The following is a 115,343-nucleotide window of genomic DNA, read 5'->3' on the forward strand; positions in this document are numbered from 1 at the left end:
GTTTCAATTCTTTCCCACCAGTAAGGATTTCCGCACCTTCATCGATTGCAGATTGAACATACATTTTCACTGTGTCCAACTGGCTTTGATCGATAATTGCGCCCATATGTGTTGCTTTATCAAATGGATTTCCAATTGAGAGATTTTCAGTCTTAGCTATAAATTTCTTAACAAAATCATCGTACACATTTTCATGAATATAGATACGTGTGCGCGCATCACAAGATTGGCCTGTGTTATTGAACGCACCGTAAAGTGAACCGTCAACGGCTGCCTCAATATCTGCATCTTCAAAAACAAGGCTTGGAGATTTTCCACCAAGTTCTAGTGTTACCCGTTTTACAGTTCCTGCTGCTCTTGCCATAATGTCTTTCCCAATTGGCGTAGAACCTGTGAAAGCAACTTTATTCACTTGATCGTGTTCTACCAAGTAGTTACCAATATCAGATCCAGAGCCTGGTAAAATGTTAACAACACCCGCTGGAACTCCTGCTTCGAAACAAATTTCTCCAAGAATAATAGCTGTAAGTGGCGTTAGCGACGCTGGTTTAATAACGACCGAGCAACCTGCTGCAATCGCCGGAGCAATTTTCCAAGCGGCCATCATAAGTGGGTAGTTCCACGGAATAATCTGCGCACATACACCTAATGGCTCTTTTTCTGTGTAGTTATGGAATTGACCAGGTACGTTGTTTACAGATCCACCGTGGCCAACAATTGCACCCGCGTAAAATTCAAAGTCTTCAATTGCTTGTGAAATCTGCCCTTTAGCAGCTGCAAGTGATTTACCTGTATTCAAAATTTCAAGTTCCACAAGCTCATTAAAGCGTGAGCCCATAATTGCTGCAATTTTGTTGAGTACACGTGCACGACGTCCTGAAGGAGTTATTTTCCACTTTCCATTATCAAATGAATCTCTGGCAGCTTGAACAGCTCTTTCAGCATCTTCTTGCGTTGCTTTTGCTACTTCTGCAAGAAGTTCACCCGTCGCAGGATTGTAAATTTTTGTGCGTTCGCCATTGCTACTTTCGACTTGTTCACCGTTAATGAAAAGTTTGTAAAAGTCACGTTTCATTGATTCTGGGTCTAATGTTCCTTCTTGAATTGTCGTCAATGGTTTTTCCTCCTATTGTCCTGTGAAAACAGGTTTACGTTTTTCCATAAATGCCGTGACACCTTCATGGTGATCGTTCGTTAATCCAGCTAATCGCTACCCTTGCGCTTCATGCTCAAGAAAATCCTCAAAAGATAATTCACGCGCTGCTTTCAATAAACGTTTAATCAAGCTTTTGTAGGCATAGTTGAAAGTAGAACTGCAAACTTAGTAACATCTTTGTTCAATGTGCTCTCCGGTATATGTTTGCTTGCATGACCCATTTCAACTACCTTAGGTGCTGCTATCTTTATTCCTAGAATCGCAAGTTCAGTTGCTTTAGCAAGTCCAACGAGCTGGGTTAGGTAATATAGATTACCAGAATCCGGAACGAGGCATGACGTCATGGCCAACTTCGGGAAATGTAAATTCTGTGCACTGGCTGAGATTAATAGGTCACAACAAAGGGCAAGCTCGAACCCTACACCAAAAACAAACCCTTTAACTACACCGACAATCGGCTTTTTAATAAGAGCTAAGCGGTCCCAATCAGCAAATTGATTCATCAGGTAAAGACTGATTGAATTGTCATTCGCCATTTTATCAATGTCAGCTCCAGCTGAAAATGCGCGTCCTTTTCCAATTAACACGATGACGCGGACTTTATCATTTCGGTCAAACTCTTCCCAAGCAATCACTAGCTCATTAACCATTTTTCGATTCAATGAATTTAACTGGCGCGGGCGATTTAATTCAACCACCACAATACTTCCCGTTAATGTGGATTCATTGAATTCAAAACTGTTCATTACGCACCTTCACCAATCATTAATGTGACTAGATCTCCCGCGAATCCCATAAAGTCTTTGCCAGATGCTTTCCCTTCTGGAGAGCGTAATCCTTGTTGTAATGCTTCAAAATCGTCATACATCATTTCACAAGTGAGGTAGTATTTATATTCTCCTCCCATTGGTAATCCCATTATTTTTGTAACTTTCATTTCACGTAGTCCAGAAATTTTTGCCGTTAGCGGTGAGTGCATTGAAATAATGTTCATCAAAAGCCTCTTTGTTTTCAGGGTGATTGTATAATGCGATTAGCTTAGCCATTTTTCTTCTCCTCATTTTACATTAATGTAGATACCGGTTTCATTGCCTCAAATACGTTTTTACAGCTTTTGCAGTACAATATACTTCTGCAGGCTGTCGGTCCAAAGATGTTTTCCATCGTTACGTATTCAGAACCACAATATGCGCAATTCACATGCCATGAACCATCTTCCTCGAAATAGAGGGGCGGAGGGGCAATTCCAAACTTCCGCAAATTCACATGTCCTTGTTCCGTTATGCGGTCTGAAGTCCACGGTGGATGAAAAACGAATTCAACTTCAACACTCTCCGCTCCCGGCAGTTCCTTTACAGCATTTACCGTATTTGTCTTAATGAATTCTAACGCTGGACATCCTAAAAAAGTCGGTAATAGAGTGATTCTAACATTTTCCCCTTCGATAGTGACTTCACTTACCATACCAAGATCAATAATACTCACTGAATCAATTTCCGGGTCTTTAACATTCATTAGTACTTCAAAAACTTGTTGGGTTGAAAGATTAATAGAAGCAGTCATACTATTCACCTCTTTCTATTTGGATCCAGTAAACTAAATTGGTGCTGAAATGCTGAGTTCGGTGTTCGCATGCTAAAAACTTCATATTCTTGATAAAACGTTTTTTTCTTCATTCATTTTACTGACTCCTTCCATTATTCAACGACTGCACTTAATGCATCACGCACCCATGCATTATTTTCATAAGAAGTACGGCGTAAATTCAGACGTTCCTTTGACCGAGGGCCTTCATTTCGAATGATTTTCTTGAATTCATTCCAGTCCGGTTGTTTATACGTCCATATTTTACTTTTTGCATCGTAGTGTATTGACTCATCCGGAATTATCAAACCGAGGGATAAAATTCGAGGGATATATTTATCGAAAAATTTTTGCCTAAACTCCTCATTAGTTTTCGTCCGAATTTTATATTTTATAGTCAAGTCTTGTTTAGATGAACCCGTTGTTTCTTTGCTCGCGGGTCCAAAGAACATTAACAGCGATTCCCACCAATAATTGAGTGAATCCTGAATTATAGCTTTCTGATAATCTGTACCTTCCGCAAGTGCCATAATAATCGATTCACCATGCTGTGCGTGAAACACTTCCTCTGCGCAAATACGCTGTAATGCTCTACCATAAGGTCCATAAGAAGCGCCAAGCATATTTGTTTGAGTAATGATTGCTGCTCCGTCAACAAGCCAACCGATAATTCCGGCATCTGCCCATGTAGTTGTTTTCATGTGAAATACATTATGGAATTTCAAATCTCCATTGAATAAATCCTGCATTAAATCTCCACGATTCTTGTCATATGGCTTGAGTAAGTCTTCTGTAACTCGGAGAAGCAACTGACCATGTCCCATTTCGTCCTGCACCTTTGCCATAATGCCTAATTTTCGTGATAGGGACGGAGCTTTTGGTACCCATTCTTTCTCAGGGAGAGCCCCCATAATTTCGCTCATTCCATGCATCGATATCAATTTAATCAATGTTTCACGATATTCTTCGGGCATCCAATCGTCCGCTTCGATTTTATCTCCTGCTTCAATTCTTCGCATGAAATGGGCATGTTTTTCTTCCAAACTATACATTTCCATCATCTCTAACCCCCTCCTGTAAGGTATGTGTTTTAGTCACTTTATATAACAAAACAGTAACGTATATATTCGTGCCCGTTATGTCTAATCACGTAAAGACCTGTTATGTCTAATCACATAAAGGCCCTTTATATCCGCATACATTTCCTACATTGAAATTCCACAAAATCACTGTCAACCGCTTCAATTTTTATCAATTCTATAATAAAGCTGAGTTCAAACGACACTCTGCCTTAGTGTAATACATATAGATTAATAGCCTTCAGTGCATAAGTCAACATTAATTCCTGAATGTTGTAAACATTCAGATACCACTTTAGTCAGAGTGGCTATGTATAAAATTAGTCAGGACACTAAAAAGAGCTGTCTTTAAGTCTTCTTTCGACTAAAGACAACTCTTTTTAGTGTGAATTTAAAATTTCGTGCATATAAGCCAAAAATGTAATCTAGTTGTTTTCTGCGTAGTGCAGATTGCCAAAGGATGAAATTACAGCTACCATTAACTAGACTTGAGGTGCTCCTGTTCATATAGACAATTTAACAGGTCACTCACAGCTACTTCGCCTGCATGAATCCATCTGTTTTTATTGATGATTTTCCCGTCTTTATCAATCGGTTCCTGAAATTGACTAAACCCAGTAGCATCTAGTAATGAACTTCCATCACTATCTAGACCGACATGGACGACATGTTTGATTACGTAAGGTGTTTCGAACTTGATAGAAGCATCGAATTGATCAAGTTCGCCTTGCGTAACAACAAATGGAATTCGGATATAGATGGTTTCACCGCCTTCGCTACATAAAATGTAGTCAAAACTGCCTTTATGGTAATCCCAGTTCCCGCCCAAATGGTAACCAAGCTCCCGTACACATTCGTTTACAAGCCCAAAAGAGGCACTTTGCCCTTCAAGCTCAGTTTGTAATTTCAACATATTTTTTCCTCCTTCTACTTCGTTCTTGTAACAGCATTCACATGATATGAAGGAAAAATACGTTAATGGCTACAATGTAAACATTTGGATGCCTTTCATTTCTTTCTTCTGTTTATTTCGATCTATGACCAAACAAGTACATAATACCCCAGTAAATAAATAGTGATTATAATCAGTGATTTCATTTAAAAAGCAATGTCTCTTCCCTTTTCTGAATGGGGAAAGACATTGCTCGCGTAGGAAAAATGAATACAATTTCTATGTTAAATGTTCTACATGCACTCTACTCTAATTATTTCTTATCGGTCCTGTGATACTCAGCTAGCTGAGTAACTCTAACACCTTTCGTATTTAGCTCATGATATATTCCTCTGCTATCCCGGAATGTAATATATTGATCCCGTTCACTTTGAATTAACTTTTCTGCTTCTTCTAGGGATTCCATATGGATAAACCTTCTAATGTAATGCTCTTCACAAAAAAAGTAAGTCACTTTGAATTCTTTCATGTAATCATCTCCTGTAACACCATCTGCTTAAACATATACTGGAACCCTTTCAATCATATTTGATATTCATTCTCCCACTTTCTATATCCACATATACCTATTCGAAAGGAAATAATAATCTTATACTTTCAAGATATCTTTTCGAAAGTCGTCCGTTAAAATATATGCCATTCGTTCAAACGAGCCCGTTTTTTCATTATTAGGCACTATTCTTCGAATTCCCGTACCAGTATGCAGCTCCTATGAACAAAGCTCCACCGATTATATTCCCTATTGACACGGGTACTAAGTTTGCTGCCAACCCTGCCACTGAAACGGTTTCAGGATGAGGTATCATCAACGAAATAGATAGCAAGGTCATGTTTGCTATACTATGTTCGAAACCTGAAGTGATAAAGGCGAATAAGCACCAAAAAATGACTATCAATTTTGCCGTTTCATCTTTTAATTTATACGCGCACCACACAGCTAAACAGACAAGTATATTACAAAGAATGCCGCGAACGAGTAACTCCATAAAAGGTAGACTCATTTTGTCACTCGCTGCCATATTAATAAAGTTAGCCGTACTATCTGTGGCCAAGCCTGAATAGAAGTATAATGCTGCAATGAGAATTGAGCCCGCGAAGTTGCCTACATAGCTAAATGTCCAAACTTGTATTGTTTCAGTCCAAGTCGTTTTTTTGGTCAAAGTGCCAATGGTCATTATCATGTTATTACTTGTAAACAGGTCGGCTCCCGCCATTAAAACCAAACTTAATGCGATTCCAAATGAAACTCCCATAATAATTTTCGTTCCTGGAAAATCTGCCGGCCCTAGTAACCCCCCGATTGTAAAAATCAAAATGATTCCAAATCCAACAAATACTCCAGCCAACATTGTCATAGTTAAATATCTACTTTTACTCGTATGTAATTGACTTACTTTTGAAACGGCTGTATCACCTAAAACAGCGATTGTTGATTTCATTTCTATTCCCTCCCGTATATCCTAACCCCAAACGATGGATATCTAACAATCTCTTAGGACTTAATTTTGTAACTCACATTGCCTGTCGTGAATAAACTGCTATCTAACTAGCCCCTTAATCGACTACGATTGTATTCACATCCCGCGATTTCCCACCTCTTGAATACTTAATATCTCCGCTACATCTGTGACAAGCTGTTGGAATTATTACTAGTAGGATTCCTTTATTAATAACAAAACGAATACAGTTCCCACTCTTATTGTATACCAGTGTCCTTCATTCGTATAATAAGGAAGAATGGATTAGGTCCATCTATTAAGGAGTATTTGCTACCCTGTGTTAGGATAACGTCAAATACATCTCTTTTGCAATCCCATTAAATTGTTGGCTGAAAAATTACGATTAGATTCGTGATAAATACCGATAAATATCACCTGCATGGGGTAGACTTTTATTGTATTTAAGAAATAATTATATAGACTGACTGAGGCAGGAGGAATGACCATGAATATTTTAATCGAATGGACTTACAGAACACCTAAAGGCGCGGAAACAATCTTTCGTTCTGAAGAAATGCCGGCAGCACAAGCGATGCAAATCGCAGAAGACCTTGAGCGAATTGGGCGAGCCAAAAGCGTAGCATTCATTGACCGGTTTGACAGCATGTGGACGGTTAAAGAGATGAAGGGCTATTTGAAGGGAATCGAAAATGAACCACATAACGTCAAGGTCTATTTCGACGGCGGCTTCGATCGGACAACGAGCAGTTCAGGTTTGGGCTGTGTCATTTATTATGAACAAAGCGGGAAATCATACAGGCTCCGCCGTAATGCTCCTTCGGCCGAACTCATGTCGAATAACGAAGCAGAATATGCTGCGCTCCACTTATGCCTGCAAGAGCTTGAACTGTTAAATGTCCATCATCTACCGGTTCGCTTCATTGGTGATTCACAAGTAGTCATCAACCAGCTGACTGGAGAATGGCCTGCACTGGAAAAGGTCCTGTCAAGCTGGGCTGACCGTATTGAGCAGAAGATGAAAGACCTCGGTATCCAGCCAGAGTATGAACTGGTGCAACGAAAATTGAATTCAGAAGCCGATCGACTTGCAACACAGGCGCTGAATGGAGTCTCTATTACAGCGACGAGTGAAGTTGCAACGTAGGTAGATCAGTTCTATTTCCGCAAATAGGCTTAATGAAAGGGTAAGATTAGCAAACGGTATGTATTAAATTTAATACGCTATTTACACGGATATAATAATTTGAAGTCAAAAAAAGTCTCTATTTCCATACTTTCTGGAAATAGAGAGTCTAGTTAATGTTCATGCTTGCCAATACAACGCTCGCATTCATAGAGTACTGATTCATGCTTCTCAACAATTTCATTTCCACATTCTGTACAATGCTTTTCAGTATTTTTTTTGATTCTCTCCATAATAGATCTCCTCCAATTTTTTATTGTTGTATTATTGTGTTGTGAAACAGTTATACTTCTTATAAACTACTATATAACAGAAGTTTATTTTTGTCTTGGTTTTCTGATAAAGCGCCATATTAGAGGATGAAGAGTGATATAGGACGACGAACAGAGATTATTTTCTGAATTGGAAGTTCACTTACCTTCTACATATGATTAACAAAAAATGAATAATACAAACAAAAGTTGAATAGTATCCCGAATACATTTACAACTAAATTTGACATGTCAAAATCCGCAAATAATTTTTGTCGATATGGGAACGCTATCACATGAAGGTTTCTAAAAAAAAGGAGGAAGTCGATTGTCCAAAGTCAATCCAAAACCAAACGATTCAGCCGACAATGAAGACAGGTTAAAGAAAACAATCAGTAACCTAGAAGCTGCAGAAGCCGCTATGGAATTCGCCGAAGGGAAAGAACTCGCTACAATCCAGGAAAAAAATGCACGACGCAAGGAAAGCATTGAAGATTTACAAAACGAAATAATCGAAGAAGATAAATCAAGAATTAACGGTTATCTATAACAGCACAGATGATTTGAGGGAATGATAATTAGTAAAAAACAAGTCCATTCAATTATTTCACTATTGAATGGACTTGTTTTTTAATAGTAAACCGACATCATTTCTGTAACCACTCAACCATCAATAACTTATTTGTAAAAATGCCTATGTCTCCAAACAAATCATAAAAGTAGAAACCATATTAATGAATAATACCTACTCCACCCACAAATATAATCCTTTCAGACTCAGTTATTTTTCAATTTCTTTCTTCAAACTTTTCCTTCGTATTCCGTAAACGATAGCCAACAAAAGAGGAAATATAATTCCAACGACCAACGATAGAGATTTCCCCGTCGTGTTATCCCACTCTTGTTTATAGACAATATCAGGATAAACCACGAGAGAAAGAACGGTGGCAATTAAACCGAGTGGCATTACTAAAGGTCGATAATCTTTTAAATTTAAGATTTGTGCAATTGCTAAAACAGTAGCGTAAAAATAAAGGATTGCCTTAAAATAGAGTGAGGTTATCCATAGTAAAGCCATTAACACTTCAAGTCGCTCTATGAAATTTCCGATATTTATTCTTTTGGCCAATTCATAGCTTGGATAAATTTCATCCGCCACTTTTTCTGCTCCTAATACCGAAATACTCAAAAATGTAATGACAATGATGATAAGTCCGCCAATTAAATTTCCAATGAGAAAGGATTTTTTTGCTTGTTTCACCTTACTTACAAATGCAGGGAAAATCATTAATAAAACAATCGCATTTCCTGAGGATAACAAGACAATCAGAAAGGAGGATTCAATCATCGTTTTAGCTTCTGTCTCAAATACAGGCTTTATATTGTCAAGCTGGATGTCGGGTACAATTAAAACCGTAAAGATGATAAAGGCGATAAAGAAAATGGCACCAAAGATTTCCGCAGAACGGGCGATGGTCTCTATCCCAAGATATACGCCCATTATCAAAATGCCAACCATCAGAATATTAAGGGCAGACATCGGCGTTTTCGGCATAATATGGATGTTCAAAAAATTCCCTGATTGAGATAAAAGAGTTGAAGTATAAATAAGTGACATGATTACAATTAAAACTGAAACGGCTTTACCGATCCATTTCCCATATACCTTTTCATTGATTTGAACATAAGTGAGGTGAGGAAACCAAAGTGCTATAGTGGTGAAAAACCATATAACCAATAACCCGATACCCGTACCAATTATAGCCGTAATCCAAGCATCTTGGTTCGTTTTGCCAGCTAAAACAGACGGAACTTCTACCATGCTCGTACCGATTGAAAAAAAGATGACTAGCACTAAAAACTGTTTAGAATTAATTTTTTCATTTTGCATCATATCATATCTTCACCTCACAGACCTCTCTAATTCGCCTGACGAAAGAGTGTATCATTTAACGGTTTAAGAATGAAAGTTACTAAGTCCAGTGGATTTGGAATGGGTTTTCCTAATGCTTGGAAAACCCCTAAACTTGCACCAATAAAAAGGAAGAGTAAAAAGACAACTAATTCTTTTTTATATTTCTTTTGTATAAGAGAAGGAACTTCAATACGTAAGATAACAGCAACTATCAACAGGATTCCAACAATTTTCATCATACTTCGTTAATCCTTTACATGATTTAAGAATGAATTTCTTGTCGTACCCGTACGGCGTAACTTCAAATCAACGTCGACGTTCACGACCATGTCCGTAAATTTTTCATCCCACTGATTTTTAATCTTTTTCCATGTTTTTGGATTTGATCGATGAATGGCTGTCCCAAATCCAAAAATATCTACTTTATATTGTTTTTGAGCCGTTTCAATTGTCTGATTAATGATTTCCTTCAATTGTCCTTCATAACTTTTTTCTAACGCAGCGATTGCTTTTGTTTCTGTCAGATTGATTTGACACTCTACAGCACCTACATTTCCCTCTACCTGAATCGTAATTTTCACTTGAGGCTCTCCTTTTTTCACAGTACCTTTCATTTCAGATTTAAACCGCATAACCTCTATAGAAGCTTTCCCTCCTTGAGGGCAAGAAACAGATGTTACTGTTGATTTAACCGAGTTGGTAATATCGTTGTACCCCTTACTCTCGCGTTCAGTTAACCATCCCACTAGTTTATCATTTTTAAAGACCGCTAAATGATCATATTGAATTCGGGCAGCAGGCGTAATCGATTCTACGTTCTGTTTAGTTGAACCTATTTCTTGGTCTCCAAACACCTGGATTCCCGTTATAACTGCATGCTTTCCATCACTGATTAGATCGCCTAAAAATTCATCTAATGTAACCCCTTTCGTCGCAGCCCAGTTTTCCTCAGACGTTTTAAGCGCATTATACATTCTATTTGCAGGTATGTTTTCCATGGTTGTAGTGACATTTAGTATTTCTGCAGCAGTCATATCCTTCGCAACAACAATATAGAAGTCTGACCGCAATTCCCAATCCCTTGATAGTATGTCCAAGGATTCACCTACACCTTCTTTCGCTAATTCTTCACCAACCACAAGCATCCGAAGGTGTCCGGGATATATTTTTCGGGGCAAGTCAATTGTCATTTTCCGCAAAGCTTCGTATACTGTTTCACCGTCTGCTTGGAACAAGGTTACCGTTGAACGACCAGAACTTTGTTTCATGGCTACTTCCGACGGTACAACGACTTGAGCCGTAACTCGGAATTCATCATCCACTTTATCTATTCCGAGAGCTAATGTAATCGCAATCTCATTTAATTCACTCCTGTCCCAACACCCCGTAAGGAAAAGACTGAGAATCAGGAGAACGAATATATGTATTTTCATCGTTTTGATCCCCTTTACGCCTCATTTTTTGGCGGCTTTGGTTTTGCAGAGTTTGAATCTTGTTGTCTAACTATATTTTTTTGATTGATTAGACGAGGTCGGGTAATCATTTTCCAACTAGGAAATCGAACAAAAGTGTCCTTTTGATCGGAAGTATTAAATGGAGCCAATGGAGACATATAGGGGATACCAAAAGAACGTAAACTACATAAATGCAGTACGAGGGCAATTAAACCCACCATTATCCCAAATAAACCGAACGAAGCAGCTAATCCCATAAAAGCAAAACGCAGTAATCGTACAGCAATCGCTATATCATAAGTGGGAGAAACAAAGCTGGCGATAGCAGTTATTGAAACAATGATTACCATTGCAGCAGAAATTACGCCAGCTTCTACAGCTGCCGTTCCTATGACAAATGCACCTACAATAGACATGGCAGATCCAATTGATCGAGGCATCCTTACGCCCGCTTCACGTAAAATTTCAAAGGTCAATTCCATCAGCAATGCTTCAAAAAATGCGGGAAATGGAACTCCTTCTCGTTGGGCCGCTAAACTAATTAGCAGTGCAGGCGGTAGCATGGCCTGATGAAAAGTTGTGATTGCTATAAACAACGCCGGTGCCAGCATAGAAATGCCAAAAGCAACAAAACGAAGGAGTCGAATAAAACTCGCAATATCCGCACGTTGATAATAATCCTCAGTAGCCTGGAAAAATTGTATGAACAATGCTGGAACAATCAGTACAAAAGGCGTTCCATCTACCAAGATGGCTATTCTTCCTTCTAATAATGCAGCTGCTACTGCATCTGGACGTTCCGTATTGTAAATAGTGGGAAAAGGTGAAAACGGCGCATCCTCAATTAATTCTTCGATATTACCACTGTCAAGAATTCCGTCAATATCTATTTTATCCAAACGCGAATGGACTTCCTTCACTATTTTTTCATCTGCAACACCGTTTATGTACATTATTGCTATATTCGTTTTCGTCCGTGTTCCAATCACCTTGGACTCCATCCAAAGGTTCGGATCTTTAAGTTTCCGACGAACCAAGGCCGTGTTTACACGCAAATTTTCGGAAAATCCTTCGCGAGGTCCTCTTACTACAGTTTGTGCCACTGGTTCTGTTACTCCACGCTCAATCCAGAACTTATTCGAAATGACCAACCCTTGTGCATGGCCATCGATTAGTATGATTGTGTCCCCCGACAAAAGACCGCCATAAAGCACTTCAAAAGTTGTAAAATCTTTAATTTCTCCTACTGTCACTAAAAAATCTTTTAGAATGCTAATCATACTTTGTCCGGTTGCCAACTTTTCCTTTAATTCAATCTCTTTACTATCCAACATAAGCTTTTCTAAAATAAATTCTTGTAACGAAGTTGTATTAGTTAACCCATCTGTGTATATAATGCCCGCGTTTATGCTTCCTTCTTTCCCAATTCGAATTTCCCGAAAGACAATATCCGTACTCTTACCAAGCATATCTTTTATGATTTGTAAATTTTCTTGAAGACTAGCTTTCAAACCATCTGTTTGAGTTGAATCCACCGTTTTATTTGGTGAGGGCTCCGCAGTATTTGATTTATTTGTTTTTTTCTTTTTAAAAAACCGCATACGCTCTCTCCCTCGTTTACTAGTCATGAATACAACTAAATCTATTTACTGTAAGTCACAATATTCGCCGAGACATGCCCCTTTTATAGTATTCAGCATGGGCTATTTCACTATTTTCCATACGTTTGTTATGCCTTGATGCCAATAGCCGGTCCTGTTTCCAAAAAAATACACCACTTTCAGAATGGAGATCTGAAAGTGGTGTATTTTTATTTCTGATTAATTAACTACAAAATATCTAGCATCTGGATGAGCGAATACCATTGCTGAAACCGAAGCTTCCGGTTCCATCATGAATTCTTCTGTTAGTTCTACGCCAATATCCTCGGGTTTTATCAAACCAAATAGCTTAGCTTGATCATCTAGATTTGGACAAGCCGGATAACCGAAGGAGAAACGTTGCCCTTGGTATTTGGCAGCGAAACGATCTCGCATTGTAAAGTCCGTTGCATCTGAAAAACCCCACTGATCTCGAATTTCTTGGTGAATCCGTTCAGCATACCCTTCTGCTAGTTCAAGGGCAGTCGCCTGGAATGCATGGCTTTCTAAGAACTTTCCTTGTTCTTTTAGTCTAGTCGCTTCCGCACGCACGCCATGACCTGCCGTAACTTGCATGAACGCAACATAGTCCATCTCCCCACTATCCACTGTTCTTAAGTAATCTGCTAGACATAGGAAAGGTTCTGCAGATTGGCGTGGGAATGTGAAGCGTTCGATCTCTGTTTTAGCGTCTGCAGGATCATAAATAATTACATCATCTCCATCTGATTGCGCAGGGAAAAATTGATACATGCCCCGAGGTTTTAATAGATCCGATCGTAAGTAGCCAGTTACTAGTTCATGGAGCCCACTTGCACGCTCATCTCCTCGTTCGATTAATTTATCATTATATCCTTTTAGACCCAAATGATGGCCAATCAATGTGCGCATATTTACATAAGGATGAAGGTGAGCAACTGAATAATCTTTCATCACATGACGACGAAGATCTTTCGGTATGTAAACTTGTACATCTTCTCGAACCGTTTTCACAGGCCTCTCCAAAACAGCAACCGCCTGTTTAGATGCACGAGTTGCCTCGGATATAATACGCTTCTCTGCTGAAATAACAAGTTCCTCTAACAAAAGCTCTTTATCTTCCTCATTTTGTAATCGATTCGCTAGGTCAAGTCCTTGCATCGCATCTTTTGCATATAACACGGGCCCATCATATTCAGCTGAAATCTTCGTTTCCGTGAAACGACGAGACAGCGCTGCTCCACCTACTAGTATCGGTACATCGATACCCGCTTCTTTGAAATCTTGCGCTGTAATAACCATTTGATGTGCGGATTTAACGAGTAAGCCAGACAAACCTATCATATCTGGCTTTTCTTTACGAATGACATCAATCAGTGTAGCGGGTGTCACCTTAATACCGACATCGATCACTTTGTAGCCGTTGTTACTCAGTATGATCTCAACCAAGTTTTTCCCAATATCATGAACGTCGCCTTTGACAGTGGCAAGTACGATTTTCCCCTTACCAGAATCATCTTCTTTTTTCTCCATGAAACCTTCTAAGTAGCCTACTGAAGCTTTCATAACGCCTGCACTTTGAAGTACTTCAGCAACAATGAGCTTATTTTCATTGAACAACCGACCTACCTCGGCCATCCCTTTCATCAGTGGTCCGTTGATAATATCAAGCGGGGTATCATACATTTGAAGGGCTGCTTCCAAGTCAGGGATAAGCCCTTCTTTTGTTCCTTCAATAATATAATAAGCCAGACGATCAGGAACCGTTTTAGGAATATCATCTTCTGTTTTTTCTTTTTTCTTACCACGGTAAAAATCTGTGAAATCAGCGAGTGTTTGATCCGTTGTTGTGAATAAAAGCTCGTTCGCCATAGCAATTTCCTGATCAGGAATAGAAGCAAATCGTTCTAGTTTCTCAGTATTCACAATCGCATAATCAAGACCTGCTTGTGTACAGTGGTATAAATAAACGGCATTCAATACTTCACGTCCAACCGGCGGAAGTCCAAACGATACATTACTTACACCTAGTGTCGTTAAACATCTGGGCATTTTTTCTTTTATCAAACGAATACCTTCTATTGACTCTACTGCAGCACCAATATATTGTTGATCCCCTGTTCCTACTGGGAATACGAGCGGATCGAAAATAATATCTTCCGGCGCTAACCCCCACTTATTCACAAGTAAATCATATGAACGCTCTGCGATTGCAAGCTTTCGTTCGCGTGTAACGCCCATTCCAATTTCATCGATCGTCCCTACTACTACAGCTGCACCATACTTTTTCACAAGAGGCATCACGGCATCAAATCGTTCTTCTCCGTCTTCTAGGTTGATGGAATTAATAATTGTTTTACCTTGTGAATACTTTAACGCTTCTTCAATAACCTTTTCGTCAGTTGAGTCAATAACGAGAGGGACCTTCACTTTTTTCACAACTTCCTTCATGAATTGTGCCATGTCCTCCAACTCATCGCGATCCGGGTTCGCAAGACAAATGTCAATGACATGTGCCCCACTTTTTACTTGAGCGCGTGCAATTTCAGATGCTTCTTCAAACTTTCCTTCTATAATAAGTCGTTTAAATTTCCGGGAACCAATGACATTTGTACGTTCTCCGATTAATAAAGGACGCATCGATTCATCATATTGTAGCGGCTCAATTCCAGATATAACATGACCATGACTTTCATCCGCCGGTTTACGTGGAGCCAAATCTTTTACCGCTTCTCGCAAAGCTTTAATATGAGCAGGAGTCGTTCCACAACATCCGCCTACCAAGTTTAACCAACCTTTTTCTGCAAAGCCTCTTAGCTTTTGAGAAAGTGATTCTGGTGACTCATGGTAATGTCCTTCTTCATCGGGTAATCCTGCATTGGGATAACAACTGACATAGCCGTCAGATATTTCTGATAGTGAACGGATATGATCTCGCATGAATTCAGGACCCGTTGCACAGTTTAAACCTACAGAAAGTGGTTTCACATGCTCAATGGAAATATAGAAAGCCTCTATACTTTGTCCAGCTAGCGTCGTACCCATTGGTTCAATTGTTCCTGAAATCATTATGGGAAGTTCTTTTCCAGTTACTTCAAATGCATCTTTAATACCAAGTGTAGCAGCCTTTACATTCAGCATATCTTGACTTGTTTCTAATAGTATTAAGTCACTTCCACCGTCAATCAATGCCTTCGCTTGGACAAAAAAGTCATGTTTCAGCTCATCAAATGTAATACCACCTGTTACAGAAAGTGTTTTTGTCGTCGGCCCAATTGCTCCTGCTACAAATCGAGGCCATTCACTTGTCGAGAATTCAGCAGTACATTTTTTTGCAAATTGAGCTGCACGAAAGTTAATCTCATGCGCTTGGTCTCCCAGATTATAATCATTCAATACAACTGGCGTTCCACCAAACGTATTCGTAGAAATAATATCAGCACCTGCCTCTAAATATCCACGATGTATGTTTTCAATAACTTCTGGGTTTACGATATTTAAATATTCATTACATCCATCATATTCTTCTCCGCCGAATTCTTCCGGAGAAAGGTCCGCATTTTGAATCATCGTTCCCATTGCACCATCAATAATTAATATCCTTTTTTGAAGTTCTTTCTCAAGTAAACTCTTAGACATAACTGTGATCTCTCTCTTTCTGTGCATCTATTTCTTTAATATAATGAATCAATTCAAGTGACGTATCATATCTGAGGAAAGGCGTGATAATGTAAATTCCATTAAATAATTCTGCCGCTGTAGCTATGAGTTCCTTCGCTATTTGAATACCTTCTGCAGTCGCTCTGTTTTTGTCATCTCCACACGCACGCATTCTTTCAAGTGCATCTTCTGAGAGCTTAATTCCAGGTACCTCGTTATGCAGAAATTCCGAACTTCTGATGCTTGTGAGTGGCATAATACCGATGAAAATGGGTGTAGGTAAATGCTTTGTCTGCTCGTGAATTTCTATGATTTTTTCTTTTGTAAATACAGGTTGTGAGATAAAATAATCTGCACCTGATTCAATCTTCTTCTCTAAGCGTTTTACTGCACGATCCAGTACACGGACATTCGGATTAAACGCTGCAGCAACAGAGAAATTCGCTTTCTTGCGGAGAGGTTTACCTGAGAATGAAATGCCCTCATTCAACTGTTTAATTAGTTGAATGAATTCCATACTAGACACATCATATACACTTGAAGCTCCTGGGAAATCGCCTATTTTCGTAGGATCACCGGTTATCGCCAATACTTCATGCAATCCAAGTGCATCCAGTCCCATTAAGTGAGATTGGAGCCCGATTAGATTGCGGTCCCGACATGTAATATGAACAAGCGGGCTAATCTGGTGCTCCAGTTTCAACATCGATCCCATCGCCAAATTGCTAATGCGTGGGGAGGCTAATGAATTATCTGCCATTGTGAGAGAGTCTATGCCTGCTGCATTTAACGCCTTAGCACCTTCAATGAATCCAGTAATGTCTAAATGACGTGGTGTATCCAACTCTACAATTATTGTTCTTTCTGTCTTTACTTTCACATGAAGCGGCTTTGTTTTTTGCGGTTCTGCCTCTCGAATTACAATCGGCTTTCTAGGAGTCACTATTTTTTCCGAGATTGGCGCTAGATTTCCAATGTATTTTTTCGCAGCCTCAATGTGCTTTGTCGTCGTTCCACAGCATCCACCAATTAAGCGCACGCCCTCTTCCCGGAGACGCAATGCAGCTCTCCCAAAATAATCAGCTTCTGATTCGTAGACAATCCGTCCATCCTCAACATCCATTAAACTAGCGTTTGGAGAAGCGGAAAGAAATGCTTTTTCAGGAAGTGTTACTTGTTCGAAAGCTTGAATCGTATGATGTGGTCCCAGTCGGCAATTGACTCCTACTATGTCCGCACCCAGTGCTTCAAGCTGATGAAACGCTTCGTTAAGTAGCATTCCATTTTGCAAAATGCCTGGATCATGCATTGATACTTGGGCAATAATTGGCGTATTTGTTAGTTTGCGTAAATGCTTTACAGTAGCAACAAGTTCTTCAAAATCATAATAGGTTTCTAGGAGTAACCCGTCCGGATCCCCTGCCAATAAGTAATTGGCTTGCTGATCAATCATTTTTATTATTTCTTCAACCGTCGCATCACTTTTACGAATCCCACGGATACCGCCTATCGTACCAAGTACAAACTGTCCACCTGGTGCAGCAGCTCTTTTTGCAATTTGAATTGCTGCTTCATTAATTTCTTTTACTTGATTTTCTAAACCATAACGCTCCAGCTTAAGCAGATTGGCTCCGTATGTGTTGGTCTGAATAATATCTGACCCAGCCGTAATATAATCTAAGTGAATTTTCTCCACAATCTCCGGTTTCTGTAGATTAAGCTCTTCGTTACAGTACTCAATCCCATATGAATAGAGCAGCGTCCCCATAGCCCCATCCGCAATCAATATCTTTGTCTGCAGTTCTTCCAGTAAGCCCATTCCACCCAATCCCCCTTTAATACAAAAAAAGCCTTCCATGAAAAGAAGACTTAACGATTTAAAATTCGTTCTTCTTCATCTCTCAGGACATTTCTCTCCTGCTGGAATTAGCACCTGACCATATTATGGCTGGTTGCTGAAGCGTCATTGGGCCAGTCCCTCGACTTCTCTCGATAAGAATTCAATATTCAGTTTCACTAACTATGATTATCCTATCGTTATAACTCGTATCAGTCAAGGACTTTTTCGTAAAATGCGAATATTCTTTTCCTTATCATTTTTATTTTTCTGACTTCAAAAAAATAAAAGCTGCTAACACAATAATATAATCATGTTAGCAGCTTTCACTCGTATTATATTATTATGAAGAGTGTTTTGTTAACCATTCTTCAATCAACGGAAATGTATTGTTAATGGCTCTTCGACCAGCAACAACTGAAACGTGACCTGTATCGGTCAGATGGAAAGTCTTATCTCTACTTGAGATTTTAGCGTTTAGTGGTTCTACTTGGTTAGGAGAAGCGATGACATCATGCTTTCCGGCAATATTTAATACATTTGCCGTAATCTTGCTTAACTCCACTTTCTGTCCTCTAATATAGAGTTCATCATTAATTAATTTATTCTCTTGATAAAACTCACCAATCCATTGCCTATAGGCTTCACCTGGAAATGGAATTCCGTCATTCAACCATTTCTGCATCAACTTCCAATTGTTAACGAATTCCTCATTATCCGCGCGATCCGCCAGACTGATATAAGGACCATAAAAATTGGCTATCGGATTTAACAGCTTGTTACCAAAATCAATCATATCATGAGGAATCAAACCAAGTGTGTCAACTAGTTTATTCAAGTTAAAATGACGTTTGTCTAACCAACTCGTATATAAACCTGCATCCGAAAAATCAAAAGGGCTCGTCATGAAGATTAAATTACGAATTGGCAGTGTAGGATGGAGTGCCGTAAAAATAGAAGTCATCGTCCCACCCATACAATAACCGAGCAAACTGATTTCCTTGGCATCCGACGTTTTCAATACTTTCTTAACAGCGCGCGGAATATAATCTAAGATATAATCATCTAATTTCATATATCGATCTTCATAACCCGCAGTACCCCAATCCAGTAAATAAACGTCGTGGCCTTTGTTTGTAAGATGTTCGATTAGACTATTGCCAGGTGTTAAATCCAATATATAAGGTTTATTGATCAATGCATAAACCATTAAAATAGGGACGCTATTTGTTTTCTTGACTGTTGATTGATAGCGATATAGTTTCGCTTTATTCTTTGTCCAGATAACTTCTTTAGGTGTTTGACCGACTTTTGGTTCCGGCTCATTTGTCAGTACCGACGTCATCCGTTGAATTCGTTCAAAACCTACCTTCATATCATCAGGCATTGTATCCATCCATTTGTCAGCATCTTTCATACTAGAATAACCCATTTTTTTCCTCCTATCAAAATTCAATCATTTATAAGGGCTTCCTTGCAGAAGACCCTTTCCATAAGTAAAAAATGGTAGGTTATTACATGTATAATCCGCCATTCACATTGATTGTTTGCCCCGTAATATACTTAGCTTGTGTAAGGAACAATACAGCTTCTGCAATTTCTTCTGTTTGGCCCAAACGTTGCATTGGAATTTTTGCAATAATACCCTCTTTTACATTTTCAGGCATTTCTCCAACCATTTCCGTTTCGATAAATCCAGGACAAACAGCATTGACAGTAATTCCACTTCTAGCTGTTTCCAATGCCAGTGATTTCGTTAAACCAATCAATCCCGCTTTTGATGCCGCATAGTTTGATTGACCGAATCCGCCAGCCTGTCCGATGATTGAGCTTATGTTAATGATTCGTCCAGACTTTTGCTCCAGCATATGATTAATAACTTCCGATGTTGTATAGAAAACACTGTTTAGATTGACATCGATTACTTCATTCCATTCCTCATTAGAAAGCTTACGGAATGTACGGTCTCTTGTAATACCTGCATTATTCACGAGAATATCAATCTTCCCAAAACGATTGATAACTTCAGCCATGAAATTCTTTACATCGTCCGCTTTAGAAACGTCAGACTGAATTGCACAAGAAATTCCACCTTGTTCTTCAATTTCCTTCACAACTGCTTCTGCACTATCAATTCTAGATTGGTAATTAATCGCAACAGATGCGCCATTTTCAGCTAATACTTTAGCGATTGTAGCACCAATTCCGCGTGAACCCCCAGTTACAACTACCACTTTCCCCGCAAGTGGTTTGCCAATCGTACTTTTTTCAGTTACTTCTTTTATTTGTATAGTCATATCCCCACACACTTCCCATCACTCTATTTTTTACCCCTTAAATTGAACAAATCTACTATTACTTTTTCAACTCTTTCGGTGCGACCACCGTTTTTTCTTTCTCTATACCTTCAAGCACCTCAAGAACTTTATCCAGTTTTCTCTCCAAGTTTAGGACAGACCTTCTTAACTGACTAATTTCTTTTGTCGCATCTAGTTTACCTAATTCTTCTTCGAATTTATCTTCAAGATTGTCAACTTTGCCTTCTAAATTAATGACGAGAGATGCAACATCCGCAAGTTCTGCTCGCGTAGGCATATTCATTTGTTTCAAATAAGACTCAGTCGCCTCATTTGAATACTCCTGAAATTGCAGGTAGTAGTTTAGGGTCTCTCCCATTCCTTCGGAGAAAGATTCCTTCTTCAACGATTCTTGGATTGCTTCGTTCCAGTTCGCCTCGGTTTGTTCGTAAATGTTTTTCCACATTTTAAACGGATCTAGTGGCAATGTTTGTGACAATAAACTTCATCTCCTTTTAAGTAATAAGCTCAGCAAGTACCAACTGACCCCCTGTACATAATTATACGGATAGATAAATTTTAAATGAATAATCAGAAAGGGCTATTTATTCTCACTTCTACTTGTTTATTCAACACCATTCGACATATAACGCAATACTGTAGGGGTTTTTTCACGTTTTTGTAAATTGCTAGTTAAGAGTCGTTTCACTTCTTGACGACTTTACCAATGTATGAATGCTGGTTCATACATATGCTTAAGACAATAATTTAGTTGAGTTTTTTTACTTCTATACAATAAACCAGAAATAACCAGTGAATATCTTAATCACACACTGGGCACTACGTGTATAGGCTTTTTTGGATCACTTTGGATTTAACGACTTCTAAATCATTTTCGAGCACTTCCGCTCTATATAGAAGCTAATCTATTTATTTCTTTCAGAGCAACTATATTTTCACTAGAATATTGTAGGAATGCGACAGACGATTAATTACAACAGATTTACCCCTCGGTTAAAGTGTCGTGATTAATTCGCCGAAAGCGGGCCGGAAATAGTACAGTGGAAATTGCATTCTTCAATCCCTACTCACCAACGTTTTATATTAGTAAATGGTTAATTCAACTTACGTAATAACATTCTTTACGTACTCTATTTTATACTTTCTCAATATTCATGTTTGACAAAATAAACATATAGGTGTAAATTACATCTATAGACATTTATTGTGTTTGGAGGTGATAAACGGTGGATTCAAATCAGGGGACATCCAAGAATGACAAAACTACCAATTTAGGAACTCCAAAAAACTTCCTAATTCCAATCATGCTATTACATCTACGTGATTGGAATTCTCATGGCTATGAATTGATGCAAAAGATTACGCAATTCGGGTTCGATTCAGTTGATCAAGGGAACCTTTATCGGATTCTACGACAACTTGAAAAAGATGAAATGGTCACATCAGTTTGGGATACAACATCCGGTGGACCAGCAAAACGTATTTATTCGATTACAGCAGCCGGTGAGCAATATTTAGAGGTTTGGGCAGGTTCGCTTGGGCATTACCAAAAAATGCTAAATCAGTTTTTCACTTTATACAATCCATTTTTCACTCCTTTCATGTCGCCTTCGAAAGACACAGATAAGGAGAATTAAAAGAGGGTCCAATGCACATTCGTTGCATGCAACCATATAGGGTTCTATGTTTCACGTTTATACTAAAAAGGGGGAATTATTTATGACGAAGAAATTAACAGAAGCTCAAAATTCACTTGTTGCGGTAGATTCACTTAACGAGGTACAATCACCAAATGCTATCGATTCTATCTGGAATGGCTGGTTGAATAGTTTTAAAACACTTCAAGGATTCCAAACTGAAATTGATGAAAAGTCATTACAGGCAATCGATAGTCAAAAAGAAGTGTTAAATTCTACACGCGGAACACTGAGCAAGCTAGAAGAAGAGGCTAATAAAATAACTGCAGAAGTAAAAGAAAGTTTGCAAAATACTTTAAAAACGATTGAGATAAATCAAGTCGGGTCACCTGTTTCCACTTGGATAAACCAAATTGAGGAGATGAACAATTCGGTTCAAGCTCTTTCTTGGAACCCTAGCAAGATCATGTTGGAGTTTGTTTCGAAATCTCAAGACCAGTTGGAATCTAATGTGAAAGAAGCATTGAAGCAGCAACAACAAGTGCGTTCTGAAGCATTGAAAACAGTTGAGAAATTAACTGAGCAAATAAAAGAATCGCAAAAAGGACTTCTACCATCAATTTAATATCCAAACAATTGAACTACTTGCAACTGAAATTCAGGTTTACTAGGAGGAGTTAGGTAATGCCAACCTATGATGAATTAAAAATCGGTGATAAGGCAAACTTTTCCAAAACCATTTCTGAATCTGATATTTACCAATTTGCCGGAATTACAGGAGACTTCAATCCATTGCATATTGACGATGAATATGCGAAAAAGACAGTCTTCAAAGAACGCATCGCACACGGCATTTTAACGGCTGGATTTATTTCATCTGTGCTAGCGATGAAATTACCGGGTCCAGACACCATTTACTTATCACAAAATCTTCAATTCAAAGCTCTCGTTAAAATTGGTGATACTGTCAATGCGGAAGTTGAAGTGTTAGAAAAGAGAGATGCAAAAAATATTATCAGACTTCGTACACTCGTAAAAAACCAACATGATGAAATTGTCATTGATGGTGAAGCTATCGTTATGAAGTGATATATTATTTTGTCGAACAAAAGGACGCCATTCAAGGAACATGGCGTCCTGGCAGTTCAATCTCCCTCACTTTTTCGACTTGAAGCTATTGGTTCGAAGCAATACTAAGAGATAGTAGAACGTAAAACATACTGGCCTAAGTATGTTTTACGTTCTATTTTTATTAGGTAAGCGCGTTTTGCTACATGTGTTTGGAAGATTGTTTAGTGTCCACTAGTTAACTATATTTTGATTACCCTGAAAGTTTTCAGGTTTTTCCCCATGACCTTCAAGTATTATTCGCCTTACTCACTTTAAGCTTCTTCCCTTTGATAGTTAACTCTTCCATTGCCAACAAGACAATTGAGCCTTTTCCATTATGAATATCGACATACGTCAAACTATCCTGAATGCTGATAATACCAATATCATCCGCTGTTACTCCAGGTATTTTCGCAATCGTTCCTACGAAATCCACAGCTCGAAGTTTCTTCTTTTTTCCACCGCTAAAATGAAGTTTCGTGATGCTTTTGTTTTTTGGTACCGTTTTTTGATTTGCGTGATTCGACGATAAAGCATTTTTTCTTGGTGCTACTTCACGTTGTTTCGGAACTATCATTCGTGGTATCTCAAAGCCAATGTATTGTTCAATTACTGTTAGGAGTTTACCTTCATTAGGAGTTGCAAAGGTAATCGCTTTACCTTTCTTACCCGCACGACCGGTTCTGCCTGTTCGGTGAACATAGCTCTCTTTTTCCAAAGGGACATCGTAGTTGATCACAAGTGTTATATTATCTACATCGATTCCCCTTGCAGCTACGTCGGTCGCCACAAGATAACGGAAATTCCCCATTTTGAAGCCTTCCATCACCGAAAACCGATTTTCTTGTACGACTCCACCATGTATTTTTTCACAAGAATAGTTGGATTTCTCTAGTTCTGCAAACACCGCATCGACATGTTTTTTAGTTTTGCAAAAGATTATACAGCTAGCAGGATTTTCAACAAGTGTAACGTTTTTTAGCAATGTTATTTTCCCCGCTTCTTTCACTTCTATAACATGATGTTCAATCGTGCTAGTTGTAGTTCCTGCAGAAGCAATTTGAATGGTTTTAGGATTTTCCATATATTTATGGCAAAGATTTTCAACACCCTTAGGCAATGTAGCGGAAAACACCATCGTTACTCTATTTGAAGGGAGCCTATTCAATATTGTTTCTACCAATTTGATAAAACCCATGGAAAGCATCTCATCGGCTTCGTCTATAATGAGATAGTTTATATCATTTAAGATTAATGTTTCTCTATTAATATGATCCAACACACGCCCAGGTGTACCGACGACGATATGTGTTTTTTGTTCTAGCTCTTCAGCCTGTATTGTAAATGATTCTTTGCCGTAAACTGCCAAAGATTTAATTCTTTTAAATCGTCCGATATCTGCTAAATCCTCGCGAACTTGAACAGCAAGTTCGCGAGTAGGTGTCAGAACTAATGCCTGCGGGTTTTCTCCTTCCCATTCAATCATTTCACAAAGTGGAATTCCAAAAGAAGCTGTCTTGCCACTACCCGTTTGAGACTTCACAACGAGATCCTGACTTTTCAATGCTTTTGGTATCACTTCGCTTTGAACCTCTGTCGGGGTTTGATATTTCAACAAAGTCAGTGCTCTTTTTATTTCATCACTTAAGTTATAATCTTCAAAACTAAATTCACTCATGTTATTTACCTCTTTTTTTATGATTTGACTTTACCTAAGCTTTAGTTTGTCCTACTAGTAAAGCATGATTGCCCTCAACCCAATTTTGAAAAAGACGGATTCCCTCTGAACAGTTCACAAAATGATGTAGCTAAAATTAAGTTTTCTATATAAAGGATTCGAATTCCCCTTCAATGGGTATTTTAAAAGGTGGGGTTTGTTTGACAGGAGGGAAATATAAATATGTTTGGATTCGCAGATTTACTGTCCTTAGTCATATCAGGATTTATCATCATGCCAGTTGTCATATTTGTAAGGGAAACCGGTTACTTTATCGTCAGCGTCATTTTTGGGGTTAAAAATCCAAGACTAACGATTGGATCTGGCCCTCGGCTTTTCATAATAGGAAGTTTCGACGTGCGAAAGTATTATCATGTGTACAGTTGGTTTTCCTACGACACGTTGAAAAGAAAAAGCAACTTAGCATATATATGTATATACGCAGGTCCGATTCTCGTCAACCTTGTACTTGCCCTCACTATCAATGCCCTTCTAGCCAACGGAATGCTTCTGGAATACAAAACTTTTTGGGATCGGTTTGTTTTCTATGCCTTCTATTATTTACTTTTTGACATTATTCCTATGATAACCGTTAACGGTAAGCCAAACAACGGGATGATTATTTATGAGATGCTACGGCATGGTAAACGTACCGACTACAATAATGAGCCTTTTATTCCGGCGACAAGTGATGTAGAAGAGCAATATCAGAAAGAAATGGAAGAAATACAGGAATTAGAAGATAAGAAGAAAAAGGCTGAACTAAGTAATATAGAGGAAATCCAAGACATAAAGAAAAAAGAATCGGATGAATGAATACGACTGCTATCTTATCAAGTCTATGAAATGTTTTGCAAAAGAGGAAGTGAACCAAAACTGGTTGGTGAACTTCCTATTTCTTGATTGTATTCGTCTCAAAAAATTCAGCTAAAAGCATGTTTTTTCAATCACATGTGATTAATCTAGGTTACTGTATAATTGTCCAAACTAAAATTAGAGTCTGTTATATAAAGAGTATATCATTATTTTTTTATTTTTTCAGTTCTTAATATGGAGAAATTAATTGTTCTTAAGATTTCACAAGTACCATTCATTATACTTAATCAACTTCACCAAATCAAAATCCGACACTTAAATTTTCCAATCATTCTAGCAAAATCAATACTTTTAAATAGGCCAACCCATTGCTATTGAAGATAAAAGCACAACATTAAAACTCTATTCTAGTATGTAATAGAATAGAGTTTTCACCACATCATATTAAATTGACACACCTTCTTACAACAGCGTTTGTTCTTGGAGCTTCGCCGCAAGATATTTACGCGCTTCTGCGGTAAGAATCTGCAAACAGACTTCTTCTTCCTGCAGTTCAAACTCGACAAACATCCCGCTTAAATTTTCATATACATAATGGACTTTAAAGCCCCTGTCTAAATAGTCATCTACTTGTTTCATTTCATCCATGCTTCGTAAATGATCCGACATACATACACCTCGCTTTTCTTATTCAGCACCTTTTTCTTCGATTTCTTGCACGACGATATCGTCCCAATCGTGCCCAACTGTAATGCCTAAATACTTGGCGTCACTAGGATCGTCTAGTTCGGCTTGCGGGTACTTTTTGAACCACCAATATTTCGCCAAGACATAGTACACAAGTGCCCCCACAAAAAAGCCCACCAATGATGAATACGTTGGGAACATATTCGCTAAAACACCGCCAATTACCCAAGCGATTAACCCCGCTAAGTTAAAGCCATTCATATACTTATATTGGCCGTCTAACTCGTACAGATCCTTTACGTTCACACGACGTTTTCGAATTAAATAATAATCTGCGAATAATATCCCCACAATTGCTGTTAATATACCGCCTATGATTAATAGGGCATTGACTAAAACGTCAAATAGACTCCAAGGCTGTGCTAAAGTCCCAATAACCCCCGTGACAATAACCCCAACCCAGAACGGCACTTTTGGTCCGCCAATGTTCGAGAAAATCGTAGCAGCAGGAATAACGTTCGCAGATGTATTTGTCGACCATTGCGCTAACACAATCATCAGCAATAAAATCCCTAATACAAATCCACTTGCACTTTGCTGCAAGGCATTTACCGGATCCGCAGATGCCACGGCCATATAACACACTGCACCAATGGCTACGATAAATGTATTGGTAACCGGCATCACGATTAAAGAGCCAACTAACTGCGTTTTATTGCGCTTAAACCAATTGCGTTCATTTTTTGGTGCTTTAAAGAAACGTGATAGTGATGGCATATCCGCTGCTAACGTTGCCCAGAATCCCATGTTCGCCATAATTACCACCATGAATGCTGTAAAAGCTGCCATCCCTGTCGTCGGTGATTCCACCCAAGTCCACACATCTTTCCCTTGAGCCGTTGTTTTATCGGCAAGCGTAATATACATCCAGCATGATATTAATATAATAATTGGCGCCGCTAAATCAGCAAAGCGCTCAATGGATTTAATGCCGAGCGATGTGTTAAATAGCTGTAGCGCTGCAAAAACAAGGAAACATAAAAACCAATTATTAAAGCCGAATAATAAATTCAAAATCCCATTGATGGCCATAGCGCCAAAATAGGTGTTAATCCCGAACCAACAAGCAGCTGTCACCCCGCGAACGAGCGATGGTAAATGCGTGCCAATTGTACCAAATGGCGCACGCATGTAAACCGGGAAGGACAAGCCATGTTCAATACCAATATCACCGATTAACGTCATAAATACGCCGATTAAAACGGAACCTATCATTGTCGCTAAAATCACCATCGGCAACGGCAAACTTATAATAGCCGAGCCGCCAATTGCAAAGGCGGCTAAAACGATGGCCATTCCTACCCAAATCACTGCAAAACCAAATGTCCCGATATTTCTTTTTTGATGTATCACTGGAAGTAAATCTGGTGATTTTAAATAACCCCCACCATTCCCCATTCATGCCTCTCCCTTATATTAGATTTCCAGTTAACAAAAGCGGTAGGCGCCGTTTAAGACGCGACAGGCATAAGTCGTACAAAGGGAAGACAGTCTAAGTTCGCGACATCGTGTCGCAACGACTGCATACCTGCATCCTTACAGGCATGACGTGGCGGTCTTTGCCACATAGCTAGATTGCTTATGACCCGAGCGGCTGGCGCCTGGAGTCTAGACACTGCTCCAAGTCTAAAAATGTATACTTTCTTATCTTTAATCAAACTATTGACCTCTTTTATACTCCTGGGATTAGTATCCTAGATGAGACCCTCGGTAATCCACCCTACTTTTTTCATCTAGCAAAATTGCTGATTAGTGATTGACGGTCGTTCCAAGTCATTGGCGGAATAGTGGACTTTCTTTCGACCATCGAAATCGCACCGTCTACTGGGCAGACAATCGAGCATAAATTACAGCCTACACAATCTTGTTCACGCACCTTGAGCATCGGACGACCACTCTCTGTGTACAGGTCAATACATTGATGTGACGTATCTTCACATGCAATATGGCATTTATTGCAATTAATACAAACATCATTATTAATTTCTGCAACAACTTTGTAGTTTAAATCTAAGTCACCCCAGTCAGAATAACGTTGTACCGACTGACCGACTATACCCATGACCGAGGCAATTCCTTTGTCATCCAGATAATTATTAAGTCCATCAATCATATCTTCGACAATGCTAAATCCGTGGTGCATTGCTGCTGTACAAACTTGTACGCCTGTTGCACCCATCAGCATAAATTCCGCAGCATCCTGCCAATTTGAAATCCCACCAATGCCTGAAATGGGTACATTGACGAAAGAATTTCGCGCACATTCCGCTACCATATTTAGTGCAATTGGCTTGACAGCTGGCCCACAATATCCGCCATGTGACCCCTTTCCACCAACATGTGGCACCGTATTCCATGAATCTAAATCGACACCCGCTAAGCTGTTAATCGTATTTATCATACTAACGGCATCTGCACCGCCACGCACTGCCGCTTCTGCCGTCATCGTAATATCCGTAATGTTTGGTGTTAGCTTGACGATAACAGGTGTACGTGCAACTTCCTTCACCCAGTGCGTTTGCTTTTCAACCAATTCAGGGACTTGACCAGAGGCAGCCCCCATTCCTCGTTCTGCCATCCCATGTGGACAACCAAAATTAAGCTCAAGACCATCAACCCCCACGGCTTCTACTTTTTTGACAATCTCATGCCACTTTTCCTGCTGTGGTTCTACCATTAATGAAGCAATAATGGCATGATTAGGAAACCTCTTTTTCGTTTCAAGAATTTCCTGTAGATTAACCTCTAACGGACGATCCGTAATGAGCTCAATATTATTAAAACCTGCTACTCTCTGTCCATTAAAACTGACAGCCGCAAAGCGCGATGAAACATTCAATATGGGTTCGCCCAATGTTTTCCAAACTGCGCCACCCCAGCCCGCTTCAAATGCACGTTGCACTTGATAGCCCGAATTAGTTGGTGGTGCCGATGCTAACCAAAATGGATTCGGTGATTTAATCCCCGCTAAGTCAATTCGTAAGTCTGCCATGCTACATCCCCCCTATGCAATCTCGCTCGGTTTTCTTAAACGCTCATGAATGATGTAAGCAGCATCTTTACCTTGCTGTGCAGCTGTTACCACCATTGCTTCCCCTTGACCATTGCCGAACACGACATCTCCACAGGCAAACACTTTGTCATTCGATGTTTGCATAGTTGTTTCGTCAATGTCTACTACGCCGTTCGTATGCTGTAATTCAAAAGTTTCAATGAGAGAGACAAAGCGCGTTTGTCCAATCGCTTTAATGACCGCGTCCACCTCTATAACAAACTCAGATCCTTTAATGACTTCAGGTCGTTGCCTGCCGTCTGCATCCGCCTCTCCGAGCTTCATCTTTACACACTCAAGTCCCACTACTTTCCCTGCCTCATCACCGATAATTTGTTTCGGCGCTGTCAGCCATTTAAATCCAATGCCATCTTGCTTGGCAAATTCATATTCAAATTGGTAGGCAGTCATCTCTTTTTCTGTTCTTCTATAAAGAATGTCCACTTGCTCCGCACCTAGTCGCACAGCACAGGTTGCACCATCGATGGCTGTATTACCAGCACCAATAACCGCAACACGTTTACCGACTAAGTCTTCTGTCAGTGCGCCCATTTTAGTGCGCTTTACAAAGTCAATGGCATCATGAACGCCAGCTAGTTCCTCACCTTTAATGCCGAGATTAGGCACGGCCCCCATACCAACCGCTAAAATAACGCTGTCAAATTGCGCTAAAATTTCCTCAGCAGCAATATCTATTCCTACTGTTGTGTTTGTTTTAATGTCCACACCAAGCTTTACAACTTGTGCCACTTCCCAATCCACGACATCATTCGGCAACCGGAATGACACGATGCCGTAGCTGCCCAAACCGCCCGCCTTTGCTTCTGCTTCAAATATTGTGACACTGTAACCGAAGCGACTAAGCTCACGCGCTGCCGATAAGCCAGCTGGACCAGCGCCAACAATTGCTACATTTTGTCCATTTTTTTGACCTTTCTTAAATAGCTCGACGTCTGATTCCATCGCCCAATCTGTTGCATAACGTTGCAAGTGCCCGATTTTAATAGGCTTTGTTGAGGAGTTTAACACACATGCCCCTTCACATAATTCCTCGGTCGGACATACTCGCGCACAACTTGCACCAACCGGATTGGCCTCCATAATCGTCATAGCTGAACCTTTCATATTATTTGAAGCAATTTTTTTAATGAAATTCGGAATTTGAATACTTGTCGGACAAGCTGTAATGCAAGGTGCGTCATAGCAGTACAGACAGCGATTAGCTTCTTCTAGTGCTTCATTTTTTGTCATTCTGCTATTCATTTCCACAAAATTTCGTTCGAGTTGCGAAGTCATTGAAACATTCCCCCTCATGGATTGATGTTTACTGGTTAATTGTTTGTACTGTCGTCGGCTGTAGTGCACGCTTAATATATTGGCCACTGCCTAATTTCCCTACAAATCGTTTGTTTTTAATGACGTATTCGCCACGTACAAGTACACTGATTGGCTCTCCTGTCACTTCCCAGCCCTCATACGGGTTGTAGTCTACATTCATATGGTGGGTGTTCGCTGAAATTTCACGTTTTACTGTCGGATCAAAAATGACGATATCCGCGTCAGAACCAATAGCAATCGTTCCTTTTTGTGGATATAAGCCGAAAATTTTTGCGGCACTTGTCGAAATCATATCGACGAAGTCATTGATGGAAATTCTCCCTTTCGCCACACCTTCAGAAAACAAAATGCTGAAACGATCTTCGATAAACGGTCCACCATTTGGAATTTTAGAAAAGTCATTTAACCCTAATTGCTTTTTCCCGTTAAAGCTAAATGAACATTGGTCCGAGCCAATTGTTTGCAGTTGTTTGGCTTTTAACGCATTCCACAAATGCTCTTGATGATATTTCGGGCGAAGTGGTGGTGACCAAACATATTTCGCCCCCTCAAAACCTGGCTGTGCTAACGCTGACTGATCGAGCGTTAAATAAGGTGGGCATGTTTCCCCGTAGACGTCATAGCCCTTTTCGCGCGCTGCGATAATTTCATCTAGTGCCTCTTTACACGTCACATGTACAACATAAAGCTTGGCTCCCGCGATATGCGCTAGTTCAATTGCCCGTTTCGTCGCCTCACCCTCTAATTCTGCGGGACGCGTCAGTGCGTGATAAATTGGCGCAGTCTGACCAGCTTTCTTCGCCTCCTCTACTAATTCGTCGATGACCGAGCCATTTTCACAGTGCACCATGACAACTGCGCCCATGTCTTTTGCGATTTTAAAGGCTTTGAACAGCGTACGGTCTGAAGCCTGGAATTCTTTCGCGTATGCCATGAACACCTTGACAGACGTTATCCCTTCCTGCTCTAGTATCAAAGGTAATTCGGCCTCTGTTTCAGGCGTTAAATCACCAATCATTAAATGGAAACCGTAGTCGATAGCTGATTTTCCCTTTGCTTTTACATGCCACTTCTCCACAGCCGTCGCAAGTTTTTCTTCACCCGCAGATAAGCAAAAGTCCAAAATAGTCGTCGTCCCACCGAATGCAGCCGCGATTGTACCTGACTTCCAATCATCGTCTGTCACCGTATTGTTGAACGGCATGTCCAAATGCGTATGCGGATCAATTCCCCCAGGCATCACGTATTTTCCCGTTGCATCCACAACTTCCGCTCCATCAGATGATAAATTTTTTCCGATTTGCACAATTTCCCCATTCTCTATTAATATATCTGCCTCATACATATCTGTTGCTGTCACAATGAGTCCACCTGTAATCACTTTTTTCACACTACCCTCACCTCTCAATAATGAATGTACAATTTATCACCATCTGTTAATATTCTGGGCCATCACCATGCCGGATAGGTTGATTTCTCCCCATGCTAAACTTCTTTTGTAGTGTCAACACAGTTTCCAGTAACACGTCTGCCCCTTTTGCACAGTCTTCGATTGTCGTTTCTTCCTCCTCACAATGACTTTTCCCCTTGATACTTGGAACAAAGATCATTGCCGAAGGGATAAAGCTCGCGATATATTGCGCATCGTGTCCCGCACCGCTGAACATTCGATAGGAGGAATAACCAAAGTCATGAGATGATTTTTCCACTTCATTGCAAATAGCTGCATCAAAAAATACCGTCTCTCGCCCCCATAGCTTGACCGAGCGAATATGGCAACCGTTTTCCTCTGAAACTAATCCAGTCAATAGCTTCTCCACTTGGCGCATCACTGCTGGATTTTGATGACGTGAATCTAGGGTAAATACTACTTCGTTCGGAATAACTGTATGGATATTAGGTGCTACTTGCATACGCCCAAATGTGAACACAAGCGCTTCGTCGATTTTCCCCAACTGCTCATGCAAAGACAAAATTATACGAGACGCCACAATCAACGGATCTTTACGCATAGACATCGGCGTTGTTCCAGCGTGATTTGATTCACCTGTCACGGTAATTTCATAGCACACCATGCCTAAAACGCCTTCGACCACACCAATTTCACATTGCTTTGCTGCCAATACCGGTCCTTGTTCAATATGCAGTTCAATATAAGCAAGGGCTTCTGTTAAGCGATTTCCCTGCTCTCCTGCGTAACCACTCTCCTGTAATGCTTGTTGAAAAGTAATGCCATTTTTATCGAAAGATTGTAGCATTTTTTCTTTACTGAATTTTGAAGCAATGACACCGGAACTCATCATCGCCGGATCGAAGCGCGCACCTTCTTCATTCGTAAAATTCACAAGCATTAATGGGATCTCGAGCTCAATGTCGTTTTCCTTTAACGTTCGTATTGCCTCTATTGCTGTTAAAATACCTAAGACACCATCAAACTTGCCACCTTTTTCAACCGAATCTAAATGTGATCCCATTACGATTGGCGGGCAATCTTTTTTCCCTGGTAGAATTGCATAGATATTTGCCATATCATCTACATGAATATCCATGCCTAACTCTGTGCATATTTCACAAAAGTAGTTTCTCGCTAATACATCCTCTTTTGAAAGGGACAAACGGGTTACGCCCCCATTGGCAGTTGCGCCAAATTGACTGAACTGTTCTATTAACCCCTGCAATCGATTACTATTACATTTATACATATGCAAGTCCTCTCTTTCATAGTTATTAAAAAGTGGTTGTTTATGAAAATTATAAAATAGAAGGCATTTGGTAGATTAAAGAAATTGCTATTAGATATGGACGCCACCAACCAGGCAATATGTATATGGCCTTTTTAATAGCAAATGTGTTAACACATCAATAAATATGCGTAATAGAAGGAAGTTATGAATGGGTTTCCACTCACTTTTGTAGATGTATGAGGTTTCTTACCAACAGGTGTGCCTATGGGTAAAGAAGTTTGTAGTAGTCCATTATGTTAGTAATACTATGATAAATAATCGTGGACTTTCAGAAACGAAAAAACGGCTTAAGCCCTTAAGAATACAGGGCTCAAGCCGTTTAATTCACTTTTATTATTTACCCTATCTACTTGACAGGGAACGTTCACTCCGTGAGAAGTAAGCGAATCATTAAAACATTTTGGTCGTCCAATTTTCACCGTTCCAAACGTCCGTCACAACGCCCTCATAAAATTCAGGTTCGTGGGAAATAAGAAGGATGCTTCCTTTGTATTCCTTCAGGGCGCGTCTCAATTCCTCTTTCGCTTCATGGTCAAGGTGATTCGTCGGTTCATCGAGGACTAGCAAATTCGTCTCCCGATTAATTAATTTACAAAGTCGTACTTTCGCACGCTCTCCGCCGCTTAACACCTTCACCTTGCTTTCAATGTGTTTCGTTGTCAATCCGCATCGAGCCAACGCCGACCGAACTTCATATTGTGTGAAATGTGGGAATTCCGCCCATACCTCTTCCAAGCATGTATTGTTGTTTTCTGCTTTTGCTTCCTGTTCAAAATACCCAATTTCCAAATGCTCTCCACGTTCAACAAAACCTGAAAGTGCAGGGATTTCTCCAAGAATACTTTTTAATAACGTTGTTTTCCCAATCCCATTTGCACCGGACAAAGCAATTTTCTGCCCACGTTCCATCGTTAGATTCAGTTCCTGCGACAACGGTTCCTCATATCCAATGACGAGTCCCTTTGTTTCAAACAGAAACCTTCCAGGTGTCCGTGCTAGTTTGAAGCTAAATTGCGGTTTCGGCTTTTCGGCGTCCAATTCGATGACATCCATTTTGTCCAATTTCTTCTGGCGCGACATGGCCATTCTACTTGTTGCCGCATTCGCCTTGTTACGAGCCACAAAGTCCTTGAGATGTGCAATTTCCTTCTGTTGTTTCTTAAAGGCGGATTCCACTTGCTGTTTCTTCATCTCATGCACACGTAAAAACTCATCATAATCGCCTGAATATCGGGTAATCTGTTGGTTTTCCATATGGTAGATCAGTTGAATAACACTATTCAAAAACGGAAGATCATGGGATATTAATATGAATGCATTCGCGTAGTTCTGTAAATAATTGCGAAGCCAATCGATATGCTCTATGTCTAAATAGTTTGTCGGCTCATCTAAAAGAAGGATGTCTGGTTTTTCCAGCAACAACTTGCCGAGAAGAACCTTTGTCCGCTGCCCCCCGCTCAAATCATGAACGTCCGTATCCAGACCGAATTCATCCAATCCGAGTCCATTCGCCACTTCTTCCACTTTAGAATCTATTATATAGAAATCATTGTGTGACAGCTCTTCTTGTATTTCACCTGTCGTCTCCAAAAGCGCTTCCAATTCATCCGCATCCACCTCGCCCATTTTGGCAAAGAGCGCGTTCATTTCCGTTTCTTGATCATAAAGATATTGAAAGGCGGTTCGCAGTACATCACGGATGCTCAACCCTTGTTTCAATGCGACGTGCTGATCCAGATAACCGACACGCACCCGTTTCGCCCAACTCACCATTCCCGCATCCGGCTCCAGCTTGCGCGTGATGATATTCATGAATGTGGACTTACCTTCACCATTTGCACCGATCAATCCAATATGTTCTCCTTGCAATAAACGGAAAGAGACGTCATCAAAAATCGCACGATCCCCGAAGCCATGGCTTAAATTTGTTACAGTCAATAAACTCATATGTATTACACCTTTTCTTTCACTAAGTATGGTTCTACCTTTCCAACACTTTCTTCAACTAAGAAATGCCGAATTCTCTCCATTATATAGGGATTTCACCGATGAGGAAAGGGTTTATAGGAATAACGGCACAATAAATAACCATGAAAGAGAAACACTTTCACGATCGATTTTTACACTGTACTTGGAAATTCGAAACATATATTCTTCCAGATATTACTTTTATAAATATAAAACAGATTGGACAAATCATTCTCTTGAAGCATCCATGTCAATATCATCTACTCTATAGGGAGTCTAGCTTCATTTCCTTACAATTGCGCTGGTGTTCCACATTATCCTGAGATACGGTTCAATACTTCCAACGACGTCAAAACATGTTTCAAAAAATCTGTAATATCGCTCATATGGTCCTCATTCATTTTAGACTTGAATTTCACTTCAATACTGTCCAGGTAACTTGCCGTTTCTTGTTCAAACACGAAACTCAATGTTTGAGTTACCTGGATTTCAGTTTCCCAAATAGTCTTTAGCGCATGCTCAATCTGTTTACACTCTAACGCTAAATGTTGTACGCGCTTGTTAAATCGTAGGGACAAGGAACAACCGAGTTTTTTCCCGGGGAGTTCTAATATCTCACCTGCTAAATCTTTTACTGATGCTTTTAATACAATCTCCACTGTTACGGACGGTTGATTGACTAGCGTGAATTGAATAGCAAAATCTCTTGCAAGCACGGAAAAATCCATTCGATCTACCCGGTTTGTGATTGTTATTTTCCGATCTATATTATCTAAATCATACACATGATTTTCAAATGCCACTTTCAAGTTCTCAAAAATTGTTGGATCATACACATGAAGTCCTCCAAAAAACATTATCTATCAGGTCAGGAACCACCTTTATTTCCTTCATCATTTTACTACAAATTCATTTCAAATAAAATAATCCACCATTGATAATTTCAACTTTTATTCTCGCTTCGTATTGTTGATCCATAGCTTCTTTCTCTGTCTCGTAACAATCCGGTTTGTTTTCTATCCCTTCATAGAAGTATTCCAAGACTTCTCTATCCTTTTGCCATCTCATTTTTGCTTCTTCAGCCCATGTGTGATCATCTGTTTGGATGGCATTTTCAATTACCGCATCCAACCGTTCCAGGGCACGAATCGGCTTTATAATGTACGGTAAATTAAATGTATTTCCTGACATGCTTGAATCCAATTCCACTTCACTTAACGATTCCTGAAAACCTTCTTTAAGGATACCTGTCATTAAGTTAATGCCTAACGAATAAAGAATTTCTTTCGTTTGATCACTGTAATACGATACTTTATAATTAACCCCTAACCATGGTGTTAATATTGTTTGCGCTTCATCATTCTCTGATACCTTTTCATACATCTGCACAAACGAGCCCAGCTCTTTCGTTGCTTGGAACAATTGATTGAGTCGAGGGGAGCCGAAGTGGATGACTTCCCCATTTACATCTTCAACAACTTTATTTCTATCAGTAATAAATGTTAGTCGTGCTGGATCTGGTACGCCATCCGTACTTTCTAGGTATTTCCAGTAAAATGGACGGTTCATAATTTTTTTATCCATTTCAATTGTTAATTGTACGCTGATGTAGTGATCATGGTCGCTTACTATTTGACAATTATTTTCTCTAAAAAATTGTCGCAAATACCCGTGAATTTGTTGTGGATACATGTCCGTCCTCCCTCTCTGCCTTCATTTTAAATGGTCTTTTTGAAAGGAGTTAAAATATCATCTAACTCACCCACCACTTTTTCAAAGACCCCAATTTTAACGTAAAGCAGGTCCAATATATGGTCTTCAATTGTATTTTGAATGGCTAAATTGTAAATATGCACGTCATGCTCTTGTCCCAACCGATGGACACGTCCAATTCGTTGCTCCAACTTCATGGGGTTCCAAGGTAAATCATAATTTATGACATGGTGGCAAAACTGCAGATTTATCCCTTCACTACCCGATTCCGTCGCAATCAGTACTTGCGCTTTTTCCTTAAAGAGTTGTTTCATCCATTCTCGTTTACTCTTGCTGAACTTTCCGTTAAATGGGACGCTAGTGATTCCTTTTGATTGTAAATACCACTGCAAATAGGTTTGACTACCGCGATATTCGGTAAAGAGTATAACCTTACCATCTGCCTCTGAAATAATTTCATAAGCCTTTTCCGCTTTTGAGTTCATTTCCAGTGCCATTAATTTTTGAATTATGCTTTCCAGATAAGAAATATCTTCCGGTCGAGTGCATTTTTCAAGCATTTTAGTTAAGGTTAAAGCTGTAGCTTCCTTACTGCTGCACATTTCTCTTTGTAGAGTAAGCATGGAGAAAGCATCCGAGAAATCAGGGGAAACATTTTTAAGTTCTGAAATCAGGTTGTAGACTTCTTTTTCTTCTGTCGTAAAATCGATGGGTATGATTTGAACATGACGATTTGTCCATTCGATTCCCGTATCCTGTCTCCTATTTCTCACCATCACTTGATTGACCAGTTTTTTTAAATATTCATCGTGTTCTACATTGTGTTTGCTTGCGGAAAACGCTGATTGAAACGTCTCATAATTACCTAGATGCCCTGGTTTTAATAATGATATGAGGTAAAACAGTTCAAAAACATCATTTTGAATTGGTGTGGCAGTTAATAACAAACAAAACTTTTTCTTTAAATTCTGCGCGAACTCGTAGTTTTTCGTTTTATGGTTTTTTAATTTATGCGCTTCATCAATTATGATCAAATCAAAATCTTGATCATAGATGGTTTCTTTGTGCGGACTTCTTTTTGCCATATCCATACTCATGACGACAATTGTCAGATGGTTCATATCGTAATTTTTTTTATACTGCATGGCAGGAATATGAAATTTTTGATTCAATTCTTCAATCCACTGACCAACAAGTGAAGCTGGAACCAAAATTAGCGCTTTCTTCACGAGGCCTCTTATTAAATATTCCTTCAGAATCAAACCCGCTTCAATGGTTTTACCGAGCCCCACTTCATCCGCAAGAATCGCTTTTCCATTCATCCTTTCAATGACCGTTTCCGCTGCTTCCAATTGATGGGCAAGTGGCGTGAGATTGGGCAAATGGTTAGGGGATTGAAGACCATGGAAATCAGTAATCAAATTCGTTTTTGCGATCTCATAACTCATTTTATACAAATTCCAATTGTCCCACGTTTCTTGATTTTCCAAACGTTCGATAAATCCTTCTTTCCACGCAGATGACCTTTCCAAGATCATATCCATCACCTCATTCCGTATTTTCTTTGTTCGTAGGTTGTCCAGAAATGAAGTTCCTATGAAAAAGGAATTGCAAGTGAAATGGCTGCCAATTATTTTTATATAAACAAAAAAAGACATGAAACGCTTAACCCTGGAGGTCAAGCATTCCATGTCTTACAAGTGATTCTTTTACAATTTCAATTCAATATCGGCAGCTGCTTTTAGTTCTTCAACATGAGCAACAAGCACTTTTTGCTGTTGTTCTTGATTAATCATTCCTTCAATTTCCTGACTCACTTCTTCAAGCGGTGGCATCTCTTGTCCAGCTTCTTTTGAAGTGGCTGCAGCTTGATCATAGTATTCTTTAATTTCCTTTTCTGATACTTTTCCAGCTGGAGCTACTTTGTCCAGGTACTTGTCAAATATAATGGATTCAGCGATTTGAGCTTTCAATGTTTCAACATCCATGCTTTGGGCTTTGAGTGCTTTCTCCATTTCTTTTTTACCACCAAATTGCTTTTCAAATACTGAATACTCTTTGTCAATTTCGGATGTAGATGCTTTTAATTTTGCTTCTTGCGCTTTTTGAATAATCAATGTCTGGTTCACAAGTGAATCAAGAACTTGCGTTTTTACTTGTTCAGCCACTTCTTTGCTTGATGGGTCTTGTCCCATTTGTTGCATTTGACCTTGGATTGCGGCCAATGCTGTATTATAGTCCTCACCTGTCAGTTCTTCTTCATTTACAACAGCCACAATCGTTTTCTTGTCAACCTGCTGTTCGGCTAGTTTCGCTTGCATCTCTTTAGCAGCTTCTTCTTGTTCTTTAGTTGCTTCTTGTTGTTCTTTAGTTGCTTCTTCTTCTTTAGGTGCTTCTTGTTTTGTTTCTTCTTTAGGCGTTTCTTCTTTTGCTGCTTTATCTTCTTCACCGCAGGCAGCTAAACTAATTGCAAGAGCACCTGCTATAAATGGAAGTAGAACTTTTTTGTACTTCATATCGTTGAACCCCTTTCAAATCTGTCACTTCTTATTATTAAAGCTTAAATAGCATCTTACACGAGAAGTGGTCGAAAGATAAACCGATATCCCTCCATGACACTAAATTGTCACCTGGATGTAAAGTAACTAACTGGCGGATTGCCACATATGGTTAATGTTGTTTATTTCAATAGTATCATTTATACTGAATTTGTTTGAATTATTAATTACCCATAAGTACTATTTAGGAGGAGAAATATGAAACTAGGTGCATTCTCTGTAAGTTTAAGTGTAAAAGACATTCATAAATCAAAATCATTTTACGAAAACCTCGGATTTAAAGTCTCGGGCGGGGATATTACCCAAAATTGGCTTATTTTGCAGAATGAAAGTAGCGTAATTGGGCTGTTCCAAGGTATGTTTGAACAAAATATTCTGACCTTTAACCCAGGCTGGAATCAAGATGCCAACAATCTCGATTCGTTTACGGACATTCGTGACCTTCAAAAACAGCTTAAAGCAAAAGGAATTGAAATGCTGACTGAAGCAGATGAATCAAGTGTAGGGCCTGCGAGTTTTACAATTGAAGATCCAGATGGTAATCCCATTCTTGTAGACCAACACAGATAAATAACAGAACCCACCACGCCTCTTAACAATGCGATTCATGGTGGGTCATTTTTCTTAAGAGGTTCCGAAGAAAAAGCAAAGATACCAGTAACTACCACTCTTCTTATGTAGTTTACAAATCCCAATTGTCGGCAATGATTAACGTGCATGGATCGTTCAATTTAAACGAAGGAGCATGGACAATGACCAATCAAAAACAAGATATCATTAATTACTTCCAAAAACTAGACCGCGGTTTTTTCATGGATGCGCTCAAAGAATTCGCTTATATGGATGAGGCTATCCCAATCGGTCATGAACAAACGATTTCTCAGCCTTCCCTCGTACTCGATATGACATTGGCAATCGATTTGCAGCCTCATTCAAAAGTGCTTGAAATTGGAACGGGATCCGGCTACCAGACCGCCCTACTCGCTGCTTTCTCGAACTCCGTTTATACAATTGAACGGATTGCTGCCTTGCATGAACAAGCTAAAGAAAGATTGAAGAAAGCTGATTTCACCAACGTCCATTTTAAGCTAGATGACGGTAGCACTGGATGGGACGAGCACGCTCCTTATGATCGAATTATGGTGACCGCTGCTGCTGCCCAAGTGCCACGCGAGCTAATAGATCAACTTGCTGTCGGAGGTAAAATGATTATCCCCGTAGGAACACCCCTCCTACAGGAACTCTTGCTTTTGGAAAAAGACAAAGGTGGAGGAATCCATACGACAGTTTTGGATGAAGTGAGGTTTGTTCCACTAAAAGGGAAATATGAATAAGTTACAGCATTTATGCAATTACCTCTCTATCCAAAACCGTCGAACTACCGTTCCGTCATCTTCAATAAAACTTTTATCCTCAACTCCACCATTCTTTACAATTGTCTTAGCAGATCCGATATTATCATCATTACAAGTTACCAGTACTCGACGGATTCCCAACTCATCACATTTCTTTAATGCCTCAGCAAGAATCCTGGTCGCATGTCCTTTTCTTCGTGCTGCAGGCCTCACACCATACCCGATATGTCCACCGACATTCTGCAGATAATCTGTCAGCTCGTGCCGTATATCAACCATTGCAAGGACTCTGTTATTTTCATTCACTAAGAAATAATTCGTGCTAGGCACCCATTTCCCGTCCCCAGTTTCCCGGCTCTGCAGAGCTTCCAAATAAGCTTCATAGCTCTCGTAGCCTGTGAGATTGAAACTACTAGGAGTCATCCGAGGTTCATCCCATTCTTTCATACAAGCTTCATGCTCATTTTTCCATTCAATGGAAGGTCTAACCAATCGCATATCCATTCCCCATTTCCACTTGAGTAACTTACGAAGTAAGGATGACTCCTGCAAATCCCCCTGTCAAAACTACCTTATTCTCTTGATTTCTGCATCTGAAGGAAGCCGTGATGGCGATTCGGTTGTTTTCCTGTTTTTCGTATTGTTCAATTTCCACGTCACAGATGATGGTATCTTCCGTAAACACCGGTCTCAGAAACTCGAAATTCATCTTGCGGGCTAAAACATTATGGTCCCCACCCACTTTTGTCGGCAAAGTTGCTGTCAATAAACCCTGAACAACGAGTCTTCCTTGTTCTTCCGGAGTTAGATGGTGATCTCCTTCATCACGGGAAACCTCCGTAAATAATTCCACGTCCTCTTTTGTGAACGTCCGTTCAAATGAAATGATATCCCCTACTTGTAAAAGCAACTCCATTCCTCCCTTTTGTCCTTTTAATAGTTCCAAAGCATGACTTCGTTCCAATTCACTATCAGTTACGTAAGAAGTTTTGATAATCCCCAATTCTTCAGCTTGACGTTCTGATTCATCCATTCCTTATCGGGTGCCTGATATGGAGCGGAAGCCATCAATCTTCCATCCTGCCATTCAGCCGCGCTGGAACGAAGCATCTCATCCAGCAGAATTCCCACGAACTCTTTTGGTTGGGCACGGAAAGCGTGACGTGCAAAATCCTGAAACCAACCGCATTGCAGCAGGTAGTTTTCGAGCTCCTCTTCAGCCAATCCGTCTTTTATAATTAAAGTGAACGAGAAAATCCGTTTGCAGGCATGCCATGAAATTTTTTCAGGCGCGCCGAGCCACTTATCAAACCGTTTTCTCGCTGCATCAATGGCAGCTTGAGGATCGTCTATTTGAGATCCATGTCCAGAATATGCCTGTCGAACCGGGATCTTAGACAACCGTTCCAAACTCTCCATAGACCGGTGGATCGATGCAACACCCTCCCGAAAGATATTTAACCAGCCAATATCTTTTTGGTGAAAAAGATCTCCTGCTATCAATATCTCCTCTTCAGGGTCATATAAAGAAATATGTCCCAAAGTATGCCCAGGTGTGTGGAGGACCTTTAAGATTCTGCTCCCTGTATCAATTTCATCGTTATCTGACAGCTTTCGATCTACCCGATAAGGTTCCACAGGTTGGTCTAACCATTCCGCACTGCAAGCTTCAGGGTCACTAACATTAATCAAATCGGCTTCCCATTTATGCGCGGCAATCGATATGCCATAATTTTTTTGAAAATGAAAATTGCCACCTACATGGTCACTATGATAGTGCGTGTTCACAATTAGATGCAATTCTTCCGGTGATACACCTGTTTTTTTAATCAATTGCTCAGTTTCTTTCACATCACTTCCAAAACCACTATCAATAAGGATAGGTAGTTTATCCTTGATCAGGATCATATTTGCACTTGGGAAACTTCTTTCAATAAAGATAATGTCGGATTGTTTCACAGCTGCTCCCCCTTACATTCATCGACTGGAAAAATATTAGAATAGTCAATCATACACATCATATCAAATTGAAAGAATAGTTGATATATAGTTCCGGATTTCTTAATTTAAAATAAGGAACTATTGAGCTATTTTAATGTGGCATGCAATGTTTCCATTGAATTCTTCAATGATTTTTGTAGACTTACTCCTCACTACTAATTATTTGATACGCAGGATACTTTTTCTGAAATAATGCTAGGACCGTTTCATCATAAAATCGAGCTATTTCTATTTCTTCATTAAAAGCCTTTGCAAGTACAGGTGGTGTTTCTATATCTATTGGAAAATAGGTCGGCATTATTTTTGAAACTCGTTTGTAAAATAATTTCCCTATTCTCTGCGTTTCTTCTATGTCTAATCTATACAATCCTTTAAACACGTACTCGAAACCACCCAACTCGCTTTTCACATGTGCAAATAGTGCTAATTGATGACGCAGTTTGTGAAGTCGTTTTTCTAAGTATTCTTGGTTTTTCACCGGATCAAAGTTAAACTCCGTAAAATGCTCGTCATCCGCTTCCAACTGATTATTCCAGTCCCCGTTCGGATAAAACTTTAACCCTTTAATATCAATCTCACTTTGATACTTATGACGTGCTCCACTATGTTGAAGTCCATTATAACCAGCACCAAAACAATTACAACAATCACTTACTGTTTTAAATACAGGATGATTATTGGCATCTATATAGCCTGTTCGGATATAAGTTATTGGATTATATTCTGCTTGAAGATCCCAAGGTGTAAATCCTTCTTCCGCAATTATCTTATGAATCTTGGATACAATAGAATCCACTTGCATATTAACTTCTACTATATTATTCGATATAGTCACTCGGAACACTTCACAATCCAAAGCTTGTACAATATCATTCTGACGTATCTTATCCCTTATCAACATTTCCCCCGTCTGATGATAAGGCTCATCGACTTCTACAATAATACCAAATTGGGGAAAGTAGATATCCGCGAGTGCATAACTCTTAGTAGCCAAATCCCGAAGAATATACTGCTGCGTAATCATTTTTACATCCACATTATTTATTAAATGCCAAATACGTGAAACAACATAAATCTCATCATTCTTTTTATTTGTTTTAGATAGTTGTTTTTTTATGAATTGATACTTCTCCAAGATAGCTTCCTACTTTCGACTATTTATAGTAATGACTTACACTAGAAGTTAGATAAGTTTAACACCATATATAAGAACAATGATAAATACTTTAATGCAGTAAAATTTATAAATGGAAGCGATTCGTATATACTAAATTTATCCCCAACAATTAAAAGGAGGTTTCACAATGGCGTATGTATTACAAGTCGATTTCTATCAAGAAGGACCTTTTGGTGCAGAAATGGTTGGTGCGTTTAAAGATTTGGCAAATAGCATTAACGAAGAAAAAGGTTTCATCTGGAAGATTTGGACGGAGAATGAACAAACGAAAGAAGCCGGCGGTATTTATTTATTCGCAAGCAAAGCAGATGCCGAAAATTATTTAGCCAAACATACAAAACGATTGAATGGTTTTGGCATTACGAATGTCAACGGAAAGATTTTTGAAACAAATGATGCATTGACAACAATTAATCACGGCCCATTGAAATAAGTGATCAGTACCTACTAACAGTTGTTTAGTTGATACTGTGAAAACAAAAAAACGCACAGATTGTGCGTTTTTTTGCTACAGAGAAAACAGATTCTTTTAATATGCATCTGATTTTATAAAAGCTAAAACGTTCCTATTGCTCTAACCCACTCTACCTTAATAGATTGACCCCATCGATTGAAGTCATGTGTAAACTTTGCTTCTTTTTCATTTAACACTTGAACATTACATGAAACGATTTCGTTGTTATAATGTAAATTCACTTCATATTGGCCAGGTGCTGGTAATGAGTAAAATGGGTATAGTCCATTTTCGGGGCACCAATTCACTGAATAGAATTTGCCTAGCAACTTCCGGAGTATGGGAATATTCCCTTTTTCCAAAGCTTGACGAATACGTGTTGAACTAATCTTTTCCCCATCATATTCCATCAACTCTAGTGCTGACACTTTAAAATGTCCCGCTCCTTGTTTTTCAAGCGACTGAGTACACCCACTGCCACGGGATCCATAATGAAAATCAACCCCACACACAACATGCATCGCATTCAATTCTATCAAAAAGCTTTGTACGAAATCGGCAGATGAAAGACTTGCGATGTCTTGATCAAACTGAACTAAAAACAATGTATCAATACCAAGCTCCGCAAGTACTGCTTGTTTATCTTCAAGCGGCATTAAATACTGAAACGAATTTGGTGAATTGGTTACGATTGTTTTCGGATGTGGAAAAAAGCTCATTACTGCTACTGGAACTCTATTAATCTCTGCCAATCGTTTAGCCTCTTGAATGACGGATAAGTGGCCTTTATGCAAACCGTCAAAAAAGCCAATTGCAAGCACTTGCTGTTGAAATTGATTTTGCCATTGTTTAATCGTTTGACTTGTTAGATGAATTGTTTGCATAAAAAGCCCTCCCGCATTAAATTTGAACCGCTAACCTCTGGGCAACATCATAGATTAAATCCTCTTGACCACCAACCGCCTTCATGCGACCTAATTCAACCAAAATATCCCGTTCGTCAACACCAAAACGTTTGGAGGCAACCTGTGTATGCAAGAGGAAACTTGAATACACACCAGAATAGCCCATGATTAAGCTTGAACCTGTTATTTCTTGTGGTCTTGGCATATATTTTGCAACAACATCATTTGCGACATCCATGATTTTATAAAAATCAATGCCTGTTTGGTACCCGAGACGATCTAGAACAGCAACCATTACTTCTGTTTGTGTGTTCCCACTTCCAGCGCCTAAAGCACGTAAACTGCCATCGATATATGTAGCACCCGCTTCAACTGCTGCAACTGTATTCGCCATAGCCATTCCTAAATTATTGTGCCCGTGGAAACCGACTTCGCAGCCAACTGATTGCTTTACTGCAGAAATACGATCAGTAACATCCTGAGGTAACATATATCCTGCAGAATCAGTTACATAAATGATCTCTGCACCATAGCTTTCGAATAGTTTTGCTTGTTCTACAATTTTCTCTACTGACGCCATATGAGACATCATCAGAAAACCAACTGTTTTTAGTCCTAACTCACGCCCTAATGCGATATGCTGAGCGGCAACGTCTGCTTCTGTAACATGCGTTGCGACACGTACCATTTTTGCACCTGCTTTTACGGCATCTTGCAAATCACCCTTCACACCTATACCGGGAATTAACAGTACTGAAACTTCTGCCTGCTTACAAGCATCTGCTGCAATTTCGATTAACTTTAACTCGTCATGTGCAGACAGACCGTACTGTAATGATGATCCGCCAAGACCGTCTCCATGGGATACTTCAAAATAGCGAATGCCTGCTTCATCTAACCCTCTTGCTGTTTCAAGCACTTGTTGCGGAGTAAAAGAATGAGACATCGAATGGCTTCCATCACGAAGTGTTACATCTAATATTTCAAATGATCTTTTTTCCATTTGTCCCTCTCCTTACGCATTAGTCGCCGCTAGTTCTTTTGCCATTTCATTGGCTACTTTAGCAGCTGCAGCAGTCATAATATCCAAGTTACCTGAATAGGCAGGGAAGAAATCGCCTGCACCTTCAACTTCTATAAAGACCGTTACTCGTTGCCCATCAAATTGTGGTGTCCCTCGTAAACGATAGCCTGGTACATATTCTTGAACTTCTATTACCATTTTCTCAATAGAAGCGATAACTTCTGCTTCATCGAAATTCACATCTTTGATTAATGCATTTACTGTGTCACGCATAATAACTGGTGGCTCTGCAGGGTTTAAAATAATAATCGCTTTACCTTTTTCAGCTCCACCAACGACTTCAATTGCGCGCGCTGTTGTATGTGTAAACTCGTCAATGTTGGCACGTGTACCTGGACCGGCGCTTTTACTAGCAACCGTAGCCACAATTTCCGCATACGACACAGGTGCAATTCGACTAATTGCATAGACAATTGGAATCGTTGCTTGTCCACCGCATGTAACCATGTTGACATTTGACGATGCGAAATTAGCTTTCAGATTAACAGGAGGTACAGTGAAAGGACCAATTGCTGCAGGCGTTAAATCAATTACTTTCTTCCCAGCTGACGTTAGTAAATCACTATGCGCTTTATGTGCATATGCACTCGTCGCATCAAACACGATGTCGACTAAATCTAAACGCTCCATTAACCCATCAATACCAGTAGATATAACTGTATAACCTGCATCTTTCGCGCGTTTTAACCCTTCAGAATCTGGATCGATCCCTACCATTACACTCATTTCGAGTGAATCGCAGCGTTCGATTTTATACATTAAATCCGTTCCAATGTTCCCTGAACCAATTATCCCTACTTTTAATTTCGTCATACTTTCACCTCTGCCGCTTGAAATGAAATGCTAACTTCGCCTAACTCACCGAAATCCGCTTTAAAGTGGTCACCATTTGTAAATGGCAATGCTTTGGATAATGCACCTGACAGGACAAACATGCCTGGTTGAATGCTAATGTCATAACGACTCACTTCGTTTGCTAACCAGACTACCGCATTTAAAGGGTTTCCTAGTACCGCATCACTGGTCGCTTTGTCGATGTATTCATCATTTTTATATACCGTCATGCAAATTTTAGCGATATCAACATTCGATAATAGCGTCTTTCGAGCGCCTAATACCGCGCCAGCTGATGATCCATTATCTGCAACTGTGTCTTCAAACTTAATGCGCCAATCTTCTATTCGACTATCAATGATTTCAATTGATGGTACGACATAGTCCGTAGCGTCAATCACGTCTTGAATCGTCACATTCGGTCCTTGCAGAGCCTTCTTAAAGACGAAGGCAATTTCAAATTCTACTTTTGGCTGTATAAATTGTTCTGTATCAATCGCTATGTCCTCTTGAAATATCATCCTATCTAAAATAAACCCATAATCCGGTGTATGCACATTTAACATTTCTTGCATTACTTTGCTCGTTAAACCAATTTTTAAGCCTTTTACGACGGCTCCTTCACTAACTTTTCGCTCTATTTGATGCAGTTGAATACGGTAGGCATCATCCGCAGTAATATTTGGTTCTATTTCAGTTAAAGGAGCAATGGGCTGTTTAGTCAGCTCTGCATTTAGTAGTTTTTGTGCTATCGCCTGAATTTCCATGAACTCACCTACTTATAATTTATTTGTTTCAAGTGCTTTTACTTCGCTGTATTGCCCACCAAAGAAGAGGAGAGGATTTTTTTCTTCTAGCTTAAGATCAGTTACTCTCCCGATAAATAGTGTATGGTCCCCTTCTTCATATACAGATGCGACTTCACACGTTATTTGTGCAATTGCACCATCTATTACAGGTAGACCATCTAAAGTTGCAAACTGTACTTCTCCTTGAGGCTTTCCAGCAAAATGCTGTGAAACCTGTTGCTGATCCTCAGCTAAAATATTGACTGCAAATCGTTTTGACTGTGTTACTTTATCTAAAAAACGTGCATGCTTTCCAACGGAAATCACAACTAATTTCGGATCTAGCGAAACAGACATAAAGGCATTCGCTGTCATTCCATGTATGTCCCCTTCATGAATTGTGGTTAATACCGTTACACCCGTTGCAAATTTACCCATCGCTTTTCTGAATAATAAATCGTCCATTTTACATTCTCCTTTAAATTGTGATATTGAGCTAAAGTAAGCACGAGAACCGTCTCTGTGCTTACACTTGTTTCAGTTTTTAAGAAAAGCCAGGATGTGGTCAATAAACGGTTCTGTTTTTTCAATTTGTGTCCAGTGACCACACTCATTAAATAAATGTAGTTCTGCATGAGGTAGTAGCTGGATAAATTTATAACTCGTGTCTTCAAATGGAATAACTTGGTCATTCAGACCGTGGAATAGTAAAGTTTTCGTTTTAATATTTTTAATTTCTTCGTCCGAAAGTGCAAGTTCATCCAATCTTTCTTGTCTCGAATCATAGAACATCGCTGCAAAAGCATCCCTGGATTCAGGTTTGATACTCGCTTCATAACGCATACGAACAAGTTCTTCATTATTTGCTGCATCTTGATTATAAGAGAACAATTTAATCAATTCTTGCATTGATTCAAAGCTAGGATCGTACCCCCATACACGATCTAAACCATAGGATACTTTATGCTTAACCCCTACGCTGCCCATTAATATTAACTTTTTCACTAAATCAGGTCTTCTCTGTGCTACATGAAGGGAAAGCGCCCCGCCAAAAGAATTTCCTACTAAATATACAGGTCCATCCGATACTTCCTCAATAAAAGCAATCAGATGGTCTACCCACAAATCAAGGGTGTATTCATCTTTCGAAAGTTTATCTGTTTCGCCAAACCCAACAATGTCCGGTGCAAATACATGTAGTGATTCACTTAAACGCGGAATAACCAGTCTCCAGTTTGCAAATGCTGACACACCGGGACCAGACCCATGTATTAAAATCATTGTCTCTTTATTTCCTGAACCTTCTTCATGATAATGCGTGTTAATACCATTGACTTTCATATGTTTTGAACCAATTTCCAAGTAAAACCCTCCTATTACCTTTTCTACAAGGCTTTATAAATAACGATTAAATGAATGTAACTGGATAACTACTAAAATAAGGAAGCATGAAAGAGGAATCCAACTCATCCTTCCTCTTTCATGTCCCCCAACATGTTTTCATTTCAATCAAATCATTTTACGGAATCCTTTTATACTGCTATTTATGGTGGAAAAGTTAACTTTTCACTGGCTCTTTGATTCTTAGCGGAGTTCCATGCGTGAAGAACTCTTGAGGCAATTGCGTACCATGCCATAGAATCGCCTGATCTATTCCTTTCACATCCCATTCGATTGTTTTCCAATCTGGGTCAAAGATGAGATAGCCTGAATCTCCAAAGAGCTCAATACGATTTCCACCTGGTTCAAAAACATACATACATTGTGCCTGAGATACGCCATGTTTTATTGGACTAACTTCAATTTCGTATCCGCTATCTATTAGCAAGTCTGAAACATCGGATAAATGTTGTGGATAGCCATACCAGTAACAAAGGTGGTGCAGACGTCCTTTTTCTCCTAATGCATCGCCCATAATAGCAACATCATGAACCAAGTTACTAACACTTAACCATGCAGCAACATCCGTTTTATCCTCAGCTAAAATACGTTCGCGGACTTTAAAGCCAAGTGCTTCTTCTAAGAATTCAACGTTTTTATTCGTTTCACTTGCTAGTAAATTAACATGGTCGATACGACGAACAGGAACACCGCGGTTCGGACGTTTTTGCGGACGATTTAATAATGGTGTTTTCTGATCGTCAGTTGCTTGATAATATTCAACATCCCAGAAAACTTCCATCAAATGACCATCTGGTGAGTTGAACTGATAGGCACGACCATGACCGACATCTCCATCAATCCAACCAATGCCGTAGCCCATTTTTTCAATCTGAGCTACACGGCGCTCTAGTGCTTGAGGAGATGTAGCTCTTAAGGACATATGACCTAAACCAGCCTCATGATGCTCCGTGAGAATTAATGTATTATGGTAATGATCCTCATAGGCACGCATATAAACGGATTTACCTTGACGGGATACTTCACACATCCCCAACATTTCTCTAAAAAATTCTACAGATTCCTCTAATTTAGGGCTATAAAGCTCAACGTGTGCAAGATGTGCAATATCAAAAATATTTTCTTTTGTCATTTTATTTTCCTCCAATAAGTTTATTTTTTATTAAAATAAGATTACTAATTTACCACATTGGATGCCCGTTAAATCCAAGAATAGATTTACCATATCCCACCATTGCATCTTCATATAGATGGGATGGATGTGCAGCAACTGCAAGTATGTCACGAACGAATCTTTCTGAATGCTGATCTTTATAGATTGAATTACCACCAAGTATTGTTAAAATACGGGTTGCCGCTTCAGTTGATCCTTTTGCAATATACGCACGCATCGCGAACAGCTGTGCACGCTCTTCTTCATCTAACGTCCGAATACCATTTTCCTGATAATAAGTTAATTGATCCATATATTGCTTAGCTACAGCTTTTAAGGCTGTTAACTGTATGGTAATTTCTCCAAGCGTACGCTGGGCGCTGCCTCCGTCTTTTTCGCTTGCATTATTGTTATAAACACGAACGCGTCCCTCTGTCTTTACTTTAAAGTCGCGGACGAGGCGTTCCAAACCACCAATTGCAACATGTTGGAATCCCGAAAGGAAATATGCTAAATAAGGAACATTGAATAGTTGATAGTCTTTATCATAGTTGCCATCTGGTGCAGTGGCACCTTCAGCTACTCTTTTGATTTGGAAAACTTTATCTTCGGGGACATATATATCATCTACTTTAACTGCATTACTGCCTGTCCCACGTAATCCAATCGGATCCCAGTTTTTAATGATTTCTGTATCTTTTTTATGAACGATATACAAGCCAAGCTCCGGTTCAGAGCCATCTCTCATTTTGTGAACTGCGCCTAAAGCAATCCAATCACTCCATAATACGCCGCTACAGAAATTCCAAAGACCACTGATTCGGTAACCTTTTCCGTCCGGATCATCTGTGACTTTTCCAACCGGTGCAAAAACATCAGCTAGTAAAGCTTTACTTTCGTATATTTCTTCTCGGCTTTCTTTTGGTAAGAATGCTGGCCACGTATCATGAATAATTGCGAAATAAGTTATCCATGCAGCTGAAACATTATGGTTGGCTATTGTTCGAATGATATCGCCAAAGGTATGAAAATCTAAATCTTGACCTCCATATTCTTTTGGTCTCTGAAGCTTTTGAAATCCTGCTTCTTTTATTTTTTCAATGACGATATCTGGCAATTGTGCATCATTATCTGCTTGTAAGGCATGCTTTTCAGCTAACTCTCCAACCTCTTTCGCTTTTTGAAGCCACTCTTCTCTATTAGCTGTTTTTCGCTGAACCTCTAAAGTACTAATCGACAATTTAATTCCTCCTTTTGATTGTTGTAAGCGCAATCATTTTTTGCAACTAACTCTGTCTAACTAGTTATTATTATATTCTCTGTATATTCTTTAATATAGCTATCTAAAGTGCGGAAGTTTACTGTGTATTCGAACTTTATGTACTAATTGAGTCTTTACAATGTTCAAAAAGACTGTATTGAAAGGGTTTTCAGATGAATCTATTTTCATTCTCCTTTATATTGTGATATGTTGGTAAGGCTATATGAGATGCAATCGCTTACTTTTCTAATATTCCAACTCCAAATAGAGTAGCTATTTTTATTAATTTTAGTGTGAAACGTTTAAATGCATTTTTAAAACGCCAAGCAATCCAGAAAATATGGGTATCTTACTAGTATAAACACTGAGTTTCCATCCTCTTATTGATTCGTCATGTATCAGTAATGGCTATTGTTTCGCTAGCCTCTAGCAAATAACGCATATTGAAACAAAAGGTCGAAAAATCTAAACAAGGGGTGAAATGATAATGAAACCTAATCCTATGCACTTGAAGGATGCGTTTGACTTCCCGAAAGAAACTGTTGTAAAAGAATTTTATGAACGCGTGATTACGACACCATTTGAAGCAAGAACAGCATTAAAAAAAGAACTTATTTCGGTAATTGGCGAGGATCGAACAAAAGGTATATTTACACGTTATGGGTGGCATTGTGGTGTGAGTGATGCGGAAAAAACAAAACTATTTAAGTACGATAGTGTTTGGGATTTAGTAAATGCTGGTCCTGATTTCCACATGCTACATGGTTATCTAGACAAAGTAGAAATTCTAGAAATGCGTACGAATAAGGATCAGCTGGAATATTTGGTAGCAGAATGGATTAATACATTTGAAGCAGAGCAACATTTAAAAACACACGATTTGGGCACCGAACCGGTTTGTCATACATTATGCGGCTATACGAGTGGCTACTTATCAACAGTCTTACAACAACCTATCCTGGTAAAAGAAGTAGAATGTCGTGCTATGGGACATGAACATTGTAAATGTATTTGTATGCCTATTGATAAGTGGGGAGACGAAATTACGAGTGAGTTAGGCTATTATCAAGGGAATAGCATCATTAAAGAACTAGATGAAATTACAGAGCAGCTAAAAGCCGAACGCGACCATTTAAATAAAGCCAATGATATCCACCAGCGTTTAATTGAGGAATTGCTATCAAAACAAGGGATTCAAAAGGTTGTCGACATTTTACATGAAACGACTGGTTTAACAACCTTTATCGAGGATGAAAATCATCAAATTCTTGTTCAAGCAGGTCATCTTGATAAACCGCTTGATTTAAAAAAATTCATATCAAAACAGACTATTTTTAAGCGCTATTCAGATGAACTGTCATTATTACGCACGCCCATTTTCTATGAACAGCAAATAAAAGGCTATTGCTCATTTCTATATACCGGACAAGACGAACCTAATGACCTTGACTATATGATCATAGAAAAAGCAGGATTGACATCATCGATTATCTTACTGAATGAAAATATTAAAATAAACACAGAGCAGAATATTAAACGGAGTTTTTTAAATGATATTTTAGAGCGTCGTTTAACAGAAGATGAAATGTATAAAATCTCTTATTATTTGGGCTTCAACTCTTCTACAACCTACTGGATGCTCACGCTCGACCGTAATGTGAAGGAAACCGAAAACGAAATTGTATTTAATGAAGAGTTAATTCGACATATCAACTTGTATTTAAATGAGCGCAATATTAATTCAATCGTTTCACATAAGCTTGATAAGATTATTGTTCTAATTGAATACCCTACTTTTGAAGATTTGAATATAGCGCAATCAAAATTCATCAATCAATTATTAAAACATTGCTCGCGGCGATTTCCTAAATATAGAATCTCCGTAGGCGTAAGTACAGTGATTTCAAAGTTTATGGATATCTCAGTGCTATATAATGAAACGTTAGCTGCCTTACGTGCCATTAATGAACAATCAAATATCTCTTTTTTCAAAGAACTCGGTATTGAAAGTGTATTGTTCCAAATACAGGATGAAGTGCTAATTGAGCGTTTTGTAAATCAGCATATTGGTAAACTGCTAGCGATAGATACAGACTCGGATTTAATCAAGACGCTTTACACTTTTATAGATAATGGCAGTAGCATTAACAATACAGCAAAGAAAATGTCGATGTCGATTAGTGGTTTACGCTATCGACTCACTAAAATTAGCGAAATCTTAGATCATGATTTGACGGATACACAGGCTTTATTCTCTATCTACTTAGCTATTAATATTTTAAAATCAAAAGGTACAATCACCATATAATGTAATCAACCTTGTCACTTAGTAACGTGGCAAGGCTTTTTATTTGGCAATTAGCAAATTAATACTTCCTGAACTAGTGTGAACATATGTGGAACTACTCCCCAATCTGTGGGTTTCTTCTCTGGCAATTTATTAAAGGCTGAGTTGCAACAGCATTTATTTTTTGAAAATCCACTTACTTTCCGGTCGATCATGCGGCGTTATATTCATAATGAAGTATCCGATGATTAACACTAAGATAACAAGTGAATACAGTAAAGTATCTAGTGCTTGATTGTGGTCAACAATTATAAGTCTTACCATGGCAGTAATCCCGATATAAATAAAATACCTCATCGGAAAATGATAATCTTCTTTAAAGTATTTCACAATCATCGTGATGAACTCGAAGTATAAAAAGAATATAAGTATATTGGCTAGGAATAGTTTATAATCATTCGTTTCTTTATGAAACAATAAATGGCAGAAAATGATTAATTCCTTAATTAATAAAAACGACAAAATGATCGCTAGGAAAACGAGTGAAATATTCAATACGACTTGGAGAGTTTTGGGGATAATTTGAAAAACAAAGTTGAGTACTTTTTTCCACTTAACTATATAAATCATCCTCCGACTTGTTTGAAGTACTTTAAAAATGAACGTGTGAATTCAGCGAACAAGTTATACAGCTTACAATCTTATACTACCAAAGGATTACGATAAACATTCTAAAGTTTCTGTAAATGTTACTAATTCTTGGTACAATGAAAGACATCTTTGTATATCTGTAATATCTATCAGCGTAGATCACTCCCCCTTGACGTTCATTTCTTTGGTTGTCCTCTATCAACACAAAAAAATCACCTTCAGCTAGAAAGGTGATTTTTCAGGTTCATTATATCAAAATTTATGAAAGGTACAATCATTCACGATTATACCTATGTTTAAGAGCCGCACAAAGCGACTCTCCACTTCATCATTTCACAAATCAAACGCGCAAGTTTTCAACGATTGTAGCAATTCCCATTCCGCCTGCGATACAAAGAGTGACAACTCCATATTTTTTACCAGTTCTTTCAAGCTCATGTACTAATTTAGTCAGTAAAATCGCACCCGTCGCGCCAATTGGATGACCCATTGCAATGGCTCCGCCGTTTGGATTAACTTTACTGTAGTCCAGTCCTAACTCATTTACACATGCAATAGCTTGAGCAGCAAAGGCTTCGTTCAATTCCACTATATCTAAATCTGCCATCGACAAGTTGGTTTGCTTCAATGCTTTCAACGTTGCATTAACAGGTCCCATGCCCATCAGTTCAGGTGCACATCCAGCAGAAGCTTGCGCGATGATTCGTGCTTTCGGTTGGTATCCCCGCTTCAACGCTTCGTCTTCGGACATGACTAACAACGCAGCTGCGCCATCATTTCGTCCACTCGCGTTTCCTGCAGTGACTGTTCCGCCTTCTTTGAATACGGGTTTAAGAAGGGCTAGCTTTTCCAAAGTTGTTTCTCTTGGATGCTCGTCGACTTTAAACTCGATAATACCTTTGCGAGTTTTCACCGGATAAGGGGTAATTTCCTTTTCAAAATGGCCTTTTTCGATTGCATTTTTTGTTTTTTCTTGACTGCTTAACGCAAATTCATCTTGTGCTTCTCTAGAAATGTTATATTTCTCTGCGATATTTTCTGCTGTAATTCCCATATTTAGATCGCCATAGATTTCTTTAGGCTGAGACCCTGGTTGACTAGCGGTATTCGGGTCTTTTAACGTAACATCTCCTGATTTCGTTCCAAATCGCACACTATTTACATAGTAAGGAGCAGTACTCATCGATTCTGCTCCGCCGGCAATAATCATGTCACTTAACCCTGTTTGAATTTGTTGTGCAGCAGAGTTGACGGCTTGTACACCAGAACCACATTGCCGATGAAGTGTATAGCCAGGTACTTCAACAGGTATGCCAGCACGTAACATTGCGACTCTTGCTAGGTTCGATGCATCCGAACTTTGTTTTGCTTGCCCTAAAATGACTTCTCCAACAGCGCTTTTATCTAAATCTGTTCGACGAATCAGCTCTTCTATCGCATGGGAAGCGAGGAAATCTACTGTTTCATTGCCGATACTGCCTCCAAGTTTACCGATAGCTGTACGCACTGCATCCACGATTACTACATTTTTCATGTCATCATCTCCCGAATTTACTTAAAGGCTTCTCGCATAATGTTTCACTTTTTCTTTATCGATTTCCATACCAAATCCAGGGCCTGTCGGAATTATAACTTCAAAGTTTTCATATTGAATGTCATTCACTGTAATATTATCTTTGAACAATAAAGGACCAAATATCTCCGTACCGAATTTCATTTCTGGAATAGTAGCGTATAATTGGGCGCAAATTGCTGTACCAAGGCTCGACTCAATCATCGTTCCACCATACAAGCCAATTCCCGCTGCTTCCGCAATTCCCGCAACTTTCTTCGTTTGCGTTAATCCACCTGCTTTACAAGGTTTCAATGCAATACAATTACCTGCGCGGTGCTTCGATATTTGAAACACATCTTGAATGCTATTTGCTGCTTCATCTGCCATAATGGGTACTTTAAATTTAGCAGTCAATCTCGACATACCTTCATAATTCCACGTTGGGAGTGGCTGTTCTACCATCGAAACGCCGCCATCTTCTAAAGCTGCGATGCAATAATTCGCCGTATCTTCGTCCCATGCTTGATTGACATCGACAGTGATCCGCGCTTCGTCTCCAATGGCTTGTTTAATTTGACGTACATGCTCCACATTTTTAAAAGGATCGCCTTTTCCAATTTTCAATTTGAAAATATTATGGCGTTTTTGATGTAAAAATTCCTTCGCTTCTTCAATATCTTGTTCTGTATTCCCACTAGCAAGTGTCCAAGCGATTGGCAATGAGGTATGAATTTGACCACCGAATAATTCAAATGCCGGAATTCCTTTACTTCTTGCTGCCAAATCAATAATCGCTGCTTCTACAACTGTTTTAGCGAAATTATTGCCTCGCACTTGTTGCGATACTTCATGCATAATTTTGTCGAAGTGAATGGGATTCTTCCCAATCACTAATGGCGCAATATACGTGTCAATATTGGCTTTAATCGCTTCTGGCGTCGACTCCCCGTAAGAAGCCCCTCCGATTGTTGCCACTTCTGACCAACCTTCACGTCCTTCTTCATCAGTAACACAGCCGACGACTATCGTTTGTGAAACAATCGTATGCATGGCCAATTGATGTGGTCGTATTGTCGGTAAATCTAGAATATAAACAGCAAAAGAACGTATTTTCATTGTGAACCAACTTTCTATATTTTACTCGATGAAATCGGCTTCTGTATTCTCTTTTAGGTCTTCAATTGTCACACCCGGCATGAGTTCTACCAGCTTTAATTGTTTATTGATAACTTCAAACACGGCCAGTTCAGTGAAAATCATATCGACACTTCTTGTCGAAGTAATAGGATAAGTACATTCTTTTACCAGTTTGCTACTACCATCTTTAGAAGTATGACTCATCGTCACAAATACCTTTTTCGCCCCAACCAATAAATCCATTGCGCCACCGACACCCATAATATTCTTTCCAGGGACAGCCCAGTTCGCAATAATCCCGGTTTGGTCGACTTGAAGTGCACCTAAAATCGCGACATCCACATGGCCACCACGAATCATGGCAAACGAATCCGAACTGTTAAAATAGGAAGCGCCTATCGCTTCTCCGACGGGTAACTTCCCAGCATTCACGAGATTCGGATCCACATCTTCCTCTGCAACATCCGTTACACCAAGCAAGCCGTTTTCAGTATGCAAATAAATATCTTCTGCTTCCATGTACTCTGCTACTAGCGTAGGGATTCCGATGCCTAAGTTGACAACACATGGCCCTTCTAGCTCCTGTGCTACACGCTTTGCGATAAAATGCTGCATATCCGATTTACTCATTTGTGTAGTCATTTACTAACCACTCCATCCTTCGTTAACACTTGTTGTGCTTTGATGATTACGTCGACGTAAAGAAAAGGTGTCACGATTTCTTCTGGGTTTAACTCGCCAAGTTCTACAATTTCATCCACTTCTACAATTACTTTTTTCGCAGCTGTTGCCATAAGTGGGTTAAAATTACGTGCTGTTTTATAATAAACTAGGTTCCCTAAAGTATCCGCTTTATGTGCGCGAATAAGTGCTACGTCCGCGCGGATAGCCTTTTCAAGAATATACTGCACGCCATCAATTTCGCGTTCTTCTTTTCCTTTTGCAAGATCAGTTCCAACGCCAGTCGTCGTATAATAACCACCAAGACCAGCTCCACCAGCACGTAAAGACTCTGCTAATGTACCTTGGGGGAGTAATTCCAGTTCAATCTCCCCTTTTTGGTATTTGTCACCCACATCTCGGTTACTTGTAAAATAAGAGCCGATTCCTTTTTTAATCTTGTCTTGATTCAACAAAATACCAAGCCCTTTGCCTGACTCACCAAGGTTATTACTCACAATCGTAAGATCTTTAACATCTTTTTCAGTCAAGCCATCTATTAATGAAAGAGGTGCTCCTATTAATCCAAAACCACCTACTAAAACAGTATCTCCACTTTTCACAACGGAAAGCGCATCCTGAATATTATCCATAATTTTCGACATCTATTCCACCCCTTATTGCTTCGCTAGTTTTAATGAATCACTAATTTCAAACCACGACGGAATACCAGCCGTTAAAATACAAATGTAGCCGACATCCGCCAAGTCTGCTTCGGAGGCGCCAACTTCTCGTGCTTTATCCATCCACACGACTGCCTCTTCGCCTCTCAACTGTGTAATATAATTACCAACCATATTCAAATGCTTCATACGTGTCGAAACATGTCCATCACCAAGAAGTTTTTGTTCTATTTCCTTCGGGTCGTTTCTTTGAATAACGTTTAGAGAATCAAGTAAGAAACTAGTATCTTCATCACCTAACCAAGTAACCATTGTTTGGAAAATCTCTTCAATCGTTTCAGGTCCTTTTGCTGGTAGCTCAACTGTACGTCCTTTTAAATCGAGGGCATAAGAGAGGGCCTCGAGTGATACTTTCAATGCGTCAGTACCTCCATATAGGTAAGAAACTAAAAAGTATTCAACTAATTCAGGGATTGTTGAACCAAAATCGATGGCCCCTTTCGTATGGTAACCCATAGAACGTGGATACAATCTTGCAGCATTCATACTAGCTAATAATACATCTTTCTCTTTACGCGATAGCGCGCCATCCTGCATAATTTCACCGCGTAAACCTGTGTAATGATCAAGTACTACTGGGCTATAATCATGCATTTTCTGAACCCAACCGGGCACTTCATCGTAAACTTGTTGAAAATAAGCCAATCCTTTACTCATCGATATACCTCCAGTTATTTCTCTAATTTGTTGAGGAAGCCCTCTATTGGAACATTGATGTCTTCACGATTTTCAAATACCATCGTGTAATGATTACAATCGGATATAACCGTTTCAATGTTTTTCGTGTATTGCTGAGTTTGTTCATAGTCTGTTAAATAAAACAGGGGCGGCATGGAACCGATATTACCTTCTGCATAAACGAGTAATACTGGACATTCAATCTGTGAACAAATCTCTTTTGGATCGAACGTATAAAAGCTATCAAAGTCAGTAACAATACGGGCTTCATCTGATTTGTTCTCCCAGTGGTCGTCGACAGGTCCTACTTCGTATTCAACGGTACTTTGTAACACATCATTCCAAACGACGCCTAAGTTCGAGTAGATTTTTTGAATTTCCTCTACGTAATGTTCTTTCGATGTATATTCTCTACTTAGTCTTCCTAAAGAAGGTTGAACAATACCTCTTTGATGTTCAGATGCTTTCGCAGCTCCATCTAGTAAAACCACTGCTCTTGTAGATTTTAATTTACTTGCAACAATCGCTGCTATAAAAGCGCCCATGGAATAACCCATAAGAATCGGATTGTCGATTTTCAGCTCTTTGATCAAACCTAAAATATCTTCAGCATGCTTAAAGATTGATGGTTCTGAATCCATTTCATCACTATTTCCACGGCCACGTAAATCCACTGCTATAAATCGATACGCACCTTTAAACTTTTCTGCATAATAATGCATATTTTTGTGCGTGCCCGTTAACCCATGAATGGCAATAATCGTCCCTTTTTCTCCAGGGTAATCAGCTAATTGAATTTCTTTTCCATTAATGTTAACAGTGTAAAATTCCATCATCTAAACCTCTCCTCTTGTACGTAATGCGTACAAAGTTATGCATTGCGTACACTTATGTTATTAATCATACCAGATTTATCGTAAAAGTCTAATAAAATAGCTGTCAAGATTACCCTGACAGCTATAGAATTAGTAACTTATTCAGTTCGCATTACAAAGTTTAAAGCAGCTTCTTTGTGGTCGCCTTTATCAATCAGTTTTGTTGTTAGTGTTGAACGAACACCGCCGGCAACATCTGTTTCCAACCATTCGTCCCCTTCAAAGAACACTTGCGTGATTAATGTTTCAAATCCTTCGTGTTCGAATTTGATATGGATATGTGCTGGACGGTATGCATGATAACCTGCAGCGAATGTAAATTCACCAGTAGGGCCATTCGTCGGAATTTGGTAAGGGATTGGAACAATTGCCTTGACCTCAAAGTCCCCATTGTCATCCGTGTAAAATTGTCCTCTCAAGTTAAAGTCTGGCGCAGTTGAATCATAGTTTGAATATAATCCATCTGCATCATCTTGCCACCACTCAACCTTTGTTCTCCCAATAGGTCCATTAACAGAACTGACATTCCCAGTAAATGTTAGTTTATCTCCCGGCTCATCATCTCTTTGTGGAATAACAACACTTGAACCTTCAAGCATTGGTGAGTCTTCTTCATAGTAAGGTCCTAATAGGGAAGGCTCAGTTCCTGGAGAATTCTTGTATTTAGCCTCCAACACATGCGTCTCTACGAAAACGTCTAGAAATAGTGGGATTTCTCCGCTTTTACCGAGGCGATCTGCCCATTTTACGAAATTCGTATATTCCTCATGATTAAATTGCTGCTCATCTAAAAAGTTTTTTAAATGTTTAACGAAACCTTCATATGCGCCTAATACTCGTGGATTTTTTTTAGATACTTCTGTCATTTTTATTTCCCCCTTAAGGTTTTGTTGGTCTTTCTCAATACACCGATTATAATACGACTGATTGAAAATGGATATGTAAACGCCTTCATCTTGAAACAAAAAAACAATATCACATTTTTAGGGCTTGCAGAACAGCCACTAAAGTTGTACGCTAGACGTACAGTGTTTCTTCATTCGTACAACTACATCATAACATAGGGGGTATTATGTTTGTCAACAGAAGAATTAAAGGTTTTCAAACAATCTGGTAACTACATTCAATCACTCGATAGAGGATTGCAGGTAATACAAGCTTTTTCACAGAACAACCAATCACTTACAATTAGTGACGTTTCAAAAATAACGGGACTCAGTAGACCGACAGCACGTAGAATTCTGCTTACACTTGAACATCTGGGTTTTGCCGAATCTAATAATAATGTGTTTTCGCTAACAGCGCGCACACTTTCGCTAGGTTATGCTTATCTTTCCTCCAATAACGTTTGGAGTATTGCGCATCCTTTTATGAGAGACTTTGTAAATCTAACAGGCGAATCTTGCTCTGTTTCTATATTAGATGGAACCCATATTATTTACGTTGCCCGTGTGTCAACGAAAAGAATTATGTCTATAAACTTGGATGTTGGATCTAGGTTACCGGCATATGCGACATCCATGGGCCATGTCCTTCTAGCGAACTTACCGAAAGATGAGTTGAATGAATATCTAGAGGAAATCGAATTGGATAAGTATACAAACAAAACGATAATTAATAAAAAAGAATTACTAGGGATATTAGAAGATGTTTATAAAAATGGTTGGGGTGGGGTCGACCAACAATTGGAAGAAGGACTTCGCTCGATTGCTGTTCCAATCCGTAACGCAAATGGAAAAGTAATCGCGGCCATAAATTGTTCGGCACATGCAGGACGAGTTACACAAGAAGTACAGCTAGAAAAATTTTTACCATTACTGCAAATAAGTGCTGAAAAAATTAGTGCTGCCATCAACGCAACAAATGGTTCAACCAACTTATAATTTGGGCAACATTTGCATAATCATACATGGAATCGATACAGTATTTTCGATTAAAAGTCATTATATTAAATTACTAAATAAAGGAAATATATATTCTAGTACACATCTGCAATTGGACTATGGTCCTCCCTATTAATAAAACACGCTACATAACCAGATTTCCGGTTGCATAGCGTGTTTTATTTTTCATTTAACCAATCCACTATATTTATAAAAAGATATTCTTCACAACAACATACATATATACTGTGCTTCATCCATCGATCCCGGGAGTATCGAAGCTCGTGTTGGGTACGGTAGCTTCGGTACATCCTCATCCATAAGGTGGATAACAAATGGATTCGCATTGACTGCTTTAAGCAGGGTATCAGATTCAATTACTATTTCAGCCGGATCCCTTTCGACCATCCATTTCAGGAACAAATAAGGAGCATCATTCCCGGTTCCTGTTTTATATTCTTCTAACAGCCTCTTAGCAGCCGGAAGATTTCCAGCGTAGGCGAAAGCGGAAATCGCTAAGTAGCGTGCACCTTGGTTGTCGGTTGGGTTAATTGTCAACAGTTTTCCGAACAGTTCTGTAGCTTTTTCGAACTGCTCGCATTCATATAACCATACGCCGTATGCGAAAATGGCGCGCATATATGGTCGATTCGTCACAAGTCCCCATACCATTTCAGGTTCTACATCAAACTGGCTTTCCCCGATTTTAATTGCCAATTGAAAAAGATGTTCTGCATTCTTTGCCATCGGTGCCATTTCGGCTTGCAATAAGATAGCATCCACATTTTCGGCGTAGAGTGCATGCGCTTTTTTCGCTAGCCGATAACGTTCTTGGGCTTTTTCAGCATCGTATGCATCATAGGCAATCGCTTGGGCTCTCTGTTTTCGGTCACTCGGTGTAAAAGGCGTATTCATCGTTTCATTCAAATAGCTTTTTGCCTCTTCAATCGTTACACTATCCAACATTTGCATTTTGCAGTACATTTCCCAATTCACTCTTTCCGTCATCCATGGGTCTGTCCCAACCATATAGGCAGTAGTTGTGTCCCCGTGATCATTCATACTCTCAGACAGCTCCGCAAAGACAGCGGAAAGTGCTTCCGCATGCTTTTTCATTGAACCGACGGAAACACCGAACATTTTCGCAATATCTGCCTGCGAATAAAATGTATCACCAAGCGCTCCATGATCATAAGCGGTTTTAAAAACCGCCGCCGCAATAATTTCAGGCTTCCTAAAAACCACCTTCTCTTTTAACATGTATGTAATGGCAATTAGTTTGATAAATTCATGAAATTCATTCGGTACATTGTGACGTTTTAATTCGCTCACAAGAATGACCATTACTTCCTGCTGTTCTGGAAACATCTCGTTCTCCACTATATCATCCATGTTAGAAACTTCTCGGTCTATAATTGCTTTGTAAATATCAAGCATATGCATTATAAAGAATTCGTAACTGTTATCGGCTTCGCTCGTTTCCGCCATCGATCCAATACTCTGCGCAAAACTTCCGTTCCTATCATAAATAAACGTCGTTCCATCTAGGATCAGGATGCCATTTTCATGTATTCTGTTATCAGGTAGCACAACTCCGAAAACAAGTAGATCCTTTTCAACTTTCATATCATTCTTAAGTGCGATGCGATAAGTCTGATGCCCCAGTACCTCATCCACAAGCAAATGGTCCTCTTGGATGTCTATCACTTTTCCAAAAAGCACAAACGGATTTTCCCATGCCTCAATCAGCAAACGTGTCACAGAACGAATCGGATTGTTTAGCACTTTAACCAAATACCTCTTCCACAAATCACGACGGATAACGAACAGAAAATATTCAATAACCGATTGCTTGATTTTTCTAGGTTCCATCCTACCTCCAAGTTTGCTCATCCACTTTCTTTCATACCGTTCTAACTCCACATTATTCGCTCGGTCGTCCAATTCGGTTGAAATGAAAGTGATTAATATCCGATTAAGCTCTTCTTCGATAAGATCCCCACTGGAAAGTTCATTTTTCAACGCACAACATTTTTTATATTTTTTCCCACAACCGCATAGGCAGGGATCGTTACGACCAACCATTTGGCACACACCCTTTTTATTCTATTGTATCAAAAATAAAAATTGAAATGTGTGAAAATATTATCTATTTGGTACTTTCTGCATTAAGTTAGCATTCTTGTTTGTTTTGTTTGTTTTAAAAACGTATTGGCATTAGTTACTAAACCATTTCCACCCCTATCGCACCACTACTTCAACAATAAAAAAACACCGAAAACCTATCGACATCTAGTCGAATGGGTTTCCGGTGTTTTTTGTTTATTGTCGATCGACAAGTCCGCTATGCAGGATCCATCTGTTCTTCATCTGATACCCACCCTTTCCTCGAAGTCCTCGTGTATGGATTATAACTCCTATTATATCAACTCACAGCTTAGAAAGCTAATAGTTATTAGATTTTTCAGTCAACTGATTAATAACAGATTTTCATCCGATAGTCATGTTACTATTTTATGAGCCCGAATCATATTTCACCTATGCGACTGAAATTAGTTTTTCGGATTAGTATTCATGCTTGTATTAATATATACTTGCTGACCCCGAAATAAAAAATGACCGCACCTCTTTGTATAGAGGAACGGTCCTGTGTTTCATTATATAAGCTGTTTTATCAGAGCTTATTTAAATGGTATTTTCATTGCTTCAGCCATCAGTTTTGGAAAATCTGTATTTTCGATTAGTCCTGCAAATTTATGGGCTTGTGGGCCATAAGCGTAAACAGGGATATCTGTTCCAGTATGTCCAGTGTGCGTCCAACCAACAGATGCATGCTTGGAAATGATTGAGTTAATCTGGAATGCTGGACTGCTTGCTTGTTTGATTTGGTTAATTTCAGTTTCTGATAATGTCATGCCCGTATATTCCAATACGATTTCTTGAATATTACTTTTTTCTTCATTTAATTGTGATGCCATGAAATCGCCTGTTGCTGTCACATCTTTAAGGATTTCCAAATTGGCATCTGATCCACCGTTACCGCCGACAGACATACCACCAGTGTCATGGTCTCCTGCGATGACGACTAACGTTTTCTTATCTTTTTTCGCAAAATCCAGTGCAGCTTCTACTGCATTTTCAAAAGCTTCAGCGTCTTTCATCGCCCATGCTGCATCATTATCATGACCAGCCCAATCGATTTGACTACCTTCAACCATTAAAAAGAACCCATCTTTATCATTACTTAAAACGTCGATAGCTGCTGATGTCATTTCTTGCAAGCTAGGCTCATCAGTGTTCTCACGGTCCAATTCGGGAGATAAACTATCCTCCGCAAAAAGACCGATTAATTTATCTGTTTTCTTTACATTCGTTAAGGATTGCTTCTCGGATACAATTTCATAACCATCCTGTTTTGCTTTATTTAATAAATCATCACTAAAATACTTTTTACCCCCACCTAGAAGAACATCAACATCACTTTGAAGGAGTTGTGGTGCAATGTCTTTTTCATTGGCGCGCGTTTCAACATGCGAACCGAACACTGCAGGTGTGGCATGGGTAATTGTTGAAGTTGCGACCAATCCCGAAGATTTCCCGCTCTTTTCAGCAGATTGTAAAATCGTTTCGAGTTTATTGCCGGCTGGATCCATGCTGATTACCCCATTGTTCGTTTTCGTTCCGGTTGCCATTGCAGTTCCAGCTGCGGCAGAATCCGTCACTGCCGAGTTTGCAGAATATGTCCTGTGCATACCAACGAGATGTGGATCCATTACCGATTCTTCCCCTTTATACAATCGATAATTTGTCGCATACGAACTGGAGTATCCATCTGGAATCATAAAAATGATGTTCTCTACTTTTTCATTCGATTCGGGATTTTTTGCTTCAGCGGGTTGCAGTGACGTGATCCCTGCAAAACTTCCTACAGTAAAACTCCCAGCAATCGCAATGATCATCATCTTTTTCTTCAACGTTTTCTTCAATTAAACTCCTCCTTCGAAGTATCGTACAGCTTAACTCTATCTCCAATTTGTTAACGTGGTATTAAGCTAGTGTGTCTATGGTGTTAATCTTCATTGTATTGAACTAGCTAAACTTTAGGAGTAATCTATGAAAAAAGTTAAAACCAAAAGATCAGCCATTCACGTAGATGGCTGATCTTTAGTATTCCTATATAGGGAACGATAAAATGACGTCAACTAGTGGATGCACGATAAGTTAGATTTTCACTGTATACAAATGCTTCACTAATTCACGGTTTTTAGCTTTAAAAATATCATTATGTGAAGAGACCATTCCCTGTCCATACGCATCTGGCTTAATATATTGCTTCGCTTTATTCACTGCATTTGCCGCATCTTGAAATGCCCCTGCGATTAAATGAAGCTTTCCTTCGTGATTCAAAACATCACCCGCTGCATACAGTCCTGAGACTGATGTTTCACTCATTGGATTACCTGCAATACTGTATTCATCTTCCATTTCAATATTTAATCCACTATTTGAGGTCAACTCTTTATCACGATCATAGCCATGATTAATAATCACTTCATCAACAGACAACTGAATAGAATTGCCATCTTCTCCTCTAACTAACTCCACCTTCTCAATGGTTTCATGGTCACTCGCTGCAATGAGTTTTTGGATTGATGTATTTAATAAGCACTCGACAGAACTATTAAATAGCCGTGATACTTCTGCCTCATGCCCCTTCAACATGTCTTTACGGTAAGTTAAATAGACTTTTTTCGCAATCGGTTCCAATTCATTCGCCCAGTCAACTGCAGCATTACCGCCTCCTGATATCAATACGGTCTTCCCTTTAAAACGTACAAGGGATTTTACAGTATAATGCAAATTAGAAACCTCAAAACGTTCAGCACCTTCAATTTCCAATTTTGTTGGTTTCAAGATTCCCCCACCAACAGCTAAAATAACTGTTTTAGATAAATGCTTTTGGTTCGTAGATGTCTGAATAACAAAGTTGCCTTCATCATCTTTGTTAATCGACGTCACTTTTTCACCTAATACAAGCTCAGGCTCAAAAGTCAGTCCTTGCTGAACGATTTGTTCAATTAGTCGTTCTCCTGAAACAGGTGTAAGTCCCCCTATATCCCAAATCATTTTCTCCGGATAGACATGCACTTTTCCGCCTAAATAAGGTTGGAATTCAATGATTTTTGTTTTCATTTCCCGTAAACCACTGTAAAAAGCGGAATAAAGTCCTGCAGGGCCACCGCCAATAATCGTTACATCATACAGCTTTTCTGAATTCATCATCAAAGCCCCTTTTATAGTTAGTCATTTTTACTTTGTTCAACAAGCATGTCTACAAACAAATCAATTTGCTCATAAATTGCAATCGGATCATACCTGTAATACGTATCAAAATCATTGTAAAACACTTGATTATTCTTCATTGCGTCCAATCCTTGCCAAATGGACGAGTCCTTCAAGTTATTTAAAGCCTCTCCTTTTTTCTCAGGATCATAAGTCGTCAAAAACATATAGTCTGCAGCGTACTCTGGCAATACTTCCATTGACAGCTGGAGTGTTTGTTCTTCATTTTTATTTTCATGTGGCATGTTAAGTTCTAACGCATTATATAGGGCTTGTCCCCCACGTCCTGCATTATCTCCAAAGATCCATAGTTCACCTTTATCCGTTAATTCATAAATACCGAATGTCGCATCTGCATCAATAATCGCAGAAATCTTTTCTCTACCCTCTTTTGCTTTCTGATCATATTTGCTGATGAATTGCTCTGCTTCCTCATGATTGCCCGTAATCTCTCCAAATAATTTGATCGTTTCTTGAATATTTGTTGCCGTTCCATATGGAATATGAAGCGTTGGTGCAATTTCTGAAAGTTGTTCGAAATTTTCATCATACATAACAACAATTAAATCCGGTTCCAGTTCCAGTACTTTTTCAACATTTACCGGCTGACCAATCTCGACAGCGTCCTTTAGTAAATCCTTGATGAATGGATTATCGAATGCTGTTGGCTCGACACCTACTACATTTCCTCCAACAGAAAGTAACTCTCCACCGTAAAAGTCAGTCACAATTCGCAATGGCTTTTCAGGGATTTCAATCGTTCCTTTTACTGTGTCAAACCCCCGGTTCTCCACGATTTGTTGCTCTACTTCTGTTTCTTTTATTTCCTTCTCTGTCGATTTATCTGGTTCTTCACTACCAGCGGAGCATGCACCAAGTATCAATATGAGGCACAGTGTTAATGTAATTCTCATAAACGCATTTAATGGTTGAAGCATTTCTACATTTCCCCCTCTGGGTATTTCAATATCCCCATATATTGTTTTTCTACCACCCTTACATTTGTTCAACATCAATAGTGAAAAAAGAAGCTAGTGCTGATAGTAATTCTGACTCAGAACTAGCTTTTCCGTTAAATTGGCCACTTGTACTACTACAAGCAGCAATCATCATAGCTAGCATACGAGAAGTAGACAAAAGATAAATTGAGATTTATTCTTAAACATTGAAATTCCCCTATTGATAACGATTTTCATTCTCAATGAAAAATTAAAAAATTTTCAACTACGGCAATTTTATTTGGTAAGCGATTCAACAACGCCATCAATAATTTGAGTGTTAGCGATTGGTCCTGAGTATAACCAGCTAGTCTCAGCGTCATATTCATAAATATGGTCATTTTTCACCGCGGGAATGTTTTTCCATACTGGATCCTGTAACATTTCTGCGCCATTTCCTTTATCACTATTGATCAAGAAGATATGATCTGCATCTAATTCAGCTAATCGTTCCAAGGAAATCTCCGACCAATTTCCTGTAGCGCTGCTTGAAATTTCTTTGACTACATTTGGAGTTGAAAGTCCAAGATCACCGTATAAAACAGCTCCACTGGATACATTATCGCTAACTATAAAGAATGTATTATTAACGAGCCAAATGGCAGCAGCTGATTCCTCACCAATTGAGTCCTGTATGATTTCTTTTGAATCCGTTGCTTTTTTTTCATATTCTTCTAATACCTGTTTTGCCTCATCCGTTTTCTCGAAAATCTCGCCTAATTTTAATAGTTTATCGCGCCAATCACTGTTATTCTCTACTTCAAGCACATATGTAGGCGCAATTTTTGAATACTGCTCGTATTTCCCCCCTTCCACAGCTTCCGCAGAACTCATAACGAGTAAATCCGGTGAAAAGCTGGTCACGACTTCAAATGGAAGGTCATGCGGGATCGTCGGTACGTCTTTTAAATAATCTTGTAAATAATTTTGAATCGATGCGCCGTCATTCACTGTCCACTGCGCAAGAGGCGTTATTCCGAGTGCTACTAAATTATCTTCTAAATATGAAGCAATAATACGCTCAGGTTTTGCAGGAATCGTCACTTCATGCCCCATTGCATCTGTTAGTATACGTTCCGATGAAAGTTCTTCAGTTACCTGTTCTGTTTCGTTATCTTTGGTTTTCTCACCATTTTCACTAGTATCGCCGCACCCTGCCAAAGACAGTGATAGTACTAAAAAACTAGACATGATTCCAGTTCTTTTTTTATTAGTTAACATCGATTCATTCTCCTACTATTCGTTTTTTGTCAAAAAATAATAATCTTAAAGGGAACAAGAACTTCATAATTTTTTTACAGATGATGGCTCAGTTATATCAATCTTTCAAGCGCGATAGGAGGTAAAGGAAGTACGGCGCCCCAATCACAGCGACGACAATCCCAGCTGGAATTTCTGATGGCTGCAGTATAAAGCGACCAAGCGTATCCGCAACAAGGACCAACAACCCCCCAGTCAATGCCGCAGCTGGGATTAAATATTGATGTCTAGATCCAACTAGTTGACGGGCCAAGTGAGGACCAATCAGCCCTACAAAACCGATACCACCACTAACTGACACGCTAGCTCCAGCTAAGCCGACTGCTGCAGCAAGTAATACACGCCGCTCCTTCTCAATCGATGCACCTAAGCCAGTAGCTGTTAAGTCCCCTAAATTCAGCACGTTCAATACACGTGCTTTCATAAATACAAATGGAATTAAAACGAGGATCCATGGCAACAAAGCCAATACAAACTTCCAATTTGACCCCCAAATACTGCCCGCCAACCAAGTAGCAACAAATTGATAATTCTCTGGATCTAAGCGTAGTGTTAAAACTATCATGACCGAACTAATACCCGCTGCAACTGCCACACCCGTGAGCAGTAACCGCATAGGTGAAATTCCCTCATGTCGTTTATAGGCTAACGAATAAATGTTCACTGCTGTTATGCCTGCTCCTAAAAACGCTAAGACAGGTAGTATAAAGACAGGTGTTGCAGTAGTTGATGGATAAAAAGATATAAATAACATGACAGCTAGGCCTGCACCTGCGTTGATTCCTAAGATGCCTGGATCGGCCAAAGCATTGCGCGATATCCCTTGTAACACACAGCCCGATACCGCCAGTCCCATCCCTACCAATACCGCAATAACTATACGTGGTAATCGAAACTCAAATAGAATTAGGTGTTGTTTATCCGTTCCGAATCCAAACAGCGTGCGAATCACTTCAAGCGGTGTCAATCTTATAAATCCCGTATTCATGCTAATCATGAACGCAACAACAATAAGCAGTCCAAGAACACCGATGATTATCAAATTTTTAGTATTGGCCCTTTGTTGATTATTCGCCTTATTAATCTTTTCTTTCATAGTTCTTTTCCTCCTTTTCGTGCAAGATACAGGAAGAATGGTACTCCAATTAAAGCAATCAATGCGCCAATCGGGGTTTCATATGGAGGATTAATCATTCGTGCTCCGAGATCCGCTAAAACAACTAAAAGACCACCAAGCACAATGGAACAAGGAATAATCCAACGATAATCATGACCAACTAGAAAACGAGTAAGGTGAGGAACGATTAAACCAACAAAACCAACGGCTCCTACCACAGAAACAGCAATTCCAGCTAGGATTAGTACGATAATCATCCCAGCAAGTTTAATGGTCTTTGTTCGTTGACCTAGCCCAATCGCCACTTCTTCTCCAAGACTTAAGAGTGTGATTGAACGTGATAGAATCAGTGCACCGATCATCGCAACGATAATCCATGGGGACATGATTTGAAGATGAACCCATTTCGTACCCGATACACCGCCAGCATACCAAAAGGCTAAATCTTGCCCAATACGAAAATATAGTGCAACGCCTTCGCTGAGTGCTCCAAACAAAGGACTTACTGCCGCTCCAGCAAGGACAAGTCGCATCGGAGTCAACCCGCCTCGTGACATCGAACCGACTCCGTACACGATTCCAACTCCTACACCAGCACCTAAAAAGGAAAACATGATTAAGTACAGATATGAAAGGCCGGGTGCAAAAGCAAAACAGAGTGCGAGCATAAATGCAGCACCGGCATTCAGGCCCAAAAGACCGGAATCCGCTAGTGGATTTCGAGTCATCCCCTGCATTAGTGCACCAGCTACAGCAAAACATGATCCAACGATTGCTGCACCAAGAACGCGCGGCAGACGTATTTCTAGTATAATTTGATGCTGTGTTAGATCAGGGTTAAATTGAAACACAGCCGTCCAAACAGTCGCTAACTTAATGTCCGCAGCTCCAAATGAAATAGAAAGGCCAATCGCAATTATTAATGCAACAATACCTCCGCACAAAACAACTACCGCCACAACGGAATGTGAGTGTTTCTTGATTTCTATTAATTTTTCTATCTCGGCAGTAGCCTCCGCTGAAGTAGACATACATTTCCTCCCCACAACAAACTTCCAAACGATTTTCCTTATTGAGAAAAAAGGTTACCGTTCCTTCTGACACAATTGATACGATAGACAAATTGGATTTTCACTAAATGGACAAGTTGTAATCCTAGCGTCTATGTTAAATACTAGCTGTAAATTTGAGCAAGTCATCACTTCTTCTGGTGTCCCCTCTTTCATCAATGTGCCATCTTTCATGGCAATCAAATAATCAGAAAAACGGGATGCATGGTTCAAATCGTGAAGCACCATGACAATCGTCCGACCTTCCTCCTTATTAAGTCGCTGTAAGAGAAGTAAAACATCCAGTTGATGTGCTAAATCTAAATATGTAGTTGGCTCGTCGAGAATTAGAATTTCAGTGTCCTGCGCAAGCGCCATCGCAATCCACACGCGTTGCCTTTGTCCACCTGATAATGCTTCAACAGGTCGATCCTTAAACTCATTTAACCCGGTTACTTCAATTGCCCAATAAATATACTCATAATCTTCTTTTTTTAATGAACCGAATCCATTTTGGTGAGGAAAGCGGCCGTAGGAAACCAATTCAAATACAGTAAGCCCACCTGGTGCATTCGCCGATTGCGGCAAAATCGCCATCTTCTTAGCAACTTCTCTCGTTTCTAACTGATGGATTGCACGTCCGTCAAGATAGACACCACCGCTTTTTGTTTTCAGCACGCGCGATATAGCTTTTAATAATGTAGATTTCCCACAACCATTTGGCCCAATAATCGTAGTTATCTTTTTTTCAGGAATAGAGACACTTAAATCATCTATTATTAGTGTGTTTGAGTAACCAATCGCAACTTGATTTACTGTAATCGCTGACATGTACTGTACTTCCTCTCCTACTAATAATCGTATCGACTGATTAAGGTTTCGTTCCTTCTATAATATTTCTATGGAGTAGTATCTACTTATTAATTGATAACGATTATCAATCTCATTTATATACTAGGTTCTTTTTAGAAGACTGTCAACAGTTTGCTGGAGTTAAAGTGAGATTTTTTTTAGTGGACAATCTTTCATCGCCATTTTCACTGGAGTATTTCCGGCACGCTTTCGGCGAATTAATTACGACTGTTATACCGAGGGGGCAGTATGGCTATCTTGTTGTGATTAATTGCCTGTCGCGTACCTACAATCTTCAAGTGAAAAACACAGTTTCTTTGAAAGAAAAGAATAGATGGCTTTCTATAGAGTTTGTAAGTGCCCGAAGATGAAATTTCGGGCACTCTAGCACCTTGTACAAAGCATACTTTAGGAAAGATTATGTGATGCTTTAGAAGAAAGTGACTCTTCCCTAGAAAGAATGTAGAGAGGTGATAGTAGAAGGATTGAGCTGCCAAAATTGTATCTTTGGCAGCTTATCTTTCGTCCCGAAAAGCTTCGGCACTTTTTGTAATTGTGCCTTTGGAGAGCGACGGATGAACAAACACTATAAGATTACCGAAAAAAACAGCAGCGATGCGACGAAGTCGCATCCCTGCTGATTAAGACATCTCGATAATGGTATAGAAGTTTGTTCAATTCAAAGCGATTCAAAGCAACTATACACGTAGCGCGCAGTGTGTTATCAAGTTACTTAGTGATTATTTTTAGTCACTTGACAAGCGTGTTGTGTTTTTACTAATAAAAACAAGGATATCTATGCCGTAACGGCAAGGATATCCTTATTTAATATATAATTTTTCCATATCAAATCTTATGTGTGATGGTGTCGGCGGGAGTCTACCCCCACATCTTACTTGGTTTGATTATTTTATGATGAAAAAGCTTCACCTGTTTTTGCCATGTTGCGAAATGGATATTTTATTTCAAAATTCACTGCACTCATAATGATTTTTTATTAGTTAATTTATCTTTCAACTCGCCAATCTTATCTCGTGCCTGCCCTTTATACTTATCAACTTTGTCACTATCCATTGCAGCACCGATCTTGTCTTTCACTTCACCAAGTTTATCCTGCGCTTGCCCTTTATACTTGTCAACCTTGTCACTTTCCATTGCTGTATCTACTTTATCTTTGGCTTTGTTAACAGCACCTTTTACTTTGTCGGAAAAATTGTTGAACATACTAAAACCCCCGCTGTCTTGTTTATTTAACTATATACCTGACGTCCATTTTAGTAAATTCTAAAGGAACTCCGCTAGAAATTAAGTCATAATAAGTATGTTTCTAAAAAATGATACCTGGAATATGCCAAGTTTAGTTGACTAGAAACACGCTCTGTTCAATTTGTTTCATTTCATAGAAGTAACCTTTTTTATCCATCAATTCTTCGAATGTTCCAGCCTCGACTATGGTTCCATGGTCCATCACAATGATTTGATCCATCTTCTCTAATCCTGTTAAGCGATGGCTAACGACAATAACTGTATCCTCTTTTGCTTTTTCAAATAAATAGCCCATGATATGTGCCTCGGTTAATGCATCAATGGATGAGGTTGGCTCATCTAATAGCCATAAAGGTGATTTTATGAGCAGGGCTCGGGAAATAGCGAGACGTTGTTTTTCTCCACCCGAAAGATTCTCCCCTTTTTCTAAGACTTTATCATCTAAAGAAAATTGTCCAAGCTTCACCTGTTCCAACATGTCTTCCATTTCTGTGTCACTTAATCCATCACTGGCAAGCAGTAAGTTATCTCGTATGGTTCCAAAGAAAAAGTGATTTTCTTGTAATACTACATTTGTATTTTCCCAAATAGACTCTTGTGATAAATGATCAATCGAATCATTGTTAAAACGAATCTGACCTTGGTCTACATTATAAAACTTTAAAAGCAACTGCAATAACGTTGATTTTCCAGAACCACTTGGACCGACTATGGCTGTTTTCGAACCAGCTGGAAATGTTGTAGTTACATTTGTTAACGTATTACGTGTTTCATCTGGAAAAGCAAAAGTTACATCCTTCACTTCAATAGAAGGAACCCCTTGAATAGAACGATTTTCAAAAACTTCTTGTGGTTTCTCTTGAACAAAGTCTTTACCAACAACTGCGGTAAGTCTTGACGCAGCTTGCCGACTCTCTTCTAAATAGCTTGGGAAAGCTGCCATGGAAGTTGTATTCTCAAATACTGTCAATGAAACCATGACAAACATCGCAAGGTAAATCCCATTTAGTTGACCATCTGCCACTAAATATGCGCCAACACCTAGAACAACCAATGATATGAGGAGCGATAGAAATTTGTTAGCAGCCTGGCTGAACAAGTTATGAATACTTTCACGTTCTTGTTCATCTAAGTAGGCATGTACAGATTGATGCAGTTCGCCTTCTTTTTCTTCAAGTTGTTGGTGTATTTTTAAATCACGAAAGCCATAAAGAAATTCTGTCACTTTGGTAGATAATTCTCCGCGTCTCTGTCTCACCAGTCGATCCACTTTTCGTTGCGTTAATGCAAAAATTGATGGAACGACAAAGGTAGTTACCAGAAGACCGATGAATACAACCAATGCTACTTCCATTGAAAACAGTGCTGTAAAAAAGATTGTACATAGAAATACTAATAGTAAAACAACTGGTGGGTAAAACACGCGCAAAAAGAAATTTTGTAATGCCTCCACATCACCCACAACTCTAGCAAGAAGATCTCCGCTTCGATATTTGCGGAATATCGTTGGTGCTAATGGTTCTAACCGCTCGTAAAAGGAAACACGCATATTACTTAACATCGTAAATGTCCCTCGATGAGAAAAATAACGTTCTCCGTAGCGACTTAATGCTGATATGATTCCTAAAATCTTAACCGACACAACGATGATCATTAACGTATAAATTGACGGTGTTAAAGCCGCCTTGGAGATTAAATACCCACTGGATGCAAATAAACTAACAGCTGTTATCCCTGATATAAACCCGCAGACAATAGAATAGAAAATATCCTTTTTTTCTACGAATAATATCTTGATAACAAATCCTAAGTTATTCAATTTGCCATCCCTCCTTGTTGAACAGACACCATATGACGATACGTTTCCACCGATTCCAGCAGTTCCTCATGTGTACCAGTTGCCAAGAGTTCTCCGTTTTCCAAGAAAATAATCTTGTCTGCATTTTTAATCGTATGAAGCCTATGAGCCACTGTAATGACCGCGGAAGCTTTAGATAATTCCTTAATAGAAGCTTGCAAGATTTTCTCAGTCCGAAGATCGAGGCCAGTTGTCGGCTCATCAAACAGAATGACAGATGGACTTTTTAGGAATGCTCTAGCGATGGCAATTCGTTGTTTTTCTCCACCTGAAAGGTCTCTTCCCCCTTCACCAATAGGTGTATCATAGCCATGTTCAAGTGAAGCCACCAACTCGGAAATTCCAGCCTTTTCAGCAGCTTGTACGATTTCTACTCGAGTCGCATTCAAACGTCCGCCTATCGCAATATTTTCGGCAATTGTTCCTGAAAACAAATATGGGTTTTGTGAAATATAACTTAAATGATCAAACCAATCTTTTTCTTTAAAGTTTGACCTTGGTTTCCCATTAATAAGCATTTCTCCCTCTGAAACTGAAACAAGTCCAGCAATCACATTTAATAGGGTTGATTTCCCTGCGCCAGTTTTACCGACAATGGCTACTTGTTCATTTGGAACAATTTCTAGCTGAATGTTTTTTAATGTAAATGCATCTTCTCCATAAGTAAATCCTGCACCACGCAATTCAATTGTCAGTGGTACTACTCTTTCCAGGCTTTCCGCTCCCCATAAGACAGGTTTCTCTGTTTCACTTAGTTCATCAGCTAGCTTTTTAGCCGCCCCCATACTTCCCCTACCCGTATGAAAAGCACTGCCTAAGTCTTTCAGTTTTGTGTAAAACTCTGGAGCCAATACCAACATAAAAAATGCGGTTAAAAATGCTAAATCTTGAAAAACGATTAAACGAAGGGCCAGTTCTAGGGCAATGATCCCCATACTCAGCATCGAAATGAATTCCAATACTAACGAATTTTGAAATGCAATTTTAAGTACTTCCATCGTAGCATCACGAAAATCAAGACTACTTTTTCGTATTGTTTCTTTTTGTTCTTTGGAACGACCAAGTAATTTAAGTGTTGTCAGCCCCTGTAACGTATCAAGAAACGCTCCCGAAAAAGCAGCCATTTTATCCAATTGTTCTTCGGATTTGTCCTTTGTTTTGAAACCGATAATCATCATAAAAATCGGAATAAAGGGTGCGGTGATCAAAATAATCAGTCCAGTGGCAATATGTTGTGTGAAGATGACCACTAGAATGATTAGTGGAATGATAGTAGCTTGTATTACTTGAGGAATATAATCGCTAAAGTAACTATCAATTTCATCCACAGTATCCATCATTACACTTACTTTTTTACCAGACTGTCCTTGAAGTGATGATTGCGCTGTACTATTTGAGAATTTATTTAAAAGGTTTGTTCGAAGATTCCCTTTAACCTGTGAAGCCATTTTCACTCCAGTTCTCCCACTCAAATATTGAAGGATTGTTCTTGCGAAAAACGCGAAGAACAATCCTATCAATAGCGGTATAACATCAGAGAATGTTGCATCTTTTAAAAAGATACGATCCACAACTGAGACTAATAAATAACCCTGTCCTACAATTGCAACACTTGTTGTGACAGCAAAAATGACCAAGAGAACCAGCTTTCTTTTCTGTTCTAATGCTAATTCTTTAAGTCCAACCATTGCTTATACCTCCTGAAAAATGAGCTAATTTAGAGTAGTTTCTAAGTAGACAAACTGGAAATCAGAATCCACTACTACTAAACCTTTAACTTTATTTTTCTTTTGTAACAGATCCATCTTTTGGAGCAGCCCAGAACACAACTACAATCGCCGCGAAAATTACGATAAATGGAGCGCCAAAGATTAGAAAGTCATTTAGCATTCATCTCACTCCTTTTTCTTCGTTCCTTTGACATAATCTTTATCAAATAAGAAGAGTTTTAATAATAGGTAAATTGAAGGTACTAGCAATATCAATCCTAAAATGAACACCACAATTAGTGAAATGGCCATTGCATCATTTGTAAAACCTTCGTGAATCGTTAGATATGGATAAAGCAAGTATGGATAAAGGGAAATTCCATATGCATAAAAGGCTAGAGCAAACTGCCCTACTAATAGGCCAACTGCCAATCCATAGTTTTTTTGCTTCCACAAAAGCCATACTGTCCCAATCCATAATAGGAACGATAATCCAAACATCCACCATAAATCTAAAATACGGTCAAAATGTTCTGGATTGTGAGAACTTAATTCGTAAATGATGCCTACTGCCGCAATGATTAAAGGGAAAGCCCAGAACATTGCATATTTACGCATTAAGTTTGTTGCTCCTATATCTTCTGCTTTGTTTGAATACCAGGTAAGGAAAACAGCTGAGATATACAGGACTGCAACAATCGATAAAACGACAATAGACCATGTTAAAGGACTCGTAAACAATGCTCCGTAGTCTAAAACAGGATTACCATCAATCATGGACATAAATCCACCTTCAGAAATGGTAAGAACTATGGATAATGCTGACGGGACCAATACGCCTGCAATTCCATACATGAAGGCATATCCTTTATGACCTTTTGATCCGTACAGTTCAAATGCATAATACGAACCTCGAATAATCATTAAGATTAACGCAATACTCGCTGGAACAAGAAGGACCGTTCCATAATAGAAAGCTGTTTTTGGGAAAAATCCAACAATCCCAACAAAGAAGAATACGAAAAACACATTCGTAACCTCCCAAACTGGAGAAAGGTATCTCTGAATAATTTTTGAAACCACATGTTGTTTACCAGTTATTATACTGAAAGCATTAAAAAATCCTGCCCCAAAATCAATTGACCCCAAGATGACATAACCAAATAGAAATGTCCAGAGTACTGAAATCCCGATTATTTCTAAACTCATGACGTTTCACCACCTTGTGTAGCTTCTTGTTGTTCTAGTTCTAGCTCAACTGGATTATTCTTAAACATCCGACGAAGTACGACAATGGTTCCAATTCCTAAAAACAAATACAATATCCCAAAGAGAATTACCATTAATCCAACATAATCACTGGACGTTGCTGCTTCTTCGATCGTCATTATTCCACGTAGAATCCATGGTTGTCGACCAACTTCAGCCATCCACCAGCCAGCTTCAATTGCAAGGAATGAAAGGGGACCTCCAAGAACAATGAGCCAACGATACCATTTAGATTTTACGAATGACCATGCCCGTTTGATCCCTATCCAATAGACAAGAGAAAGAACTACCATGAATCCTCCAATCGTAACCATTAAATCGAAAAAGTAATGGATAATAAGTGGTGGCGTTTCTTCCTTAGGAAATTGGTCTAATCCGATTACTTCTGAATTCGGATTTCCGTGTGCTAAGATACTGAGTCCATAGGGTATCTTGAGCTCATATTTCACTTTTCCTTCTTCATCCAAAACTCCATACATTAGGAGTGGTGCTCCTTCTTCCGTGTCAAAATGCCATTCGGCTGCTGCTAATTTTTCTGGTTGGTACTCTGCTAAATATTTACCTGAAAAATCTCCGATTAATGCTGCCGCAATGGAAAATACAAGTCCTATTTTCATGGTTAAATAAAGTGCTTTCTTATGATAAACATGTGTCGAACCTTTTATCAATTTGTAAGCTGCAATGGCTGCCAGCATAAACGCAGCTGTCATATACGACGTTGCAAGAACATGGGACACTTTCGTCGGCATCGACGGGGTAAACATTGCTGCAATTGGATTTGGATTTACCAGTTGCCCGTTCACAATATCAAAGCCTTGTGGAGAATTCATAAATGCATTTACTATGGTAATGAATAGCCCTGAAGCCGCCGCACCAAGAACAACAGGAATGAGAAGCATAAAGTGTTTACGTTTATCTTTAAATCGATCTCCCGTGTATGCATATATCCCTAAAAAGATGGCTTCAAAGAAGAAGGCAAATACTTCTAAAAATAGAGGCAGTGCTATAATATTTCCTGCCAGTTCCATGAAGTTTGGCCAAAGTAATGAAAGTTGTAATCCAATTGCTGTTCCAGTTACAACACCTACAGCAACAGTGACAGCAAACCCACGAGCCCAACGTTTAGCCATCAAGATATAATGATCGTCTTTTTTCTTAATACCCACCCAATGTGCAATCATGATTAAGAGTGGAACCCCTACCCCTATCGTTGCGTAAATAATGTGAAATGAAAGGGTAAGTAGTGTTAGTACACGACTACCAAATACTGGATCATCAAATAACAATTTCAATCCGCCTCCTTTTACTCAATATCTTTTCACAAGCTCTGCTTTGTATATATTATAAAACTCGAGTAACGATAATACTATTTTCATGTTGTAATCCAATTTTAACTGCAATTGAATGCTAGTAGGTGTATATCTTGTGACAGTAACGACGATAATGTGAACGCGATTGTTCCTGACGTTTTTAAGTGTATGGGGGCAGACCCATTTTGAATAAGAGAATATAGTTGTAAAATGATGATTCACTTAACCACCTAAATGCTACCCTCACTGTATTTGCATACAAAAAAACCGAATCTCGGGTCTTTTTTCAAAGAGTCCGAAATTCGGTTGATTGTTTAATATTCAGCACCTAGAGTACGTCTTCCTTATTTCGCCAAAAACCCATCCTGAATAATCAATTCTATAGATCTTTTAGATCGCGTGATGATTTAATAAAGAATGACATAATCAGCCCAATAATTGCAAGTATCAATCCGAAAATAAAAGCAGTTTGAACGCCCGCGGTTAAAGATTCACTAATTGCCGACGAACTAGCCGGATCTGATAGTTTATTCAAATAACTGGTTTGTGAAGCTGACATAATTGTAATTGCAACGGCCGTACCGATTGCACCAGATACTTGTTGCAATGTGTTCATCAAAGCAGTTCCATCTGGATATAGGTCTCTTGGAAGTTGGTTCAGTCCATTTGTTTGGGCTGGCATCATTACCAAAGAAACACCTATAAATAAAAATGAATGCAAGAAAATAATAAGTAATATAGACGTTGTTGTCGTTAGGTTCGACAAGCTCCACAACATAATTACCATAATAATAAATCCAGGTGTAACGAGTCCCCTTGGTCCGTATTTATCAAAAAGGCGACCCGTTATCGGAGACATGATTCCATTTATAATCCCCCCCGGTAACAAGACAAGTCCCGCCGTAACCGCAGCTAACCCAAGGCCCGTCTGCAAGTATAAAGGTAAGAGAATCATTGAAGACAAAATGACCATGAAAGTAACAAAGACGCTTAAGACACCTAGAGTAAACATCGGATATTTAAATGCACGCAGGTCTAGCATCGGCGTCTTCATTGTAAGTTGCCTTATGGAGAATAGAATAAGCGCTATAATACCAATCACAATGGTCGCAACAACGATGGAACTTCCCCACCCTTTATCTCCCGCGGCACTAAAACCATAAACAATGCCCCCAAAACCAATGGTCGATAAAATAATCGACAGAATATCAATTTCAGGTTTCGTAAGCGTAGAAACATTTTGCATATAAATAATTCCAGCGAGTAGTGCAAGCGCTAGAAACGGTAGAGTGACCCAGAAAATCCAATTCCAACTTAAATTTTCAATGATTAAACCTGAAAGTGCTGGCCCAATCGCTGGTGCAACCATCATCACCAATCCCATTAGCCCCATGATTGTTCCCCTTTTATGGATTGGGAAAATCAGCAATATCGTATTAAACATAAGCGGTATTAATATACCCGTCCCGATAGCTTGAATCACACGCCCTACAATCAAGACACTGAAAACTGGGGCCGATCCGGCAACAATCGTTCCAATAATGGAAAATACCAATGACGCAATAAACAATTGTCGTGTACTAAACCATTGAATTAAAAGAGCTGAAATAGGAATTAATATCGCTAAGGTCAATAGATAACCCGTTGTTAGCCATTGAACGGTGGGAGGAGGTACATCAAATTCCTTCATTAACCCCCCGAGTGCCATATTGAGAGCTGTTTCACTAAATAACCCTATAAACCCTGCAATTAAAAATGATAACAAAATGGGGGTTGACTTAATAACTTGATTTTGTTGCTGTGCATTTGTTGACATAAAATATTCCTCCAATTAAAAACTAAATCAACCTTGTTTTATTCCATTCTGCTTTGAATGATTAACCGCCTCAGTTGCTAATTCTTCTTTGCTTTGTACTAAAAACTCATGATTGCTTAAACAGTTTACCATTTTCTGCTGTCTATTGGCGATTTATTTGGAAGGGATAGATTGATGTATTCGCTTAATCGTCTCAATGTGTAATGCTTCGTGGTAAAAGCTAAACAAAAACACCTCACCAACTGTGTAAAACGTAATGCCTAACCGGTTTGTAAATGGTGTTGGTAACTTTTCAAGTAAGCGTCCTTGAAGAAAATCCTGAATTCTTGTTTTTTGTTTCGCTAAAACTTCGGCAATCTCTGTAAATGATGGCGGCGCTTCTTTCCAATCTGCGGGTTTCGTTCCTGCGCCAAAAAGTTTTTCATAATCTTTCGGAATGTTCATCTCTTCACCTAAGAGTCCAAATACAAGCTTTTCCTGTATAAATGCAATGTGTCCAAAGTTCCAACGAATAGTATTGTTAAAACCTTTTGGCATCAAATCGGAAATTTCTTCCGGCATTTTCTTCATCGTTTGCTCGGTTATTCCTCGCACTGTTGCCATATGCCGAAAAATTGTTTGTTCCAAGATAAATCCTCTCCCTTTTTAATGATCTTTGTATTGCTATATCGTTGTCTTAGCGTTCTCCTCCAGCTAAATGGATTACTTTTTAAAAATGGAACCAGTATCTAAAGCCATTCGGAATTGTGTTAAAACCTGGTTCCATTGATTTCTTTCACAGCGTACCTAAAATTTATTTTCCGATGGGGTCTATTGGTTCCTTCCCCATTAAAACAGCTATTAAATTTTCTGCAGCTCGCATCGCCATTGCCTCTTCCGTTCTCGCAGTAGCAGATCCTATGTGAGGGATTGTCACGACATTCGACATTTGAAGTAATGGGTTATGTGGATCCACGGGCTCTTTTTCGAAAACATCCAATCCGGCTCCATGAATAACTCCGTTTTGCAATGCATGAATAAGCGCTTGTTCATCGACGGTCTGACCGCGAGATACATTTATAAAAACTGCTGATTTCTTCATCAATTTAAATTCCTCTTCACCAATGATTTGGAAAGTTTCAGGCGTAAGGGGTGTCACCAACACGATATAATCGGCACGTGTTAAAAGTGACGTCAAATTACAATACTCCGCACCATACTTCACTTCAGCTTCTGGTTTTCTGTTCCGATTATTATAAAGGACATCCATATTAAATCCGAATTTTGCTCTTCTCGCAATCGCTTCTCCGATTCGTCCCATTCCAATGATACCTAAAGTGGTACTATGTACATCTTTTCCATAAATTTCGCGATAATTTGTCGTCGGTTTCCAGCTTCCATCTTTGACGAAGCGATCCAATTCAGTAATACGTCTAGCAGTTGATAAAATAAGGCCAAATGCTAAATCCGCAACCGTCTCATCCAAAACATGAGGTGTATTGGTTCCAATTATATTTCGTTTATTCATAGCTTCTACATCAAAATTATTGTAACCAACAGATACATTACTAATGACTTTTAAATGAGGGGCGTGATTCAGCAGCTCTTCATCAATCCTTCCTACCATACTGCTACCTCCAGTAAATAATCCTTCAACATCAGCAATTTCCTTTAACAGGATATCTCTCGGAGTTCGCCCATCGCCCTGCCATTGTCGAATATCACAATACTCAGCCATAAGATCTTTCACATGTTCAGGTATAGAATATGTTGAATAAACTTTTGGTTTCATTTTACATTCCTCCTACTAATCATTATCTTCTAACTCCAGTGTGGCATATTTTACAAATACTAGCACTCAAAACATGATTATGTTTTTTGAAAATGTACTTTTTAGAGGACTTTACAATGAGGTACTATTGTGACAGACTCAATGACAATAAATTCACACATCTGAATAAACAATAAACATGACATGCACCAATTTATCTGATCTTTATTCTATTATTATGTAATTGTCAATCAAGCTATACAAAAAAACCGGCTATTGGAATCGATCCAGCCGGCTTGCTTTCATTCAGTGCGTATTATATATGCTTTCATAAGTGCATAAAGCGGAAGTTCATATAATTGTTTATCATATAATTTGAATACACCTTTTTCCACTAGTCTTTGGATGATTTCTTCTCTTTTCTGGTCCATCCGTGTTTCCTCTATCATTCTCATGCTGATATTACCTCCTTGACGTTGAATCCACGTAATCTATACCCAAAAATACTATTTTTTAAACATACAGCTACTTTGTAAAAATAGGAATATGAATTGGTGCCGTTGATTGGTACGCAAAGTGCGAATTTTGATACAAATTCCTCTAATTGGAATAAAAAAGGTACGAGTTTCCAACACAATTCAAAATCGTGTTAGAAACTCGTACCGTTTACTTTTTCACCTTATTTTTTGTTTCCTCATCCATTGCGTTGCAACCCACTTTTCACCAGATATAACTGGTGCTCCAGCATGTAAAGTTAACTCGTTTAAATCTTCATCACTATAGAAATACTCAAAGTAAACCGCCATACCCTTTTTGGGTGTTACTGAAAGATTCAGTTTAGGGAAGGTAGTTTCTCCACCTTGTTCTACATCATTTAAGTACATAATGAGCGTACTAATTCTATTGTTTTTTGCCGCTTGACTTGTGGATGAAAAAAAATCATGATGCGCTTTATATTCTTGACCAGGCGTATACTGAAGAATTTGCATACCTTCTCCGTGTTCAATAGGTATATTCATAATAGTAGAGACTCTTTTTTCAACCTTAGCTACAATTTCATTTTCACTATCTTGAAAAAACATACTACTACTAGTTCTCAGTTCATTTACGTCATGTGTTGACCCGATTTTTGAACGTTGCAGTTTGTCCTTTGACAATCTGATTAGTTCATCGCATTCTTCGTTACTTAAAACATTACCTAAAATCACTATCAATGGCTCTTCTATTCTAGTGATGATGTCAATCTCTCTGTCTGTTATTATTTTACTTCCCTCGTGACCAAATATCGATTGTTCCTTATTCTCCGTTATCATCTTCAAACGACCCCTTAAACAATTTGATTTTCAAAACGAGTGCGTTTATTAGTAATGATTATTCGTGTTAACGGTCTTCTTTCAATTAAAGTACTGAATATTCAAGAGTATGCTTTAATGCCCTCTACTCTGAACACTTTATTTTATCACATAATTTTAGCATATCGCAAATTTGTAAAAATAGCTTTATATAAGGCTGTGTCCATAACTCTTTGACTGCTATTCTCACATTTAAGCACCTCTCCAGTGAATTTATTGAACAACAAAAACACTGAGAATCCACTGATGTATTTCAAGTGTTTTGTCGTACTAGCCTTCCCTAGATATGAAACAGTGTATTCATATCTACCATTACATTCTTGTTGAATAGTTAGTCAATTCAGAGTAGTATGTAATCATAATTGACTAGGAGGAATATAAGTGCTTCCACTACAGCAAAACCATCTGATTTTAGAAAGTATTATTAAATATTCTTTCGATGAAATCTTTGTAACCGATGCAGACGGTACCATTATTTTTTCAAGTGAGAGCTTTAAAAACTTCTTCGGAATCGATCCTAAAGAAATTATAAATCAAAATGTCTTTGCGCTAGAAAAACAAGGGATTTTATCTCCATCAATTACAGGAAAAGTACTGAAAACAAAAAGAGTTGAAACGATGGTACAAGAAACGTCAATGGGAAGAAAAATTGTAGTCTCCGCTTATCCGATTTTTGATGATCTACAGCAATTACAAGGAGCCATTAGTTTCTCAAGAGACATTACTGAACTTGATTATCTAAAAAAGACAAATGACGAAGTTGCTAAAAGAATGGTTTTATATGAAAGAGAAATCGACAAGATAAAAGATTCACAGTCACTTCTATCTCACAGTGACTCCGGTAAAATGAGGCATGTTTTTAACATTGTTAAAAAGGTGGCTAACCTAGACGTTTCCGTTTTACTTCAAGGAGAATCAGGAGTTGGAAAAAACTACATAGCACAGAAAATCCATCAAACATCCAATCGGAAAACAGAGCCTTTTATTGAAGTAAACTGTGGTGCCATTCCGGAATCCTTAATTGAATCAGAGTTATTTGGCTATGAAGAAGGAGCGTTTACGGGCGCTAGAAAAGGTGGAAAAAAAGGCTATTTTGAAGCTGCTGGGAAAGGAACAATACTGCTTGATGAGATATCCGAGCTACCCCTTAATCTTCAAGTTAAGTTATTATCTGTTCTTCAAAACCGTACTGTACAACGGGTAGGTGGAAATTTAATCATTCACCTAAACTGTCGAATCATCTGTGCAACGAACCAAGATTTACAACAACTCATTGAGGAAAAACGATTTAGAGAAGACTTATATTATCGCATTAACGTCATCAAGATTGCTATTCCACCATTACGTGAACGTAGAGAAGAAATAAATATACTCACATCAGAGCTATTACATGAATTCAATGAGAAGCACAACCTACAAAAAGAGCTTTCTACAACGATGATCTCTTGGCTAAGTAAACAGGAATGGCCGGGTAACATTAGGGAACTACGAAATTTCATAGAACGTATTTTAATTACTTCAAATGACAGGATTGTTGATGTCGATCAAGTTGGCATTGCTACTGCACAACATGAGGATATGACTTTAGATCAGTATATCGGAATGATTGAAGGAGATTATATTAGTCGGATGTATGAAAAGTACCCGAGCAGCATTAAGCTGGCTAAAAAATTAGGAATCAGTCAATCTACCGCCAATCGAAAAATCAATCAATATATCTCAAGCCAACCTAGTCAGAGTTGACTAGGTTGGCTCACAGAACCCACTCTCTTGGTGTTGGCATGGAACTTGCAATACTGTATAGCATCAAGAAACAAGCGCTTTCATAGCCCTCTTTCTTGAAAACACTATAGAACACGAGGAGGAACTATGATGAATAATCAAAATGAAAAACAATTTCTTAACCTACCGTTTACAGGTATTTGCTCGTTTGGGAAATACCCGATTTGTACAAGTCTAGATGAACTAGACGCAGATGTAGCGGTTATCGGTGTTCCCTACGATATGGGAACACAATGGAAATCAGGAACTAGAATGGGACCACGTGGAATGCGAGAAGGTTCTACATTATATAGTTTCGGATTAGAAGGTGCCTATGATATTGAAAAAGATATTATGTACTTAGGTCCCGACTATAAAGTAGTCGATTGCGGAGATGTAGATATCGTCCATGGTGATTTGGAACAGAGCTTTGACAATGTAGAAGAATCTATTAGAAAAATAGTATCCAAAGGCGCAATTCCTGTTGTAATGGGTGGAGACCATTCCATTACTATTCCTGTAGGTAGAGCACTGGATTCCATTGGTTCGTTCCATGTCATTCAAATAGATGCACATTTGGATTGGGCAGATCATCGCTCGGGACAAAGATACGGACATGGTAGCACGCTCCGTCGTCTAGCGGAAATGGATTACGTCGACAAAATGTTCCAATTCGGAATCCGTGGAATTAGCAGTAGTAAAAAAGAAGATGTAGATGCCGCTCGGGAATATGGCAGTGTGATTTTATCTCCACGCGAAATGAGAAAAATGAGCATTGAATCTGTACTAGATCTAATTCCTGAAGGAGATAATTATTATGTAACAATTGATATCGACGGATTAGACCCATCGTTGGCACCCGGAACAGGCACTCCTTCTCCCGGTGGATTGTACTATGATGAAGTGAATGAATTGTTAGAAGGAATTGCAAAAAGAGGAAATGTCATCGGTTTTGATTTAGTCGAAGTCTCTCCTCCATATGATCCAACTGGAATTACCAGTCAAGTAGGAGCAAGACTCATTCTAGATTTCATCAGTTTCATTTTAAAAGAACAAGAAAATAGTCCGGAGCTAGTTTCGGCTATGCACGCAAATAAGTAAATGTAAATTTGATCATGTAGAGGAGAGTGTTCGCACCTTCCTCTATAATGTTATATCGACTCACAGATTTTGAAACAAAAGAAGAATCTCCTTGCCTATGTCAACCTTTTTCACATTCGTTGTCGTCCCCAATACCTGGATATTTCCAACTATACTTATCTCAACTAACAACTCGATTCAGTAAAACGAAAAGTTACGAGAGACCTTAGCCCTAAAAGCAAAGCCTGAAAGAAACGTGTGGGTAAACATAGAATTTAACCATTTCTTCATTATAAGAATTGGAAGCGCTTTCCCTAGCAAACACAGAAAAAGACGTATACAAAATTAGAGGAGGTTCACTATGGAAGCAACTAATAGAGGTTCAAATAAATTGATTTTTGGTATCGTGCTAGCCGTTCTTACATTTTGGTTGTTTGCTCAGTCAATGGTAAACATTATTCCAGCAATTCAAGCAGATTTAGGTATATCACTCGGAACTCTAAATATCGCTATTAGTATAACCTCCTTATTTTCAGGTATGTTTATTGTTGCGGCTGGTGGTATCTCAGATAGAGCAGGCCGTAAAAAACTGACTTTTTTAGGATTAAGTTTAAGTGTTATTGGCTCTTTGTGCCTTGTTCTAGCACAAGGTGCTCCACTTTTAATCGCTGGTCGTATCATCCAAGGTATTTCTGCAGCATGTATTATGCCGGCAACCATTGCTTTAGTTAAAGCCTATTTTGATGGAGCAGACAGGCAGCGTGCACTAAGTTATTGGTCATTCGGTTCATGGGGTGGAGCCGGTGCTTGTGCTTTAGTAGGAGGAGCCATTGCGACGTATATGGGATGGAGATGGATTTTTGTCCTTTCAATTGTTATCTCTTTACTAGCGATGTACTTACTAAAAGATATACCAGAAAGCAAGGCTGTCCAGTCTATCAAATCGAAATTTGATTATACCGGCTTACTCATTTTCATTTTCGTAATGCTGGCATTGAATTTAACAATTACACGTGGGCATGAGTTTGGTTGGACGAGTCCACTTACAATCACTTTAATAGTTGCAACGTTAATTGGAACCGCCCTATTCTTTTTAGTTGAAATAAAGAAAAAGAGTAAGTTCATTGAGTTTTCTTTATTCAAGTCTAAAGCATATACAGGAGCTGTCACCTCTAACTTTTTACAAAACGGAATTGCCGGAACAGTTGTGGTTGCCAATACGTATGTGCAATTAGCACGAGGATTTACAGCCTTTCAAACAGGATTACTAACGATTGGTAACTTAGTTGCTGTGCTCATAATGATTCGCGTGGGTGAGAAAATGATGCAAAAAGTGGGTGCAAGAAAACCAATGATTGCAGCAGCAATCATTACTCCCCTTGGAATCAGTTTAACAGCGTTAACATTTTTGCCTGACTTAGCTTACATCATCACAGTCTTCCTCGGTTTCATGCTTTCAGGTATAGGGCTTGGATTGTACGCAACGCCTTCTATTGAAACAGCTGTGGTAAATATCCCAGAAGATAGAGTTGGGGTTGCTTCAGGTATTTATAAAATGTCCAGCTCACTGGGCTTTTCATTTGGTATAGCAATTTCAACAGCAGTTTATGGTGCAATCTTGCTCACCGGAAGCATAGAGTTAGCAGCAGCTGCCGGGATCATGGTAAATATGGCTTTTGCTATCCCATCCTTAATCTCTATAATGTTAACAATTCCGCACAACGAGGGGAAAAAGGTAACCAAGCTTGCAGCGGAGAAAGTTGAGACTAAAGAAATATCTGTTCTGAATTGAGGTAGGCTTGAAAATCTCTCTTTTCACTGGACTACTTTCAGCTCGCTTTCGGCGGATGAATCACGACGAATTTACTAAGGATAGAGTGCGGCTAGAAGTGACTCCGTCACTTCTAGCCGCACTCTTTTCGTTAATTCTGTTGTGATTAAATGCCTGCCGCGTCCCTACACTATTCAAGTGAAAAATGCAGTTACTTTGAAAGAAAAAAGGTTAGCTTGGTTTCTCCATGATTAACCTCCGAATCCTAAACTCTTTCGGGTAGCCTCCAGTGTATAATTATATAAAAAAAGTTACCCACACTGACTGTATTAGAGCCAACATAAAGTCAGTTGTAACACATGTGAAAATTTTTTAGTAGCCAAACTGCATCATTTCAACTGATTTCGAATACATTGACTATGGTGATAACTATAAGGGGAGTGAATGTCCGATTCCGACATTTGTAACGCAATCATTGGATGAGATTAGATTTTGGTCACGGATTATGAAAGAGCATGCTTTCTTTTTAAGTCTCGGATTTACTGCAGATGATACAAAACTCATTCAAGAAGCAAAGCAATTCATTGCACTGTTCGAGCGCATTGAAGAGCAAATCAGCGATTACAATGAAACGACAGATCCTACCGTCATTAGACAACTAAACATTCAAGTGTACCAGGCGGCAGCTTCTATTTGGGCTTACAAACGAAAAGTACTTGGATTGATATTACGCTGCGAAATTACGTCAAACAATATTCCTTTACTAGTTGACCATACGAGCCGAGAAGCTGCCTATTTCGCTAAACGATTGAAGGAATTAAACGAAGGTAAGCTGAAACCTTTACCAGAGGCAATTATTAAAGAGAATGTGTTTTTCTTGAAAATAATGGCGGATCACTCAAAATTCATCGGCCATCTGCTAGATCCTTCGGAAAGAAAACTTGTCAATCAAGCACGCGAGTTTAGCAATGATTTCGACCAACTTCTTTACCAAGCACAGGATTTAGATCATATGCGCCCTCAGTCAGAAACACAACCACTTTTAGAACAATTTCTAGACCAAAATCGTGTTTCTGTCGTATCGTTACGCGATTTCAAAAAGACAGCACGTGATTTAATTGAAGCCTGCAAAATAAAGAGCAATATACCCGCCCTTCTTGCCGACCATGTATACCGTGAAGCGGATCACTTCCTTCAAATTATTGATGCATTCGATGAGCATCTTACGACACAACAATCTTAACGCCTTACTATGTATTAAATAATGCTTGTCACACAATCTAACATTCGACTTCAATTCAACTACCCCCACCTATGACTTCTGTATAGATCGGGGTATTTATCGTTCCACTGTATAGTCAACAATTATTGGCATACTAAGTTATTCCTTCCTTAGTCAAATAGTTGAGTAATTTATCTTAAACAAAAAAACTGTCAACCAAATCCGTTTGGTTGACAGTTTTTTATTAAATAAAGTTACACTATGTTAACGACAATCTCTTCCTCTACGAGATCGACACGGACTTTTTCAACATGCTCTTCTAAAATAATATCTGTTAATGGATCTTCGATTTTATCTTGAATGACTCTGCGAAGTGGTCGAGCTCCGAATCGTTTATCGTAGCCTAGTTTGACCAATGCTTGTTTTACTTCTTGGGAAATCGTGATATCAATATTATTTTCTTCGATTGTTACTTGTAAGTCAACAAGCATTAATTCCACGATTTCGAGTAGATTTCCCTCTGTTAATTCGTTAAATGAAACAATTGCATCGAAACGATTGAGAAATTCAGGTTTGAAATAATCGCCTAACATTTCTAGCATCGTAACGGATTCATGTACTGTTTTATTGAAACCGACGCTCACTTTTTTGTCGCCTGTTCCAGCGTTACTTGTCATAATAATGACCGTATCTTTGAAACTGACTGTCCGACCATGTGAATCTGTTAAGCGGCCATCCTCCATAATCTGAAGGAACATATTTTGAACGTCTGGATGCGCTTTTTCGATTTCGTCAAGGAGTAAAATTGAATACGGATTCCGGCGTATTTGTTCTGTTAATTGACCAGCGTCTTCATGCCCAACATAACCTGGAGGGGAGCCAATAATTTTAGACACCGCATGTTTCTCCATATATTCACTCATGTCGAGACGTATTAACGTCTCACGTGAACCAAATAATTCTTCTGCTAGGACTTTTGTGATTTCTGTTTTACCAACACCCGTTGGACCGACAAATAAGAAGGAGCCAATGGGACGGTTTTTCGATTTAAGTCCCGCACGGCTACGACGGATTGCTTTTGCAATTTTATCAACCGCTTCTTCTTGACCGATGACTTTTTTATTGAGATTTTCCTGAAGACCTTTCATTTTCACCTGTTCTGCCGCTTGTAGTTTTGTCACAGGAATTCCTGTTTTCTCTTCGACAATTAACTCAATATCTGCAACAGAAACTTCTATTTTTTTAGCTTCCCCATTTTGTTTCGCTTCTTCCAATTGTTTACGTAATTGAATTTCTTCATAACGTAAATTTGCCGCTTTTTCATAGTCTTCCAATTCTGCTGCTTGTTCTTTTTCTTGAATGATTTCGCCCAGACGCACTCCAAGTGAATCTGAATCCGAATTAGGGATGACGTGTACAAGGTTTAAACGTGACCCGACTTCATCCATCAAATCAATCGCTTTGTCCGGTAAAAAGCGGTCTTGAATATAACGTTGTGATAAGGTGACAAATGCTTGAATCGCTTCATCTGTATAGTGTACTTCATGGAAGTTTTCGTAACGTCCTTTTATTCCACTTAAGATTTTAATCGTATCTTCTGCCGATGGTTCCTTGACGATAATCGGTTGGAACCGACGTTCAAGTGCGGCATCTTTTTCGATTTGACGATATTCTTTCAATGTCGTTGCCCCGATGAGTTGCAAGCCTCCCCGCGCTAAGGCTGGCTTCAAAATATTACCGGCATCCATTTGCGATCCTTCTGTCGAACCCGCACCAACGAGCAGGTGAATTTCATCGATGAATAAAATAACATCTGTCCGGGCTTGAAGTTCTTCAATGAGTTGTTTCATCCGCTCTTCAAACTGACCACGAATGCCTGTATTGGTAACAAGTGAAGCAACATCTAATAAGTACACTTCTTTATTCTTTAGTTTCACCGGTACATCGCCTTCATGGATTTTTACTGCGAGCCCTTCGGCGATTGCTGTTTTACCAACTCCAGGCTCACCAATTAGCACCGGGTTGTTTTTATTTCTTCTATTTAACGTTTCAATGACGCGTTTCACCTCTTGATCGCGTCCGATGACTGGATCAATCAGTCCATTTCTTGCATCATTTGATATATTTTTACCAAGTTGGTCTAACAAACCGTTGCCGTGACCTTCTTGTGTTTGCTTTGTTTGAGTTCTTGCCTGTTGGCCGCCGTTAGCTTGGGAAAAGGGATTCGCATTATTGCTAAATGACGGCATCTTACCTGCTTGTAATTGACCTTGGATTTCTTGAAAGCATGGATGACACATATTAATGTGCATACCTTGCTGATTTACTTGAAATCTCAAACTCATCGTCGCTTCGTTTTTATCACAATGTTGACATTTCATATTCTATTCCTCCCTCAATTTTTCATTTATCTATCTTTCTTTCTTGACTTTGACTATATTTGATCTATGGACTTATTATACACTGACCTTTTTTGACTTTCAAGAAACTTGCTTGCATATCCTCGAATTTATTTAATGAAGACTACTTGTAAAATCAGCTTGGCCACATGATCTTCAATTAAAAAAACTGTCAACCAAATCCATTACCGTGGACTTGAATGACAGTTTTTTATTAGATAAACAAGCTAAGCAGTAGTACAACACCAAGACCAACGATCGAGGTCGTGAATAATAACAGACCCCAGGTTTTAAACGTATCTTTAATGGATAAGTTAAAGTACTCTTTAAACAACCAGAAGGAAGCGTCATTTACGTGAGTAATTGTATTACTTCCTGCCGCTGTTGCTAAAACCATTAATACAGGATTCACATCAAATGTATGAATTAGCGGACCCACAATCCCGGCAGCCGTAATTGCAGAAACAACACCCGTCCCCGTAGCAATACGTAACATTGCAGTAATGACCCAGGCCATAATTAATGGCGATACACTTGTATTTTCCATCATTCCTGCGATGAAGTCACCAATACCTGTATCCAAAATGATCTGTTTGAAAGCTCCACCAGCACCAACAATGAAGATAATCATCGCAATACCTTCAATAGCACCTGAGAACGAATTCATAACTTCCGGCATTGTTCTACCTCTGCGTATGCCGAATACATAAATGGCAACCAATACAGCGAGAATCATGCTAATTTCGGCACTACCAAGGAAATTAATAATTTGATAGAACATCGTTCCTTCTTCTATAAAGAAATCCAAAATCGTTGCCGATGTAATGATGATTGCTGGCAATAACGGTACAATTATACTTACAGCAAATCCAGGCATTTCATCTTCAGCAAATTCTTTCGGCTTCTTCAACATCGGTGGTACAGGACGATCCAAATTACGTAGCATTCTAGGTAAAATAATACCTGCTGCAATAACTGATGGAATGACTACGATCAGTCCCAATATGTAAACCATCCCCATGTCTGCACCATAAGCCTCAACAAGTGCAGTTGGACCAGGTTGTGGTGGGAAGATACTATGCGCCATTGTAGCCGAGGCAACCATCGTGATTCCTAAGCGTAAATACGGAATTTTTGCTTCAATTGCAATACTGATGACAAGTGGAGCCAATATGATAAACGCCACTTCATAAAATACTGAGACACCAAAAATGGCACCAACAATTAAAATTGCCCATTCAACATTCTTAACGCCAAACTTGTTCAATAAGGTAGAAGCTACCCGTTGAGCAGCACCGGAATCCACCATTAATTTACCAAGCACAGCACCCATTCCGATAATGATTGCCAAACTTCCGAGCGTTCCTCCAAAACCTGTCTTTATCGATACGACGACCATATCTAATGTTAACCCGTTTAAAATACCTACCAGTATCGCTACAATCAAAAGGGCAAGTACACTATTTAGTTTTACCACAATGTTCAAGTAAAGGAGTAGCGCTACCCCAAGAGCTACCCAAATAAGCGGTAAATAAGTTATAATCCAATCCATCTTTATTCTCCCCCCAAGTCTACTTTTAGTTTGTTCCTATAGCTTTGAATCCATTCTGTGCATGTGGACTGACATTTTAATTATTGATGTTCAGTCAAGCACAGTAACCTTGTAACCGCTTACTCCAAACCGGTTAATCATTACTTTCGATATTTGCAGATTATCATGCATAATTTAAGCGTTGCCTAGCATTACACGCCAATAGTAGATAACAACACAAATACCTCTCTTCGATAGAAAAGCTCTTAACTCTCATCTGTTTTCAGATAAATCGGTTTAGTAAACCGATTTACTTCACTTAGTATATAATGAAAGTGCTTTCAATATCAAATAAAAATTTAATTCTGCGAAATACCCTTTCCTCATGCTTGCTTCTTTTTCATTTTTACTATGTACCTAAAACTTTTTTCACTTAATATAACTTCCGGATTAAGGAAATATCAATCTACGAATTTGCGGATGAACTTGGAATTCCGTTATCGAAAGAGAGTAACTGCAAAAGAGCATCGGCAAAGTTCTCCCGATGCTCTTCTTCAATGCAATGATTCTTCTTACCGGACCCTTGACCAACCCATGAATGCCCGTCCCCTGGCTGATGAAAGTTACTCAACGTCCATTTCAATTGTTTTTTTCAATTGTTTCAAGTGACGCTTTTCATGCAATCCGACAAATAGAAACCATTGACTCAATGGAATTTGTCCAAATATCGGATGTTTGAGTGATTTATCACGGAGCACTTCTTTTGTGCTTGTTTCATACACATCTAATAAGAAGATACGTGAATCATAGAGTTCACTTTTCATTTCTATTATTGATTTATACTCTTTTGTCGGTGCTGTATACTCTGGGGCTTCCACTTTTATTAAGCGATTCGTAGACAATACTATTGGTTTTTTCATACATTTTGGACTATCGGGATTTTTAAGTTCTCTTGCAATATTAGTCGCAATCACTGTTTCCATTCTCGCTAGATGTTCGAAAATTTGTTTTGGAGACCACCCTCCATTTGAAGGTGTTTTATTGAACTGCTCATCCGTCAATGGTTCAATTGCTTTAAATAACTCTTTTCGAATAACAGTATTTTTTCCCAACACCATTTAATTTGCTCCTTTTATTACCCCGAAAAACTTTTCCGTTATTGTTACTTATCTACATTATAAGCTTTTCTATTTTTTTGCAAGTCATCATTTAATAGAGTCTCATTTAATGCCATGAATTCAGCATTCTACTTCGTCGTCCTACACCTTTTAACAAAGGTGACTGATATGCATCAAATAACGGCCACCTATCAAACGGGTGGCCGTTGAAAAAGAGGTACCTGACACTCAATTGAATGCAAATGTTTAAACGGTCGTTTCCACTTTCGATCCTATCGCTTTTTCTACCTTTGCTTTCCATACAAAATGGTCTTTTTCAACAACAATAGAGACGAATAAACTTCCGATAATTGCCCATAATGGTGCGCCAATGTTGAAGTAACTCACACCTGACATGCCTATTATTAAGGCAAAAAAAGCACCCATTTGAAATTTGCTATCTGAAAAGGCTGTTTTAAGGGAATTCATAAGAACCCCTAGCATGGCAAGTCCAGCAATTACACTAACAATTACACTCGGCATGGCAATCACAAGCGGAACGACTACAGCCGCAAACAGTCCAAAAGCCGAGAATAATCCTCCACATACAGCGGCTGCAGCATACCGACTTTCTTTTTTCCCTACTTCTTCAGCGGAACAGATCGCTGTCATCGGTCCCGCGACATTAATAGCATGAGCGCCGAAAAACGAAGCGATTACACCAAAAATTGAACCGTAAATCGCCATCGCATTATTTGGGGGCTTGTACCCTTGAGCCATTAATACACCTGACCCTTGAGCATTTTCAGTACAGATAATAAGTAACGCAAGTGGAATACCAATCGACAGTATGGCATCAAAACTAAATGCGGGTATGATCAACTGTGGAAGAATGAATGCATTCTGGATGTTCTGAATCTGAAATTCATTCGTAAAGAAGGCCAACAAAACCGCGACAAGCAAAGCTGATAAAACAGGTGGGATTTTTTTCATAAATCGTGTGGAAAGTAAAAAAACTAGAATAGCTGAACCAGCTAGTACGGGAGAAATAGTAACCGACGTGATCATTTCCGTCGAAAAACGGATCATCACGCCAACAATCATACCCATGACAATTGGAACCGGTATCCATTTCATCACTTTGTCGATTAAGCCCGACGCACCGAGAATAATTACTAGGATATGGGCAAATAGATAAGCCCCTATCGCTTCTTGGAATGAAAAATGTGTCAAAGCACCGGCAACCAATACAGCTCCAGCAATCGAATGCGCACCTGCGATCGGTTGACGATACTTTAAAGATAAATATATGCCGAGTAATCCACTAAAAAAATAAACCGCAAATATCCAACTTATGGTCTCAACATAAGTCAAGCCCCCACTTGTCGCAGCTCCAATGATAATTAAAGCAGGACCTGTACACCCAAAGATTGCCGCAACTAAGCCAGCACTGACTGTATTTACATTTAGATTCTGACGTAAATCTTTAATGTTCGTGAGTAAAAATTTTTCTTTCATGCCCCATAGCCCCCTAGATCCACTAATGCTTCTCCTAGTAATATACACTAGTTTTTTAAATATTGTGGATATTCTGATCCGAAAGATTGAAAAGTCCCAATTCAAAAACAATACTAGCTGTTTTAAAACACGAATTGAGTGATATTTAGACGCTGTTTCGATAACTGTGAATAATAGGGGTACCTAGAATGGGAATGTATATTCGAATTACAACGAAAAATAAACACTTAACAAGAGTTACCAGAAGTAGACTCTTTGTTTAGTGTCGGATTGGTCTTGTTATTCCATTAAAGTATCTTTAACAACTAGATGATGTATTACAGCAAGATTGTTCTTGCTTTTTTGGTGTTAAGTTCACACTACATACACCTGTTTCCGGTAAGTCCAGTTCCACTTTTTTTGCGGATTCATAGTCGCCCGTCAGATAAGCCACGATAGATCGCACTTGTTCATACCCAGTCGCCATTAGAAACGTTGGTGCCCGTCCATAACTCTTCATCCCCACGATATAAAAATCTTTCTCCGGCTGCCTTAATTCTTCCTCACCATGTGGACGGACGGTTCCGCAACTATGAAGATTAGGATCTATTAAAGGAGCCAATGACTCGACGCTTTCTGTAGCTGAGTCAATACGCAATCTGATTTCATTTAAGAATGTAAAGTCAGGGCGACTTCCAGTGTTAACAATCAACTCATCTATCTTATCAATAGAAAGACTTTCACCTTTAAACTCACCAAAAATTTTTAATGAATGACCTTCCATCAAAACTTTTTGAACTTGATATGGCGTATAAACTTTAACACGCCCGGAATTCACCAATTGATGAATTTTCAATCCAAGTTCCCCTCTTGCTTGGAGAGCATCTTTTTCTTCACCCCCATAAGCCTCTTCAACATTATTTTTCCGTAGAATCCAAATGATTTCATTGAAATTGCTTTCGTTGAGTTTAGTCAATTCTAAAATTGTATTGATTGCGGAGTGACCACCACCAATTACAGCTACACGTTTACCTATATATTTCTCACGGTCTTTACCGTTAATGTCGGGTATCCCATAATGAATATTATTTTGTAAAGAAATTTCTTCCTTCGTCCATACACCATCCGCGTTTACAGGGTTTGGTTGTCCCCATGTTCCTGTTGCATCGATAATCGCTTTTGCCTCAATTTGTTCAGTACTACCATTTTGATCACAGTAAAGAACAAACGGAACATTTTCACGTTTAACTGACTTCATCTTATCCAGCCCTTTTTTGCTTATAGCTAACACCTTGGTATTCAAATGAATGTACGGTTGGATTTCCGGTAAACTTGCCAATTTCTCTAAGTAATCCTCCACCAATTCCTTTCCTGTTGGTAGCTCATCAAGGGAAGGGGCGTCCCATCCATGTTTTTCAAGTAGCTCACGGGCAACTTTGTCAACATTGTATTGCCATGACGAAAATAATCGAACGTGTCCCCACTGAAGTATATGATTTCCAACGTTTGTACCAGATTCCAAAACCAGAAACTGTTCACCTGACTTAGCCAAATGTGCAGCTGCGGCTAATCCAACTGGGCCCGCACCAATAATGACGACAGGCAATGAACTCGTTTCTTTTTCGATGAGCTCGATATGCAGCGGCACAATATTTGTAGAACAACAGTTTCCATTCGTTATTTGAATATTACTTTGTTCTTTCATTTTACAGACCTCCTAAGGACAATAAAGAGCTCACTGAATGAGCTCTTTTGTATTAACAGTTATTTGGCGCACCAACCATGACGAGTCCGGATTGCTCACCTTCAGTTTCAAAATCCAATGTTAAATCACTCAGAAGCCCTAAAGCTAACGTGGAAATGGCAACCTGAATATCATTTATCAAAGAAATAGTATCTGATACCTCAGGTTGATCAAGAGATAAACCGATTTGCGGTCCACAGCAACCCTCAATGGCATAGATACGGAGTCCTTTGGCTTGCTGTTCTTCCAAAAGAGATTGAATATATTCTTTGGCTTCGTTTGTAATGTTCATTACTTTCTCTCCTTAGTTTTTATTAGTCAGCTGTAAATTGGATTCAGACCTCACATTAAATTCGGGGCATTTTTAAGCTTTAATAAAATCTTTCAAGCTTTCATAACCAATCTTCTCTTCATGCAACCATGGGATTACCGCACACTGCGGCGCTAATTCTTCATTCACTTTTTTAATCCATCGTTTTTCAGAAACCGCACGTCCTTTCAAAACAGGATCTGTAGTATCCGTTGCGTACAAACTTTGGTTAATGACCCACCACTTCGGATCAATCTGAGCACGCTTGAGGTCTTCCTGCAATCTTGCTGCTTCTAATACGGGTGTTGCTTCAGCCAATGTCACAATGACCACGCCCGTTTCTTCTGGATTTCTCAAACGTGGAAGAAGCTTCTTCACACTTTCTGGCACGTCGCCAGTCGAACGGCTCATTTCTTTGTGATAGGCTTCCGTCGAATCGAGCAATAATAATGTGTGACCAGTCGGTGCTGTATCAATCACAACGATTTCATTTTCCGACTTCTCCACCACTTCCGCAAATGCTCTGAACAAAGCAATTTCTTCTGTACATGGCGATTCTAGGTCTTCCTTCAAATACGCAAGCCCTTCTTCATCCAGTCCTACTCCTGCTGTAGAAAGCACTTCCTGCTTATATTTATCTACCTCAATTTGTGGATTAATGCTGCTAATTGTCAGATTTTCTCCCAGAACGCTACCTTCAAATGCGTATGCAAGATGCGCTGCAGGGTCTGTTGTAGTCAAATGAACACGGTGACCTTTCTCAGACAAACCGACCGCAATCGCTGATGCAATCGATGTTTTTCCAACCCCGCCTTTACCCATTGTGAAAATCACACGGATGTTTTTCGAAGAAAAATCATCAATCACTTTGTTTAGGCCAGGAAGTTGAATCGGATCAGTGCTGAGACTATCGTCTTCAAATACAGTGATCGTGTAAGAGCTAAATAAGTGCCGAAGGTTGTCAACTCCGGTTAGTGAATACGAAACAAATGGAAGGGAAAACGTCACAACCTGTTTTAATGCTTCGGGCGTTCCTTTCAATGCAAGGCGCTGTCGCTCATAAAACGCGGTTGAAACCTCATCTTCAGGACGATGAGTCTGAAGAAGCCCATTTATGATAAGTATCTGATTTTTAATGCCGATATCTTTCAGCTCTGAAGAAGCTCGATTCGCCTCAAGTAAAGAAGATACATCCGGTCGCGAAACCAAAATTAGAGTCGTTTTTTCTGGATTAGAAAGAGTCTCGACGGCTTTCGCATACAACTCTTTTTTCTCCCCAAGTCCTGACAGTGGACCCAAACAGGAAGCACCGTGTGTACTTTCTTCTAAAAAACCGGTCCACGCAGTTGGTAATTGTAACAGACGCAGTGTGTGCCCGGTCGGCGCAGTGTCAAACAATACGTGATCATATTGATTTAACACATCTTCATCGGATAATAGATGAGAAAATTCATCAAATGCAGCAATTTCAACTGTGCATGCACCCGATAATTGTTCTTCCATCGTTGCAAGAACAGCATCTGGCAGTTTACCCCGATAAGGACCGACAACTTGTTCACGATATGTTTTCGCTGATGCCTCTGGGTCAATATTACAAGCGAATAAATTTTTTACACTTGGAATAGCAACTGGGTCATTCGTCAATTCCACATCGAGAACATCCTGTAAATTTGAAGCAGGATCGGTACTTACTAAAAGTACTTTTTTTCCTTGATCGGCAAGAGATACTGCTGTCGCACAGGCCGTTGATGTCTTACCAACACCACCTTTTCCGGTAAAAAATAAAAATGGCGTTAGTACGGTTTTGTTAGGATTGAATAATGGATACATGGTTATTCCCCCTTATCTATCAAACTTGACTGAAACACGTACACGTGGTTTTTCCTGAAGTTCAGCTGTCTTTACATCAAGCCATTCTGCTAACTCTTCGTTTGTCGGATAGGCACCCACTTTTACGATTTCATGATTAACAAGTATCAGAGGAAGAGCATCTGGTCCTTCTTCAAGGAGCACCTTATTTACTACTTCATTGTCTACAAATGCACCCGGATCATTCCCAAGATTATAGCGTGTAATATCAAATTTCTTTTTTTCAAGTGAATAGACAGCGGATGCGACACGCGTTAATTCTGGATCAACACCTGGTCCACAGACTCCTGTTGAACAACACATTGCAGGATCAAAAATTTCAACCTTTGTCATTATCAACAACTCCTTCATCGTTGTATAATCATATTCTTATATGTTTATTATAAGGATAGCCGTGATGTGAAACCACGGCTTTTTTATTTATTCACCAGTTTTAGCGAAACGTTCAATCCTAGCACCAATTTCATCACGTACACGCTGGAAAAACGCCCATTTTTCTTCATCCGTTCCTTCTGCTTTAGCAGGATCATCAAATCCCCAATGATCACGTTTTACGTGCGGTGGTGTCATCGGACACTTATCAGCAGCATCTCCACAAAGCGTAACGACGAAATCTGCATTATTCAGGATTTGCGGATCAATAATATCTGAAGTATGATTCGAAATGTCGATGCCAGCCTCATTCATGGCTTTTACAGCATTTGGATTAACGCCATGTGCTTCAATTCCAGCACTAAGAACTTGCCATTCTTCACCAAGAATCTTTTTGCCCCATCCTTCAGCCATTTGGCTACGGCATGAGTTACCTGTACATAAGAAATAGAGTGTTTTTTTTGACATAATGAAAATCCCCTTTTTTATGAATTATCCCGCATTAACGGGTAGTAAAAGCCCGAATTGTTCATCTAGCAATCAGGTAGGGACGAATCCCCTTTGATTGAAGTTTTATTGTATAATCGACAGCCATAGATACAGTCCGATTAGTGTAATTAAGAGTGTAGGGATTGTTAAGATGATACCGATTTTAAAATAGGTGCCCCAAGAGATTTTTACGCCTTTTTGAGACAATACATGCAACCACAATAAAGTGGCCAAAGAACCGATTGGCGTGATTTTGGGACCTAAATCCGACCCGATGATATTTGCATAAATCAATGCCTCGCGAATAGGACCTGAAGTAGTCGTTTCTGAAATAGCTAACGCGTTAATCATGACCGTAGGCATATTATTCATAATTGATGACAATATCGCAGCAATAAAGCCCATCGAAATCGTTGCTACAAAGAGTCCTTGATCCGCTGCCATTTGAATGACGTCGCCCAATACGCCTGTGAGACCGACATTACGCAATCCGTAGACGACAACGTACATTCCTACAGAGAAGAATACAATGGACCAAGGTGCACCTTTAAGTACTCGCTTCGTCTGAACAGCTGGACTTCTTTGTGCCATGGCCATAAAGAAAATCGCCGTAAGCCCAGCAATAATAGATACAGGCAATCCCGTAAACCCACTAGAGAAATACCCTACGAGTAATACGCTTAAGATCACCCAAGATAGGCGAAACAACTTTATATCTTTGATAGCATCTTTCGGTTCTTTTAAATCTGAGACTTCATAGTTTTTAGGAATACTTTTACGGAAGAATAACAACAACACTAAAATACTCGCAACTAATGCAAATAAATTCGGGACAATCATTCTAGATGCGTATTCAACAAATCCGATATCGAAAAAGTCTGCTGAAACAATATTAACTAAGTTACTCACGACCAATGGTAATGAAGTGGTGTCAGCTATAAAACCGCTGGCAATAATAAATGGGAAAATCATTTTTTCACTAAAATTCAAATTTCGTACCATCGCAAGCACAATTGGCGTTAGTATAAGCGCAGCCCCATCGTTTGCGAACAAAGCAGCAACGATCGCTCCAAGAATGCTAACATAAACAAACATGCGAATACCGCTACCTTTTGCTAATCTCGCCATATGTAACGCAGACCACTCGAAGAAACCAATTTCGTCTAAGATTAATGAGATAATTATGATTGCCACAAAAGCTAGCGTAGCATTCCAAACAATCCCTGTTACATCAATAACATCTTGGAAGTTAACTACTCCTACTAATAATGCGACGATTGCCCCAATACAAGCAGACCATCCAATTGATAAATTTCTAGGCTGCCAAATAACAAAAATAAGTGTAATAATAAAAATCAATGATGCCGTTATAACTGAAACCAAGTTTCTTTCTCCTCCTTATTGACAACAAACTCGAAGCCCTTGTGCTTCTAGCTCAGCGATTGATTCATTCTGTTCCGGTAGATGTTCAAGAATGCCTTGAATAAACGGGTAATCTTTATGATTCTCATTAATCGAGAAGAAAATCCATTGTCCTCTGCGTTCTTCTTTAACCAACTCAATATCTCTAAGCTTGCGTAAGTGCTGGCTAATCGCCGGCTGACTCATTTTAAAAATCTCAACGAATTCACACACACAACATTCGTGTGACTTAAGTAACTTCATCATCGTCAAACGCGTTGGATCTCCGAGCAACTTTAGCAGTTGCGATGCTCGCTGCAGGTCAATCTTTTCTGTTGTAGTCATTTATCATCCCTCCGCTTCATCATCATTGTATAATCATATGCTTATATACGCAAGTATGTTTTTCGCTTTCGTTGAAAATCAAAAGAGGCACCAGTACTTGACACAAAGACAAGCAATTTACACGTTTAAATAATCATGCAAGAAAGAACAAAAAACTACATAATCATTATTTTTGTGCTTTTTCACAATTATGTTGCATTTACTGATCACTTTCATACACAGTGGACCTGAAAAGTCTTGTATCGGCCTTTCATTACTATGATAGAAATACTTTAACTACTAACTCCAACTATTTGAACAGTTTTTTTGGGGATGACAAAGGGATTAGTACTTGTCGATGCCAACAAGTACTAATCCCTTAGTTTTACTAATTTCTCTTAATTATTTCATTTCCATGGTATGAGCTTATACTCCAACCATTGAAGAAACCGATTGAAACTCAATCCTAGTAAGGATAAAACCAGTACCCCTACCATAAGCTTCGTTGTAATCATTAAATTACCATAATGTAATACCATTGACCCTATACCATTTTGCGCAGCAATCATTTCTGCAGAGACAAGCAACAGTAGTGACGTTCCTGCAGCAAGTTTCAGACCTGCAAAAATCATCGGAAGTGAGCCAGGTAAAATAACCTTACGAACGAGGTTAAATGGACCCGATCCAAATGTCACTGCCGCTTTTATCAAGATAGGATCAACATTCTTCACTCCAGAGAACGTATTGATGACAACTGGAAAAAAGACGCCCAACGCGATAATCGTCACTTTTGATAATTCGCCAATACCCAACCATAAGATGAATAACGGCAAAAGAGCGATTTTCGGAATCGGATAAATTGAGTACACAATCGGTGTTCCGATCGCATCTGCCCATTTGGAATAACCTAGGATCAGGCCGATTAAAATACCCAAAATGGATCCAATAACATATCCAACAACAATTCGGTATAGACTTGGAACCAGGTTCTCATAAATTTCGCCACTCACAAGCATTTCCCAACCTGTAACTACAATCGCTGAAGGCGCGGGCAGAAATAAAGGAGAGACAATGTTCAAGCTGCATATAATTTCCCACAGCACGATTAGACCGACTAAACCTAAAAAAGAAGCATAAAGTGGAACTTTTTTATCAAGAAAAGCAACGCGGTTGGTAATTATTTGTCTATGTTTAGTCATTCATTTTCACTCCTTTAGCGCTTCCTCAGCATCTTGACGAATAAGCTGCCAAATATCATCTGCATATTGCTCAAATTTGGCTCTGTGTTGTTCTTCATTTCTTCCCATCTTAGGTAAATCAATCGTTATAATTTCTTTAATCTGTCCCGGATGTCTAGATAAAACAATAACTCTATCCGCTAAATAAACAGCCTCTTGAATGTTGTGTGTCACATAAAGCGTACTCAATTTCGTACGATTCCAAATCGTCAATAACTCCTCTTGCATCAGCGTTCTCGTTTGCGCATCTAAAGCAGAAAACGGCTCGTCCATTAGCAGTAAATCCGGTTCAACTGCAAGAGCCCTGGCAATTCCGACCCGCTGTTTCATGCCACCGGACAATTGTTTTGGATATGAATCTTTGAATCCTGTTAAACCGACCATATCTATATAAAAATCGCCTTTTTCTTTTTGCTCTTGTTTGCTTACCTTTTTTTCTTCTAACCCATAAATCACATTTTCATAAACGGTACGCCATGGCAGCAAAGCAATCTCCTGAAAAACAATTGCTAAATTCGGTTTCTTCTCCATTACACCTTCAAAATAAACCGTACCACTAGTCGGTGATAGTAGGCCGCCGACAATATTTAGAAGCGTCGACTTTCCACATCCACTTGGTCCTACTAAGACAACAAACTCTTTCTCTTCAATAGAGAAGTTTATATTGTCTAGCGCCAAAACTTCACCCTTTTTTTTATCACCAAACATTTTGCTAACATCTTCAATGACAATTTTCATCTATTTCACTTCCCTTATTCAGCTAACGCTCCTTCAAGCAATTCCATGTTAACAATGTCTGATGCATCAATCGATGTATCTACTAACTTTTCTTTCACATACCAATCGATTTGTGTCTGGATATCTGTTTCAAGTAGTTTTCCATCCCGATCCATATAAGGGAGACCTTTTTCAATGATAGCTGGTTCTTGGTCTGTATATTCAGCGATGATAGAAATGACTTCATCATAATTTTCACCCGGTACAATCTCATCGTTTTCTTTTGTTAATACAGCATCATAGTAATATTGTGTTGCTTTTGCATATGCCTTAAGGAAACGTGTAGCGGCATCTTTATTATCAGCAAAAGCTTGTGAGAAGAAGATTCCTGAAGTTTGATACTCAATTTCTTCTCCTACTTGGGCAATCACCTTACCATAGCCTTCTTCAACGGCTAGAGAAACATTTGGTTCATTCAATACCACAGCGTCCACTTGTTTACTCTCTAACGTATCCATAAGACCCGGAATACTGTTTAATGGAACTAGTTCGACATCTTTAGTCGTAAGTCCGTATTCTTCCAATAGTCTTCCAGCCATATAATGATATGTAGAACCGGTTTGTGTAATCCCGATCTTTTTACCTTTTAACTCTTCGACGCTTTTCACAGTCGAATCACTTGGCACTAATATTGCAGAAGATGAATAACCTTCCTGCTCTCGCCCTTTATCAGCAACAATAACTAACTTTTCCCCACTCGCAACCATATTGTACAAGCTTGCTGTAATTCCAGTAGCCCCAACAGCAACATCGCCTCCGGCTGTTGCAACTGCAATCGGTTGTGCCGCCTCAAACCATTTTGCTTTGACATCGATTCCTTCATCCTCAAAGAAACCTTTTTCAAGTGCGATAAATAGAGGCCCTGAGCTAGTCAATTTCAGCATTCCGATTTCAATAGGTGCTTGATCAGTACTTTTTTCAGCATCAGAACCTGCCGTTTTTGTCGACTCGCTTTCAGCACATCCTGCTAGTCCAATTGCTAAAAAAAGGACTGTAATTAGTGTAAATAAGATTCTTTTCTTCATGCCTTCTTACCTCCAGATTATAATAGTACGACTCATTTACTAATTGACTCAAAAAACAACAGAAAAAAACCTTGAATTATTGATAAATTCAATAAAAGTCCATTCGCCACTTTTCAAACTCAACTTTCAATACTTTTTAGAATAGCACAAATAAGTACACAATTGTATGTTATATCTGAATTATATCGACTATTTAAAGTTTTCTTAGCACAATTAGGAGATTTGTATATTTTCACATAGTATATGTCTGTTTTTCTGATTTCAGTGCAGTCTATACAGGTGACTCGTAGCTAATTAGTATCATCAGAATTAGAGCTCTTTTATTATTGTACAAATTTATTATTCGATTAGTTTAAAATAAAATAGGGTTTAGTTACTGGGGATTTATATAAGATTCGGCTATCGAAATATCTCTGTTTATCTAACTTATAAATAACAGCCTCCCTCCTTCATGTATTTTCTAACGCAAAGAAGCCAAAGGAACGACAACGTCGCTTCTTTGACTTCACTTATACAGTTATTTACTCAATTGGTTTCTTTGATTTTATGAAAAACATGCAGCAAGCGATAATCACAAAAGCCACTAATGCTAAAAATGGTATCGTAATAAACCCAAACCAATTAATATATTGGGCACTACAAGGCACACCACTCACACACGGCTTGATGCCTCCAAAGCCTGGTATCTTCTGCTCTAAATAATGCAGAAGTGATATGCTACCTCCAACAAGCGCTAATGGAAGCACGAACTTTTTAACGGAACTATCATTCTGGAAAGTTCCAATCCCTAAGATCAAAGTTAGTGGGTACATGAGAATCCGCTGATACCAACATAGCTCACACGGAATAAACCCTTTAATCTCACTGAAGTACAAGCTTCCAAACGTTGCAACAAGTGAGACAACCCAAGCACCATATAATAAAAATCCTTGTGGTGTGGATTTCGTTCTTTTATTCCCCATCAGTCTTTATCCTTTATCTCTGTTTCTATTGCCGTCTTAATGGCTTCGTAATCAAAGGGATCCTCTATCATTTTCCCATTTATCACAATGGACGGAGTCATGGAGACACCGGCTTCACTTACTAAATCTTCATCGATTTTAACGCTTTCCATAGTCGCTTCCTGTTCAATATCTGTTTTCAACAATGCTTGATCAATCTCAGGGAAACCACTTGCAATTTCAAGAATTCTTTCAGGTGTTATCCATTCTGCATTATGATTTTCAACAGGTTGTGCATCAAACAGCGCTTGATGGAATGCCCAATACGCATCGGGGTTCCGCTCATAAACAGATTCAGCGGCTATCGACCCTAAAGTCGATTCTTTACCGTGGAATAGAACGTTCACGAATGAAAATTTAACTTTACCTGTTTCGATATAATCATCTACTAATTTCGGATAAATCATTTCACCCCATGCTTTACATGAAGGGCATTTAAAATCGCCGAATTCAACAACCGTTACAGGGGCATCTTTCTCCCCAAGTGTGGGCTGCCCAGTGACATCGAATTGCTTTATTTCTGTTGGCAATGATTCTTGTTTATTGCTAAAAACAGCGACTGCGGCCAATATCACTACTACCACAAGCGTTAATACAACTACAAATTTCATATTCGAATTCTTATTCTGTTTCATCAAATACCTCTTCTCTATTATTTATCTACGTACTTGTCGATTCGATTTTCGTATTAAATTCCAATACAATTTCATATACATCTCCGGTGATGTCTTCCCCTTCAGCCGGTGAAGAACTCGTTAAACCGGTATGTGCAGAGACAGTGGTTGAAAATACGAACATTAATATTGCTTAAATTATCCTCTTCATTTCTTCGATCCCTCTCGATAACGGCAATAATAGCGTTGATTCAAAACTTATTGTACAGAATAGCGACACAAAAAGACATTCTATTTAGAAAAAAACACGAATTGTTCACAGCTACATTAGATATAAACATTAAATTGACACACATATTAGCTGATGCTGATAATAACAAAACACATTAGTGTTTACGAGTTTATGGTATGGGTTGTTCATCCCGTGCGGTCACAATTGAAAAAACTTAAGCAACTAGAGTAACTTCAATGGAGTGAACATGAACTACAGTACGGTCAAAATGCATTCCTATTCTCCGTTGCAAAGTTGAAATCATTTTTATAAATCCCCTTTTTTTCACGCTAAAAAGCGTTTATACCAGAACTTGTCGGACACTCGTTAGATGAAGATCAAAATTTAAATAAGTTGCTTCTCCATAGAAACAACTTTAATATTTATACCATTTGGTTTATGTACAACTTCCTCATCATAGATACGGTATCCAATCGAACTATATAATTTAATATTTTTAGGCACGGTCATTCGAACTTTACATAGCATCGTAAGTTTTTCATTTTGTTTTGCATAATCTTCTAAAGACTTTAATATTTCTTTCGCAATTCCTTGCCCCTGTTTTTCTGGAATAACAGACAACCTATGAAAATAAACACCTTTATCTACTAATCGAAAACGTACCATCCCTGCCGGCTCACCATCAATGTAACTAATGAAAGCCTGTTCACCATTTTCTAACGCTGTTGATATAGTTTGTACCGTTTCCTCTAAAGCACTTGATGGAGGTATTTCGTCTTTATATTCCATAAACGCTTTAATCATCAAGTCGTGAATTATTGCTGCATCAGATGCTTCTGCAAGTCTAATTTCCATAGTAACCCTCTCTTCCTTTTTATAGATATACAATTAAGATAATTTTTACACAAATAATGAAATAAAAGGACTGTCGCAGAAAGTCAGTTTATACTAACTTTCTATGACAGCCCTTTTTTAAAAAATGCTTTTACGCCGGACTCCTTATGTCTTTCCCGTTACAAGTGTTCAGGGGTACGGATGACGAGTACATCACATTTTGCGGAACGTACAATGTTTTCAGAAACACTACCGATCATGAAGCGTTCGACTGCATTTAGACCCGTCGCACCACAGATAATTAAATCTGCACCCAATTTTTCTGGAAGGTCTTTTGAAATCAGTTTTTTTGCTGAGCCATATTCGACAATCACATTAACGTTTTGCACGCCTGCTTGTACAGCTTCCGCTTTGTATTTGTTTAGCAATTCCTCAGCGACTTTGTGTGCACTCTCAGCCATAGAACGGTCATAAGCCTCAACAGAACCAAACGATTGTGTATCGATGATGTTGACCAAATTCAATGTGGCATCGTTTCGGTCGGCAATTGCCACCGCTTTTTTGAAAGCCAATTCCGACTCTTTTGATCCATCTACTGCGACAATTATTTGCTTGTATATCAATGTCATAGATTTTCACTCCATTCCTAGTTTACATATACTACTATACTACTTCTTTTCCTCCCAAATAACAAAAAAGTCCTTATCTTTCGACAAAATCATAAAAGATACCTAAAATCATGCTTTTACTCTTCCATATTAAGTTTTACCTTCGATTCATTGAATAATGGAGCACCCGCCTTTTTCCCGCGATAGTTCACGAAGTAAATACTTAAACCTACTAGCAACAGGCCTGCGATTAGTGGGTACGTTACCGGTTCATCAAGAAACACCGTTCCGATGAAGACTGCAATAATGGGTACCAGAAATGTGAAAGTACCAACTTTGCTCGCCTCTCCCTCATTAATCAGCTTATAATAAATGACATATGACAGGGGTATGCCGAAAGTCGCACCGTATCCGAGGCCAAAAAGGTACGTACCATTCCATTCAATAGCAGACCAGCTTTCAACGATTGATCCGGTACCTATTAGAATAAACCCTCCAATAATACACTGCAAAGCCACCATCCAGAAAGCGTCTACTTCGTTGCTCACTTTCTTCACATAAACCACACCCAGTGCCCAGCTAATTGCCGTAAGCAATCCTAAAGCAACACCTATAATTGAAAGTTGTACGGTTAATCCATTGACACTGACGACTACAATCCCAAGAAACCCAATGACTAAACCGACTATTTTAACCGGTGACATATGTTCTCCCAGCCAAATCCAAGCAAATAATCCAAGTAGAACTGGCTGAAAAAAGACAAGGACTGATAATAGGCCTCCCGGCATATAGACGAGCCCGACTGTCTGAAACCCATAAAAGAGAATTGTATTGAAGAATGCCGAAATACAATATTTCGACCAATTTTCACGCCAGTTGATCTTGCTTCGCATTTTATAGATGAAGGCTGCTAATATAAAGCCTCCTAACACTGCACGCATACCCGCAAACAATAATGGAGGTGTATAAGGTATTGCTAATTTATAGATTGGCCAACTAGCACCCCAAACGAAGACTAAAAATAGAAGTGCACCTGTCGATTTTGTAAAGAGCTTACCCAATTGTGTATCTTCCCTTCAATAGTTGAACAGTAACAACTCTATATTTCGGATTATGCTTGAACTATGCTCCTAGCAATAGATTCTAGCTTATTCCACTATACACCAAAGAAGAACATTCGACGTATTCAATGATTATCGATTTCGAATAGCTTGAACCTTATCTTTGCTGTCGGAAATGAACTACACAACTGTTGGCACTAACCGCGAGGCCATAACATAACAGAAACACCAATTATGCAAATCACAGCCCCAATCCAATCATATGTATCCGGCATCTTTTTATCGATTCCCCATCCCCAAAGTACAGATAGCACAATGAATACACCGCCATAAGCCGCATACACTCTGCCAAATGTCGGGAAGTGTTGGAAAGTAGCAATCACACCGTACATAGCCAAGACAATTCCACCGACAAGTCCCAAATATGCCGACTTTCCCTCCCTTAACCACTGCCAAATGAGATAGCCTCCACCAATTTCAGCTAGACCCGCAAACAAAAAAAGCAGTATTACTGTAATCAAAATACCATCACCTTTTCGTAATCTAAAAAAACCTGACGCTTTTTTCTCGTTCATCTAAGTCTCTTTGATTTAATTTTTAGTAGACAAAGTTCAAGTCATCTACTGTTTGAAACTTTTTAGTCGTTTGAATTTCAACTTTTCTGCTAACAAAATGAGTCATTCCATCTTGTATCATTAGCTCGTCTTCAGTCATATGCTGATTTTTAGATAATTCAGGAACGTAAAGGCGATCTACGATTATTTTTTTTATTGGTAATTGGACCTTCTGAATCTCTTGGATAATTATCAATAATCTTTCTCTGTCCTCTAAACTATCATATCGAAACTTTTTTTCATTCCCATTATTAGATTGTTCAAATGGAAATAAAATATATGAATAAGCATCGCATCTATCATACCTTGTCATTTCATAACATTTTAGAGCATAATTCATATCCCTATCCGTCTGAAAGCCTTGTTCTTCAATTAGAGTCAGAAGTGGTTCAATCAATGCAAAATCTTTTTCAAATATATAGGAAGCAAAAGTATCAATATTGTTTTTAACTAGTTTATTCCTTACATTGTCAGGATTTTTATAAGTCTCATTTAAGTTCAAGAGTACCCCCCCAACTGAAATGGTTCGCATATCATAAGAAACTTTTATAACCTCTTTTTGAAGCTCTTCTAACACGGGTAAAGCCTTGTAAATTAATTGAAATGCATCTGGATCCCGAAATGATAAATTCTCAGGTAAATCCATATAAAATGCAGGATCTTCTTCAGAATCCCCAAATGATATATTTCGAAACCCATATGCTTTTAATTCATTCAAAGTTGTTGAATTTTCCCGAGTTTCATTCAAGTCAAATCTATTCTTTTGTTTTTGATAATTATCTTTAGAAATATGACCGGCTACATTAATGTGTATAACAAAATCGATTGGTTCTTTTTCTATTGTACGAACATGGGCTTCGGAAAACTCTAGACCCCCAAAACTTGACGGTATACGCCCTTTATTGCTTAATACTTCGATTGGTACATCATACTTTTCCTCCACATATTTAATCAAATCATCATTCGAATAACCAGAGTAATCTTTGGCTTCCTTGGTAACCCAAAAGCCAATTGCTAACACTAGACCCAGTATAAGAAAAAGTATCGCTATTACAATACCTATAATCCACAGGATTACCTTTTTCATATGTGATTACCCCTTATCTAAGAAATTAAGTTTCTGTAAAATTGAGTATATTTATATTGTACCATCATCCCCACCATAGCATTGTAAAGTGAAAACAAAAGGATGGACTAGTGCGGGAAAGTTACGATTACCTCTCATAATTTCTATAGAATAAAAAAAAGTCGCTTTCTAACTAGAGCGGCTCACTAATTTAAATTGTGATTGGAGAAACTTTTTAATATCACTACTTTTTATAAACTAGATGTTGCATGAGAGTTTCGAGTGGTCCATTCATATGGAACCTTTCTAAAATGGTGGCAATGACTAGGGCTAATATCCAAATAATAATAGCAATTAGTGTAACATCCGTGTTATTTAATATACCTCCAAAGTTCAATACTGCGGGAGATAATAGGATGACTAGCACTGCTTCATTGAAAACAAAAAATGTGAGCGATCGTTTTCCTAATGCAGTCAATGAATAGGTTATCAAGCCAGGCGTTTTAATTTGAACACCGATAAGACCAAATAATGCTGCATATCCTATCCCTCCTGCAATCCCTGTAATGATTTGAATTCCATTACTAATTCCAGCTACAAAGAGAGTTGGTTGCCATACTTCATCGATCAATACTAATGGCAAAGCCCCAAGAATAGAAACTAAAATTCCAGCGACAGCTATCATTTTCAAACTGCTCATATGCCGCTCCGACGCCGTCAACAGCTGTTTTCTTCCCATCCATATCCCAGCCAATACTGAAGGCAGAATTGGGAAAAGAAAATGAATGAATATAGGGATTATCGGAAAGGAAAAAAGTGCATCCATTAATAATTGTAGATAATGATTATCAGGAGAAAACTCGGTACCAAATCCATAGCTGCCGTTCCCCTGTACAACGAACCCCCATATTAGTGGAAGATATAGTATAGAAATGCATAGAAGAGTTGAAGTGACTGCAATCAGGGCTTTGTCAGAACGCGCTAACAGCCAGCTAACCAAAAGACCAGCAATACCATAAGCCATTAAGATATCTTGACCACCAATCACTACAGCTAATACAATTCCAAACAAGATTAAATACAAAGATCGTCGTTTGATTGTTTTCATGGCTTCTTTAATAGTTCTTCCTTTTCTCATCTGACTCTCGTAAGTCATTACTAAACCGTAGCCAAATAAAACCGCAAACAATGGTCGTGCCCGATTATCTATGAAAAGTTCGCCAAAAGAATTAATTAGGCCATCTAGAAAATGAACACTTTCTGGACGGCTCATAATTCCTGGTTCAGAGGCATAGAGATACAAGGGTACATGGGCCAATACAATTAGTAGAAGCATGTAGCCCCTTGCGAGATCGAGTGAGATGGCTCTCTTTTTTATCTGGTTTCCGTCCATACTGTTCTTCTCCTTCAATTTCCATTAGTCCCCGTGATGAGGACCATTCGTAAACTTCATGTACTGTCTTTCGTCTTTAATAATGATTTCTATTTTTATCTTCTCGCAGATATTTAGCATCTTTCTTTATATCATCTCTTAGTGCATTTTCCCTTACATAAAGCGATTCGTCAATTTCCCCTGGAAAATCGGGACTTCCTAAAGGCTCTCATCCGGATCTTTATCTACCCAAGGATATTGATACTGATAAAATGCTTCACGAACAGAATCCAAATTCGCTTTAACTACTTCTCTATATAATTCACTGCTATTTT

At 39.0% G+C, this 115,343-nt stretch carries 106 protein-coding genes, 2 pseudogenes and 1 riboswitch (1 of these 109 running past the window's edge); of the genes and pseudogenes, 15 read left to right on the forward strand and 93 right to left on the reverse strand.

Annotated elements, in window-relative coordinates:
* From AC25Y5_RS10385 to AC25Y5_RS10420, 8 genes and pseudogenes are all read right to left on the reverse strand, one after another.
* Positions 1-1,075: aldehyde dehydrogenase family protein (locus AC25Y5_RS10385; RefSeq protein WP_488140337.1), on the reverse strand; the 1,075-nt coding region annotated here is incomplete at its 3' end.
* 206 nt (positions 1,076-1,281) lie between these two features.
* Positions 1,282-1,902, reverse strand: coding sequence for an enoyl-CoA hydratase/isomerase family protein (locus AC25Y5_RS10390; protein ID WP_488140218.1), 621 nt, complete (start codon positions 1,900-1,902; stop codon positions 1,282-1,284).
* Positions 1,902-2,202 (reverse strand): annotated as a pseudogene (locus AC25Y5_RS10395) (EthD family reductase). The gene AC25Y5_RS10390 and the pseudogene AC25Y5_RS10395 overlap by 1 nt, the downstream one beginning before the upstream one ends.
* 16 nt (positions 2,203-2,218) lie before the next feature.
* On the reverse strand, positions 2,219-2,719 hold the full coding sequence (paaD, locus tag AC25Y5_RS10400) for a 1,2-phenylacetyl-CoA epoxidase subunit PaaD (RefSeq protein ID WP_488140219.1): 501 nt from the start codon (positions 2,717-2,719) through the stop codon (positions 2,219-2,221).
* 134 nt (positions 2,720-2,853) lie between these two features.
* Entirely contained in the window at positions 2,854-3,801 is a 948-nt protein-coding gene (paaA, locus tag AC25Y5_RS10405; RefSeq protein WP_482101960.1) for a 1,2-phenylacetyl-CoA epoxidase subunit PaaA, read from the reverse strand.
* A 496-nt stretch (positions 3,802-4,297) separates the two neighbouring features.
* A complete protein-coding gene (locus tag AC25Y5_RS10410) occupies positions 4,298-4,732 on the reverse strand; it encodes a YugN family protein (protein WP_482101961.1) in 435 nt (144 codons plus the stop codon).
* 292 nt (positions 4,733-5,024) lie between these two features.
* Positions 5,025-5,240 (reverse strand): hypothetical protein, encoded by a 216-nt coding sequence (locus AC25Y5_RS10415; RefSeq protein WP_488140220.1) that lies wholly within the window; start codon positions 5,238-5,240, stop codon positions 5,025-5,027.
* 199 nt (positions 5,241-5,439) lie between these two features.
* Positions 5,440-6,210 (reverse strand): formate/nitrite transporter family protein, encoded by a 771-nt coding sequence (locus tag AC25Y5_RS10420; protein WP_488140221.1) that lies wholly within the window; start codon positions 6,208-6,210, stop codon positions 5,440-5,442.
* 505 nt (positions 6,211-6,715) lie between these two features.
* Here AC25Y5_RS10420 and AC25Y5_RS10425 point away from each other — a divergent pair.
* Positions 6,716-7,375 (forward strand): ribonuclease H family protein, encoded by a 660-nt coding sequence (locus AC25Y5_RS10425; RefSeq protein ID WP_488140222.1) that lies wholly within the window; start codon positions 6,716-6,718, stop codon positions 7,373-7,375.
* 152 nt (positions 7,376-7,527) lie between these two features.
* Here the strand turns inward: AC25Y5_RS10425 and yhfH are convergent, their stop codons facing one another.
* Entirely contained in the window at positions 7,528-7,647 is a 120-nt protein-coding gene (gene yhfH, locus AC25Y5_RS10430; RefSeq protein WP_488140223.1) for a protein YhfH, read from the reverse strand.
* 346 nt (positions 7,648-7,993) lie between these two features.
* On the opposite strand from yhfH, the gene AC25Y5_RS10435 reads away from it, so the two are divergent.
* Complete coding sequence (locus tag AC25Y5_RS10435; RefSeq protein WP_488140224.1) at positions 7,994-8,215, forward strand: small, acid-soluble spore protein tlp; 222 nt, start codon at positions 7,994-7,996, stop codon at positions 8,213-8,215.
* Positions 8,216-8,446: 231 nt separating this feature from the next.
* On the opposite strand, the gene AC25Y5_RS10440 is transcribed toward AC25Y5_RS10435, so the two are convergent.
* From AC25Y5_RS10440 to AC25Y5_RS10480, 9 genes are all read right to left on the reverse strand, one after another.
* Positions 8,447-9,559 carry a GerAB/ArcD/ProY family transporter gene (locus AC25Y5_RS10440; RefSeq protein WP_488140225.1) on the reverse strand — a complete coding sequence of 371 codons (1,113 nt, stop codon included), beginning with the start codon at positions 9,557-9,559 and terminating at the stop codon, positions 8,447-8,449.
* Between the two features lie 26 nt (positions 9,560-9,585).
* Complete coding sequence (locus tag AC25Y5_RS10445) at positions 9,586-9,819, reverse strand: hypothetical protein (protein WP_488140226.1); 234 nt, start codon at positions 9,817-9,819, stop codon at positions 9,586-9,588.
* Between the two features lie 6 nt (positions 9,820-9,825).
* Positions 9,826-11,013: a Ger(x)C family spore germination protein gene (locus AC25Y5_RS10450; protein WP_488140227.1), complete on the reverse strand. Its 1,188-nt coding sequence runs from the start codon at positions 11,011-11,013 to the stop codon at positions 9,826-9,828.
* A 14-nt stretch (positions 11,014-11,027) separates the two neighbouring features.
* The gene (locus AC25Y5_RS10455) at positions 11,028-12,635 is read right to left on the reverse strand and encodes a spore germination protein (RefSeq protein ID WP_488140228.1); all 1,608 of its coding nucleotides are present in this window, start codon (positions 12,633-12,635) and stop codon (positions 11,028-11,030) included.
* A gap of 219 nt (positions 12,636-12,854) precedes the next feature.
* The gene (gene metH / locus AC25Y5_RS10460; RefSeq protein WP_488140229.1) at positions 12,855-16,292 is read right to left on the reverse strand and encodes a methionine synthase; all 3,438 of its coding nucleotides are present in this window, start codon (positions 16,290-16,292) and stop codon (positions 12,855-12,857) included.
* Positions 16,285-18,132, reverse strand: a complete 1,848-nt coding sequence (locus AC25Y5_RS10465) for a bifunctional homocysteine S-methyltransferase/methylenetetrahydrofolate reductase (RefSeq protein WP_488140230.1) — start codon at positions 18,130-18,132, stop codon at positions 16,285-16,287. Before AC25Y5_RS10465 ends, metH begins: the two co-directional genes overlap by 8 nt.
* A gap of 72 nt (positions 18,133-18,204) precedes the next feature.
* Positions 18,205-18,312, reverse strand: a riboswitch (SAM riboswitch).
* Positions 18,313-18,493: 181 nt separating this feature from the next.
* Positions 18,494-19,582 (reverse strand): class III poly(R)-hydroxyalkanoic acid synthase subunit PhaC, encoded by a 1,089-nt coding sequence (gene phaC / locus AC25Y5_RS10470; RefSeq protein ID WP_488140231.1) that lies wholly within the window; start codon positions 19,580-19,582, stop codon positions 18,494-18,496.
* Between the two features lie 82 nt (positions 19,583-19,664).
* Positions 19,665-20,447 carry a 3-oxoacyl-[acyl-carrier-protein] reductase gene (fabG, locus tag AC25Y5_RS10475; RefSeq protein ID WP_488140232.1) on the reverse strand — a complete coding sequence of 261 codons (783 nt, stop codon included), beginning with the start codon at positions 20,445-20,447 and terminating at the stop codon, positions 19,665-19,667.
* Between the two features lie 58 nt (positions 20,448-20,505).
* The gene (locus tag AC25Y5_RS10480) at positions 20,506-20,946 is read right to left on the reverse strand and encodes a polyhydroxyalkanoate biosynthesis repressor PhaR (RefSeq protein WP_482101971.1); all 441 of its coding nucleotides are present in this window, start codon (positions 20,944-20,946) and stop codon (positions 20,506-20,508) included.
* Positions 20,947-21,694: 748 nt separating this feature from the next.
* Here AC25Y5_RS10480 and phaQ point away from each other — a divergent pair.
* The 3 genes from phaQ to AC25Y5_RS10495 all read left to right on the forward strand — a co-directional run bounded on the left by phaQ (position 21,695) and on the right by AC25Y5_RS10495 (position 23,194).
* Positions 21,695-22,105, forward strand: a complete 411-nt coding sequence (phaQ, locus tag AC25Y5_RS10485; RefSeq protein WP_488140233.1) for a poly-beta-hydroxybutyrate-responsive repressor — start codon at positions 21,695-21,697, stop codon at positions 22,103-22,105.
* A gap of 82 nt (positions 22,106-22,187) precedes the next feature.
* Positions 22,188-22,730, forward strand: a complete 543-nt coding sequence (locus AC25Y5_RS10490; RefSeq protein WP_488140234.1) for a hypothetical protein — start codon at positions 22,188-22,190, stop codon at positions 22,728-22,730.
* A 59-nt stretch (positions 22,731-22,789) separates the two neighbouring features.
* Positions 22,790-23,194 carry a MaoC family dehydratase gene (locus tag AC25Y5_RS10495; RefSeq protein ID WP_488140235.1) on the forward strand — a complete coding sequence of 135 codons (405 nt, stop codon included), beginning with the start codon at positions 22,790-22,792 and terminating at the stop codon, positions 23,192-23,194.
* 268 nt (positions 23,195-23,462) lie between these two features.
* Here the strand turns inward: AC25Y5_RS10495 and AC25Y5_RS10500 are convergent, their stop codons facing one another.
* The gene (locus tag AC25Y5_RS10500; protein ID WP_488140236.1) at positions 23,463-24,893 is read right to left on the reverse strand and encodes a DEAD/DEAH box helicase; all 1,431 of its coding nucleotides are present in this window, start codon (positions 24,891-24,893) and stop codon (positions 23,463-23,465) included.
* A gap of 222 nt (positions 24,894-25,115) precedes the next feature.
* Here AC25Y5_RS10500 and AC25Y5_RS10505 point away from each other — a divergent pair, with 222 nt between their 5' ends.
* On the forward strand, positions 25,116-25,748 hold the full coding sequence (locus AC25Y5_RS10505; RefSeq protein ID WP_488140237.1) for a hypothetical protein: 633 nt from the start codon (positions 25,116-25,118) through the stop codon (positions 25,746-25,748).
* A gap of 462 nt (positions 25,749-26,210) precedes the next feature.
* On the opposite strand, the gene AC25Y5_RS10510 is transcribed toward AC25Y5_RS10505, so the two are convergent.
* The 11 genes from AC25Y5_RS10510 to AC25Y5_RS10560 form a co-directional block, all read right to left on the reverse strand.
* Positions 26,211-26,417, reverse strand: coding sequence for a hypothetical protein (locus AC25Y5_RS10510; protein ID WP_488140238.1), 207 nt, complete (start codon positions 26,415-26,417; stop codon positions 26,211-26,213).
* An 18-nt stretch (positions 26,418-26,435) separates the two neighbouring features.
* Positions 26,436-27,893 carry an NCS1 family transporter gene (locus AC25Y5_RS10515; protein ID WP_488140239.1) on the reverse strand — a complete coding sequence of 486 codons (1,458 nt, stop codon included), beginning with the start codon at positions 27,891-27,893 and terminating at the stop codon, positions 26,436-26,438.
* Positions 27,894-28,224: 331 nt separating this feature from the next.
* Complete coding sequence (gene preA, locus AC25Y5_RS10520) at positions 28,225-29,487, reverse strand: NAD-dependent dihydropyrimidine dehydrogenase subunit PreA (protein ID WP_488140240.1); 1,263 nt, start codon at positions 29,485-29,487, stop codon at positions 28,225-28,227.
* A gap of 12 nt (positions 29,488-29,499) precedes the next feature.
* Positions 29,500-30,843, reverse strand: a complete 1,344-nt coding sequence (locus AC25Y5_RS10525; RefSeq protein ID WP_488140241.1) for an NAD(P)-dependent oxidoreductase — start codon at positions 30,841-30,843, stop codon at positions 29,500-29,502.
* 28 nt (positions 30,844-30,871) lie between these two features.
* Positions 30,872-32,275, reverse strand: a complete 1,404-nt coding sequence (hydA, locus tag AC25Y5_RS10530; protein ID WP_488140242.1) for a dihydropyrimidinase — start codon at positions 32,273-32,275, stop codon at positions 30,872-30,874.
* Between the two features lie 46 nt (positions 32,276-32,321).
* Positions 32,322-33,587 (reverse strand): allantoate amidohydrolase, encoded by a 1,266-nt coding sequence (locus AC25Y5_RS10535; protein ID WP_488140243.1) that lies wholly within the window; start codon positions 33,585-33,587, stop codon positions 32,322-32,324.
* A gap of 432 nt (positions 33,588-34,019) precedes the next feature.
* Complete coding sequence (locus AC25Y5_RS10540; protein WP_488140244.1) at positions 34,020-35,576, reverse strand: ABC-F family ATP-binding cassette domain-containing protein; 1,557 nt, start codon at positions 35,574-35,576, stop codon at positions 34,020-34,022.
* Between the two features lie 335 nt (positions 35,577-35,911).
* Complete coding sequence (locus AC25Y5_RS10545; protein WP_488140245.1) at positions 35,912-36,433, reverse strand: hypothetical protein; 522 nt, start codon at positions 36,431-36,433, stop codon at positions 35,912-35,914.
* 73 nt (positions 36,434-36,506) lie between these two features.
* On the reverse strand, positions 36,507-37,289 hold the full coding sequence (locus AC25Y5_RS10550) for a YqhG family protein (protein ID WP_488140246.1): 783 nt from the start codon (positions 37,287-37,289) through the stop codon (positions 36,507-36,509).
* Positions 37,290-37,315: 26 nt separating this feature from the next.
* Entirely contained in the window at positions 37,316-38,854 is a 1,539-nt protein-coding gene (locus AC25Y5_RS10555) for a DEAD/DEAH box helicase (protein WP_488140247.1), read from the reverse strand.
* 165 nt (positions 38,855-39,019) lie between these two features.
* Positions 39,020-39,826: a SurA N-terminal domain-containing protein gene (locus tag AC25Y5_RS10560; RefSeq protein WP_488140248.1), complete on the reverse strand. Its 807-nt coding sequence runs from the start codon at positions 39,824-39,826 to the stop codon at positions 39,020-39,022.
* Positions 39,827-40,066: 240 nt separating this feature from the next.
* On the opposite strand from AC25Y5_RS10560, the gene AC25Y5_RS10565 reads away from it, so the two are divergent.
* Together AC25Y5_RS10565 and AC25Y5_RS10570 are read left to right on the forward strand one after the other, a co-directional pair.
* On the forward strand, positions 40,067-40,438 hold the full coding sequence (locus tag AC25Y5_RS10565; protein WP_488140249.1) for a VOC family protein: 372 nt from the start codon (positions 40,067-40,069) through the stop codon (positions 40,436-40,438).
* A gap of 182 nt (positions 40,439-40,620) precedes the next feature.
* Positions 40,621-41,202, forward strand: coding sequence for a protein-L-isoaspartate(D-aspartate) O-methyltransferase (locus AC25Y5_RS10570; RefSeq protein WP_488140250.1), 582 nt, complete (start codon positions 40,621-40,623; stop codon positions 41,200-41,202).
* Positions 41,203-41,220: 18 nt separating this feature from the next.
* Here AC25Y5_RS10570 and AC25Y5_RS10575 read toward each other — a convergent pair whose 3' ends face one another.
* The 4 genes from AC25Y5_RS10575 to AC25Y5_RS10590 all read right to left on the reverse strand — a co-directional run bounded on the left by AC25Y5_RS10575 (position 41,221) and on the right by AC25Y5_RS10590 (position 44,359).
* Positions 41,221-41,727, reverse strand: a complete 507-nt coding sequence (locus AC25Y5_RS10575; protein WP_488140251.1) for a GNAT family N-acetyltransferase — start codon at positions 41,725-41,727, stop codon at positions 41,221-41,223.
* A gap of 22 nt (positions 41,728-41,749) precedes the next feature.
* Positions 41,750-42,133, reverse strand: a complete 384-nt coding sequence (locus tag AC25Y5_RS10580) for a hotdog family protein (protein WP_488140252.1) — start codon at positions 42,131-42,133, stop codon at positions 41,750-41,752.
* Between the two features lie 65 nt (positions 42,134-42,198).
* A complete protein-coding gene (locus tag AC25Y5_RS10585) occupies positions 42,199-43,182 on the reverse strand; it encodes an MBL fold metallo-hydrolase (protein ID WP_488140253.1) in 984 nt (327 codons plus the stop codon).
* A 184-nt stretch (positions 43,183-43,366) separates the two neighbouring features.
* The gene (locus AC25Y5_RS10590) at positions 43,367-44,359 is read right to left on the reverse strand and encodes an AbaSI family restriction endonuclease (RefSeq protein ID WP_488140254.1); all 993 of its coding nucleotides are present in this window, start codon (positions 44,357-44,359) and stop codon (positions 43,367-43,369) included.
* A 169-nt stretch (positions 44,360-44,528) separates the two neighbouring features.
* Between AC25Y5_RS10590 and AC25Y5_RS10595 the strand changes: the two genes are divergently transcribed.
* On the forward strand, positions 44,529-44,834 hold the full coding sequence (locus tag AC25Y5_RS10595) for a monooxygenase (RefSeq protein WP_488140255.1): 306 nt from the start codon (positions 44,529-44,531) through the stop codon (positions 44,832-44,834).
* Between the two features lie 122 nt (positions 44,835-44,956).
* Here the strand turns inward: AC25Y5_RS10595 and AC25Y5_RS10600 are convergent, their stop codons facing one another.
* From AC25Y5_RS10600 to AC25Y5_RS10635, 8 genes are all read right to left on the reverse strand, one after another.
* Complete coding sequence (locus AC25Y5_RS10600) at positions 44,957-45,739, reverse strand: adenylyltransferase/cytidyltransferase family protein (protein WP_488140256.1); 783 nt, start codon at positions 45,737-45,739, stop codon at positions 44,957-44,959.
* Between the two features lie 16 nt (positions 45,740-45,755).
* Positions 45,756-46,763: a 4-hydroxy-2-oxovalerate aldolase gene (gene dmpG / locus AC25Y5_RS10605; protein ID WP_488140257.1), complete on the reverse strand. Its 1,008-nt coding sequence runs from the start codon at positions 46,761-46,763 to the stop codon at positions 45,756-45,758.
* Between the two features lie 12 nt (positions 46,764-46,775).
* The gene (locus tag AC25Y5_RS10610; RefSeq protein WP_488140258.1) at positions 46,776-47,657 is read right to left on the reverse strand and encodes an acetaldehyde dehydrogenase (acetylating); all 882 of its coding nucleotides are present in this window, start codon (positions 47,655-47,657) and stop codon (positions 46,776-46,778) included.
* Complete coding sequence (locus AC25Y5_RS10615; RefSeq protein WP_488140259.1) at positions 47,654-48,445, reverse strand: 2-keto-4-pentenoate hydratase; 792 nt, start codon at positions 48,443-48,445, stop codon at positions 47,654-47,656. The genes AC25Y5_RS10610 and AC25Y5_RS10615 overlap by 4 nt, the downstream gene beginning before the upstream one ends.
* A 12-nt stretch (positions 48,446-48,457) precedes the next feature.
* Positions 48,458-48,931 (reverse strand): flavin reductase family protein, encoded by a 474-nt coding sequence (locus tag AC25Y5_RS10620; RefSeq protein ID WP_488140260.1) that lies wholly within the window; start codon positions 48,929-48,931, stop codon positions 48,458-48,460.
* 72 nt (positions 48,932-49,003) lie between these two features.
* Positions 49,004-49,807 carry an alpha/beta fold hydrolase gene (locus tag AC25Y5_RS10625; RefSeq protein WP_488140338.1) on the reverse strand — a complete coding sequence of 268 codons (804 nt, stop codon included), beginning with the start codon at positions 49,805-49,807 and terminating at the stop codon, positions 49,004-49,006.
* Between the two features lie 217 nt (positions 49,808-50,024).
* Positions 50,025-50,999: a catechol 2,3-dioxygenase gene (locus tag AC25Y5_RS10630; protein ID WP_488140261.1), complete on the reverse strand. Its 975-nt coding sequence runs from the start codon at positions 50,997-50,999 to the stop codon at positions 50,025-50,027.
* Between the two features lie 49 nt (positions 51,000-51,048).
* Positions 51,049-52,260, reverse strand: a complete 1,212-nt coding sequence (locus AC25Y5_RS10635) for an acyl-CoA dehydrogenase family protein (RefSeq protein ID WP_488140262.1) — start codon at positions 52,258-52,260, stop codon at positions 51,049-51,051.
* Between the two features lie 508 nt (positions 52,261-52,768).
* Between AC25Y5_RS10635 and AC25Y5_RS10640 the strand changes: the two genes are divergently transcribed.
* Positions 52,769-54,589, forward strand: coding sequence for a XylR N-terminal domain-containing protein (locus AC25Y5_RS10640; protein WP_488140263.1), 1,821 nt, complete (start codon positions 52,769-52,771; stop codon positions 54,587-54,589).
* Between the two features lie 156 nt (positions 54,590-54,745).
* Here the strand turns inward: AC25Y5_RS10640 and psiE are convergent, their stop codons facing one another.
* From psiE to AC25Y5_RS10680, 8 genes are all read right to left on the reverse strand, one after another.
* Complete coding sequence (gene psiE / locus AC25Y5_RS10645) at positions 54,746-55,198, reverse strand: phosphate-starvation-inducible protein PsiE (protein WP_488140264.1); 453 nt, start codon at positions 55,196-55,198, stop codon at positions 54,746-54,748.
* A 361-nt stretch (positions 55,199-55,559) separates the two neighbouring features.
* Entirely contained in the window at positions 55,560-56,753 is a 1,194-nt protein-coding gene (locus AC25Y5_RS10650) for a thiolase family protein (protein WP_488140265.1), read from the reverse strand.
* 21 nt (positions 56,754-56,774) lie between these two features.
* Positions 56,775-57,890 (reverse strand): muconate cycloisomerase family protein, encoded by a 1,116-nt coding sequence (locus tag AC25Y5_RS10655; protein ID WP_482102003.1) that lies wholly within the window; start codon positions 57,888-57,890, stop codon positions 56,775-56,777.
* A gap of 21 nt (positions 57,891-57,911) precedes the next feature.
* On the reverse strand, positions 57,912-58,553 hold the full coding sequence (locus AC25Y5_RS10660) for a 3-oxoacid CoA-transferase subunit B (protein ID WP_488140266.1): 642 nt from the start codon (positions 58,551-58,553) through the stop codon (positions 57,912-57,914).
* Complete coding sequence (locus tag AC25Y5_RS10665; protein WP_488140267.1) at positions 58,550-59,236, reverse strand: CoA transferase subunit A; 687 nt, start codon at positions 59,234-59,236, stop codon at positions 58,550-58,552. Before AC25Y5_RS10665 ends, AC25Y5_RS10660 begins: the two co-directional genes overlap by 4 nt.
* Before the next feature lie 12 nt (positions 59,237-59,248).
* Complete coding sequence (locus AC25Y5_RS10670) at positions 59,249-59,971, reverse strand: carboxymuconolactone decarboxylase family protein (RefSeq protein ID WP_488140268.1); 723 nt, start codon at positions 59,969-59,971, stop codon at positions 59,249-59,251.
* A 14-nt stretch (positions 59,972-59,985) separates the two neighbouring features.
* Positions 59,986-60,828: an alpha/beta fold hydrolase gene (locus AC25Y5_RS10675; RefSeq protein ID WP_488140269.1), complete on the reverse strand. Its 843-nt coding sequence runs from the start codon at positions 60,826-60,828 to the stop codon at positions 59,986-59,988.
* Positions 60,829-60,965: 137 nt separating this feature from the next.
* The gene (locus AC25Y5_RS10680; RefSeq protein WP_482104553.1) at positions 60,966-61,733 is read right to left on the reverse strand and encodes a dioxygenase family protein; all 768 of its coding nucleotides are present in this window, start codon (positions 61,731-61,733) and stop codon (positions 60,966-60,968) included.
* A 210-nt stretch (positions 61,734-61,943) separates the two neighbouring features.
* Here AC25Y5_RS10680 and AC25Y5_RS10685 point away from each other — a divergent pair, with 210 nt between their 5' ends.
* A complete protein-coding gene (locus tag AC25Y5_RS10685; RefSeq protein WP_488140270.1) occupies positions 61,944-62,750 on the forward strand; it encodes an IclR family transcriptional regulator domain-containing protein in 807 nt (268 codons plus the stop codon).
* A 225-nt stretch (positions 62,751-62,975) separates the two neighbouring features.
* Here AC25Y5_RS10685 and AC25Y5_RS10690 read toward each other — a convergent pair whose 3' ends face one another.
* From AC25Y5_RS10690 to AC25Y5_RS10780, 19 genes are all read right to left on the reverse strand, one after another.
* Positions 62,976-64,835, reverse strand: coding sequence for a tetratricopeptide repeat protein (locus AC25Y5_RS10690; RefSeq protein ID WP_488140271.1), 1,860 nt, complete (start codon positions 64,833-64,835; stop codon positions 62,976-62,978).
* 596 nt (positions 64,836-65,431) lie between these two features.
* On the reverse strand, positions 65,432-66,724 hold the full coding sequence (locus AC25Y5_RS10695; RefSeq protein WP_488140339.1) for an alkaline phosphatase: 1,293 nt from the start codon (positions 66,722-66,724) through the stop codon (positions 65,432-65,434).
* Between the two features lie 247 nt (positions 66,725-66,971).
* Positions 66,972-68,030 (reverse strand): NAD(P)/FAD-dependent oxidoreductase, encoded by a 1,059-nt coding sequence (locus AC25Y5_RS10700; protein WP_488140272.1) that lies wholly within the window; start codon positions 68,028-68,030, stop codon positions 66,972-66,974.
* A 20-nt stretch (positions 68,031-68,050) separates the two neighbouring features.
* Entirely contained in the window at positions 68,051-69,031 is a 981-nt protein-coding gene (locus AC25Y5_RS10705) for an ABC transporter substrate-binding protein (RefSeq protein ID WP_488140273.1), read from the reverse strand.
* 297 nt (positions 69,032-69,328) lie between these two features.
* Positions 69,329-70,312 (reverse strand): iron-hydroxamate ABC transporter substrate-binding protein, encoded by a 984-nt coding sequence (locus AC25Y5_RS10710; protein WP_488140274.1) that lies wholly within the window; start codon positions 70,310-70,312, stop codon positions 69,329-69,331.
* Between the two features lie 97 nt (positions 70,313-70,409).
* Positions 70,410-71,447, reverse strand: coding sequence for a FecCD family ABC transporter permease (locus AC25Y5_RS10715; RefSeq protein ID WP_488140275.1), 1,038 nt, complete (start codon positions 71,445-71,447; stop codon positions 70,410-70,412).
* The gene (locus AC25Y5_RS10720; RefSeq protein ID WP_488140276.1) at positions 71,444-72,499 is read right to left on the reverse strand and encodes a FecCD family ABC transporter permease; all 1,056 of its coding nucleotides are present in this window, start codon (positions 72,497-72,499) and stop codon (positions 71,444-71,446) included. The genes AC25Y5_RS10715 and AC25Y5_RS10720 overlap by 4 nt, the downstream gene beginning before the upstream one ends.
* A 54-nt stretch (positions 72,500-72,553) precedes the next feature.
* On the reverse strand, positions 72,554-73,348 hold the full coding sequence (locus AC25Y5_RS10725; protein WP_488140277.1) for an ABC transporter ATP-binding protein: 795 nt from the start codon (positions 73,346-73,348) through the stop codon (positions 72,554-72,556).
* 1,002 nt (positions 73,349-74,350) lie between these two features.
* Complete coding sequence (locus AC25Y5_RS10730; RefSeq protein WP_488140278.1) at positions 74,351-74,593, reverse strand: hypothetical protein; 243 nt, start codon at positions 74,591-74,593, stop codon at positions 74,351-74,353.
* Between the two features lie 133 nt (positions 74,594-74,726).
* The gene (cydC, locus tag AC25Y5_RS10735) at positions 74,727-76,454 is read right to left on the reverse strand and encodes a thiol reductant ABC exporter subunit CydC (RefSeq protein WP_488140279.1); all 1,728 of its coding nucleotides are present in this window, start codon (positions 76,452-76,454) and stop codon (positions 74,727-74,729) included.
* Positions 76,451-78,181 carry a thiol reductant ABC exporter subunit CydD gene (gene cydD / locus AC25Y5_RS10740; RefSeq protein ID WP_488140280.1) on the reverse strand — a complete coding sequence of 577 codons (1,731 nt, stop codon included), beginning with the start codon at positions 78,179-78,181 and terminating at the stop codon, positions 76,451-76,453. The genes cydC and cydD overlap by 4 nt, the downstream gene beginning before the upstream one ends.
* A gap of 91 nt (positions 78,182-78,272) precedes the next feature.
* Positions 78,273-78,383 (reverse strand): cytochrome bd oxidase small subunit CydS family protein, encoded by a 111-nt coding sequence (cydS, locus tag AC25Y5_RS10745; RefSeq protein WP_488140281.1) that lies wholly within the window; start codon positions 78,381-78,383, stop codon positions 78,273-78,275.
* Between the two features lie 5 nt (positions 78,384-78,388).
* The gene (locus AC25Y5_RS10750; protein WP_488140282.1) at positions 78,389-79,411 is read right to left on the reverse strand and encodes a cytochrome d ubiquinol oxidase subunit II; all 1,023 of its coding nucleotides are present in this window, start codon (positions 79,409-79,411) and stop codon (positions 78,389-78,391) included.
* Positions 79,408-80,757 (reverse strand): cytochrome ubiquinol oxidase subunit I, encoded by a 1,350-nt coding sequence (locus AC25Y5_RS10755; RefSeq protein WP_488140283.1) that lies wholly within the window; start codon positions 80,755-80,757, stop codon positions 79,408-79,410. The genes AC25Y5_RS10750 and AC25Y5_RS10755 overlap by 4 nt, the downstream gene beginning before the upstream one ends.
* 403 nt (positions 80,758-81,160) lie before the next feature.
* Positions 81,161-82,597, reverse strand: a complete 1,437-nt coding sequence (locus AC25Y5_RS10760; protein ID WP_488140284.1) for a DHA2 family efflux MFS transporter permease subunit — start codon at positions 82,595-82,597, stop codon at positions 81,161-81,163.
* Between the two features lie 153 nt (positions 82,598-82,750).
* Complete coding sequence (locus AC25Y5_RS10765) at positions 82,751-83,224, reverse strand: DinB family protein (protein WP_488140285.1); 474 nt, start codon at positions 83,222-83,224, stop codon at positions 82,751-82,753.
* Positions 83,225-83,390: 166 nt separating this feature from the next.
* Positions 83,391-84,368 carry a 2-hydroxyacid dehydrogenase gene (locus tag AC25Y5_RS10770; RefSeq protein WP_488140286.1) on the reverse strand — a complete coding sequence of 326 codons (978 nt, stop codon included), beginning with the start codon at positions 84,366-84,368 and terminating at the stop codon, positions 83,391-83,393.
* Between the two features lie 281 nt (positions 84,369-84,649).
* Positions 84,650-84,802: a Fur-regulated basic protein FbpA gene (fbpA, locus tag AC25Y5_RS10775; protein ID WP_488140287.1), complete on the reverse strand. Its 153-nt coding sequence runs from the start codon at positions 84,800-84,802 to the stop codon at positions 84,650-84,652.
* Positions 84,803-85,021: 219 nt separating this feature from the next.
* Positions 85,022-85,660: a 2OG-Fe(II) oxygenase gene (locus AC25Y5_RS10780; RefSeq protein WP_488140288.1), complete on the reverse strand. Its 639-nt coding sequence runs from the start codon at positions 85,658-85,660 to the stop codon at positions 85,022-85,024.
* Positions 85,661-86,080: 420 nt separating this feature from the next.
* On the opposite strand from AC25Y5_RS10780, the gene AC25Y5_RS10785 reads away from it, so the two are divergent.
* From AC25Y5_RS10785 to AC25Y5_RS10800, 4 genes are all read left to right on the forward strand, one after another.
* The gene (locus tag AC25Y5_RS10785; RefSeq protein ID WP_488140289.1) at positions 86,081-87,442 is read left to right on the forward strand and encodes a sigma-54 interaction domain-containing protein; all 1,362 of its coding nucleotides are present in this window, start codon (positions 86,081-86,083) and stop codon (positions 87,440-87,442) included.
* Between the two features lie 129 nt (positions 87,443-87,571).
* Positions 87,572-88,561, forward strand: coding sequence for an agmatinase (gene speB / locus AC25Y5_RS10790; RefSeq protein ID WP_482102918.1), 990 nt, complete (start codon positions 87,572-87,574; stop codon positions 88,559-88,561).
* A 340-nt stretch (positions 88,562-88,901) separates the two neighbouring features.
* Complete coding sequence (locus tag AC25Y5_RS10795; RefSeq protein ID WP_488140290.1) at positions 88,902-90,332, forward strand: MFS transporter; 1,431 nt, start codon at positions 88,902-88,904, stop codon at positions 90,330-90,332.
* A gap of 391 nt (positions 90,333-90,723) precedes the next feature.
* A complete protein-coding gene (locus tag AC25Y5_RS10800; protein ID WP_488140340.1) occupies positions 90,724-91,554 on the forward strand; it encodes a DUF2935 domain-containing protein in 831 nt (276 codons plus the stop codon).
* A 233-nt stretch (positions 91,555-91,787) separates the two neighbouring features.
* On the opposite strand, the gene AC25Y5_RS10805 is transcribed toward AC25Y5_RS10800, so the two are convergent.
* The 24 genes and pseudogenes from AC25Y5_RS10805 to AC25Y5_RS10920 form a co-directional block, all read right to left on the reverse strand.
* Positions 91,788-93,914, reverse strand: a complete 2,127-nt coding sequence (locus tag AC25Y5_RS10805) for an ATP-dependent Clp protease ATP-binding subunit (protein WP_488140291.1) — start codon at positions 93,912-93,914, stop codon at positions 91,788-91,790.
* 232 nt (positions 93,915-94,146) lie between these two features.
* Positions 94,147-95,484 (reverse strand): gluconate:H+ symporter, encoded by a 1,338-nt coding sequence (locus AC25Y5_RS10810; RefSeq protein ID WP_488140292.1) that lies wholly within the window; start codon positions 95,482-95,484, stop codon positions 94,147-94,149.
* 602 nt (positions 95,485-96,086) lie between these two features.
* On the reverse strand, positions 96,087-96,581 hold the full coding sequence (locus tag AC25Y5_RS10815) for a DinB family protein (RefSeq protein WP_488140293.1): 495 nt from the start codon (positions 96,579-96,581) through the stop codon (positions 96,087-96,089).
* 246 nt (positions 96,582-96,827) lie between these two features.
* The gene (locus AC25Y5_RS10820) at positions 96,828-98,078 is read right to left on the reverse strand and encodes a benzoate/H(+) symporter BenE family transporter (RefSeq protein WP_488140294.1); all 1,251 of its coding nucleotides are present in this window, start codon (positions 98,076-98,078) and stop codon (positions 96,828-96,830) included.
* Between the two features lie 298 nt (positions 98,079-98,376).
* Positions 98,377-99,762: an NAD(P)-binding domain-containing protein gene (locus AC25Y5_RS10825; RefSeq protein WP_488140295.1), complete on the reverse strand. Its 1,386-nt coding sequence runs from the start codon at positions 99,760-99,762 to the stop codon at positions 98,377-98,379.
* A gap of 52 nt (positions 99,763-99,814) precedes the next feature.
* Positions 99,815-100,093, reverse strand: coding sequence for an iron-sulfur cluster biosynthesis family protein (locus tag AC25Y5_RS10830; RefSeq protein WP_488140296.1), 279 nt, complete (start codon positions 100,091-100,093; stop codon positions 99,815-99,817).
* A 72-nt stretch (positions 100,094-100,165) separates the two neighbouring features.
* Complete coding sequence (gene arsA / locus AC25Y5_RS10835; protein WP_488140297.1) at positions 100,166-101,941, reverse strand: arsenical pump-driving ATPase; 1,776 nt, start codon at positions 101,939-101,941, stop codon at positions 100,166-100,168.
* A 12-nt stretch (positions 101,942-101,953) separates the two neighbouring features.
* Positions 101,954-102,313 carry an arsenite efflux transporter metallochaperone ArsD gene (gene arsD, locus AC25Y5_RS10840; protein WP_488140298.1) on the reverse strand — a complete coding sequence of 120 codons (360 nt, stop codon included), beginning with the start codon at positions 102,311-102,313 and terminating at the stop codon, positions 101,954-101,956.
* Between the two features lie 87 nt (positions 102,314-102,400).
* On the reverse strand, positions 102,401-102,820 hold the full coding sequence (gene arsC, locus AC25Y5_RS10845) for an arsenate reductase (thioredoxin) (protein WP_488140299.1): 420 nt from the start codon (positions 102,818-102,820) through the stop codon (positions 102,401-102,403).
* A gap of 105 nt (positions 102,821-102,925) precedes the next feature.
* Complete coding sequence (locus tag AC25Y5_RS10850; RefSeq protein WP_488140300.1) at positions 102,926-104,224, reverse strand: arsenic transporter; 1,299 nt, start codon at positions 104,222-104,224, stop codon at positions 102,926-102,928.
* Between the two features lie 15 nt (positions 104,225-104,239).
* Positions 104,240-104,587 carry an ArsR/SmtB family transcription factor gene (locus AC25Y5_RS10855; RefSeq protein WP_488140301.1) on the reverse strand — a complete coding sequence of 116 codons (348 nt, stop codon included), beginning with the start codon at positions 104,585-104,587 and terminating at the stop codon, positions 104,240-104,242.
* 386 nt (positions 104,588-104,973) lie between these two features.
* Positions 104,974-105,765, reverse strand: coding sequence for an ABC transporter permease (locus tag AC25Y5_RS10860; protein WP_488140302.1), 792 nt, complete (start codon positions 105,763-105,765; stop codon positions 104,974-104,976).
* Between the two features lie 6 nt (positions 105,766-105,771).
* Positions 105,772-106,542: an ABC transporter ATP-binding protein gene (locus AC25Y5_RS10865; protein ID WP_482102903.1), complete on the reverse strand. Its 771-nt coding sequence runs from the start codon at positions 106,540-106,542 to the stop codon at positions 105,772-105,774.
* 14 nt (positions 106,543-106,556) lie between these two features.
* On the reverse strand, positions 106,557-107,606 hold the full coding sequence (locus AC25Y5_RS10870; RefSeq protein WP_488140303.1) for an ABC transporter substrate-binding protein: 1,050 nt from the start codon (positions 107,604-107,606) through the stop codon (positions 106,557-106,559).
* Positions 107,607-108,127: 521 nt separating this feature from the next.
* Entirely contained in the window at positions 108,128-108,568 is a 441-nt protein-coding gene (locus AC25Y5_RS10875; RefSeq protein WP_488140304.1) for a disulfide oxidoreductase, read from the reverse strand.
* Entirely contained in the window at positions 108,568-109,242 is a 675-nt protein-coding gene (locus tag AC25Y5_RS10880) for a DsbA family protein (RefSeq protein WP_488140305.1), read from the reverse strand. Before AC25Y5_RS10880 ends, AC25Y5_RS10875 begins: the two co-directional genes overlap by 1 nt.
* A gap of 595 nt (positions 109,243-109,837) precedes the next feature.
* On the reverse strand, positions 109,838-110,308 hold the full coding sequence (locus tag AC25Y5_RS10885; protein WP_488140306.1) for a GNAT family N-acetyltransferase: 471 nt from the start codon (positions 110,306-110,308) through the stop codon (positions 109,838-109,840).
* A gap of 158 nt (positions 110,309-110,466) precedes the next feature.
* A complete protein-coding gene (locus AC25Y5_RS10890) occupies positions 110,467-110,916 on the reverse strand; it encodes a universal stress protein (RefSeq protein WP_488140307.1) in 450 nt (149 codons plus the stop codon).
* 116 nt (positions 110,917-111,032) lie between these two features.
* Positions 111,033-111,956 (reverse strand): DMT family transporter, encoded by a 924-nt coding sequence (locus AC25Y5_RS10895; protein WP_488140308.1) that lies wholly within the window; start codon positions 111,954-111,956, stop codon positions 111,033-111,035.
* Between the two features lie 197 nt (positions 111,957-112,153).
* A complete protein-coding gene (locus AC25Y5_RS10900; protein ID WP_488140341.1) occupies positions 112,154-112,477 on the reverse strand; it encodes a YnfA family protein in 324 nt (107 codons plus the stop codon).
* A gap of 76 nt (positions 112,478-112,553) precedes the next feature.
* Positions 112,554-113,657, reverse strand: a complete 1,104-nt coding sequence (locus tag AC25Y5_RS10905) for a hypothetical protein (protein ID WP_488140309.1) — start codon at positions 113,655-113,657, stop codon at positions 112,554-112,556.
* 223 nt (positions 113,658-113,880) lie between these two features.
* Positions 113,881-115,029 (reverse strand): DUF418 domain-containing protein, encoded by a 1,149-nt coding sequence (locus tag AC25Y5_RS10910; protein WP_488140310.1) that lies wholly within the window; start codon positions 115,027-115,029, stop codon positions 113,881-113,883.
* A 76-nt stretch (positions 115,030-115,105) separates the two neighbouring features.
* Positions 115,106-115,213: pseudogene (locus AC25Y5_RS10915) on the reverse strand (hypothetical protein); the annotation flags it as partial.
* Between the two features lie 14 nt (positions 115,214-115,227).
* On the reverse strand, positions 115,228-115,343 hold the end of the coding sequence (locus tag AC25Y5_RS10920) for a YqeB family protein (protein WP_488140311.1). Its footprint extends 379 nt past the window's final position; only the last 116 of its 495 coding nucleotides appear in the window; the start codon falls outside the window, past its right edge; it ends in the stop codon at positions 115,228-115,230.

The organism is Sporosarcina sp. Y1011, from assembly GCF_057669885.1.

What these genes read in the sequence shown, in the direction of transcription:
- AC25Y5_RS10660 (WP_488140266.1), bottom strand. Translation starts at nt 58,553, where the DNA reads ATGACTACACAAATGAGTAAATCGGATATGCAGCATTTTATCGCAAAG.
- AC25Y5_RS10795 (WP_488140290.1), top strand. Translation starts at nt 88,902, where the DNA reads ATGGAAGCAACTAATAGAGGTTCAAATAAATTGATTTTTGGTATCGTG.
- AC25Y5_RS10855 (WP_488140301.1), bottom strand. Translation starts at nt 104,587, where the DNA reads ATGACTACAACAGAAAAGATTGACCTGCAGCGAGCATCGCAACTGCTA.
- AC25Y5_RS10560 (WP_488140248.1), bottom strand. Translation starts at nt 39,826, where the DNA reads ATGAAGTACAAAAAAGTTCTACTTCCATTTATAGCAGGTGCTCTTGCA.
- AC25Y5_RS10630 (WP_488140261.1), bottom strand. Translation starts at nt 50,999, where the DNA reads ATGACAAAAGAAAATATTTTTGATATTGCACATCTTGCACACGTTGAG.
- AC25Y5_RS10780 (WP_488140288.1), bottom strand. Translation starts at nt 85,660, where the DNA reads ATGATAACGGAGAATAAGGAACAATCGATATTTGGTCACGAGGGAAGT.
- arsA (WP_488140297.1), bottom strand. Translation starts at nt 101,941, where the DNA reads ATGTATCCATTATTCAATCCTAACAAAACCGTACTAACGCCATTTTTA.
- AC25Y5_RS10515 (WP_488140239.1), bottom strand. Translation starts at nt 27,893, where the DNA reads ATGGGGAATGGTGGGGGTTATTTAAAATCACCAGATTTACTTCCAGTG.
- arsD (WP_488140298.1), bottom strand. Translation starts at nt 102,313, where the DNA reads ATGACAAAGGTTGAAATTTTTGATCCTGCAATGTGTTGTTCAACAGGA.
- AC25Y5_RS10865 (WP_482102903.1), bottom strand. Translation starts at nt 106,542, where the DNA reads ATGAAAATTGTCATTGAAGATGTTAGCAAAATGTTTGGTGATAAAAAA.
- arsC (WP_488140299.1), bottom strand. Translation starts at nt 102,820, where the DNA reads ATGTCAAAAAAAACACTCTATTTCTTATGTACAGGTAACTCATGCCGT.
- AC25Y5_RS10655 (WP_482102003.1), bottom strand. Translation starts at nt 57,890, where the DNA reads ATGAAAATACGTTCTTTTGCTGTTTATATTCTAGATTTACCGACAATA.
- AC25Y5_RS10620 (WP_488140260.1), bottom strand. Translation starts at nt 48,931, where the DNA reads ATGGACGATTTATTATTCAGAAAAGCGATGGGTAAATTTGCAACGGGT.
- AC25Y5_RS10455 (WP_488140228.1), bottom strand. Translation starts at nt 12,635, where the DNA reads ATGCGGTTTTTTAAAAAGAAAAAAACAAATAAATCAAATACTGCGGAG.
- AC25Y5_RS10875 (WP_488140304.1), bottom strand. Translation starts at nt 108,568, where the DNA reads ATGGGGAATAAAAGAACGAAATCCACACCACAAGGATTTTTATTATAT.
- paaA (WP_482101960.1), bottom strand. Translation starts at nt 3,801, where the DNA reads ATGATGGAAATGTATAGTTTGGAAGAAAAACATGCCCATTTCATGCGA.
- fbpA (WP_488140287.1), bottom strand. Translation starts at nt 84,802, where the DNA reads ATGAGAATGATAGAGGAAACACGGATGGACCAGAAAAGAGAAGAAATC.
- preA (WP_488140240.1), bottom strand. Translation starts at nt 29,487, where the DNA reads ATGGCAGACTTACGAATTGACTTAGCGGGGATTAAATCACCGAATCCA.
- AC25Y5_RS10625 (WP_488140338.1), bottom strand. Translation starts at nt 49,807, where the DNA reads ATGAAAGTCAATGGTATTAACACGCATTATCATGAAGAAGGTTCAGGA.
- AC25Y5_RS10415 (WP_488140220.1), bottom strand. Translation starts at nt 5,240, where the DNA reads ATGAAAGAATTCAAAGTGACTTACTTTTTTTGTGAAGAGCATTACATT.
- AC25Y5_RS10450 (WP_488140227.1), bottom strand. Translation starts at nt 11,013, where the DNA reads ATGAAAATACATATATTCGTTCTCCTGATTCTCAGTCTTTTCCTTACG.
- AC25Y5_RS10420 (WP_488140221.1), bottom strand. Translation starts at nt 6,210, where the DNA reads ATGAAATCAACAATCGCTGTTTTAGGTGATACAGCCGTTTCAAAAGTA.
- AC25Y5_RS10670 (WP_488140268.1), bottom strand. Translation starts at nt 59,971, where the DNA reads ATGAGTAAAGGATTGGCTTATTTTCAACAAGTTTACGATGAAGTGCCC.
- AC25Y5_RS10910 (WP_488140310.1), bottom strand. Translation starts at nt 115,029, where the DNA reads ATGGACGGAAACCAGATAAAAAAGAGAGCCATCTCACTCGATCTCGCA.
- AC25Y5_RS10465 (WP_488140230.1), bottom strand. Translation starts at nt 18,132, where the DNA reads ATGGGCTTACTGGAAGAACTGCAGACAAAGATATTGATTGCGGATGGG.
- AC25Y5_RS10505 (WP_488140237.1), top strand. Translation starts at nt 25,116, where the DNA reads ATGTTTGGATTCGCAGATTTACTGTCCTTAGTCATATCAGGATTTATC.
- AC25Y5_RS10535 (WP_488140243.1), bottom strand. Translation starts at nt 33,587, where the DNA reads ATGTATAAATGTAATAGTAATCGATTGCAGGGGTTAATAGAACAGTTC.
- yhfH (WP_488140223.1), bottom strand. Translation starts at nt 7,647, where the DNA reads ATGGAGAGAATCAAAAAAAATACTGAAAAGCATTGTACAGAATGTGGA.
- AC25Y5_RS10680 (WP_482104553.1), bottom strand. Translation starts at nt 61,733, where the DNA reads ATGACAGAAGTATCTAAAAAAAATCCACGAGTATTAGGCGCATATGAA.
- AC25Y5_RS10715 (WP_488140275.1), bottom strand. Translation starts at nt 71,447, where the DNA reads ATGAAAGAAAAGATTAATAAGGCGAATAATCAACAAAGGGCCAATACT.
- AC25Y5_RS10820 (WP_488140294.1), bottom strand. Translation starts at nt 98,078, where the DNA reads ATGAAAGAAAAATTTTTACTCACGAACATTAAAGATTTACGTCAGAAT.
- AC25Y5_RS10525 (WP_488140241.1), bottom strand. Translation starts at nt 30,843, where the DNA reads ATGACTTCGCAACTCGAACGAAATTTTGTGGAAATGAATAGCAGAATG.
- AC25Y5_RS10770 (WP_488140286.1), bottom strand. Translation starts at nt 84,368, where the DNA reads ATGAAACCAAAAGTTTATTCAACATATTCTATACCTGAACATGTGAAA.
- AC25Y5_RS10720 (WP_488140276.1), bottom strand. Translation starts at nt 72,499, where the DNA reads ATGTCTACTTCAGCGGAGGCTACTGCCGAGATAGAAAAATTAATAGAA.
- fabG (WP_488140232.1), bottom strand. Translation starts at nt 20,447, where the DNA reads ATGACTATACAAATAAAAGAAGTAACTGAAAAAAGTACGATTGGCAAA.
- AC25Y5_RS10540 (WP_488140244.1), bottom strand. Translation starts at nt 35,576, where the DNA reads ATGAGTTTATTGACTGTAACAAATTTAAGCCATGGCTTCGGGGATCGT.
- AC25Y5_RS10575 (WP_488140251.1), bottom strand. Translation starts at nt 41,727, where the DNA reads ATGGATATGCGATTGGTTAGACCTTCCATTGAATGGAAAAATGAGCAT.
- AC25Y5_RS10500 (WP_488140236.1), bottom strand. Translation starts at nt 24,893, where the DNA reads ATGAGTGAATTTAGTTTTGAAGATTATAACTTAAGTGATGAAATAAAA.
- AC25Y5_RS10640 (WP_488140263.1), top strand. Translation starts at nt 52,769, where the DNA reads ATGAAACCTAATCCTATGCACTTGAAGGATGCGTTTGACTTCCCGAAA.
- AC25Y5_RS10615 (WP_488140259.1), bottom strand. Translation starts at nt 48,445, where the DNA reads ATGGAAATTCAGGCGATAGCACAAAAACTACTAAATGCAGAGCTGACT.
- paaD (WP_488140219.1), bottom strand. Translation starts at nt 2,719, where the DNA reads ATGACTGCTTCTATTAATCTTTCAACCCAACAAGTTTTTGAAGTACTA.
- AC25Y5_RS10830 (WP_488140296.1), bottom strand. Translation starts at nt 100,093, where the DNA reads ATGAACATTACAAACGAAGCCAAAGAATATATTCAATCTCTTTTGGAA.
- AC25Y5_RS10905 (WP_488140309.1), bottom strand. Translation starts at nt 113,657, where the DNA reads ATGAAAAAGGTAATCCTGTGGATTATAGGTATTGTAATAGCGATACTT.
- phaC (WP_488140231.1), bottom strand. Translation starts at nt 19,582, where the DNA reads ATGGGTTATTCTAGTATGAAAGATGCTGACAAATGGATGGATACAATG.
- AC25Y5_RS10725 (WP_488140277.1), bottom strand. Translation starts at nt 73,348, where the DNA reads ATGTCAGCGATTACAGTAAATCAAGTTGCGATTGGTTACTCAAACACA.
- AC25Y5_RS10600 (WP_488140256.1), bottom strand. Translation starts at nt 45,739, where the DNA reads ATGCAAACAATTCATCTAACAAGTCAAACGATTAAACAATGGCAAAAT.
- AC25Y5_RS10495 (WP_488140235.1), top strand. Translation starts at nt 22,790, where the DNA reads ATGCCAACCTATGATGAATTAAAAATCGGTGATAAGGCAAACTTTTCC.
- AC25Y5_RS10410 (WP_482101961.1), bottom strand. Translation starts at nt 4,732, where the DNA reads ATGTTGAAATTACAAACTGAGCTTGAAGGGCAAAGTGCCTCTTTTGGG.
- AC25Y5_RS10750 (WP_488140282.1), bottom strand. Translation starts at nt 79,411, where the DNA reads ATGAGTTTAGAAATAATCGGGATTTCAGTACTCTGGACATTTCTATTT.
- AC25Y5_RS10870 (WP_488140303.1), bottom strand. Translation starts at nt 107,606, where the DNA reads ATGAAGAAAAGAATCTTATTTACACTAATTACAGTCCTTTTTTTAGCA.
- AC25Y5_RS10805 (WP_488140291.1), bottom strand. Translation starts at nt 93,914, where the DNA reads ATGAAATGTCAACATTGTGATAAAAACGAAGCGACGATGAGTTTGAGA.
- AC25Y5_RS10565 (WP_488140249.1), top strand. Translation starts at nt 40,067, where the DNA reads ATGAAACTAGGTGCATTCTCTGTAAGTTTAAGTGTAAAAGACATTCAT.
- AC25Y5_RS10890 (WP_488140307.1), bottom strand. Translation starts at nt 110,916, where the DNA reads ATGACATTGATATACAAGCAAATAATTGTCGCAGTAGATGGATCAAAA.
- AC25Y5_RS10490 (WP_488140234.1), top strand. Translation starts at nt 22,188, where the DNA reads ATGACGAAGAAATTAACAGAAGCTCAAAATTCACTTGTTGCGGTAGAT.
- AC25Y5_RS10440 (WP_488140225.1), bottom strand. Translation starts at nt 9,559, where the DNA reads ATGATGCAAAATGAAAAAATTAATTCTAAACAGTTTTTAGTGCTAGTC.
- AC25Y5_RS10710 (WP_488140274.1), bottom strand. Translation starts at nt 70,312, where the DNA reads ATGTTAACTAATAAAAAAAGAACTGGAATCATGTCTAGTTTTTTAGTA.
- AC25Y5_RS10705 (WP_488140273.1), bottom strand. Translation starts at nt 69,031, where the DNA reads ATGCTTCAACCATTAAATGCGTTTATGAGAATTACATTAACACTGTGC.
- AC25Y5_RS10650 (WP_488140265.1), bottom strand. Translation starts at nt 56,753, where the DNA reads ATGAAAAATGTAGTAATCGTGGATGCAGTGCGTACAGCTATCGGTAAA.
- AC25Y5_RS10570 (WP_488140250.1), top strand. Translation starts at nt 40,621, where the DNA reads ATGACCAATCAAAAACAAGATATCATTAATTACTTCCAAAAACTAGAC.
- psiE (WP_488140264.1), bottom strand. Translation starts at nt 55,198, where the DNA reads ATGATTTATATAGTTAAGTGGAAAAAAGTACTCAACTTTGTTTTTCAA.
- AC25Y5_RS10730 (WP_488140278.1), bottom strand. Translation starts at nt 74,593, where the DNA reads ATGTTCAACAATTTTTCCGACAAAGTAAAAGGTGCTGTTAACAAAGCC.
- AC25Y5_RS10550 (WP_488140246.1), bottom strand. Translation starts at nt 37,289, where the DNA reads ATGTATCCACAACAAATTCACGGGTATTTGCGACAATTTTTTAGAGAA.
- speB (WP_482102918.1), top strand. Translation starts at nt 87,572, where the DNA reads ATGAATAATCAAAATGAAAAACAATTTCTTAACCTACCGTTTACAGGT.
- dmpG (WP_488140257.1), bottom strand. Translation starts at nt 46,763, where the DNA reads ATGGAAAAAAGATCATTTGAAATATTAGATGTAACACTTCGTGATGGA.
- cydD (WP_488140280.1), bottom strand. Translation starts at nt 78,181, where the DNA reads ATGGTTGGACTTAAAGAATTAGCATTAGAACAGAAAAGAAAGCTGGTT.
- AC25Y5_RS10445 (WP_488140226.1), bottom strand. Translation starts at nt 9,819, where the DNA reads ATGATGAAAATTGTTGGAATCCTGTTGATAGTTGCTGTTATCTTACGT.
- metH (WP_488140229.1), bottom strand. Translation starts at nt 16,292, where the DNA reads ATGTCTAAGAGTTTACTTGAGAAAGAACTTCAAAAAAGGATATTAATT.
- AC25Y5_RS10675 (WP_488140269.1), bottom strand. Translation starts at nt 60,828, where the DNA reads ATGATGGAATTTTACACTGTTAACATTAATGGAAAAGAAATTCAATTA.
- AC25Y5_RS10810 (WP_488140292.1), bottom strand. Translation starts at nt 95,484, where the DNA reads ATGGATTGGATTATAACTTATTTACCGCTTATTTGGGTAGCTCTTGGG.
- AC25Y5_RS10425 (WP_488140222.1), top strand. Translation starts at nt 6,716, where the DNA reads ATGAATATTTTAATCGAATGGACTTACAGAACACCTAAAGGCGCGGAA.
- AC25Y5_RS10555 (WP_488140247.1), bottom strand. Translation starts at nt 38,854, where the DNA reads ATGGATATGATCTTGGAAAGGTCATCTGCGTGGAAAGAAGGATTTATC.
- AC25Y5_RS10880 (WP_488140305.1), bottom strand. Translation starts at nt 109,242, where the DNA reads ATGAAACAGAATAAGAATTCGAATATGAAATTTGTAGTTGTATTAACG.
- cydS (WP_488140281.1), bottom strand. Translation starts at nt 78,383, where the DNA reads ATGCTAAATGACTTTCTAATCTTTGGCGCTCCATTTATCGTAATTTTC.
- AC25Y5_RS10665 (WP_488140267.1), bottom strand. Translation starts at nt 59,236, where the DNA reads ATGTCGAAAATTATGGATAATATTCAGGATGCGCTTTCCGTTGTGAAA.
- AC25Y5_RS10885 (WP_488140306.1), bottom strand. Translation starts at nt 110,308, where the DNA reads ATGGAAATTAGACTTGCAGAAGCATCTGATGCAGCAATAATTCACGAC.
- AC25Y5_RS10610 (WP_488140258.1), bottom strand. Translation starts at nt 47,657, where the DNA reads ATGACGAAATTAAAAGTAGGGATAATTGGTTCAGGGAACATTGGAACG.
- AC25Y5_RS10510 (WP_488140238.1), bottom strand. Translation starts at nt 26,417, where the DNA reads ATGTCGGATCATTTACGAAGCATGGATGAAATGAAACAAGTAGATGAC.
- AC25Y5_RS10860 (WP_488140302.1), bottom strand. Translation starts at nt 105,765, where the DNA reads ATGACTAAACATAGACAAATAATTACCAACCGCGTTGCTTTTCTTGAT.
- AC25Y5_RS10815 (WP_488140293.1), bottom strand. Translation starts at nt 96,581, where the DNA reads ATGGTGTTGGGAAAAAATACTGTTATTCGAAAAGAGTTATTTAAAGCA.
- AC25Y5_RS10390 (WP_488140218.1), bottom strand. Translation starts at nt 1,902, where the DNA reads ATGAACAGTTTTGAATTCAATGAATCCACATTAACGGGAAGTATTGTG.
- AC25Y5_RS10760 (WP_488140284.1), bottom strand. Translation starts at nt 82,597, where the DNA reads ATGTCAACAAATGCACAGCAACAAAATCAAGTTATTAAGTCAACCCCC.
- AC25Y5_RS10690 (WP_488140271.1), bottom strand. Translation starts at nt 64,835, where the DNA reads ATGGTTGGTCGTAACGATCCCTGCCTATGCGGTTGTGGGAAAAAATAT.
- AC25Y5_RS10700 (WP_488140272.1), bottom strand. Translation starts at nt 68,030, where the DNA reads ATGAATTCAGAAAAGCTGTATGATGTAACGATTATTGGCGGTGGCCCT.
- AC25Y5_RS10825 (WP_488140295.1), bottom strand. Translation starts at nt 99,762, where the DNA reads ATGAAAGAACAAAGTAATATTCAAATAACGAATGGAAACTGTTGTTCT.
- AC25Y5_RS10595 (WP_488140255.1), top strand. Translation starts at nt 44,529, where the DNA reads ATGGCGTATGTATTACAAGTCGATTTCTATCAAGAAGGACCTTTTGGT.